This window comes from Paenibacillus sp. cl6col (assembly GCF_900102125.1).
GTDB lineage: Bacteria > Bacillota > Bacilli > Paenibacillales > Paenibacillaceae > Paenibacillus_B > Paenibacillus_B suaedae.
Window position 1 is genome coordinate 57,672 of the sequence record NZ_FNAZ01000011.1, and the last position, 115,343, is coordinate 173,014.

Here is a 115,343-nt window from a genome sequence, read left to right on the forward strand (position 1 = left end):
TACTAGGCTCGTCCAAAATGTACAGAACGCCCATCAAGCTCGAGCCAATCTGTGTCGCCAAGCGAATGCGCTGTGCCTCTCCGCCAGATAGCGTTCCCGCTGCACGGTTCAAGGTCAAATACTCAAGCCCGACGTTCACGAGGAAGCCAAGACGCGAATTTATCTCCTTCAGAATGAGGTGAGCAATCAACTGCTCCTTCTCTGATAGCTCTAAGCCGCTAAAGAAACGCTGCGCTTCTCCGATAGAGAGCGAGGTGACATAGGCCATGTTCTCATTGCCTACCGTAACCGCCAAGCTTTCCTTGCGCAAACGATGCCCTTTGCAGGAGGCGCATGGCTTCGCACTCATAAACCCTTCAATATATTCACGGATGCCCTCGGATGCCGTCTCACGGTAGCGGCGCTCCAGATTATGAACGATACCTTCAAACGGCACAAAGGCTTCCTTCTTATGACCGAAATCATTCTCATATCGGAAGCGAACCTTTTCACCGCCCGTACCATTCATCAATTTGGACATCTGTTCCTTGTCTAATTGTGATACCGGAACATCCGTAGAAATTCCATAATGCTCGCATACCGCAGCCAAGAACTGCGGATAGTAGTTCGACGTGCTGCCTGCCCATGCTTCAAAAGCGCCATCCTCAATCGTGCGCTCACGATCCGGCACCAGCAGTTCAGGATCGACAATCATCTTCATACCGAGTCCATCACATTCTGGACAAGCACCAAATGGACTATTGAAGGAGAACATGCGGGGAGCAAGCTCATCGATACTGAAGCCGCATTCTGGACAAGCCAGATTCGAGCTGAACACCAACTCTTCCTCGCCGATAATATCCACAATCAGCTTGCCGTCTGACAGCTTCAACGCTGTCTCAATCGAATCGGCGAGACGCGATTGCACATCTTCCTTCACGACAATTCGATCTACAACAACCTCGATATTGTGCTTGCGATTCTTCTCCAGCTCAATCGTCTCGGACACATCACGCAATTCTCCATCCACACGAACCCGCACGAAGCCTTGCTTTTGAATATCAGCAAATACTGTCTTATGCTCCCCTTTGCGTCCAGAAATGACTGGGGCTAGCAATTGCAGCTTCGTACGCTCTGGGTACGACATGATACGATCCACCATCTGTTCCACGGTTTGCGACGTAATCTCTATTCCGTGCTCTGGACAATGTGGATGACCGACACGTGCGAACAATAGTCTCAAGTAGTCGTAGATTTCCGTAACCGTACCAACCGTTGAACGCGGATTGCGGCTTGTCGTCTTCTGATCAATTGAGATGGCTGGAGATAGCCCATCGATGGAATCGACGTCCGGCTTCTCCATTTGCCCAAGAAATTGACGCGCATAAGCGGATAGGGACTCCACATACCGGCGCTGCCCTTCAGCGTAAATCGTGTCGAAGGCTAATGACGATTTGCCCGAGCCGCTAAGACCCGTAAGTACAACGAACTTGTCGCGCGGGATCGTCACATCGATATTTTTCAAGTTGTGGGCACGCGCCCCTTTAATCACAATATGTTCACTAGCCAATGGATTACCCCTCCTGCTCGTTCAGGTTCACTCGAACCACGTACGGCATCTAAAATTACTGCTCTATGATTAGTCCATCGCCTTCAATTCCAACAAAGCATCACGCAGCTCGGCTGCTCGTTCGAATTGGAGGTTCTTCGCGGCATCTTTCATTTCCGCTTCCAATCGCTGAATGACCGACTGACGATCCTTCTTCGACATCTTCTCGACAGACTTGCTGATATCGTACCCTTCCTTCGACTCCGCTGTCTTCGTCGCCTCGATCACATCGCGCACTTTCTTGCGGATTGTCTGTGGCGTAATGCCATGTTCCTCATTGAACGCCATCTGAATCTTGCGGCGCCGTTCGGTTTCCGTGATGGCCTTATGCATCGAATCCGTCATTTTATCCCCGTACATGATGACACGTCCTGATGCATTCCGCGCCGCACGCCCAATCGTCTGAATGAGGGAGCGTTCTGCGCGAAGGAAGCCTTCTTTGTCTGCGTCCAAAATCGCAACCAGCGATACTTCCGGCAAGTCGAGCCCTTCACGCAGCAAGTTGATGCCGACAAGCACATCGTACACGCCCAGCCGCAAATCACGCAGCAGCATCATCCGTTCCAAGGTTTTAATATCAGAATGCAAATAACGCACCTTAATGCCGATTTCCTTCAAATAATCGGTTAAGTCCTCGGACATCTTCTTCGTTAACGTCGTCACAAGGACACGCTCGTCTTTATCCAAGCGAATGCGAATTTCTTCAATTAAGTCGTCAATCTGCCCCTTCGTAGGCCGTACTTCAATAATCGGATCCAGAAGACCCGTCGGACGAATAATTTGCTCTACCATCTTCGGAGTATGCTCAAGCTCGAACGGCCCCGGCGTCGCTGATACGAACACAGCCTGACCTACTTTCTGCTCGAACTCCTCAAACTTGAGCGGTCGATTATCCATCGCCGACGGCAAGCGGAATCCATGCTCAACGAGCACTTCCTTCCGCGCTCTGTCGCCGTTGTACATCGCACGCACCTGTGGGAGCGTAACATGAGACTCATCGACCACGACAAGGAAGTCGTCAGGGAAATAGTCAAGCAACGTATACGGTGTTGCACCGCGTTCACGGAATGTGAGCGGTCCGGAGTAGTTCTCGATCCCCGAACAGAAGCCCATCTCCTGCATCATCTCGATATCATAGCGAGTACGCTGCTCCAAACGCTGTGCTTCTAACAGCTTGCCCATACTGCGCAATTCTTCTAACCTTTCTTCCAATTCACGCTCTATATTGACGAGAGCCACCTTCATTGTCTCTTCTCGCGTTACGAAGTGAGACGCTGGGAAGATTGCGATATGTTCACGTTCACCAATAATTTCACCAGTCAGCACATCTATCTCAGTAATTCGCTCGATCTCGTCACCGAATAGCTCCACACGAACTGCGTTCTCACCGTTCGAGGCTGGGAAGATTTCAACGACATCGCCCCGCACGCGAAACGTACCGCGTGTGAAGTTCATATCATTGCGCTGGTATTGAATGTCGACTAGCTTGCTAAGAATCGCGTTCCGCGGTTTCTCCATCCCCACCCGAAGCGACAATACGAGGTTGCCGTACTCCATCGGGGAACCCAAGCCATAGATGCACGATACACTCGCCACAATAATAACATCACGGCGTTCGAACAAGGAGCTGGTAGCAGAGTGACGAAGTTTGTCGATCTCTTCATTGATACTGGAATCCTTCTCAATATACGTATCGGAAGAAGGAATATAGGCTTCTGGCTGATAGTAATCGTAGTAGCTGACGAAATAAGACACAGCATTGTTCGGGAAGAATTCCTTGAATTCACTGCACAGCTGTGCAGCGAGAGTCTTATTGTGAGCAATAATTAACGTAGGACGATTCAACTGAGCTATCGTCTGGGCGATGGTGAAGGTCTTCCCTGTTCCTGTCGCTCCGAGCAGCGTCTGATACCGTTTCCCTTGATGGACGCCTTCAACCAATTGTTCAATCGCCTTAGGCTGATCTCCTTGAGGGGAGAACTCGGATACTAGCTCAAAAGGTCTGTCTTCCCTTTCAAAGTCCGTCACAACTTCACCACTTTCTATTTAATATCATGTAGATTTTATATGATGAACTGTATCTGTCAGAGCTTAGAACTGCATTATGCAGCCGTACTCCGACCCGTACAGCAAAACGCTACTGTAATGAAAATAAATTTCTGCCTCATTCTCTGTTTATAGGCATTTCATCCTGCTTATTCGCGCAAAAAACGCTCGTTCTGGGACACCCTAGGACTCTTGACTCAAAACTTTGGTACAGGCCCGCAAGCGCCCTCTTCCCCTAAACTTTACCCAATTTCCACCCGATAAACATATCAGGTACAGCATGGCGAAACAATGGGTTCGCTTAGGTCTGTTGCCATGATATAGTATGGATGCTGAAATCGTTGCAAAGAAGGATCCCGCATGAGGCGGACATCATCTTTACATATGAAAAATAAGAATGTTTGTTCCCTTTTCCATTATACTCTTTTCATCGATTGGATGCAAATGGGAAACACTGAACGGGAGAGAGGATTATCTATGGACAAAACTACTGTAATTGGCATTCTTGCCGGCTTAGCTGCACTCATCGGAGGCTTCCTGTGGGAAGGTGGACAAATGGGTGGCCTGTGGGAGAAAACAGCTGCACTGATCGTCTTCGGCGGAACGATTGCCGCTGTCGTCATCAGCTTCCCGGGCAATCGGCTACGCAGTATCCCGAACGCGCTTAAGATGGCGTTCGGCCGCAACTCAACAAACGCACAGCAATTAATCGACGACATCGTCGCTATGAGTACTGTCGCTCGCAGAGAAGGTGTCCTCGCCTTGGAGAACGATGCTCACAAGCATGAGAACGGATATTTGCGTGATGGCATCATGATGATTGTAGACGGAACTGATCCCGAGCTCGTGAAGCAGATGATGGAGCTGGAGATGGACGCCATCGAAGAAAAACATGAAGGCTATGCAAAAATATTTGAAGCAGCTGGCGGTTATGCGCCAACAATGGGGATTATCGGAACCGTTATGGGTCTTATCCACGTTCTCGGCAATTTGTCAGATCCGTCTTCGCTCGGACCATCCATTGCCGTTGCCTTCACAGCCACCCTATACGGGGTTGCAACCGCGAATATCATTTACTTGCCGATTGGGAGTAAAATTAAAGCGCGCAGCATGGAAGAATTACGTGTCATGGAAATGATCGAATATGGAATTTTAGCGGTACAAGCCGGCGAGAACCCGCAAATTATTCGCAAAAAACTCGGCTCATTCCTGCTCGCCGAAGACTCCTTCGAACCACTCAAGTTGGTTCCAGAAGCAAAGCGGGGGATGATTCATGAGACGCAGAAATAGAAAATCAGGAGCACACGCTGAGAATCACGAGCGCTGGCTTATTACGTACGCGGATCTCATCACCCTGCTCATGATCTTCTTCGTCGTCATGTATGCCATGAGTAAGATTGATGTGGATAAATATGAGTCTCTGTCTGAAACACTGCAGGTATCCTTCCGCAATACGGATACGTCCTTAAAGGGCTCCACCATTCTGGATGGATCCTATGCGAAGCCAGGACAAACAGGAGACAAACAAACCAAACAAGACGGAGCCGACGGCAAGGACAAGGAAGAAAAAGCCGTGGCAATAGGTACAATTACGAACAAGGATCTGGCTTTCCGCAAGCAAGAGGCAGAGCTGAAAAACTTCATGGGTGTCATCCAGCAATATATCGATGAGAACAAACTGGGCAGCCAAATCACCGTATCTGATACGCCAAAAGGAATCGCCATCCGAATGAGCGATCGACTGCTGTTCGATTTAAGTCGTGCTGAATTGAAGGATGATGCACTCCCTCCACTGAAGAAGCTTGCTACCTTACTTCCGAAGCTGAGTACATCCATTAGCATTGAGGGACACACGGACAACTTACCGTTCGCCCAAGGCGGCCGCTATAAGGATAACTGGGAGCTATCCGCTGCACGAGCCCTATCCGTTCTTCGTTACTTCGTAGATGATAACAAGCTCGATGCCGCACAATTCCAAATTGCCGGCTATGGCGAAACTCGTCCACTTGTGGATAACGACACAGAGCAACATCGTCAACAAAATCGACGCGTAGAAATCATTGTTCTGCGGAAAATGGTGCAATAGACGTTCGTTAGCTGATTCAAGCGCATGGTTATCCAATAGTTATTCACAGGATAAACCGTACTTATCCACGTTATTCACGGACTTATCTACAGAATGTTAACAACTTGTCGACAAAATCATATATTTCAATCCTATTATCCACAATCCACAAGATTAGATATATTTGAGTTCAAAAAACAAAGGGATTAATTAGAGTAGTTGCACAACTGACTCTGATTAATCCCTTTTTGTTAAATGCTTAATCTCGATTCTCGTATACAAATCCCACTCAGTTTGCTGTATATCCCCAAAAACAATTGAGTAGATTGGATTCCCGAAAATTATTATCCTTACTATGCTCGATTATCCACATCTGTAGGCATTGATGCATTCAACGTCTTCGCAGCCTCACTCATGTGGTCTGCAGACTGCACATCGTTCTCTGCTTGCTCGCGCAGCTTACGCTTTGCTCCGCGCTTGGAACGAGTCCAAGGCACTAACAAGTATGAAAATAAGGACGGAGCCCGTGTAACTGCTACATATTCAACCCGATCATCAGGAGCAAGCAATACGCCCAGCTGATGGTGCTCACCAGCATAAATAGCCCGCTGCAAGAAACGAACCTCACCTGATAAGTTGTTCACTTCCAGCTTACAGAACGCGGAATTCATACGGAGTGCCTGATGCAGCTCCGCCTTCGTCCTTACCTTCACACCGTTCACCTTCACAATCACTTCACCTTGCATAATACCAAGCTCCGCTGCCGGACTATTCGGCAGGACAGCCAAAATGCGGAGTCCTCCAGCATCTTGGGTGAACACCGGACTATGTTCCGCTTCTTCTCTGCGACTCAACCAGATTAAGCCCTCATGCATGCCGATCGCTGCAATTGCGGCCACAGGCACAAGCGGCGCCCACCAAGCAGCAGCTAATGAAATCGCAAGCAACAGTGACGCATACGCGAACAAACGCGTACTGCTTAGCGCTGCTTTCTGCTGTGGAAGCTTCGTAAACGTCAGCTCGGAGAAGCCAATAACAATCGGAAACGCAATGAGTGACCAACCATGCTGCCACAGTTCTCCACCGAACAACGGCGTCCAAGGCAAAGCTGCTCCCTCACCCGCTGGAAAGAGTAGAAGCAGCGGAACTGGCCACATGCTCTGCATGCGATAGGCCCCGACGACGCGTCCACGCTTGCTCTCCATGAACATCGGCCCAGCCATACGCGCTGCCTGCTTGCGAATAAGGACAGCTTCAGCCGCATGCAGAAGTGCGACAAGCACCAGCAACCCAGCAGCGTCCATCCCACGCACTGAAGCAACGGTATCCCCTAGCCATCCATCTGGATTCCATGTTGTCACCCATGTATTTAATACAAATTGTATAATAGCAAGCAAGCCTGCCGCATAAGCAAGACACAGAAATCGAACACGAATAAGCAACAGCACGAGAGCAATGATCCACAGCAGCACGATCACTTCCCGTGTTAGAGACACGCCGAGTCCAATTGCAGCGAACGTTACGAGGATGCCTGAAATCAAGCCACCGAGCCATGCATGCCAGGTATGGGTGATCCAGCTGTGCATCTTCACTGCGAACAGTCTTCGCTCCAGAATCACTTGCCTGCGATAGTGCATGGCAATGAGTAGAATGGACAGCCAATAAAATGGCGAGATCAGCCATTGCAATACAGCCTCGCCTACCCGAATACTGATATCCACCAGCAGGTTCACATGATTCGCCCCTCTCCATCACCAATTAGACTACGCACTCTATCTATGCTGAACACGTACCCTCTAGGCTGCCCACCTGCAGCCATCCTTGTCTTCAAGCTTACTAACCATCTTGCCTTCAAACCAAATACCCACTTTCTATAACCCTTTATAACCTTAATGGAGACGAACTTTATACGTAATACATTACTCATCACGTATCCATTTACCCGAAAACCCAATCTTGCAATCAAAAGAAAAAGAAGGCCGAAGCCGAAGCTCACGACCTTCTTTATATTCGACAGCATTTAGCGGATTTCCTTCTTCAGTACATCAACCGCCTTATGCAGCTGTGCATCGTTCTTTGGATCCCGCATGGCCTTAACAATCGCCTGCTCAAGCTGTTCTCCCGTCTTTGCGTCAACCTTGCCCGTGACGGTCAGCTTAGATGCTTGCTGGAACTCCTTAACGGCAGCCTCTGTCTCTTTGGAGAAATAGCCATCCTTACGACCTGGCTTGTAACCAAGTCCATCAAGCATAATCTGAACATTCTTGACATTCGCATCATTCATATCAAATGCGAGCGTCTTATCCTTCGGAACAGGAGCGACATAATAGAAGTCAGGCTGCTGAATCGCAATATCTGGCTCGATGCCCTTCTGATGAATCCAATTGCCTTGCGGCGTTAACCACTTCGCAATTGTAATCTTGATCAGACCGCCATCTCCAGAATTATAGCTCGTCTGTACTGTTCCCTTGCCGAATGTATGCTCACCGATGAGCTTCGCTCCAGCAGATTCCTTCAACGCGCTGGCCATGATTTCAGAGGCACTGGCGCTGCCCTTATTCGTCAGCATCGTGACCGGATATGGCTTCAGCTTCGCAGTCCCCTTAGACAAGTAGCTGCTGCGTTCTTTGTTCCGATCCTCCACTTGAACAATGGACTTGCCTTCCGGAACGAACAGCTCTGTCATCTTCTGCACAATATCGAGCACACCGCCCGGATTGTTACGCACATCGATAACAAGCCCCTTCATTCCCTGCTTCTCCAGCTTTTCAAGCTCTTCCTTGAAACGATCGAACGTATTCAATGAGAATTGACGAATCTCAATATAGCCAATATTTCCATCCAGCATCTTTGGATATACAGTTTCCATGTCTACTTCGTCTCGCACAACGACGAGCTCAAGTGGAACTGTTTGCCCTGCCCGCTTGATAAGTATTTTAGCCTTCGTACCCTTCGGGCCGCGGATTTTCGCTACTGCCTCGTTTAGATTTTTGCCCTCCAGACTCTCGCCATTTACGGAAATCAGCACGTCCTTCGGCTTGACACCGGCCTTCTCAGCAGGTGATCCCTTAATCGGCGATACTACCGTCACTTCGCCGTTCTCCATCGTCACTTCCGCGCCAATCCCAGTAAAAGCACCTTCAATGCTATGATTGAATTGCTCCGCTTCCTCTTTCTCCATAAAGGAGGAGTAAGGATCATTAAGCGCGGCGATCATGCCATGAACAGCGCCATTTACAATCTTGTTGCGCTCAACGGCGGTAACGTATTTATTCTCGATAATGCCTAACGCCGAGTTCAGCTTCTGCATCTCGCTCGCTGATAAACCATTGCCTGTCGATGCAGCTTGTCCACCACTCGCAAATATCGGCAAGTCCATTACTGTAAACGTTAAGGCACTGCCTGTCAGCATAGCCGCTCCGACGAGCAGAGCGACGGTTCGCCCTTTGAATGACATCGAATCACCGCCTTTGTCTTCCCTATGTTCCCTACGCTTACTCAGTCAACATTCATCTTAGTATATGTCGAAACTGCCATTTTTATTTCAAATAAGGTTCCGGATCAACCCGTTCTCCATCCACGCGAACTTCGAAGTGGAGGTGGTTGCCTGTTGCCCGGCCTGTTGCACCTACCTCTGCAATCTTGTCGCCACGTGAAACTTGGTCACCCTTCGATACTTTAATTCCACCGTTGCGGATATGTCCATACAGGGACCAAACGCCATTTCCATGATCGATGACGACACAGTTGCCGTATCCAGACCACCATTCTGCAATCAGAACTGTACCTGATTCAGCAGCATAGATATCTGTACCTCCCGGCGTGGCCATATCGAGACCGCTATGGAACGCTCCTTGTTTCCCAGTAATCGGATCCGTGCGCGAACCGAATCGTGAAGAGATATAATAATCATCATGAAGAGGAACCGCAAATTTGCCGCCCGAGTACGCTGAGCTCGACGGGTTCGAACTGCTTCTTGGCTTCGCTTTCGGCTTTGGCTTCTCCTTCGGCTTCATCAGCTCATTCTTCTTACGGAGCAGCTCGGCACGTTTTTTCGCAAACTCAACGAGCAGTCTGTCCTGCTCCTCACTCGCGTCATCTGACTCGTCAATTTGCTTATTATAGCTTGCAATCATGACTTCTTTTTCTTTTTCCTTCAGCATTAAGTCCTTCTTCGCATTATCGAGCTTCGCATACAGCAATTTTACTTGCTTCAGGTTCGTCTCGATCTCCTGCTTCTTCTGGACTACGAGCTGCTTGTCACGCTTATGCTCCGCCAATATTTCCTTATCTTGTTCAGCGATCGATTGCAGTGAATCGAACCGATCCAGGAAATCAGAGAAGCTTGTCGCACTAAACAATACATCTATGTAGGACACGACGCCGTTCGTATACATCAATCGCACACGCGTATCCAGCAAATCCTCACGTTCATCAATTCGTTTGTTGACCTTCTGCAGTTCATCTGCTGCCTCAGCCAAATTTAATTCTGTTTCATCTATTTGATGAGCGACATTCGCCATCTCATTAGCTTTCTTATCAATCTCAGACAGAAGATAGTCCATATCCTTCTGCGTCTTTCCAAGCAACTTCGTTGCTTCGGCCTTCATGGACTTCGCTTCTTGCTGCTTATTCTCCGCTTGACGCATCTCGCTCTGAAGCTGCTTCAATTGCTGATTGACCTTGTCCAACTCTGATGCTTGTCCCGTAGATGGCGGCGCCATCGAGAAGACAATTGCAAAGCTTGCGAATAACGTGATCCACTTCTTCAAACCAGTACTCCGTTTCAATCCGGTTCCTCCGATCTCCCCCGATTTGGGCCCTATCATTCATACGCTGCATTTCGTTGGTGCTATCTATACTTTCAAAAATTTACGAATGGAAATCGTACTTCCCCATGTGCCAATCAAAATGCCTAGTCCCACTAGAGTGCTGCCAACAACCAGCCACGCATCCTGCAGTGGAATAAGCTTGACCATCTGCAAGCCCAACTCAAAATTCATCACGAGCTGCTGATATCCGTAAAATAGCAGTCCAACTGTAATTAGTGACCCTACAATGCCTAGGAGAGCCCCTTCGACGAAGAACGGTCCTCGAATGAAGGAATTGGTTGCCCCAACAAGCTTCATAATGCTAAGCTCGCGCTGACGAGCCATAATCGTAACTTTAATCGTATTCGAAATAAGGAACATCGCTGTAACGGCTAGGCCCGCTACAATAATAAGGCCGAAGTTGCGCACGGTTGCCGTTACCTTCAGCAAGGTATCGACCGTTCCTTTCCCGTAATTGACCTTCCACAGCGGCTTCGCGCTATTCGTATCATTAATGGCACTAATCTTCTTCGCGACTATGCCAATCGTTGCTGGATCGTATACCTCAACCGTGAAGGAATCCGGAAGCGGATTGGTATCCTTCGTATACCCGTTAAGCAGTTCCTTGCCGTCCTCACCCAAGTTCTTCTCCAGCAGCTTCATGCCCTCTTCCTTGGAGATTGGGATAACCTTGCTTACTTCTGACATATTGCCGATGTCTGTAGCGACTAGTTCCTTCTGCTCTTGTGTTGCATCAAGCTTCATATAAACTCGAATTTGTACCTTGTTATCAATTTGCTTCGTCATCTCGTTTACATTCAACGACAATAACATGAACACACCTAATATAAATAACGAGATCACTATCGTACTAATCGATGCGAAAGACATCCATCCATTGCGGAAAATACTCTTGCTTCCTTCTCTGACATGGCGGGACAGTGAATTAAAAATCATAGCCGTATTCCCCCCGTGCCTCGTCACGAACAATAAGTCCCTGCTCGATCGCAATAACCCGTTTGCGCATCGAGTTGACGATATCCTTGTTATGAGTAGCCATGACAATCGTCGTGCCGCGGAAATTAATTTCCTCAAGCAGCTTCATAATTCCCCATGATGTCTCTGGATCGAGGTTCCCCGTTGGCTCGTCAGCCACAATCACAGATGGGTTATTCACAATTGCCCTTGCAATCGCGATTCGCTGCTGTTCTCCCCCAGACAGCTGTGCCGGCAGACTGCCCATCTTATGCTTCAATCCAACCAGCTCAAGCACCTCAGGCACACGACGCTTAATAACCTTCTTCGGCGCTTCGATTACCTCCATCGCGAAGGCAACATTCTCATAAGCAGTCAGCTTCGGCAAAAGTCGAAAGTCCTGGAACACGACACCGATATTGCGCCGAACGAACGGAATCTTGCGCTGCTTCAGCTTGCCGATATTGAATCCACTTACGAAAATTTGCCCCTTTGTAGGCACTTCTTCTCTATAGATCAATTTCATGAATGTCGATTTCCCTGCTCCCGACGGTCCAACCAAATAGACGAATTCATCCTTATCAATTTGGACGGATATGCCGCGCAATGCGTGAGAGCCGTCTTGATACGTTTTCCATACATCTTGCATTTCTATCAAATAATCACACCCTAAGTTTAAAAGATCAGCTAATATACATTCGACATAAGTGCTCTAATTCCTTTAAAAGAAAGGAAATTTCAACATCTTTTTACGCATAGCACCACATTCAGCTATCATTCAGCGTTCTATAGCAGCTAACGCCGTCGGAAGCAGTTCGGCCCTTGCTGTAGTCATCCCCTCCAACCAGCTAACGCAATGTTCCCTTGTTCTCTACACTCATCGAGTCAAGTTTGCTATTCAAGTCGCATATAGTATGAGAATGAATAAATCAAATCTTCTCGTCCTTAGGCTTGCTTCAAGCAAGGACTCTATTTCTTCATTTTTTCATAAGCAGGAGGCTATTGCAGTGAAAAAAATCCATGCACTATTTATAACCGTTGCCTCACTCTTGTTGGTAGGTACTGCGGTATGGGGCTTGGCTCACAGCTATGCATCACAGCCAACAATCCCTCCCAACGTACATCTGTCCACTTGGAATATCGGCTCTCAATCCATGGACGCCTTCCGCGAGCAATTAAAAGCAAAAATTGAGCAGTTGGAGCAAACGCCATTCGAATTCTCCTTCGATGACACGAACGTTGAACCAGTCAAAACTACACTTGCTGATCTCGGCGTTACCTATGATGCGGAGCCTATTTTACGCGCACTCGACAAGATGAAGGAAGGCTCTCTCTGGGAACGAATTCAAGCACGCTACTATTTCCCGACATCATGGACACTTCAATTCCGCTGGAATAAAGACGTGTGGGCGAAGCGCTTGACTCCAGACTGGGAGGAAAAGACATTCGGCAAGCCCGTAAATGCACAGCGAGAAATCACAAAAGACGACACCATTCGCTATACACCTGAAAAAACAGTCCTTCGCATCGACCGATTACAGCTGGAACAACTCATCCGCACCTCCATCCCACACACGTGGAATGAAGGGCAATCCATTGCACTACAGGTACCACTACAAAAAACAGCCCCACTAGTCACGATAGCATCGCTGAAAGCGGAGGGGATTGAACGAAAGATTATTGAGTTCTCAACCAGCTTCGTGCAAGCCAGCGACGGCCGCACCCATAATGTCAACGCAGCTGCCCAGACCATTCATGACATGGTGCTGAAGCCTGGTGAGGTTTTCGACTATGATAGAGTCATTGCTGAGACGGAAAAGAAATACGGCTTCAAGGAAGCTCCCGTCATCTTCAACGGCAAGCTTGTGCCCGGCATTGGCGGTGGCATTTGCCAAGTATCGAGCACCTTATACAATGCAGTGCTTCGCACTGGTCTGGAAATCGTCGAGCGACGCAATCATTCCTTACCTGTCTCTTACTTGCCAATTGGATTGGATGCCACCTTCTCTCAGGGCTATATTAATTTCCGCTTCAAAAATACAACCGGCAAGCATCTTATTATTCGAACTGCAGCAGAGAATGATCGGCTTATTATTAAATTTTTCGGCACAATGGATAAGGATGTATCCTATCGGATGGAGACCAAAACATTGAAGGTGCTGGAGCCAACGATTAAATATGTGAAAAATCCAAGTCTCCCTATCGGCAGCCATGAGACGATCCAGAAAGGGAAACAGGGCTATACGGTAGAGTCATACCGAATTAAGCTCGTTAACGGCAAAGAGGTTGAACGCAAAAAAATGTTTGTGGATACGTACAGACCACAGCCGACACTTATAGCGGTCAATACAGGCGGATCGGATCAGTCTTCTTCGAAAAAGGATCAGAGCCCGATTTTAGAGGATGGTGTCAACGGGCCGGTATTCAACGATTAGCTAACTGGGGAAATATGTTGAGGTTCAATAGTAAGAGCCCTCCTTCAGCCAATGATGAGGAGGGCTCTTACTCGTGTAAGCATAAAACTATATTGCGGCAAATCAATGATGGACGTAAATCAATCACCATCTATGCAGAATTAGAAAATGCGGTGAGGCATTGGTCAAGCGCCACGTCCTCCTATAGAATGAAGTTGGATCCGGATGCAAGGCGAGATCATCAATCTACGCCGCCGTACCCAGCATTGAAAGGAGTTTCTCCCTTTCGAGGTACAGAACATTGCATTACGCATCCCGCTTCGTTCGCTGCTGCGGCATATCTGCAAGCTGATTGACAGATACGATGTCATGCCGTTTTTTGCGTGGTGGTGTCCAAAACTGCTCATTTCCTGGCAAGTCATCGAACCAAGCAGCTTCATCGGGACAATCAAGCTCCATGAACGCGCCATAATTCCCCTCTCTTGATTGATGATACTTTAGAAAAGCCTTTCCGTTCTCAATCGCCAAAATTTCAATTTTGCCTGATGTATGGCTCATGGATAACCTGACCCGCTTACCAAGACCTGAGGTCTTCGCCTTGGCTGCTTCAACGAGTTGGTACGCTTCCTTTAAGGGGAGGACGAATTCACTATTGCCAGCAACCGGCCGGTTAATAAAGAAATAATACGGGGTTACCCCAGCCCATGACAGCTTATCTAGCAGTTCTCCGAGTACCTCAGCATCATCATTAATCCCCCGCAATACCGGCGTCTGATTGACTACGATAGCTCCAGCTTCATGCAGTGCTTGGAATCCGCGCTTCGCTTCTTCTGTAATTTCTCGTGGATGATTAATATGGGCCATCACATAAATCCGGTGGTCAGGTGTTGAAAATTCACGAATCGTCTCCAGCAATAACTCATCTTCATAAATCCGCATCGGATTGAAAACGGGCAGCTTGGAGCCCAATCGAATAATCTTTACATGAGGGATATCGCGCAGACGTTGTAAAATCATACGCAGCTTCGGGGTGGCTAGAATCAGACTGTCTCCGCCGGTAAGCAGGACATTGTTAATCTCGGGATGTTCGGCAATGTAAGTGAGTCCGGGATTCACATCGGACATCGCTTCTTTGACATCGTTGCGGAATAGTCGCTTACGGAAGCAGTATCGGCAATAGGCGCCGCATACTTCCGATACAATTAATAATGCGGTGGATGAATACTTATGCTGGCAGCCAGGGACTACGTAGTTTGTGTCCTCGTCTGAGGCGTCCCATCGTCCGTACTCTTTCAGTTCCCCGGTATTCGGGATAACAAGCTTCCGAATCGGGTCATTGGGGTCGTCCCAATCAATGAGGTTCAAATAATAATCGTTGACGCGGAATACAAATTTCTCGGTAATCTGCTTGAGCCGTTTCCTTTCCGTCTCGGGCAACTGTGTGACCTTGTCGATATCGGTGACGTACTTCGGCTGAGGCATTAGCATTCCTCCTTATGAAGTTTGATCGTGCATATGCACATAGTTAATTATACACATGTTTACATATTCAGGCAATGGAAGGGGTGAACCTACGAAGCGAAACCTCCCTCCAAATGCAAAAAAAGCACAAGCGCGTCAGCGCCTCACAGGACGCTATTAACGCGCAGTGCTCTCGATAAGTTGAATTGCATGATTTCGTGTCGATGCTGAATACTATCGCTAATCCCATCCAACAGAAATCAGCCTACCGTCAACTCCTATGCTAGCTTGATCCCACCGTTGGCTTCAATCCAGAGCGCCTTCTGTGCCAATGCTTGTTCTGCCCGCCCAATGGCGGCCTCCACCTGCACCGTTGCTGTTCCGCCGTATACGTTGCGTGCATTGACAACTTGCTCAGGTTGAAGGACAGCATAGATACGATCATCGAACAGCTCAGAGAATTGCTTAAACTCCTCCAGAGTCAGATCAAGCAGGTATTTGTTCTGTTCAATACAGTACAGCACCGTCTTGCCGATAACTTCATGCGCCTGACGGAATGGCAGTCCCTTGCCAACGAGGAAATCTGCAATGTCAGTTGCGTTGGAGAAGTCCTGACGCACTGCCTCCCGCATGCGGCTGCGATTCACCTTCATCGTAGCGATCATCGGTGCAAATAAGCGCAGTGCTCCGTCCATCGTATGCACAGTGTCGAACATGCCTTCCTTGTCTTCCTGCATATCCTTGTTATAGGCTAGCGGCAATGCCTTGAGTACCGTCAGCATGCCCACGAGATTACCGTATACCCGCCCTGTCTTTCCGCGGACTAGTTCCGCGACGTCTGGATTTTTCTTCTGCGGCATAATACTGGAACCCGTGCAGAACGCATCGTCCAGCTCCACGAATTGAAATTCAGTGCTCGACCAGAGCACAAGCTCCTCACACAAGCGGGACAAGTGCATCATAATCAGGGAAGCGTTCGACAGGAACTCCACAATGAAATCCCGATCGCTCACTGCATCAAGACTGTTCTCATATACGCGGCTGAAGCCAAGCTGCTTCGCGGTGTAATGACGATCAATCGCAAATGTCGTCCCCGCGAGCGCACCCGCTCCAAGTGGAAGCATATCAATGCGCTTATAGCTGTCCGTCAAACGCTCGATATCGCGCTCGAACATTGCGACATACGCCATCAAGTGATGGGCGAATAGAATCGGCTGTGCACGCTGCAAATGCGTATAGCCAGGCACGATTGTATCCACGTTTTCCTTCGCCTGCGCAATAAGTGCTTCCTGCAGCTGAACGAGCAGCTCAACAAAGGTGATCACACGCTTGCGTAAGTACAAGTGCATATCGGTCGCCACTTGGTCGTTGCGGCTGCGTCCAGTGTGCAGCTTGCCGCCCACCGGGCCAACAAGCTCAATGAGCGCTTTTTCAATATTCATATGAATGTCCTCATCGGATACGGAGTAATCCAGCTCCCCGCGGCGGATCATACTCGCGACCTGATGAAGTCCATCCGTTATCTGATCTACATCCTCCTGCGGCAATATACCGCAAGCCCCCAGCATCGCCACGTGAGCAAGGCTGCCCTGTATATCCTCTTCTGCCATTGCTTTATCGAATGTAATCGAAGCTGTATATTGTTCAACGAGTTGATCCGTCTGTTTCGTAAACCGGCCGCCCCATAGTTTGCTCACGATGCTCTCCCCTTCCTGTGTTACACGCCCGCTTCTTGCAAGGAAGCCCCATGAACCTTCGTACCATGCACGCCGGCAGCGACTTTAAGACGCAGGGCGTTCAAATGAATAAAGCCTGTTGCATCATTTTGATCGTATGCCTGAGATGGGTCTGCCTCCATCGTTGCGATATCTGGATTGTATAGACTCACCGGACTCTGTACGCCAGCGCCCATCACATTCCCCTTGTACAGCTTAAGCCGTACGCTGCCCGTCACATGCTTCTGGCTTTCGTTGACGAGTGCTTGAATCGCAAGCCGCTCCGGTGCGAACCAGAACCCGTTGTATACTGCAGCACTGTACTTCGGAATAAGCGAGTCACGGATATGCATTACTTCGCGATCCATCGTCAACGATTCCATGATGCGGTGTGCCGTAAATAGAATCGTACCGCCCGGTGTCTCATAGACGCCGCGGCTCTTCATGCCGACGAAGCGGTTCTCTACCATATCAACACGACCAATGCCGTGCTTGCCGCCAAGCTCATTCAATGTCTCCATTACCTGCAGAGGGGAGAGCGCCTCTCCGTTAACCGCAGTACAATTGCCTTGCTCAAATGTTAATTCGATGAGTTCAGACTCATTCGGCGCATCCTCTGGGGAGACACTCAGCACGTACATGCCTTTATTCGCATCTGCTGTTGCGTCAAACCAAGGATCCTCCAGCATGCCGCTCTCGAAGCTAATGTGGAGCAGATTGCGATCCATCGAGTATGGTTTTTCCGCAGAAGCCTGCACCGGAATCCCATGCTTCTCTGCGTAGGCGATCATCTCAGCGCGTCCTGGGAAGTCAGCGCGGAATTGCTCCGAGCGCCAAGGCGCAATGACTTGAATGTCCGGTGCCAGCGCCGCTGCCGTCAGTTCAAAGCGGACTTGGTCATTCCCTTTGCCAGTTGCACCATGAGCAATCGCCGTTGCGCCTTCCATACGAGCAATCTCAATCATCCGCTTCGCAATGAGCGGACGCGCAATGCTCGTGCCGAGCAGATATTGCCCTTCATACAGCGCACCTGCCTGGAACATTGGGAAGATGAAGTCCTGCGCAAACTCTGCACGCAAATCGTCGATGTAGACTTTGGATGCACCTGTTGCGATTGCCTTTTCTTCAAGGCCCTCTAGTTCTTCCTTCTGCCCAATGTCCGCGGTAAACGTAATAATCTCTGCGTCATAGGTTTCCTTTAGCCATGTTAGAATGACGGATGTATCTAAGCCGCCTGAATAGGCCAGCACAATTTTGTTCTTTGCCACGATGACTCCCCCGTTCAATATGCTTCAAATGCTGTAGAGATGAGGTTCGAAGTTCAGTAAATTTCAACAAAGCCCGATAAGGTTCTGTCCTGTTTGTGTCCATCAACTTGATCAAGTTTCCCTATTCAGCCAAGTGAGTGTCCACCTCAATTGATTTAGGTCGTTACGATTTAGCCCCATGTAACATAAGTGCTCCTAATGAAGTAAATGCCTGCATATTCTCGTTTGCAATAGCAGACCATCTATCGATCAAATTCGATCCATAAATACGTTACTCTCCCATCAAGGAAGCCATAATCGCCTTCTGCGCATGCAGACGATTCTCCGCTTGATCGAAAATAACAGAGTGGCCTCCATCAATAACACCTTCACTGACTTCTTCACCACGATGTGCAGGCAAGCAGTGCAGGAATATATAATCAGGCTTCGCATACCGAGCTAATTCTTCATTCACTTGGAAGTTACGGAATGCTTGCTCACGCTTCAACTGCTCCGCCTCGAACCCCATGCTTGCCCATACGTCTGTATAGACCACATCGGCGTTCGCGATTGCTTCCTTCGGATCACTCGTAATGAGCACTTGAGATCCTGACTGCTGCGCCTGCTCGCGGCTTTGCTTCACAATGCCTTCATCCGGCATATATCCCTCGGGCGATGCGACAGCGACATGCATCCCCAGCTTGCTTGCTCCCATCAGCAGTGAATTCGCCATATTATTGCCATCCCCGATATAGGCCAGCTTCAAGCCTTGCAGCGTTCCTTTTTTCTCATATATCGTCTGGAAATCGGCCAGCGCTTGGCATGGATGATTCATATCCGTCAATCCATTAATAACCGGTATGGTAGCGCCGCGCGCCAAATCTATGACCGTGCGATGGGCAAACGTTCGGATCATAATGCCATCCACGTAGCGAGACAGCACCTGGGCGGTATCCCATATTGGCTCCCCGCGGCCAATTTGCAGATCATTTTTACTCAAAAACAATGCCTGGCCGCCGAGCTGGTACATCCCTACTTCGAACGATACACGCGTGCGGGTGGATGACTTCTCGAAGATCATACCGAGTGTCTTCCCCTTCAGCGGCTGATACACCTCGCCTGCCTTCTGCTTCCGCTTCAGCTCAATCGCGAGATCGATCAAATATTGCAATTCTTCCATCGTATAGTCAGCGAGCGCAATAAAATCGCGTCCGCGCAAATCAATTGTAGATGCTGTTGTTGCCATCAAGGCCACCTCCGTATATAGTCGCTGTCTTCCCATCCGATCTGTGCACACGCTCCGATTGCCATCTATGCCGTAGCAACAACCTCTGAACGCTTCACTAATACATCGTGGATAATTGCCACAGCCTCTTCGATTTCTTCGTCAGTTACGAACAGATTCGGAAGCAAACGAATCACATTCGGACCAGCGCTAATGAATAGCAAGCCTGCCTGCTGTGCCTCCTTAATCATATCCGCCACAGGTTCCGCGCACTCGATACCAACAAGAAGCCCGAGACCTCGTATATCCTTCACTAGCGGTACATCGCTCAACTTCACCCGCAGCGCATTAAGCAAGGTCGTCCCCTTCTCCGCCGCCCGCTGCGCAGCCTTCTCTTCCAGCATCGTCTCCAGTGTGCCTACTACAGCTGACATCGCGAGCGGGTTGCCGCCGAAGGTCGAGCCATGTGTGCCCGGACTGAACGCTGCCCGCAGATATTCCTGCGCCAGCATAGCTCCTACTGGGAAGCCGCTCCCGAGCCCCTTGGCTACGGTAAAGATATCCGGCTGAAGGCCGTAATGCTCATGTGCGAACAATGCTCCTGTACGCCCCATTCCCGTTTGTACTTCATCCACGATGAGAAGAAGCCCGTGCTCCTTGCACAATGCAGCTACTTCTTGAGCGAATGATGCCTTGATCGGGAAGACACCTCCTTCTGCCTGCACGATTTCAAGCATAATCGCTGCGGTATTGTCCGTTATCGCAGCTTTCAGCGCTTCACTATCGTTAAACGGTACATAACGGAATCCTGCTGGCAGCGGAGCGAATCCATCCTTCACCTTGTCTTGACCAGTTGCTGTCAGCGTCGCCAAAGTGCGGCCATGGAAGGATTGATGAAACGTAATAATTTCCGACCGCCCTGTCTTAGCAACTGCTGTATGATAGCGTCGCGCCAGCTTAATAGCTGCCTCGTTCGCTTCCGCTCCACTATTGCAGAAGAATACAGCATCTGCACATGTATTCGCGGTCAGCAGCTCCGCCGCTTGCACCTGCTGTGGGATATGGAACAGATTCGAAGCGTGCCATAACGTATCCAGCTGCTCTTGTACACGCGCCTTGACCCTCTCCGGTACATGTCCCAAGTTCGTTACAGCTATGCCGCTCATGAAATCCAAGTAGCATTTCCCCTCATTGTCCCATACGCGGCTCCCTTGCCCCTTGACCAGTGCAATTGGATAGCGGGCATACGTTGGGAACAAAGCGCTAGCTTCCTTCCCGGCATCTATATTCTTCGTCATCGTCTCCACCCCTTCGTTCAGTCTGCTACTCTGTTCACAGCCTCTCAGCTGCTGCATTCTTCCATCTAAAAGATCCAACCTTCAATTTATTCCATGTCTTAATAGGTCATCTATGACCTAACAATTCGAGTTCCGATCGCTTCCCCGGCCATCAATCGGCGCAGCACATCAGGTTCAGATCCGTCAGCAATAACAACCTCCTGCACGCCGCCCTCCAGACATTTCATCGCAGCCTGCACCTTCGGGATCATCCCTCCGTAAATATCGCCACTCTCGATCATCGCCTCAACTTCCTCAATCGTCACAACGGGAAGTACAACTTTCCCTTCTGGGCCGTTCCTCATAATGCCGGGTACATCCGTTACCACAATAAGCTGCTCCGATCCGAGATAAGCCGCTACAGCACCTGCTGCAGTATCAGCATTGATGTTATAGCGTTGGCCTGCACGATCTAGACCAACTGGCGCAATCACAGGTATGTGATTCAAGTCGACCAATCCAGCCAGCAAGGATGCATTGACATGGGTCACATCTCCGACAAAGCCTACTTGTGCCGCGTTAGGTACCGGCTCCGCCTGAATGAGTCCACCATCTGTTCCCGACAGCCCAATCGCCTTAGCCCCTACTTGTGTGAGGCGCCGTACGATTTGCTTGTTGATCTGTCCGGCGAGGATCATTTCGACGACGTCAAGCACAGCTTCATCAGTCCTACGAAGCCCGCCGATGAATTCGGACTCGATACCGAGCTTATCCAGCATGCCTGATATCGCAGGCCCACCGCCATGCACGATTACAGGAACTGTACCTTCCTCCTGAAGCTGATGAAGCTGTTCATAGAACGAATTCGGCAATGCTGCCAAGGTGCTTCCCCCGCACTTCATGACGAACAGCTTTACAGCTGTAGCCGCCGATGACTGCTCTATGCCCTGAGTTTCTGTCGTTGCCATACTCCCACGCCGCTCCTTCCCACTCTTGCTTTACACCGCTTAATGAAACTTTACACTTGCTTGCAGCTTATCTAGCCTCTCCGATGTCTCTCTCTTATTTCCTATCCCAATACTGTGCGCAAAAAGAAATCCGCTGCTCGTAGCGCTGCTGTTGCTATGTCACTGCAGTCCAGTTACTGCAACAGATCACGACCTCCATTTGCCTCGCTCTATGTTCGGTACGCCGCATTGATGCGCACGTAATCATAAGTTAAGTCACAACCCCATGCCTTGGATTCGCCAGCTCCCATATGTAAATCAACGTGGAAGATGACTGTATCTCCCTTCAAATAGGCAAGCGCCGCCTCTTCATCAAATGCAACCGGTGTTGACTGCTGAAGCACAGTGATTGGCCCCATATGAATATCCACCGTATCTGGATTAACCGGCTGCCCCGCATAACCCACAGCTGCTATAACCCGGCCCCAGTTCGCATCTGCACCAAATACAGCTGATTTCACAAGACTTGATCCAACAATCGACTTGGCAATCGCAGATGCCGCCTCATCTGATACAGCTCCAGTGACACGCACCTCAATCAGCTTCGTCGCTCCTTCTCCATCGCGAGCGATCGCTTTAGCAAGCTGTTCACACACATAGTGGAATGCTGCTGCGAACGCTTGCCATGCTTCATGCTGCTCATGGAGAGATTCATTGCCTGCCATGCCGCTCGCCAGTGCGATAAGCATATCGTTCGTGCTCGTATCCCCATCCACCGTTATCATATTGAATGTCTTGTTCGTTGTGGAACGAAGCAAGCCTGCCAGTGCCTCTTGGCCGATTGATGCATCAGTCGTTACGAATCCAAGCATCGTAGCCATGTTCGGATGAATCATTCCCGAGCCCTTGGCGCACCCCGCAACCGTAACTTGCTTGCCATCAACCATGACGACCGCACATGCTTCCTTCTTCACCAGATCTGTTGTCAAAATCGCTTGTGAGAACTGCTCTGCACCTTCTCCAAGCTCCGTCAACTTCTTAGGAAGCTCCACAATCCCTCTCTCCACGCAATCCATCTTCAGCGGCTCTCCAATGACGCCTGTGGATGCAACAGCCACGTAATGCGGCGCAATTCCAAGCTGCTCTGCAAATGCGCTGCGCATCCGGTAAGCATCCGCTTCCCCTTGCTTGCCTGTGCATGCATTGGCATTTCCACTGTTCACAATAATGGCTTGCAGCTTGCCCTCTTCCTTCAAACTAGCACGCGTTACGGCAAGCGGCGCCGCTTGGAATACATTCGTTGTATACACGGCAGCTGCTGCAGCAGGAACGTCGCATACGATAGCTCCCAAATCATTGCGTTCGGATTTCTTCAAGCCGCAATACAGCCCACTGGCCCGAAATCCATGAGGTGTTGTTAGTGATCCATCGATAATGTTAAATAATTGCACCTCTGTGCTCAGAGCTTGCGTTTGCATCCCTATCAACCTTCTTCTTTATCAAAGTCGTACATCTTTTTCATTGGATAGCTTCATGCTATCCGTATTTATGTTCACGTTACGGGTATACCGGTGTGAGCATCAGCCCCGTCGCCTCGTCCCATCCCATCATATGATTCAAATTCTGTATCGCTTGGCCTGCCGCGCCCTTGACGACATTGTCGATAACGGAAATAATCGTTACCCGCTTTGTTCTCCGATCTACGGCAAAACCGATATCACAGAAGTTCGATCCGAACACTTCCTTCGTTGCCGGCCACTGTCCTTGTGGACGAATGCGAACGAATCTCCGTCCTGCATAATACTCTTGATAGAGAGATATAAAGTCCTCTTCGATATATGTCCCTGCAAGCGTCGCATACATCGTGCACATAATGCCGCGAGTCATCGGCGCCAAGTGCGTGGTGAACGTCACCGTTACTGGCTGCTGTGCAACCTCGCTAAGAACCTGCTCGATTTCCGGGATATGCTGATGCTTGTTAACTTTGTAGGCCTTGAAGTTTTCATTAATCTCTGCATAATGAACGCCTAAGTTTACACCTCGACCAGCTCCGGATACGCCGGATTTCGCATCAATAATGAGACTGTCAGGTTGAATCCATCCTGCTTGCAGTGCTGGAATGAGTCCGAGCAGCGTTGCCGTTGGGTAGCAGCCTGGATTGGAAATGAACTTACGCCCTTCTGCATATCCACGTTCTGGGTACAACTCACACAAGCCGTACTTGGCTTCCGCTAGCAAATCTTCCGGTGGAGCAGCGTGCTTATACCATGTCGTATATAGCTCGCCATCCTTAATGCGGAAGTCCCCGGACAAATCGATAACAGCGAGTCCTGCCTCCAGCAACTTCGGCACCAGCTGTCCGCTCACGCCGGAAGGAGTTGCTGTAAACACAACGTCTGCCTTCCTTCGCATCTCTTCCACATCCACCCCGTCCAACGTATCGCACATCACTTCATGCAAATGCGGATATCCGTCTGCAATGCGTGCTCCTGCGCTTGATGCTGAAATGACTGATGTGATCGTGACATTCGGATGATTCAATAACAGCCGGATAAGTTCGACACCGCCGTAGCCAGTGGAACCAACAATGGCTACTCGTACATGCTTCTCTTGATTCATTCCACTCTCTCCATTCCTCACTACTCTCGTATAAGCTCCTGAACGTATGCTTCGTTGTGATCGGTATAAACTCTGAGGTATTGCTACTGCCCTGAAATAACTGACACGTATAGGAAAATGATTCCTCATGAATAATATGTATCATTATACGACTGTATTTATATAAATACAATGACTTTTCCATGAAATTTCATTTTCTTTACGAAAAAGATAAAAGGATGGATCATGATACTAAGGGGAGATATCGCCCAAAAACCCATGATACATAGGGATTGCGGAGATAAATGATCTGACTTTACAATGAGGATAACTTGAACGCAAATAAAAAAAACGCAGTTCTATTCTACATACATGCGGGGCATGATATGCAGAATAGAACTGCGTTTTATGAATAAAATCGAACAGCTTATGCAACGAATGAATATCTTGTAGACCTTATTAGGCATAAGTGTGACTTGCTCTTCTTGCTCTTTTTACGCTTGCACCTTGAATCCCTCGCCTAATACCTCATTCGTATCACTAATAATGACAAATGCCTGTGGATCCACAGAGCGGACGATCGCCTTCAGCTTATATACTTCGCTCTGACCGACGACGACCATGAGCACGGTGCGTCCTTCGCCCGTGTAGCCGCCTTCGCCCTGCAGCTTCGTCAATCCCCGATCAAGATCATGCAGAATCGTATCCGTAATTTTATCGGCTTCATCACTAATAATGAATGCAACCTTCGTATAACCCAAGCCTACCTGGACCACATCGATCGTCTTGCTCGTGACGAACAAAGCGATGAGTGCATACATGGCGTTTTCAAAGGAAAGCATGAATCCGGCAAGCAAAATGATAACCCCGTCACAAATCGCGACGGACAGTGCAATATTGATTTTACCGAAAGTACTCAGCAACTGTGCCGTAATGGCATTGCCTCCGGTAGAGCCACGACCGCGGAATACGATACCTAGACCCAAGCCAATCCCTATTCCACCGAAAATAGCCGCAAGCAGCGGATTATCCGTAGCAGGCCCTAAATGTTGTGTGAGATAGATAAAGGTCGGCAAGGAAACGGAACCTACAAGTGTCCGAATCCCGAACTGCTTGCCTAGCAAGCATACCCCTAAAATGAAGAGCGGTATATTGAATGCATACTGCGTAATTGCAGGGTTCCACCCAAATTGACTCTCCAGCAAGATGGATAGACCCGAAATGCCCCCTGATGCGATCTTGTTCGGCAGCATTAATGTATTGAACGTAAGCGCCATAATAAAGGCTCCAAGGAAAAGCAGGGCGTAATCCATTACTGCCCGCATGGGATGATCATATGGAAGCAGTAAGCCATTGTTGTTACGCCGAGGTTTCCTCGATTGAGAAATAGATGAATCCGATGTATGGGGCATAATGTCTCTCCTTCGTAAATACACAGTATGGTATTGCAGCTATGGTAACGTCGTACTCGGTGGTGTCACATAATTCTCTGCAGTGCTGCCGTTTTGCCGGCGTTGAACCATTTGGCGTTGTTGCAATACTCGGCAGTGCCGTAGTACTTAGCGGAGTCACACTACTTCACAGTATCCCAGAACTCCGCGGTGTCGAATTACTTGGCAAGAAATCTGTATCCTGTGCCATGAACCTATCTTATTATGTGCACTCTCTTGCATGGTAAAGCATTCAAGCACAACAAAAAACCTGCCCCAATCAAAGATCGGCGCAGGTTTTCGCAGTCGGTACCAACATATTTATGCTTCAGATGATGGTTGAATTAAGGTTCTCAAGTACGCGTCAATAAACGTATCCAAGTCGCCGTCCATCACGGCGCCGACATTTCCGGTTTCCACCTGCGTCCGGTGGTCCTTGACCATGCTGTACGGATGGAATACATAGGAGCGAATTTGGCTTCCCCATGCGATTTCCATCTGATCACCACGGATTTCTGCTAACTGCTTCTGTTGTTCCTCAATCTTGCGCTCATACAACTTGGAACGAAGATGAGTCATGGCACGCTCACGGTTCTTGATCTGCGAACGCTCCGTCTGACATGTTACGACGATGCCCGTTGGAATATGGGTAATCCGAACAGCAGAATCCGTCGTATTGATGTGCTGACCCCCCGCACCACTCGCACGGTACGTATCGACCTTTAAGTCCTCTGTACGGATTTCAATTTCTGCGTCGTCTGTAATCTCAGGCACGACGTCGCAGGATACAAATGATGTATGTCTGCGGCCAGAGGAATCAAATGGCGAGATACGAACGAGACGATGCACACCCTTCTCCGTCTTCAAATAACCGTAAGCGTTATATCCTTTAATAAGCAGCGTCACGCTCTTAATGCCCGCTTCGTCGCCTGGCAGATAATCCAGTACTTCAACCTTGAAGCCGCGCTTCTCTGCCCAGCGTGTATACATGCGCAGAAGCATTTGGCCCCAATCTTGAGACTCGGTACCGCCTGCACCTGGATGCAGCTCCAAAATGGCGTTCATTTTATCATAAGGCTCGCTCAGCAGAAGCTGAAGCTCGAAATTCTCAATACTGGCCAGGAGTTGTTCAACATTCGCTGTCAGTTCCTCAGCTAGTGATTCATCGTCTTCTTCCTCTGCCAGCTCGAGCATCATTTCATTGTCGTCATAATCCTGCTTCAGCTTCCCATACTGGTCGACAATGCTCTTGATTGCATTCATCTCAGAGATAAGTCCTTGCGCTTTGTCATTGTCATCCCAGAAGTCCGGTGCAGCCATTTTCTCCTCGAAGTTGGCAATCATCTCTTGCTTCAGATCGAAGTCAAAGAGACCCCCTAAGGTTTGTAAGTTTAGCTGCGATGCTGCGCATATTGTGTCGTACACTTGCGTCGATCATCATTATACCACCTCGGCAAAATTGGTTAGGAAGAGAGCAGTGTCGCTTCCTTCTCCCGAACAACGGGCGGCTATACGGCCGCCCGTTCGGGTCTATCATGTGGAGAGCTGCGCATTGGCCTCTATCCACCATGAATATGCTGTTTATTACTGTCTATGCAGCGGTGTATATCCGATGCAAGAGTATTCATGACTATAATCGGCATAAAACTCGTTCAGCCAATTAGTCTTGCTTACCGTGACATTGCTTATATTTCTTGCCGCTTCCGCAAGGGCACTGGTCGTTGCGGCCAACCACTTCGCCCTTTACAACAGGACGCTTCTCAGCAGGTTCTGCATTCGTAGACATCTTGCTCTCTTCTATGACAGCTTGACGTTCTACATTCTGCTCTACTTGAGCCTTCATAATGTATGTGGACACTTCTTCTTGGATCGAAGCTACCATGCTGTTGAACATTTCGTAGCCCTCGAATTGGTATTCACGCAGCGGATCCGTACCGCCGTAAGCACGAAGGTGAATCCCTTGACGCAGATGATCCATCGCATCGATATGATCCATCCACTTGGAGTCTACGGCACGAAGCACGACAACCTTCTCAAATTCACGTACAAGTTCCGGCCCGATGCGCTCTTCGCGTTCTGTATATTTCTCCATAACCTTGCCGAACAGGAATTCCGTAATTTCTTCTTTTTCCTTGCCCCACAGGTCATCCTTCGTAATTGTACCCTCGTCAAGCATTTGACGATGCATGTAGTTCACGACTTCGTCCAGATCCCAGTTCTCTGGGATATCATCTTCATTACAGTGCGCATCTACGACGCGCTCGATGCATGGCTTGATCATATCCAACACGATTTGGCGGATATTCTCGGAATCAAGCACTTCAAAGCGCTGCTTGTAGATGATACCGCGCTGTTGGTTCATAACGTCATCATACTGAAGGACGACTTTACGCAAGTCGAAGTTGTTGCCTTCTACTCGCTTCTGTGCAGATTCCACAGCACGCGTAATCAGCTTGGACTCGATAGGCTGATCCTCTTCAAATCCAAGACGCTCCATCATGCCAAGCACGTTATCCGCACCGAAACGACGCATCAATTCGTCTTCCAAGGACAGATAGAACTGCGAGGAACCTGGATCGCCCTGACGCCCAGCACGTCCACGAAGCTGGTTATCGATACGACGGCTCTCATGACGCTCCGTACCGATAATGTGCAAGCCGCCTGTTTCCTGTACGCCTTCACCCAAGATAATGTCCGTACCGCGACCCGCCATGTTCGTGGCGATAGTGACTTGGTTCGGTTGACCTGCGCTAGAAATGATATTCGCTTCCTCCGCATGGTACTTCGCATTCAAGACTTGGTGCTTCACACCCTTGCGGCGGAGCATGTCAGACAAGCGCTCCGAGTTCTCGATCGACACCGTACCAACCAAGACTGGCTGACCATTTTTGTGGCGCTTCACGATTTCTTCTACAACCGCGTTATATTTCGCATTTTCCGACTTATAGACGACATCCGGAATGTCTTTACGTTGGTTCGGCTTATTCGTCGGCACTTGGATAACTTCCAAGCCGTAAATGCTCTTAAATTCTTCTTCCTCTGTCTTCGCAGTACCCGTCATACCAGCAAGCTTGCGATACATACGGAAGTAGTTCTGGAATGTAATTGTTGCGAGCGTCATGCTCTCATTTTGCACCTCAAGGCCTTCTTTCGCCTCGATTGCTTGGTGCAAGCCGTCGCTATAGCGACGGCCAGCCATCATGCGGCCTGTGAACTCGTCGACAATAACAATCTCGCCGTCATTTACGACATAGTCAACATCCAGACGCATAATCGCGTGAGCCTTCAACGCTTGTTGGATATGGTGATTCAACGTTACGTTCTTCACATCGAACAGGTTCTCCACGCCGAGTGCTTTCTCCGCCTTAGCCACACCTGCTTCTGTAAGTGCAACTTGACGCGTCTTCACATCAATCGTGTAGTCCTCTTCACCTTTCAAGCGGCTAACGAACCGGTCTGCAACGAAGTACAGCTCTGTCGACTTAGCAGCTTGTCCAGAAATGATAAGCGGCGTACGCGCTTCGTCAACGAGGATGGAGTCCACTTCATCAATGATTGCGAAATTCAGTGGACGTTGAACCATTTGCTCTTTATAAAGCACCATGTTGTCACGCAGATAGTCGAACCCATACTCATTGTTCGTACCATACGTAATATCGCACGCATATGCTTCCTGCTTCATGTTGTGGTCCATACCAGAGAGGTTCAAACCAACTGTCATACCCAGGAAATTGTATACTTGAGCCATAATCTCGCTGTCGCGGGATGCCAAGTAATCGTTGACGGTAACGACGTGAACGCCTTTCCCTTCCAACGCATTCAAATATACAGGAAGTGTTCCGACGAGTGTCTTACCTTCCCCTGTCTTCATCTCAGCGATCTTGCCTTCATGAAGCACCATACCACCGAGCAGCTGTACATCATAATGACGCATGCCCAGCGTACGCTTTGCAGCTTCACGCACTGTAGCAAATGCTTCTGGCAAGAGCTGATCCAATGTGTCGCCCTTTGCAAGACGCTCACGGAATTCCACCGTCTTCGATTGTAATTGTTCATCGGATAATTTCTCGAATTCGGGTTCCAGACCGTTAATAACCTCAACCGTCTTCAAGAGCCGCTTAACTTCGCGTTCGTTGGCATCGCCGAATATTTTCTTTACAAGTCCTAGCATGCTTAACCCCTTTCACGCAAATCCGATCGTGATTTTATGGCCGTTCTCTATCCTTCATTCAAGCTTCTACACAAGAACGGTAACATCGACTCGTTTTGCAATAAATTGTAACAGTTTCAACAGGGTCCCGCAACCGCCGCTGGGCATGTTTTCGGCGATCTTTCATCACATTTTCACACGAATGTAGCGGCATACCGTGGGCTATCCTGCTTCCAGCAACAAAAAGAAAATTTACACTATATTAAAAGAAGGTATTTGAAAATGAGGTACAAATCGCACCTTCTGAAAACTCGTACTATTATATATACGTGAAAAGAGCCCATTCCGTTGTGGAAATAGGCTCAGTCCTTTTTTGGTAATCGGGTGAGCTCTCTGCCCTACATGGCAGCTGAGAACTCAATGTGCCCGTTCTTAGCCTTGTTCAATCAATCCGTAACGACCGTCATCACGGCGATATACAACATTGACTTCCTTGCTCTCCGCATTCGAGAATACGAAGAAGTTATGGCCAATCATATTCATCTGCAGGATTGCTTCTTCTACGTCCATCGGCTTCAGTGTGAATCGCTTCGTCCGTACGACTTCCAGCTCATCCTCTTCCTCCACCGCAACTGGTGCTGCTGTAGACTGTTCACGGAACAGCTGCTCTGCCGCCGCACCAACCTGACGGAACTTGCGGTTGGCTTTCGTTTTATGCTTGCGGATCTGCCGTTCCAACTTGTCTACGACGCCATCGATCGATGCATACATGTCCTTGCTTCGATGTTCGGCCCGCAGCAGCAAACCCGGTAATGGAATTGTTACTTCAATACTGTGTACATCCTTAATGACGCTGAGTGTAACGTTAGCGCCTGAAGCAGGGGGAGTTTCAAAATACCGTTCCAGTCGGCTCAATTTCTTCTCGACATAGTCAAGCAGTGCGTCTGTGACTTCAATGTTCTGACCTCGAACTTTATATTCCATATAGCACTCCTCCTTTGGATACCTTTATTATACCATAGCTATGATGGAGGAATCAAAAAAACGGTTACAATCCGTTTACAATTCCGTATCTTTATTTACCCTTATCCTCAGGTTATAAAACGGCTTACATGTTTGTCGATGAGCTGGAATCAGAACCTCGGGATAGTTCAAGAAAAACTAAAAACCCCTGGCATTCAAGCCAGGGGTGTGTAGCTAATCGGAATCATATATAATTCGACTCACGTCGGTATGATTACAGTTTGATTACGTTAGCCGCTTGTGGACCGCGAGCGCCTTCCACGATATCGAATTCTACGGATTGACCTTCTTCCAAAGTCTTGAAACCGTCAGTTTGGATAGCGGAGAAGTGTACGAATACGTCGTTGCCTTCTGCAGTTTCGATGAAGCCATAACCTTTTTCAGCATTGAACCATTTTACTTTACCTTGCATGTCGATAACATTCCCTTCATCTTCAAATGCCGTGAAGTTTTTATCCTTCACAAGTTCGACTATATCACCGGATGGAAGCGTTGTCAATGAGGAAAGGGATATTTTTCTTATTATTCAATAATACAGTTCCTACACTTCTCATACTCTAATTATATTTATGACGTAAATAGTTTAAAATTCTTATTTTTCAATGGATAAATCACTCTCTGTTATCGTTTGAAGCAATTGAACAGCTAAATCGGAAGACGTGAATTGCTCTTGTTCTTCGAGTTGAAGCTTTTCAGTAATACTTGATTTAGGAGCTATTGGCTGCGAAGCGGAAGGATTAGTTTGGAAAGCGACATCTTGCCATGGTCCAGCACCAAGATGATTGACAGCTCTTATGCGAAGTTGATATATGGAATCTGGTGTCAAATTTACAAAATTCGCAGTTCGGGTCAAAAGCGTAAAGGATTGCCCATTGTTCTCGATTTCATACATAAACGCATGAGGGACAGCGTTCCAGCTTAATGTTGCGCTCTTGTCCGAGATTGCAGTTAGAGAGACCTGTGGAGCTTCCTTAGGGATAGCAATCGGTTCGGATGTATTATTCACCGTAACTTGAGGCGTTTCAGCCTTCGAATAATAATAAGGATTTAACCCGGAATAAAAATCTACGACTTTTCCAGTATCCGCATTGATAACTAAATACGAGGTTGGGTCAAAATCTTCTGTGTAACGCGGAGTTTCTAGCCCGAATACATCAGTTCTTTTTATCACCCATTGTCCGGGACTTGTTCCAGATTGGGTATAAGTCATTTCACTGTTAATCATGTGTACCTTTTTTACTTGAATAAATAACGCCTTCTGAACGGTACCCGTATATGGAGAAGAGTAAGAACCGTCGACGGCAGCTACTATAGAACTAGCTCCTTTAAAATAACTAATTGACTGCGAGCGTTTAAAAGATCCCGTCGACCATGAATTCTCCAACACTCTCTCCCAATTCATATTCCCTTGTTGAGAGATTTTATTCCCGTTTACATAATAGTCGTCAGCATCGTCCTTAATTAAAATTACAGATGCATCTGGGGCAATGTAAAGCACTTGTGCCGAAGCCGCATAAGCTGAAGACAAGCTAAAGGAGCTAGTCCCTAGCAATACGACAAAAGTAAATACAATAAATCGTGCAAAACTTGTTTTTAATCTCATTTTTCATCCTCCTACAATTTTATGAAGTAAAATCTTCTAGAAGGCAATTTCTAGATATATTGTAATATATTAAAACCTATTGAGTAAAGTTTTTAGCCAGAAGTTCAGCTGCATAAAACAATATTTCATCGGATTTTCACAACTTACGGAAGCGATCCTTTTAAATCTAGTAAAAATCACTTTTCATCATGCCATTAGGGTATACAAACCATTTCCCCAATAATGTATTTCTTATAAAAAAAGACTGGCTATCTGTCATTTCAAATGACAGATGAACCAGTCTCTCTCTAATTTTTATCTATTAGTTATACGTATACGTAACCTTATTGCTCTCTTGGCCATCTGGATTTACAACTTTCACTTCTAACGATCCCATTCCTGGAGGTACTACAGCCGACATACGAATTTGCGATATATATCTAACCGAAAGAGCCTCGGTATCGCCAAAGTATACTTTACTTCCGCTTACAAGGTTTTTGGCATTAATATAAATCGTGTCTCCTCCTGCTGCCGGACCGCTTGTTGCCGAAAGGAAATTAATGATTGGCGCTGGTCCAAGCACCGGTGCTTCATACGTGAATGAAGTTGTTGCACTTTCACCGTTAGCCAAAGTAATGATGACAGGCACATTTCCAGGATTCAAATTTGCCGGTGATTTAACTTTAATTCTTGTATTTGTAAAGGAATCTATCGGAACTTGTACTCCATTAAATGTTACAGTCATATCGGCTTCAAAATTAATGCCATTGATTGTAATATTAGTTCCGCCTTCCATTGGCCCCTTATTAGGAGTTATGGAAGAGATAGATGGTTGTACCAAAGTATAGGCATATCCGTTAGGTACAGTAAACGTCCCCTTATCCGGATTGATGACAGTAACGTCGACTGTTTGAACATTAGTTACTGCAGGCACAACTACCGCAATACGCGTGCCACTAACCGAATCGACTTTACCTTCTTGATTTCCAAACAAAACTTTAACGCCGCTCTTGAAGTTTTTCCCGTTCAGATAAACCCTGTTCCCTCCAGTAGTAAGACCACTAGCAGGGTTAATTAATGTAATGCTGACAGGCTCTGGTTGAGGCTCTTCATACGTGAAGGATATGTCCTCTACACTCGTTTGCCCATCAGGGTTTTTCACAGTTACCTTAACAACTTCTGGTGTTGCCCATTCAGGGGTTGTCATTTTTAGTTGCTTATCCGAAACGAAAGTTGCTTTCATTTCCACATCATTAAACAACACGACAGCGTCTTTAATGAAATTCTCGCCGTTCACTGTGACGCTTGTTCCGCCTTTTAAGTCGCCTTTACTTGGAGTCAACGCTTTAAGTACAGGTTGAGGAATTGGGGCCGGCTCCATATATGTGTAGCTGTTCTTCAACTCAGCTTCCTTCAAATCCGGATTAACTACCTTTACATCAACGGTAGCTGCTGTATCCGAAGAAGGAACAACTACAGAAATACGGGAAGGCGACATGAATGTTGTAGCGCCCTCTTTATTATTAATAAAGGCTTTAATTCCAGACACAAAGTTCGAACCTGTAATATAAACCGTATTGCCTCCAGTCATTTCTCCCGAATCAGGAGTGATACCGGAGAGCGTCGGTGGAAGATATTCTGGATTTTGATAAGTAAACCCGTTCGGCAGCATTGCTTCCTTCGTATCAGGGTTAACTACTTTTACATCTACAGAACCTTCTGATCCAGCAGGTGATTTAATTAGAACACGTTGGCTCGAAATGAATGACACTACTTCAGCTTCAGTTGCACCAAAGTATACTTTTGCCCCTTGTTCAATATTTTTCCCATTAATGTAGATTTCTTCTCCACCAGCGGGCAATCCTTTGTCTGGAGCTACCGAAGTAATTTCTAATTTAGGCTTCTCAGGTTCTTTATACGTAAATCCTTCTGGTATCGTTAAAGAACTTCCATCTGGATTTGTCAATACAATATCTACTTTTCCTACTTGAGCAGCTGCAGGAGTGGTTACCGACAAATAATTCGTGCGATTGGTATTTACAGTAGCAGCTTGATCACCAAACTTAACGCTAATGTTAGGAGCAAAGTAGTTACCTGAAAATGCAACTTGAGTTCCGCCAGTTATCAATCCTTCATTTGGCGAATAATCAGTTACTTCTGGCTTGGCAATATATTTATATGTGCCTGATGCTGATTGTCCGTCCGTATTTGTTACCGTTACAGTAACCGCACCTTGCTTCCCTTCTGGAACTACAACCTTTAGATGCTGTTCATCTACATAAGTAACATCTTTACTTTCCGCGTTATTGAAAAGAACGCGGACACCAGTTTTAAAATTGTCACCTGTTATTTCAATCGTATTACCACCTTTAGGATGCCCTGAAGGTTCAATAATGGACGTGATTTCTGGCGCAGGCCACTTCACTTTAATTTTACTATTCGTTATTAGCTTGCTTCTATCGGCACCAGCGTAATCTTTGTAGGTAACGATAGAGTCATTCGTTGAAGTATTAAAAATACCTGTTTCAGCTTGAGTTTTAGGTCTGATCTTATAAGTAAATTTCAGTGTTTTATTCTTTAATTCTTTGAAACTCCATGTTAACTTATTTCCTTCAACTGTCGGCTGCGGAATATTATCGAGATACGAATCTGGTACGAGTTCAAACTTTTCATTGACATACTCGGTTACCTTCACATCATAAGCACTAGCAATACCAATTTCTTTGACGATCGCCCCGTATATGTCTTTTAGACCCACCGATCCAAGTACGAAGTGGTGATGGTCAAATGTTGTCGCCATTTTGCGAAGAAGCAAATTTGGCCCGCTAGTATCGGGATTATCATTCTTATTTAATAGGGCGATTGTATAGAATACAATACCTGCTTCTTTAGCCTTTTCTGCCATTTTTAATGCTGTACCGTAAGGATCTGGCCCCGGTTCAGTTGCATCTCCATCTGTAAGAATAAGAATAACCGGTTGGGCTCCTTCACGTGGATCACGTTGTAGCTCAGCTATTGCAGTATCAATAGCACTTCCTGTTGCCGTACCTCCATTTGCAGTAATCCCGCTAATATAGGATTTCACCTGCGAAGCATCCGCAGTCAACTTTGAAACTCCAATATTGTTCTGGGAACTGTAATCAACAACACCTACACGGTGCACGGATAAATCCATTAAATCAATAAACCCGTTAGCCGCTTCTTTAGCAGCCTCCATCTTATTCTCCGTTTTCATACTGCCCGACTTATCGATAACGAGAATAACATCATTAGGCTTAATAACTGATACCGGCGGAGTACCTTGGACATTTAATTCCACGGTTGCTTCTTGCTTCGTCGATATTTCTGCAGGAGTGATTGTTCTATTTACTTGAACATAATCACTTGCGGCTCCTTGCACTTGGCCCGGAGCTACAATACCGCTGACCATAAGAACAAAGGTCAGTAACATTGAGAGAGAACGTTTCATTTTTTAGATTTACCCCCATCATTTAAATGTATCAAACAATGAACCCGCTTCATAAGGAGAAAATAGATCATACTGCTTTTTTAGTCTGTTGCCTTGTTGCAAATTATTAATATTCTTCGCTACTTCTTGATGATGCAGCTCTAGCAAATCTTTTATTTGCAGCTCTAAATCATAGCATTTCTTAAAAATATTTTGTGCTTGATCCTTTACTCCTAGCGGTAGGGGTTCATTGGAGATAGCTAATATGCCTTTTACAATATGTTTTTGGGAGAATTCATAATCCTCTAATTGCTGATACCAATCATCGCTCCCGCTTTGGATCGTATAGAAATATTGCTGAGTTATCTCTAACAATTTGTGAGCAAGGTCAATCAATGAACCTGACTGAATCATTACTGCTTTACCAACTTGATCGCTTCCTGCCATGTATCTCGTAGCTCCTCCATCATAGTTATGACCTCGCGCAATACGTCTGTATTCATATGAATACTTGCGTATGTAAGCCTTTCCTTAAAATACTCATAAAGGCTCAATAGCTGTGACGAGATTTCATATTTCATATCTAATGTCACTTGTAATTCATCAAGGATATCCAGAGCTTTAGATACAAACGTACTCTTTTCCGAAAAATTCTTGTTATTCATGCTTGCTTCTGTTTGCTTCAGAAACCGAATACATCCGTTATACAGCATCAGCGTTAATTCTTCTGGCGTAGCGGTCATGATTTGTGTCTGGTAATATCGGTTCATTGCTTGCTGCACGTTAGATTACCTCTTTTCATCAATGATTGCTCCAACTACAAGTTGTTGTAGTTTGGCTACTAATTCTACTATTTTTTCTGGAGGGATCTCTCGAATTAGTTCATTGGTTTCTTTATTATAAATCTTGATAAGCATGGAGCCTGTCGTTTGATGCAGCTTAAATTCATATCGCTGAGGAGCTCCTTCGAGCGTCTTGTTGACTTGATTTATAGCATCAAGGATTGCCTTCTCCCCGACAGATAGCCCCATTACCTTTTGCTTTTCCTTTAAAACCCCATATTCTGTTCCAACATGCTGCAGGGGGGGAGAAAGATCTACTCGAGTTGGTATCTCATTTGTAGTTAAGGTATTGGAAATACCTTGTACCTTCATCGTAATCCTCCTTATCCTTACTGCATATTTTGCATTAGGAAATTCAGTTGACTATTATTTTGAACTATCGCTTTCTCCATAGCAGCAAATTTTTTGTAATATCCATCTTCTTTTTTGAGCATTTTTTGTTCAAGCATTTTTATGTCTAACTCCATTTTGCTTGATTGTTTACCCAATTCAGTGGAAGCATCAACATATGAATTTCCTATTCTTCCTGCCTTTTTATTCAAGGCGGAAATTGTATCATTCAATTTGCGATATGTTCGATGCAAGAACCCTTCTTGGTTGCTATTAGCGTCAGTCCGTGTTAAAACTGATTCCACAGCTTGAGGGTTCTCTTCTAACATCTTCATTAATTTCTTTTCGTCTATGACAATTTTGCCCGCATCTTCTGAAAATTGTTTGGCGTTATTGTCAAATTTGGTGGTAGATAAACCAATGTCAAATAACGACATCGTTCCACCGCTTCCATCAGGGATTTCTGCAATCATAAAAGAACGCAACTCACGGGCAAGGGAATCTAAAGTATTGTCGTTTTTCAGAAGCCCTTTCTTTGTGTATTTCTCCCATTCTTTTATTTCATCTTCATTCATTTCTTTTTTCTGTTCTTTTGTTAACGGATCATAACCTTTAACCGTTTTTTCCTTTGTTAACTTATTAACAAGCCCAATAGCATCGTTATACACTTTGACGAAATCTTTGATTTTATTCATCAAATCGCTCGTATCAGAAGTGTTTTTGATCGTCACAGGCGCTGTCGTTTTTTGGAGAAGATCGTAAGTGACTCCATCTTGAGTAAACGTATTCGATGAACGGTTGGATTCTACACCATTAATGATGACGGTTGCATCTTTGCCATTCTCTACTTTTCCATCCATTCCAATCGAGCTCATGAAACTGCCTTTGTTGTCGGAAACTTCTATTTTCGACTGGGTACCCGTTTGTTTGCCTATAAATACAAACTTATCTGCGGCAGAATCATAACTCAATACAACACCTGCATTAGATTGGTTGACTTTATTCATGATTGATTGAATCGTATCATCTGCTTTGTATTGTACCTCTACTCCGTTAATCTCGAATGACAAATCACCGGCTTGAACATCCGGTACCGTATTAAATTTATCCTTATTCGCTATTAACGAAGAATCTAAATCTAGTCCAGTCCCTTTTGTTACTTTGCCCACGCTTTGTTTCATTGCCTGAGATGCGAGTTCTTTTACTTCAATAGAGGTTGTAACTTTAGATGGATTGCTGCCACTAACTTTGACCGCATTCTCGTTAGATGACGTTGCTTTTACTGATGTAAAAGAAGCCCCAAAACGAATTGCGTTCGCATTGTCCTTCAACGCCATTAGCTTTGTATTTACTTCTCTATACATATCCGTACGTAGTCGTAGTAAATCTCTATTTTGTGTCTTCTTAACGAGTGGAGCACGTTCCGCTCGCATCAAATCCGATACGAGTTTATCAATATCAAGTCCAGAAGATGACATTCCATTTATCCGAATCGGCATTTTTCTCACCTCTTAACCATTAATTCGAGCCTTTTCGCAGCTAGATTACTATTTGGTGCTGCTAGTAAATAATATTTTTTTGCTAGCACCATATCCCCCGTCACCTCATAATACACGCCCAGATTGTATGCAGCCAGATATGAACCGACACCACTTGTAGTAGTATATTTTGTAGTTTCCCCTAACTCTAATGCCGATTCAAAGCAACTTCTTATTTCCGCCAGATTACCAATTTCCATATTCAATATACCTAACTGAAAATAAATATCTGGATAGTCCGCATACATGCCTTTATGATTCCCTAATAATACAATGGCATCTTCATTTAGATGAGCAGCGTGCAATAATTTAGCAAAATGCAAAATCATAGATGCATGAGACAACGACGGTGCTTCCATATATTCACACGCATTTAAGAAAGCTTCACACGCAGGTTCATAATTATCGACAACAGCATGCAGCTTTCCTATTTGGTACCATATATACCCATTCCTAGGTTGCTTTTTTATTACTTGCTTATACAATTCTAAATAAAACTCATACTTTTGGTTTTCATAGTTTTCTTTTTGATATCCATAGTGATGAATTATGATGTCAGAAAGCAGAAATTTGGCGGGGACATCATGCTCAAATAACTGTTCATGGACAACTCCTCGAAAAGAAAACTTGTTTTGTTTCGGAAACAACCTTACCATACGATGAATTGTTGAATCACCTTCATCGATATTTTCAATAAGTACTGCAGCCGGTATACCTGGATACTTCTTTACATACTGCTTGATGCGCTCGTATGCATTCGTGCTTAACCGTTCATCAGCATCTAGGACTAATATGTGAGTTCCAGTTGCATGACTGAGCGAAATATTACGGACACTTGCAAAATTTTGTTCCCAAGGAACTTGAAATAGCTTTACTTTCGGAAATGATTTTGCAATTTCTACTGTATTATCCGTAGAGCCCGTATCTATTACGATTACTTCACAGTTGTCAGGAATACTATTGAGACATTCTGCTATATGCTTTTCTTCATTTTTAACAATCATGCATATACTTAGCTTCATTAATATGCTCCTATAAGAAAGGAGTCCACTGAAACAGTGGACTCCGATAAATCTTAAGACTTAACCGATTAGCGCAACAATTGCAGTACGCCTTGAGGCGCTTGGTTAGCCTGAGCCAACATCGCAGTCGATGCTTGTTGCAAGATGTTGAATTTCGTGTAAGCCATCATCTCTTTAGCCATATCAGTATCACGTACGCGAGACTCAGCAGCTTGCAAGTTCTCGGACGTTGTACCAATGTTGTTGTACATATGCTCTAAGCGGTTTTGGAAGGCACCCAATTCAGAACGAGCTGAATTGACTTTACCAATTGCAGTATCGATAGCTTTCAATTCTTTAATAGCATTGTCTTTCGTTTTTACGTCAGTAAATGCCAAATCATCGATTTTAGCCTTAGACATGTCAAGATCGACTTTGTCTTTGTCAGTACCGCCCAATTGGATATTCAAAGTGTTTGCGGTTCCATCCAACAACTTGATTCCGTTAAATTCAGTGTTTCCTGCAATTTCACCAATTGCGGAAGCAAGTGCTTGGTATTCCAAATCCATGGAAGCCAAGTCACTAGCATTGTATGTGCTAGTAGATGCTTGTGTAGCAAGTTCTTTCATGCGAGTAAGCATGTCAGATACTTCGTTCATTGCACCTTCAGCCGTTTGAACCAATGAAATACCATCTTGAGCATTGCGCATACCCTGGTTCATGGACTTGATTTGTGCACGCATTTTCTCGGAGATGGACAAGCCAGCAGCATCGTCAGCTGCACGGTTAATCCGGTAACCGGAAGAAAGCTTTTCACTGGATTTTCCTTGTTGAATGTTGTTGAAAGTCAGGTTGCGGTGAGAGTTCATCGCGTTTAAGTTGTGGTTGATAATCATTGATTATTCCTCCCTGATTCGTAATTACTACATCCTTGTAGTATAGGGTTTTCGCCCTACAATAATATTATCGGTTCCATTTCCGTATTTGTTATAGTTGGACGAAAATTTTTTATCATTTTTTGATTTTTTTTAGCATATCAATATCGACATAGTGAGCTACCGCCTCTTGATTTGTCGCCTTTATCTCTTCAACAAGTTCCTTGCGCAATATGACAACATCTTTTGGGGCGGAAATACCTATTTTTATTTGTTCTCCATCTACGCTAACGATCTGGATTTCGATATCATTATTTAATACTATTGACTGTCCTTTCTTTCTAGTAAGTACCAACATACCTATTCGCCACCTTCCTTAACCGCATCAAATAAAGGAGTCTTGCTAGAGTATGTCTTATTGTCCTGAATAACGAATTGCATTGCCAATCCATTATCCACATTCATTACCAGGGGTGCAGCATAGTTCACTGTAGAAGAAGTGAATGGATCCTTTATCGTAACAATATTCATGACTAAAGCATCATTAGGATCATTAAGCTTCAGTCCCTCCTTGCAACTATTATCGAGAATGAATGAGTAATCGTTCTTCCAATCAAACGGGTTAATTACCACGAATTTAATTTCAGAATTATCTAAAGCTTCCAATTGATAAAACGATGTTCCCTCAATTTCCTTCAAATCAAATGCATCAAAATCCTCAAAACCTAAAATGCTTCCCTTAAAGGAAAATTGCCGACTTATCATTTTGACTCCTCCTACAAAAAAAGCTACAGCTGAAAGCTATAGCATTAGATAAATTGATCGATATTATTAACATCTATTTTAATATAGTTTTTCTGCTGAAGGTAGATGTCTATCTTGTTAGGAGTATACGATATTTCTGGTTTACGCGGAGTATACTGGATGTTCGTTTCTCCCAATGTCCAGCTTATTTGTACTTGGGCTGGAGTATAATTGACATGAACATTATTGCTGGACGCTTCTCCTGTATATTGAATGCTTGATTCTTCATTGAAACGTTGTCTAGCAATATCTGCGATAGCATTATTGCCACCCTTGAAATTGGCTAGTTGATTACCCTCATCTACAATTTTCGATAGGTTTATCATGAATTGCTGTTTCATTTGTCCATAGACCAACTGTAACCATTGTTCATGACTACCTTTACCCAATGCCAACCAAGCATTCGCGGAGTCAATTTCCAACAACGCACCATGAGTAACTACTTCCATTTGTGCAGGCTTGTGCGAAATTTCAAGGTTTCCACGTGGAGAAGACATCTGATGCCTCCCCCACGTGGTTTGCATGCCCAGCTTCGAAAATTGTTGTTCGATCCTTACTTGCGGAAGTTTCATAGCAACACATCCGAAATAATAGAATTAATTATCTTAAATAGTCTAACAGGCTAGTTTGAACAATACGAGCTCCCGTTGCCAACGATGCCTGATATACACTTTCATCTTGTTTCAGTTTCATTATTGTTTCCGCCATATCAGCATCTTCCACTTTTGCTTGCATCTCGGTCAAGTTCATCTCCAAATTCCCTAACCGTTCTGAAATCAAATCAATACGATTCGTCTTAGCCCCTACTTCTGAACGAACTTCATTTATCTTAGCTAACCGAGATTTTAACTGATTTAGTTCACCACGTGCCGAATCTTGATTTCCTGCCTTCAAAGAATCCTGGAGCCGCTGTAACACACCGAAAAGATTATCGGCATCACTCGGATTACCAAATACATCCATACCGGTCACATTGATTGATAACCCGGCCCCTTCTGCGAACCGGTATTCGATACCCGCAGTATCAGTAGTTTGCTTATCGGCGTTAGATTTATCGTATGGCATGATATCAGTTAATTGTCCGTTAAAAATGTACTTGCTATTCATTTGACTATTGCTTAACGAGATGATTTGGTCATAAATCTGCCCCATCTCCACATTTACTGCGTTCATCGCTTCTTGGGGATTTGTCCCATTTACAGCCTGCACCGTGAGTTCATTCGCACGCTGAACAATATCGTTCACTTGATTAAGGACGGTGTCCGTATAATCCAACCATGATTTTGCTGTATCGGCATTCTTTTGAAATTGATCATTAATCGACAAATCACTGCGATATCGTAATGAATATGTAATTCCGACAGGATTATCAGATGGCTTATTTAATTTTTTTCCCGTTGATAATTGTAACTGTCTATCATCCATTCGACTCAAATTATTATAAATATTTCTAGTCATTTGCAAATGCATCATACTAGGAGTAACACGTAATGCCATAGCTCATTCCCCCTTATCTTATCTACCCACGACTCCCATGCCATTGATGACTTTATCTAAATTCTGATCCAAAGTCGTCATGAAACGAGCTGCTGCTGCATAGGCATGTTGGAATTTAATTAAATTCGACATTTCCTCATCCATAGAAACACCACTGACGGATTGCCGTCGAGATTCAATTTGATCAACTAGAATTTGGTTGTTTTCTGTCTGTCTAATTGCTTCAAGACTTTCAACGCCCATTTGTCCGAGAATAGAACGATAATAATCATCCACCGTTCCTTGTGTTATCCCGTTGTTGCTTGAAATCGCATTGAATTTAAATGATGACTCTTTCAATTGCGACATCAATAGAGCAAGCGTGTTATTACCTTTTACTACCTCATCTCCGTTCTTGCCTGTAATGGTGCGGAGTGATGAAGCGATAAGGTTCGGATCCTTTAGAATTGCAGGATTCAGCTGAATAGAAGAAGCAGTAATCGGCCCCCCGTTTTTAGATGTGAAAAACTCCACTCCTTTAGTAGCTGGGGTTCCAAATACGTAGCCTAATTGATGAAGACCATTTAGTCCTTTTACTTTTACTGTAATATCATTTTTTAATGTTCGATCTGCAATGGCGCCATTGTATGTTATATTGCCTAAGGTTGTTCCATCTGGAATAACTGAACCAGATGGTATCGTAATTTCTACCTCTCCAGTAGCAAGCGTATTAGCTAGTTGATTCAGCTGTTCTAAATAATCTTTTACTAAAACGTCTCTTGATTTTACGATCCCGAACATTTCACCGCTCGTTAATCCGTTGCCGTATGCACCTTCCCAATCAGCGGCAGTCGTATCCAATGATTGTCGACCTGATACAATCTCTATCCCACCAGCAGTTATATAGTAGCCATCTTCTTGATCGGATACCTGAACATTCGCCAACTTCGACAGTTCATCAACGATATAGTCACGTTGATCCCGCAAATCATTAGCATTGTCGCCTAGTCCCTCTATCCGATAAATTTCATAATTTAATTGTGAAACTTGTTTAGAAAGAGTATTAATATGATCTGCTTTTACTGTCACGCTTTGACTAAGATCGTTTTGCATATCAGTCATTTTTTTACTTGTTTCATTAAAGGCATCTATTAATGCCAAAGCGTTCTCTCGGACGATTTTCCGGGAAGTTACGTTTTCTGGATCTTTACTAAGCTCTGACCATGATTTCCAAAAGTTATCCATTACCATACGAATACTGGAATCAGAAGGTTCATTAAATACTTTTTCTAACTTGGTTAGGGTATCTGCTTGGATTTCCCATTCTCCCAACGAACGGTTCGCATTCCAGTACTGATCATCTAAGAAACGTTCACGAATACGCTTAATATAATTAAATTCTACACCAGTTCCAAGTTGCCCCGGAACTCCTGAACGAGAAAATCCTGGGGCCTCTATCGGACGAGATTCAACAAGATTTACTACCTGTCTTGAGTAACCCGGCGTATTAGCATTAGCAATATTGTGTCCTGTTGTATTCATCCATGCTGTATGGGCAAATAAACTACGTTTTGCAGTTTCAATGCCATGAAAAGTTGATCGCATAATGTATCCCCTTGTCCTAATAAGTTAGGCTTTCGTATCAAAAAATGTCTTGTTTCTCGACGAGCCATGTTGCTGATCTGGACGCTGATAGAATCCATCATCTTCAGCACCCAAGAACATATTCAATGAAAAATCTACAAATTCAAGTGACTGTTGGATAAGCTGTTGATTCTGAAGGTTAACTTTTTTTAATTTTTCAATTGTTCGTGTTAATTCTTCTTTAGAGCGAAGCAGTTCCACACGTTCTTCCGCCTGAAATACAAGCCGGGCAATTTCCGTTACCGTCAAATTCAGCTGGGATCGAATGCCCTTCTCCAGTATGAACTGCTGTGTTGCCTGCTGCCGATCCTCATCCACCTCTGCGACCTGTTTCAAAAGTCTGGATTCTTTCGTCATCAGTTGCGACAAGCCTTCAACATCGTTCTTGATAATCACTTGTTTCTTTTCTTCTGCAATATCAAGTAACTGTTTATGCAGATCGTTCAGGAGCGTTAGCGTTCCAATGATTTGCTGCACACTCACACCTGTTCCTCCGCTCATTCGTTCTCCTTACGGAACAAGGGAAGCAGCTTCTCCGCAATCTTGTCCGCTTCCACATAATAGGTTCCGGTAGATACAGCCTTCTTCAAATCCGCAATGCGATCACTACGTGCAGGATCATTCACCCGATTCTGTGCGTCAAGCATTTCCTGCGCTTCAGTCGAGATGATCAGCTCATCCTTGCGGGAAGGCTTCTGCGATGCACGATTCATTGCCTGTTGTTTCTGAGAATATTGGATCGCGCCAAGACGCTGTGTTTCATTAATTTTCATCCCATTCACCTCGTTCCATAAGACAAACTTATATCGCTATCCATCATTGATGAAGCACCCATTACATCTTTCAATATTGCCTTTTGACTGCTTCATTCCATCTTATCAATAAGAAAAGCCGATAACCTTTACTAAGATTATCGGCGCAGTGTCAAGAATTATTTAGATGTATTGTCATGAATATTATGAACTTAATCTAAAAAATCTCATTTCAGAGAGTTTTGTTATTGACAAACTCCAAATTTGAATTATTCGCGTGTCCGTTTCGTATCAATGACACGGTAGGCGCCATCCCCCATGCGAGAAGCTTCCTTCTTCTCATCTGCACCAACTACTGTCTGTGTAAGCTCTTTCACAAGGCGAGTTCGGCAAGATTCGCACATATTCCCTTCGCGTATCGGCTGGCTGCATATTTCACATTCATAAGTCAGATTCGGTGCCTGATATATGGAAATGCGCCCTTCTTTAATAAAACGCGTGATTTGACGAACGCTTACTTCTGTTGCTTCACTCAGCTCATGCATCGTGGCTTGACGTGCTTCACGCAGATAAGCAGCACAGCGTTCATACTCCTGTTCGATTTCTTTCAAGCAATTTGGACAGAGATCTCGGAACGCCTTGGCAAAAAGAACTCCGCAGCGCAGACAATTGCTCAGCTCCATGTCATTCGCCTCCTACGATGCTTCATTTCTTCATCATATCGCAATATTCGGCAGATGACGAGCAAATTTTTATTCATAAGCCTTGCACACTTTACATACCAGCTGGAACAGCCTCTTATAAGCTTGAGGACGCAACTCATTCCTCAGCCTTCCAAACCGTAATCGCCGCTCATCTCCGAGACGAGTAGTCGTACTGCGCTCCTCTTTGTCTATGCCCTCGCCCACGTATAGCTGACAATCGAGACCGGACAGTCAAGATCCCTGCATAAGGACGATAGCTTGCGAGAACAGGCTCTTATCGTACTCCCTGTTGTATATACATCGTCAATAAGAAGTACCCGCAATTCAGCCGCGTTGCTCCCTTCTCTCCCCTTACAAGCACCCCAGACCTCTTGCAGGCTTCTCCCCGCCCATTGATGCTGCTTGAACGCATTAGATATGCTTCGCTCCCTGCCTATTCGAGATTGCTTGCTCTGCTTCTCTGCATCCTGTGTGCGCTCCAAAAGCTCTACGACTGGCCTTCCCCATTCTCTGCCCAGCGCCCGTGCGAATTGCTCTGCCTGATTGAATCCACGAACTTGGATACGCTCAAGAGTAGTTGGTACAAATGTAATGAGATCTGGCAGAATCGCCTCCCGCCTGCCTTGGAACAACGAGGGGATCCCACCACCTCTAATGATTGGTCGCCGTTCCCACACGGTGGACAGCAGCGGTTCATAGGCAAGCTGCATCATCCTGACCATGAGCAGCTCATACACCCGATCTCCCTTGAATTTATACTGAGACAGCCATTGCTTCATTTGTTCGTCATATCGCACCACGCTTCGATTGGCTCTTAGACCGTCATTTCGCAAAGGATGACGCGGACAATCTGGACAGCGAATCGCTCGTCCGCAATACTCACAGCCTAATTCACGAATCCATGGGATTAGATTGACACACTTATAGCACACCAGAGACATAAGGCTCTGTTCGTGGGGATAAAGTGGACGTAGAGCTGTATCGTTCATCCGAATGGATCTTTTGCAAATGATACATGCCTGCTGACTCGGACTAAGCATCCCGCCATATATCTTCTCCAGCAAGTCACCCCATCTCATTCTGCTACCCAATCCGCTGTCTCCTGACCGCTCCTGATAACAAATATCCTTTTCTGGCTGCAATCCGATTCATGTCCCGAATTTGCCGAACTGCTGACCGCTGTGATCGATTCCACTGCGGGGAGCCAAACACGACCAATCCTGCAGGATCATCCTTCGAACGCCCTGCTCTGCCCGCCATCTGTACTAGTGAAGCTGCATCGAACAAGCGATCGTCTGCATCAAGAATGAATACATCGCTCATCGGTACCGTCACACCTCGTTCCAGAATCGTTGTCGTGACGAGCACACGAATGTTCCGTTCTCGAAATTGAATTACTTTATCCCCTCGGCTCTCATCAGCCGCTGACGTTCCATCGATATGGACACCGGGAATACGTTCGCGCAGCAGTCGTACAAGCGGATCTACTTGACGAATACGAGAAAGGAACACAAACAGCTGGGCACCTCTACTTACCGAATGATTCATGCGTGCCAGCAGTAGTGCTGGCAGCCCATGTGCAGATAAACACTGAGCAACCGAAGGCATTGTGATTCTCATCGGGATAGGAAGTGGATGACGATGGAAACGCACTGGCACCCTAGCATGAGAGAGCTTGCCTCTTCGAACATTCTGCTGCATCGCCTCTGGCGGTGTCGCGGATAAATAGACGAACACACCCCCGGGCGTACAAGCGCGTTCTGCTGTACGCTGCAGCATCGGATCATTATGATAAGGGAATGCATCCAGCTCATCGATAATAGCTAATTCGAAGGCCTCCTCGAAACGAATCAGCTGATGGGTGGTCGCGATAGTAATATCTCCATCTCGCCACCGTTCCGGGCTGCCTCCATACAACGTAACGACCTTCTGTGCAGGAAACGCCTTCTCTATCCTAGGCTTCAATTCCAGTACAACATCACGTCGCGGCGTGGCAATCAATACACGTCCACCATGTAGCAGCGTGTCCTCCACGAGCGGAAAAATCATCTCCGTCTTTCCAGCCCCAGTTACGGCCCATAATAAAAAGGCGCCCTTACGCAAATTGCCCCTTATTCCCTGTTCCGTACTTCTATTTCCAGATGTATTCATCTCAGACAGCCTAGCAACTTGGTTCTTCGCACGAACTCCATCAATATAATCCAATGCCTGTCTACTCGCCTCTAACTGCGCTGGAGCAAGCCCCCATTTCTCCAACTGCTCCTCCCGATTCGAAATAAGCGCTACGGCACTATCGTCACCTCGATACAGTTTGCCAGCAATCAAAATAGCACAAGACCGGCAGCGCCCCACATTCAAGCATTGTGTACACGTCCAGCATTGTAAAGAATGGCAAGTCGAGCATGTGGAGCTGCTTAAACCCTCTGAACTCCCACAGCGTCCGCAGCAAATCGTAACCGAGGCTTTATAGAGGGATCGCATGACTCGTTTCAGCGGGGAAATACGGCTAGCAGTAGTAGGCAGCTTACCGCCGTCATCCCGGCGAGTAAATGACATCCCTGCCCTCAGCTCCACCCAGCCATGCAGCCACCCCCACTGGATGAGCGAATATCTGCTCGCAATTAAATGTTCCGCTCCCGCATCCCGCAGGAATTGAATCAATTCTTCATCCAAAAGCAATCGACCACAAATTCCATAGGCGATACGATAAGCATCAGCATGCAATGCGGACCATACTCCTGCCTGAGACACACCTTCCCCAAGGAAAGAAGCAGGCAGCCCAGATGAATTCGCATCCCATTGTGTTGTTGCATAGGCTACGGATTGTTCTGCAACCCGATACATAGGCTTCTGCTCTTCCATGACGAACAGCTTGGAGGTCGGCTCCGAATATGGCGCTTCGATAATCGCAACAGCTAGGTGCTCCTGCATCAGCCTCCGCTTAGCTTCTTCTTCTAACTCCTCCACACACGGGGAAAGAATATCAGCAAAATAACGAACCCAGCCCTGCTCTCCCCAACGCTCCATAGCTTCGCTTGGCTTGAAATGTTCCAGCACAGCGATGCCAACTTGAATCGGCAGCTGCTGATGCAAAACAACGAGTTTCGACCCACGGGATAGGCTCCCTTCCCCTGCTAACCAATAGCGTACATCAACACGCCAATCTACAGTGATGCCCGAGTGCCATCCGTACTCCGTGCGCACGGCATAAATTCTTACTTGCATGAATATTCCCTCTCCTTCGCCATACGGCTCACCGGAGCATGCTTGCTGCTTGATATCTGGATGCGCATCTGCTCAAATTACGCAAAAAAAGCACACCCCACCCGTGGAATCGGGTGGCATGTGCTTCATGCCCAGCGCCTTATCGTATTTGTATAAAATTGTATACGAATCGACGGATTCTGACAACCCTAAACTTCAGTAAACTCCCCAAATTTAACTGTATTTGTAGTGTTTATCGGTTTCAATATATTCCATATCTCCCCGAACAACACCGCTTACAAGGCACTTCGGGCCTTGAAGGGAATTTTCCGCCAATCTTCTGTACTCCGTGGCTCAATTACAATTAATGTCTCTTCCGCTGCTCGCTGCTTCAATCCTTGCAGTGTTGCCTCAAGCTCATTCCTTTGAATCACAAGTAAGTTCCAACTCACATCGTAGCCGCTCATTACACGTGAAGCAATTGGAAACGTAGCGTCCGTGGAACCGCTATCGACAAACGTGAAATGCAGCTTGCGTCCTTTCAGCCAAGCAAACCAACTATACGCACGAATCACCCATTCGATATGGCGTTCATCATTTTCCGTCACAAGCACGACATGCATCCAAGGCGCAGGTCTAGCGCCGCGTACGAGCTGCCTCCATTGATGAGCCAGATGAACGGCTGCTACCGCGAGTCCGAAGCATCCCACAATCCAACATAGCATTGCGATCATGCGGCCACCTCCTTACTACCAAGTGTATGCCGCAATAGATGCCGAGGTGACGGACAAACGCCAGCTAGCCTTGTGATTCAGTTCTAGGGACGGTATGCTATAAGGTTACCCAACCGTTCTTAATGGAATTGATGACCGCTTGGGTTCGATCATCAACCTCCATTTTCTGCAGGATGCTGCTGACATGATTCTTAACGGTCTTCTCACTAATAAATAGGAATTCACCAATCATCTTGTTGCTCTTGCCTTCCGCCATCAAGCGAAGTACTTCGGCTTCACGTCTTGTCAATGGATTATCTTCCGCAGCAATGAACTTCACGCCTGCATCTCTCGATTGACTGCTCACGATTCCGTTGCCGTCCAGCAGTGTCATCCGCCGAAGCTGCTGAATAAGCTTGCCCGTTACCTTCGGATGGATGTAAGCATACCCCGTTACAACCGAACGAATAGCATTAATTAAAGACTCAGCTTCCATATCCTTCAACAGATAGCCAGAGGCTCCTTTGCGCAGTGTTTCGAATACGTAGCTCTCATCATCGTGTATCGAAAGGATGATCACCTTTACATCCGGAAAAATATCACGCAATCGCTCTGTGGCAATCACGCCATTCTCAATCGGCATATTAATATCCATCAGAACAACGTCCGGCACTTCCTTATTGCAAAATTCCAGCACCTGAATGCCATCGCCGCATTCGCCGATGACCTCCAGATCGTCCTCCATATTCAATATACGCTTCAAGCCCTCACGAAAGAGCTGGTGATCGTCAGCAAGGAGTACTTTTATTGTTTCTATGTCCTTCTTACGATTCTCCATAAGGTTGCTTACTCCTCTCTCTTCTCCACATTCGTCGGAATTTGTATCACGATGCGAGTTCCACGGTTCTCCGCCGAATGAATTTCCATACGGCCTTCGAGCAGCTCCACCCGCTCCTGCATGCCCAGGAGGCCAAAATGAGCGTGCTCTTTCGATTTTTCTTCCAGGGACTCTACCTTGAAACCAAAGCCATTGTCACGAACGATCACGCGTACTTCCTCTTCGTCATACGTCAATTCACATGTAACGTAAGAAGGATGCGCATGCTTCGCTGCATTGGTGAAGGCCTCCTGGACCAATCGGTAAATCGCTGCTTCCATTGCTGAGCGCAGCCGGCGTTCAAGCCCTCTAACCTCGAATGAAGTCTTAATTCTGTGCTTGTCTTCATAGTCATGTATAAATTTGCGCAGAGTCGGTACAAGCCCTAAGTCGTCCAATGCCATTGGACGTAAATTAAAGATTACCTTGCGGATCTCTTCTAAGCCGAAACGAACCTGCGATTTTAAATCTACTATTTCGTTCTGCACCATTTCAAATTCCTGCTTATTTAGCATTCTTTCTACAATTTCCGTCCTAAGCACTAGATTAGCAAGAGATTGTGCGGGGCCGTCATGAATCTCACGCGCGATCCGCTTCCGCTCTTCTTCCTGTGCCAGAATGATCTTCAATCCGAGCAGCTGCCGAGTTTTGGCGGATTCCAAAATACGTGTTACCTGACTCAAATCACCAGATAAATATTCAAGCGCAACGCTCATCTGAGAGCCGATTGTCTCTGCTCGTTCCACAGAACCCTCAATCGCGCGCAATCGTTTCTGAATATCATCCCGCCGTGTCTTCAAGTAACCTTCCTTCTCCCGATACATCATCAGCTCAAGCTGCATCTGCGTCGCCTTTTCATAGGCCTGCTTGATATCTTCCTCGGTATACCGGACAAAATCACGGCTCACATCTGTCAAACGCAGACGAGCCAGACGATAGTTCCGCTCCAGCTCGTCCACCTTATCACAAATTTCAGCAGTCTGATCCATAACCATCTGCAGTTCTGCGTTCATAGCAATCGCTTCATTCCGAGACGAATCCAATATTTCATAAATCTGATATTTGCTCTCTTCCATCACTTTGATGGCGTTCTTAATGACGCGATCAATGACATCGACTTGATTATCCACTAACGTTCGGTCTCCTCGTTCATAAAAGGATGAATGGAATTTCAACCTTAATGATACCACATCAATGGATGGTAATGGACTTCGTATTTTGCTCCCATTTTACAGTTAGGCCTAATTGTTCCGATACAAAGCGAAGCGGGACTAAAGTCCGACCTTGTCGAATAATAGGTGCGACATCCGATGCAAGTCGAGAGCCGTTGCGAACGAATGCTTTTTGGTTCACGATCATTTCAAGGAAACGTTCACCGCGCATAATCGTGACCGTCTGCGCTGGACCATTCCAGAGTGCTTCGCCCCCAAATGCATCAAGCACAACTCGTACCGGAACGTAGGTAGAACCGTTCAGCACGATAGGTGCTACATCCAGGTTCTTCACAGTACCGTTCACCTTGGAAGACTTGCTGTTCACAGTCAAATTCATTGTAGCTGTAGGGAAAATATCCGATGAACCAGCAGGAAGCTGTGCGATCAGGTTATCAAATGCAACTGTTCCTTCTGTTGCACGTTCGTCCTGATCTTCCTTGAAGTTAACCAAATACATTCGTTTCAGCTTAGCCGGATAAGAAATACCCAATGACGATAAATCCGCTTCTACCGTCTTCCAACCTTCCCAATTTATCGATTCTACTACATTTACATAGTGAATTTTCTTATTCGCGTCATGGATCTCTAGTCGCAAATTGGTAAAGCTCTTGTCTCCATAGACGTCGAACTTCAGACCGCTAGTGCCATTAGGAAGTTCCATGCCTGTAGAACCATTCAATTCTGCATAGGCAAACTTATCAGCGCTGCCGCCCGCATTCATATCATAGGACAGCTTCAATACTTTGTCATTCGCACCGCGGCCGCCAAATCCGCCTTCGATGCTGACTTGCCCCTTCGTGCTGCCCTTCGGCAATCCAGAGAAGGAGACACCCATATTTGTTTGATTGAAATTCTCTATTAATTTCTCCGATCCAAGTGTCAGAGGTATCATTGTTCTCAAGCCATCATAGCTTGCAATGGCATAGCCAATCTTCGTTCCTTCTGGGATCGAATTCACTTTAAGCACGCCATCCTCAACCTTACCGTTGAAGCCGCGAATCTCCCATTTCACAGCAGATGAAGGTACTGTCGCCTGATTGCCATTCAGCAAGGTAGCCTTCACGGGAACAGGAACACTTGCGCCGGCACTTAGTGGAGCTGAGCCGGTAGCGATTTGCAGGCTTGATAAGTCCTTCGCTCCGATGATCGTTACCTCTGCAGTCGTTTTCGCTCCTCCGGATGTAGCTACAATGGTAGCCTTGCCTGAGGATTGAGCGACGAATGCATCCTTATCCCACTTCATCTTGCCGTCCGCAGCGCTCCATTTCACATCTAAGTTAGAAGCATCTACCGGATTGTAATGCTCATCATAGGCCTTCATGCTGTATGTTGCACGCTGCCCGATAAATAGCGTTTTTTCTCCACTTAGGGTCATGCCCTTCACTTTGCCTGCTGGAGCTGTCGTGAACACACCAAGACCGTTGACAACAGAACGGACATTGTTACCTCCTTCTTTGGTTTCATGTGTCAGCTTCGTATCGAAATCGCCTAATGGCCGATTCGTCATCGTTGTGGAACCACCGCCGTCCAGGTTTACCGCTTTCCAGATACCTGCCTGTACAAGCGCCTGCTGGAATTCCTTCAATGTAAAGCCCGAGCTTACACTGTTCGATTCAGCTGTTACGATGTAAGCGTAACGACCATCCTTCGAGTAGCCGACTGCTGTACGAGCTGTTACACCACTGCCGCTAATGCCACTCGTATCACGCGTGAAGCTGGATGCCTTGCCGTTCTCAACGAGCATCGTATGACCGCTTATCATCATTTGGAAGGAGGACGGATCTACGGATTGGCCTGTCGACTGAGACAACAGTTTGTAATCAATCTTGAGAGATGTGCCTACCTGCATTGTGCGGCGCATGAATTCCGCAGCCTGCCCGTGTCCACGCAGAATAACGCCATCCTCAGGAACTTCCATTGGTAGCGCACCCATATCAGAGATTTGCTCTACGACCCCATTGCGTACAAGTACTTCGGTAGGCGTTGTGGTCGTATCATTTGGCCGCTTCGTTCCTTTCCAAGCGCTTGTGTAGATGTACATCGCATTGATATGACTATGCTGTTTCCCAGGCTCTTTATCATATTTCATCTTGTTGATGCCTGACAGCGGGAACGATTGACCGTCCGCCACGGCCACATTTCCTGTGAAGCGATACTGATCGATGGTAGGCGTACCATTCTTGGTGACGGCAAAGGCATACATGCCTGTCAGCTCTGCAGGGCTTGTAATCATGACTCCGTCCGAAATGGAGCCTCCCATTGGAACTTGGTCGGAGCCCATCATCCAATAGTCCCCGTTTACACCAGCAACTGCCCCAGTTTCCTTCGTCATCTTCGTGACTGGGTTCCCGGTAGCTGTCTTGCCGTCCTTCCCTGTCATGACATCCAGCTTAATATAGGGATTGCTTAAGTCGGCCTCAATCACATTCATTCGAGTCTTATACGTTTTCGTGCCTCGCTGCAGCGCGTATTGGTAGGTAACCAATCTAGCACCTGAGGTAAGTATCTCTTCGCTGAGCTTTTGCAATGAATTCAATGGTGCTGCATATGTATCCCCACTAGTCGAATCTATTGGTGCATCCGCATAAACATAGTTTCCCCATCCAAATGCAGGCTGAATGAACAGTGCGCTGGATAGCACGACTGCTGCCGCCTTTTTCCCCATCCGTCTTGTGTTGATGTGGCGGACAGTTTGATTTGATTTGCCCATGTGTCTCTCTCCCATTTCGTCCTATTATGTATAAATGTCAATATGTTCGCGTGTCAACTCTACTATTATATAGACTACCAAAATCGACAAAAAGTTGCGATTTTGTTACGTATTTGGTGGATTTTACGATATAGTCCCTGATCAAAGCCATGATGAAAACAAAAGAAGCCCTGCCTTCCCGGCTATTCGCCGTTAGTAGACAGGACTTCCTTCTTGTTATTTATTAATCCAACGTAATATAATCTACTTTTTTCAATAATCGAACTAGTAGAATGGCTGCCTGTGCACGTGTTGCTGAACCCTTAGGCTGGAAGCGGTTCGTGCTAACCCCTTGAATGAGTCCATCCTGTACGGCCTGTGCCACGATTGTTGCGCCTGCACGTGTAAATTCCTTATTGTCCTTGAATGACTTCAGCACATCTGTCGATGCAGCGGACATCCGATATCCTGCCGCTTGTGCAGCACGAACCATCATAAGCGTAATCTGCTCGCGTGTCACAAATTGCTTCGGCTTGAATGTTCCATCTGGGAAGCCCGTAATTACACCTGCACGGATGGCCGCACCAATGTAGGCTCCGGTCATATCTCCTTGATTCACATCGCGGAAACGCTTGACAGCTTCACTATCTGGTTCAAGACCTAGCGCTCGAGCAATCGAGACAGCAAATTCCTCACGCGTAATCGGCTTGTTCGGCTCGAACTTGGTGGTGCTGCGTCCACTCATAATCATTTTGGATACGAGGGCAGTCACATCCCCTTGTGCCCAATGTCCCTGTAAATCAATGAAGGATTGCTTCCCTACCGTAAAGAGAATAATCTTTGTCCCAACCATGTTTGTAATGGCTACGGTATCTAATCCTGCTCGAGACACCTTGGTTGGCAAGTATCCTAATTTCGAGTAATTCTTCATCCACTCTACTAATGCTGCCCGGCTGGCAGTTACTGACTGGGAAGACTTCATTTTTACAACGGTATCGATATTCAGCGCGCTACCAGTGCCATTGTTTACTACATTGAACAGCGCGAATTGATAAGCCTTCACCATTGCTGTCGCTTGTACACTTGCAAGCTCATTCGTAATCGTCGCTGTTTCATTGACCGAATCGATTTCAAAGAGAAGTGAAGAATTCGTGATTGATCCTTGCGTTCTTTGGATGATCTTGCTCATCGTATCGCGATTAAGCGATATTCCGTATACAGCTTCCTTATACTTCACGGTAAACCAGATCGCATCGGTTCGCGAATATGCCTTTTCAAAAGCTGCTAACGGCACTACGACCCGCGCGCCCGCTTCTGTGGATGGCACTTCGAATCGAAGCTGCTTATCCGAATCCAAAGATTGGCCAGCAAACTCAAATGCCGTCTTCACCTTAGTAGTATCAAGCGTATAACGATTGACCGTTACTCCGCTGCTTGTCCGGTCAGTAGTAATTTGAGCTGTATTCTGAAGCAGGACATACGCATAGTCTCCGAAGGAGCTGTCCTTGTCGCTTTTTACAAAGTAGCTATCCAGCGACCCTGCTGTTGTTCCACCTGTGCCTGTGCCCGTTGCTCCTACTTTTAAGTTCGAGAATGTCTTGATTTCGATTCCGGCCTCTGATTGAAGTGCTTTGGAACCTGTATTGTAGGTCACACTTAAGTTGCTTCCATCTGTTGGCGGGTACATTAACTCGATCGTCACTTGCGTTCCGCTGGCAGTTACTTGTTTAATACTCATCGCCTGATTGCCTGAAGTGACCCGAAACTGCGGATAATAGGACGCCGACATCGATTCAAGCCGCTTGTTAAACGTCAAGATGATTGATGGGGACTTCCAGGTTATCGATTGGACAGTCGCAGCTTCGCTATCAGTCGAATTCGAAGCAGATACAAGGTTCAAGTTGGATGCATAGTTGTAATTCCAATCGCGTAGCGGCGGATTTCCTCTTACATACGATACGGTTACATGATCTGTTTTCGATACCGCCGATTGCAGAGTCAGTTCCACTCGATTTTCCTTAATCTCAACCTTCGTGACGTAACGTGCCTTTTCATTCACGAGTACCGAGAATTGGTTCTTCATCGGAATGTTGTTCTTATCCATCGGTTTGTTGTACTTCAGAATCATTTTCGTTCCAAGTACCGTTACCTCTTTCAGTTCCGGCGGCTTATTGTCATAGCTGTTCCGTACGAAAAATTCATCGATTGTTCCTACCTTGCTGCCACGGGTATCCTCTAGTGGATAATTGCCCGGTGTGTAGCTGACCTTGACAATATCTCCGTTCGATACCGAACGGTTTAATGACAAGGTCACGGTAGACGAGCTGCTGTTATGCGATAGTTTATCAATTCCTACAGTGGAATCATTGTATGTGACGGTAAATTGACCGTCTGCATAGGAAGAAACATTTTTCAGAGAATCTGTAAAATATAAATACAAAGTAGAACCGGAAATATACCCATCTCGCAGCTTCGTTAATGTCGTGTCTACCTTGTTCTCTACCGCACGGGAGCTAAAGCTGGAAGCTACATTGCCTACCGTATCACGCACCGCGCGGAAGCGTGCCGCATAGCTAATCTTGACGTCTTGACCTACAGCAACGCCGCTCTCTAGCGATACATAGACATAATTGCTAGAGGTATACGCGCTGCTGACACGCCGCTCCTCGTTATTCACTAGTACGGTGAATTCGTTGGAAGGCGGATTCACGTTGCTGTCGAGCGTCTTGTTATATCGAATTTGAATTAACGAGTTGCTGTACATCGTTACATCTTCTACTGCTGGCGGATTCCGGTCAGTAATTGCCGTAGAAAACGACCATTCAGATAGACCTGCAAATTCATTGCCGGCTGTATCCTTAACGGCGCCCCTTGCAATGCTGACCGTATACACGGTGTTTTCCTGCAAGCTGGAGGCAGGATAAATCCACAGCTCCTTCGAATTGCGCACGTATACGCTGGCTGATTCTGTATAGGAGTAGGATTTGCGTCGCAAGTCAACACCTTTTCCCGTATACACAATTGGCTTACTAAAGGTTATAATTAACGTCTTGTTCGCCGGTACAGTCACACTGCCGGACGATGGATCGAAGCTGACAATCGTTGGCGCGGTTGTATCCGTTGATTGCGTACGGAACGACCATTCCGCAGCCTCCATCAGGTTTCCAGCAGCATCACGGAATGCTCCCTTGGGTATTGAGACTACATATGTGCGATTTGGTTCTAAAGACAGAACATTCGTGGACTGAATAACCGCAGAGCCGCCTCCCGTTATCGCTGAGGTAACAGGGAGCACAATATCTTGGCGTCCATCTGATTTAATCACAATATTGCCTGTTACTTGATAGACCGACTTATCGAATGTTAGTTCCAAGCGTGTCTGTGGGGGGACAGCTGTCCCATCCAGCGAGCGCTTTGTTATTTTTGGTGGATTCGTATCAACACCAGGCGTCGTTGTAAAGTTCCAGTACGTCTTGCCTGAGAAGCCTGCTACGGGAGTCCCGTCATCCAAATCCAAAAAGGCGCCTGCATCCATCGTGACATAGTACGCTGTTCCGGCTTCTAATCCATCCAATTTCATCGTTGCTGTAAGTCCATTCACTACGAAATCCTTCGCAGCGATTGTCTTCACGACACTGTTGTCACTGAACTTATTGATCTTGATGCTGCCTTGGCCCGCTTGGACAGGACGGTTAAACGTAATTTGTGCATCCGCAGGCAAAGCAATTCCTTGGCCTTGTGGCGAGAAGGATGCCGCTTCCTGCTGGGATTTAGTGGAAAATGCCCATTCTGCAGGTGTGGACAGTTCTTTAGAGGCTTCGCCCAAAAAGAGCTTTCCATCAACTTTTACAACATATCTTGTTCCAGCTTCAAAAGGCTGCAGCCCTTCCAGTTGGAATGTTACGTTATCAGCTGTTGCTATTTTTCCGACTCCATCCGCACTTGTTTCAGCAAAGCGCTGCTGTGCTCCTGTTTTTTCGTTCGTTACCGTAATGTACCCATTCGTCATGGATACTTTTTCGTTGAACGTAAATTGTATGCTTGATGGATTGATCGAGACTTCCTGCGCACCGTTAGCTGGCAATGAGCTGACTATCGCAGGAGGGGTAGCTGCGTGCACTTCGGGCACACCTCCCCATCCGAACACTCCTAAAAAAAGGACAAAGGCCATTGTGGCCGCAATCCATTTCTTCATTCTATATGCTCCTTTCATTCCGAAGACAGTTGTACTCTATTTGTCGGTAAAAAGGAGGAAATAGTTTAGATACATCACAACCGGTACGCAAAAAAGACCTCCTCCTAAGCCTGATAGCCCAGAAAGAGGTCTTGTATAAGCGCTCAAATAATAAAGGGTTAGATTATAAACCCGCTTGCTCACGCAGAGCATCTGCTTTGTCTGTACGTTCCCAAGGCAAATCCAAATCAGTACGGCCAAAATGTCCGTAAGCAGCAGTCTGCTTGTAGATTGGTTTGCGCAGATCAAGCATTTTAATAATGCCTGCAGGGCGAAGATCAAAATGAGATTGAATCAGTTCAACAATTTTTTCTTCATTTACTTTGCCTGTTCCGTAAGTATCCACGTTAATGGATACTGGAGTAGCTACACCAATGGCATAAGCCAATTGGATTTCACATTTGTCAGCCAAGCCAGCTGCTACGATGTTCTTCGCAACATAGCGCGCTGCATAAGCTGCAGAACGGTCAACCTTCGTTGGATCCTTACCGGAGAACGCTCCGCCGCCATGGCGTGCATATCCGCCGTACGTATCCACGATAATTTTACGCCCAGTCAAACCTGCATCACCTTGTGGTCCACCGATTACGAAGCGGCCAGTTGGGTTGATGTAGTACTTCGTCTTATCGTCGAGCCATTCACTAGGAACAACCGGAGTAATAACCAGCTCTCTGATATCACGTTGGATTTGCTCCAATGTTGTATCTTCAGCATGCTGTGTCGACACGACAATCGTATCTACACGTACTGGCTTATCTCCATCATATTCAATCGTCACTTGTGTCTTACCGTCTGGACGAAGGTAAGGCAATGTGCCGTCTTTGCGTACTTCGGACAAACGACGAGCAATACGGTGTGACAATGCGATCGGAAGTGGCATAAGTTCTGGCGTTTCGTTCGTTGCAAAGCCGAACATCAAGCCTTGGTCGCCTGCACCGATATTCTCGGTTTCTTGCTTGGCATCTTCAGTACGTGTTTCAATGCCAGCGTTAACCCCCTGAGCAATGTCTGGAGATTGTTCGTTAAGCGAGGTCAATACTGCACAGGTATTATAATCGAAACCATACTTCGCGCGCGTATACCCGATATCTTTGATCGTGTTGCGTACGATAGATGGAATGTCAACATAATCTGCCTTTGTGCTGATTTCTCCTATGACGAGAACTAATCCCGTGGCTACGGATACTTCACATGCAACCCGAGCATTCGGGTCGTTCGCCAAAAAGGCGTCCAATACCGCGTCCGAAATCTGGTCGCATATTTTATCCGGGTGTCCCTCAGTAACGGACTCGGACGTAAACAAGTGGCGTCCTTTCAATGACATAGGACTCGACCTCCTAACCTATAATATGGCTCTACCATGAGCAGCCTAAACAAAAAATGAACCTTTCCCGAATGGAAAAGGTTGTTATAGCAGCCTTCGAAAAATCATATTACTGTATTTGTCCGGTCATGTCAATGAAAGCGTCAAAAGTTGGATTACCTATTTTTGCTGCAGTGCTGTGGCAATGAGACGTTTTGTTATTTCTCCGCCTACCGAACCAGCATCACGCGAAGATAAGCTACCCCAATCAGCATGACTAGTCGTATGTTGAACCGGAACGCTGCCGAGTTCGGAAGCGAACTCTGTATCCATTCCAATATGCGCTCCATGATGAGAAACCGGAAGTCCGAACTCGGCTGCAATCTCATATTTCATACGGTGCAGGGCGTCTCTGCTGGCTGGCACTAACGTTTTTTTGCTCACGGTAATATCCTCCCTCGTTATATATGCATCAGTGATAATTATTGTGCCTCATTTGGGAGGATGCACCCGCAGGAAATGTTGCCCGCCCTGCCAGCTCATGTTAATTACTCAGTTTTTTGTACTACTGAATAGCCCCCGCGTACCATAACAATTAAACCATTCTCCTGCTGCGGATCTGGCATCACACCGCGTCCATCACGCGGGAACAACAACAAGTGGTTCGTCGCAACCGCTTGTCCGCTCTTGATATCTGTGCCTTCCGTTACATCCGGCACCCCATTCTCATCCGGGCTTGTGATGACAGCCTTTCCGTTGCGGACAATGACTTCAGTTCCAGCCTTAGCAATAAGCTTCTGACCACTTTTAACCGTTACGACTTTAAGTTCCGTATTGCTTGTTGTATCGCCCTCAGGCTGATCCTTCTTCGGGTTATCTTTGTCCTTGCTCGTAGTGTCATTGCCTGTATTGCCTTTCTTCATTTCAGCTTGAATAAGGGATTTAACTTGTTGATCCACATAACTCTTCGTTACAAGTGGATCTGAAGATGTTCCCGGCGTTGTATCTGCTGCGAATGCATTCACACCCAAAATAGAACCTGCCACAATCCCCCCTGTTATTAATGTTGTAGATAAAATAACCTTCGTAAATTTGTTCATTTTTTCCTCCTCCTACTTCTTATGCCAAAAACTCCCCTCTGCGAGGGGAGTTTTCTTTATTGTTTTAGTCCGCTGTTTTTGCGTTTCTAATGTTGTACGCACTACCATGGCTAGCTAGCTTGATCTTCTCTTTATCGAATACATCATACAAGGTTAGCTGGAAGCCACCGTTCTCGATTTTCTCAAAGAATGCGTCCGAAATAGAGGTTGAGAATGACTTATTCTTGCCTTCTGTAAATTCTTTAACAAAGTCAATCTCTTTTTCAAACCTCTTGCCACTTGAATCTACAATTTCAATGACTAACTTATGACCGTAGTCTCCCATGTTGTATTCCAATTGGCGAGCCATATCGTAAGAGAACTCGATAGACAAGTTCGATGATCTGTTAGCAGTCACGTAGAAATTGTATAAAGTCAACGAATAAGGGAATAGATCAAGATTTACAAAGTCTCGTTGAACCGTAGGCTGTACGACTTTCAAATCCATTGCTACTGCATTGATATATCCATCAGACTCACCCTTTGGAGGTGTCAGTTTATTCTCGGTAATTCCTTCACCGATAATAAGCTGCAAATCTGTTTTATTAACCGTTTTCGGTACTTTCACCCATGCCGTTACGACATTCAATCCTTGCGGACTCGTAGGGCCCTGCACTTGGGAAAGATTCGCTTTATAGTAACGTCCATCATCTGATCGATAGTATGCTACCATTTGAGATAAAATCGTCTGACGTTCTTCCTGGCTCTTCATAACGAGATCCGTGTAAATGATTTGTTCAACGGCACCTTCATATACCTTACTGTTCTTTACTTCAATATCCGCTTTGCGTCCTTGAGTAGTAAGATTGTATACTTTACCAAATTCAACGACAGGCAATTTGCTTAACTTGCCTCCATTCGTGAACTGAATGATTGGTGCACTATCCGTTTCCCCTATTTTCTCCATTAACGCCGTTTGGACTTGAGAGAAGTCCATATAACTTGGTACCTTCGTTACGATGTATACATCGACGACTTCCCTCGCTCCGATGATTAAAGCACCATTCGAGCTTATCACCTGTGTTTTACCAGATACACCGGAAGTATCCAATTTAAAGACACCTTCTAAAGCTGGCAATTGAATTGTTTTCGTTTCTTTGTTTTTAATTTTTAATTTTGCTGACAGTACATCCCCGTCTAACCAAGGTAGACGTTGTAGAGACTCTATTGTGATTCCAAGGTTGCCTTTGCTATGCTGCACATCGTATTCAATTCCCGTTTGATTACGCATGGATTGAAGATCAGGCAATTTATAAGTTCCTTCTGGGAACTTGAAATTCGAGTCCTTTTGATTCGTTTCGGGCTTCGTTGGATCCTTTTGTTCGGAATCTCCAGGCTTATTGAGTTGAAGTTTTAATTGTTCAAGAGGTACGTCAGTTGATACCATTGCACTCAATGTGATTGGTCGTTTCTCCATCGCTTTCAATGTCAAATTATCTAGTGATTTTGTGGGGATCGGCACGGATAATCCGTTTGGCCCTTTCAAAACAAATTCATATTTTGGTATCGTCACTGGACGATTCGATAAATTTTCAAATTGGAAGGTCAATGTAATATCATTTTCTTCAAAACTTTGGTTTGCCCAACCGTTCAAAATTTTAGTGCTTACCTTTGCCTTGTCGATCGTTATCACTTGCTCTTTATTCGCTGGAATAACAGAAGTGGCTGCATTCGAAGCTGGCAACTTTAAGGTTGCTACAGGCAGATTAATTTTTGCAGTCTCATCCTCTGTCAGTAGTTGAAGCTCCAAGTTTTTGATAACGACACTCTTAGGAATCGCCGTCATGAAATTCAATGTCTTTTTCTCGCTAGGCTGCAGCTTATACTCCTTACTTGCGCTATCTGGTACAAGAGGGTAACTGCTTCCGCTTGCTGTTTTAATTACGTATTTGTAAGTCGGATTCTCCAACGCTTTAAACCCTAAATTTTCTACATTTACTGCAACATTTACATAATTCATGTCTTCATTAAGCATCGAGGTTACTCGATCAATGCTTGTTTTTATAGGAATGTCATTCATTCGTACTGTGCTGCTTTTTCCAACTACAGTCGATGCAGTCATCCATGTAGGAATTTGAAAAGAACCCAATCTGTTTTCAAAACCAGCTTTGCTAAAATCCCACTTTATGATATCAAAAAATAAATCATTAATGGTAAGACCCTTCGCTACTTTTGCATAATAGGTAACACTCATCTCAGACAAACCTGGTACTGTTTTTTTCTCTTTATCCTTTGTAGTCAATACACTAGAATACACCGTACCACCTTTTGTCCGAACCTTCGTCCAGTAATCAATAAGCGGCAAGCTGCGCTGATCATTATTATAATAAGTTAACGTATACGTCAAAATATTACTTTCATCTTGTTTATACATGTTTACATCCGTCAGCTTAACTGCACTTTTAGCAGTCAAGCGAATTGGCTTTAACTCACTAAGCGTATGTACTGGCGTCGGTTTAGCCGCAGGTTTTGTTTGCTTGCTTGTGTTTTGTTGTTTAGTAGCATTTTTTGTATTTGCAGCATAAATATTTGCCGTTGGGAAGGCTGACGCCCCTAAAATGAGGGACAACGATAACATTGTCGCAATGGCGGTTGTTCTTTTCAATCTACTTTCCTCCTATGCGTAGAATCTACATATATAGTATAACGCATAATGATAAGAGAAAGTTGCGATTTTCAGCAAGTTGGAGGGTTACATTGTTGTAAGCTTTGTATAAAAAAAGAAAGCCCCGAAGGGCTTTCTTTTTTTATATATTATTGCTGTTTAAATTGTGTAGATGCCCAGAAACCACTCATAGCAACATTGTGGTTTGTTGCATCAACAATAGCTTTGTATACATAGTTCTGTTGATCCAACAATTCAATTTGAACAGTATCTTCTTTAGTGAGCTTCTTGTCACCTGTCAATGTAAAGTTGACTGTCAGTACATTATCATTATTATTCTTAACATCAACTGTGCCAACAGTAGCTTTAACATCATCAGAACCGTTAATTTTCACAACGAAAATCTCTTTTGCTTTAGCTGCATCTTTTACTGTGATGTTTGTATTTACTGGAATGGAAGCAGTATAAGTTGCACCTGTAGCTGTTACAGTCAACGAGCTGATATTTGCTTCAGGACGTACGTCAGTGTTCTCGACATCTTTAGATCCTGTCTGAATTTTAACATTCAGCAAGTCTGCAGTAGTAGGATTCTCACGTACAAACAACTTAGCACCTGTCAAGCTAGCTGGCAAGATTGCATCATTAGTGAACTTAAGTGTCAAAACTGTGCCATCATTGCTCAACTCATAACCGTTAGGTTTGTAGTAAACAGTAGAATTAGCTGTTTTGATGGAGAAATCATCTTCACTTACATAGTTGATTTTTCCTGCAAACTCAACTTTAACTTCTTCACGGGAATTCGCTTTAACACTATTGATGGAAATGTGATTTGCAAATTTCTCTGCCACAGTACCACTGTACGTCAATGTGTAAGAGTTATCTTGCTTGATGTAATCGCCTTTAGCATTTTTAACTTGGCTTACAGACAGATCATTAACTCCATCTTTAATGCCCAGTTTACCTGCTTTAGCAGTAATGCGAACAGTGTCACCTGTCATCATAGAAATGTCATGATCTGTGATAGATTTACCGTTAAAGAGGTATTTCTCTTTAATCGTTACATCTCCATCTCCACTAGTAGCCATGTCTTCTTTGAACTGAACGAACAGGTTCTCTTCGCCACTTTCTTTAGTGATCCAAGCACGAACGATTCCGGATTTGGAAGTTTGCTTAGCTGTGAATGTTTGTGACCATGGTGCCATTGTGTTTTGCAATGCAGCAGTGTCACGGATACCAGTTACATCCAAAATGTAATCTGTTTGGTTATTCAATTTAGCATTCAAATTGATTGTAACCTTGTTATCCTTTTCATCGTAAGATGGTTTGGAAATTGGATGACCATCTCTATCTACACCATTGAAGTCTTTGTTTGTCAAGACTTTACCGTCTCTGTCTTTCAATGTGTAGTTTCTTACATTTTCAGCGGACTCTTTTTCAAGCTTTTTGTTGAATTCAAGAACCAACTGATGATTGTTAACTGCACCAACTTCTTTTACTTCGAACTTCACGATTTCTGGACGAGTTGTATCCAATGTAGGGTTTACTTTGATTTCACGGTCAGCTTTGTTACCGCTGTAATCAACTGCACCTTTTACATAGATCGTGTTGTCGCCGTTGTACATTTTGTTGCTGAATACAACTTTAACTTTGTTATCTTTGTACGTAATTTTACCAGTGTTACCGGAAGTGTTGTGGTACACTTTGTCAATGGAACGAACTGTTTCATTGAATTCAAGCTCAAGCTCATTCAAATCAGTTGTCTTTGCAGACACGATTTCAGGAGCTGATGTATCTTCAGCAATCGTGAATTCTTTGTCTGCTGGAATGCTCTTCAGACCGAAGAAGTCAGCAATGTTGCTTGCGCTCACTTTGTGAGTGCCAACGGACAAGTCTTTTTTCACGATTACTACATTTGGATACATGTAGTCAACGCTGCCGGATACGATTGCACCGTCAACTTTGTAGTTGCCAGATGCAACTGCATCGCCGCGCTTAACTGGCTCAGAGAATACGATTTTGAATGCTTTCGTTCCCAAACCAACAACTTCTTTGATTTCTGGAGTCTTCACATCAACTGGAGTGAATTTCTTTGTTTCGTTGAACGTTTTAGAACCATCTTCGTTCTTAACGTTTTTGATTTTCACTTCAGTTTCTTTTTGGTTCTTCAAATCGGAACCATTTTCTTCAAGCAAGATTGTGACAGAGTTTTTGTCTTTCGCCATTGTCACGCTGTCAATCTTCATATCTTTTACTTCATAGTTATTTTTGTTCTCAGCAGACTTTTGCTCGAGAGAACCGTCAAATGCGACAACGACTTCTTTCAAGTTTTCAGCTGTAACAGATTTAACGCTTTGAGCAGAAGTAATAGCGTAAGTAACTTTAGCTGTTACTTCTTTACCTTTATATTGGAATTTAACTTCAGTTTCTTTGTTAGCTTCCAATGCTTTTTCCAAAGTAATTTTCACAACTTCTTTGTCAGTCATTGTGAATTCAACTGTTTTGGAGTCGATTACTTTGTAAGATGCAACTTTAGGACCTTTAACGAGTTCGTCAGCTGCATATGCTGCTTCTACCAATTGAGTACGAGTTGCATTCGCTTTAGGGTTTGCATCTTTGGAGAACAAACCAGCGTCAACTGCCGCTTGGAAGAAACCTTTAGCCCATGAAGAAGCGTTGTTTTGAGCGTCTTTAACTTCTTCAAGTTTCAAAGCAGTAACCAAAGTTTTAGCTGCTTCTTCAACTGTGATTTTGCCGTTGAAGTCGAACAACTTCTTCTCCAAGTCTTTACCTTGCATCAAACCTTCAGCTGTTACAGCTTCGATGAATGGAGCTGCCCAGTTTTTAGCACCATAGTTTTTATCTTTGTAAGAATAAGTACCATTGATTTCTTTCAGACCGAACAATTTCACGAGTACTTTCGCGAATTCTGCACGAGTCATGTCTTTATCAAGGCCAGCTTCTCCATTTGGATAACCGTTAAATACACCTTGAGTTTTCAATGCATCAAATTTCTCTTGAGTTGTTTTAGCTGCGTCAGCACCGAAAGCTACGTTTGCGAACATAGAGAACGCCATAGCAACGGAAAGCAGAAGGGCCAATCTTTTCTTCATAACCTTTTTTTCTCCTCCTCTAAATTGCTTCGTTTGTTTAGTTTGTTGCGTAGAAGTTTGATAGTTCATTTCCCTCATTCGCCGATTCACCCCCTTCCTCAGAGTGAGCGAAATGTAATCTAAAAAGAAGTCTGCAACATAAGGACATGCCACAGAAACTAGTAATCGATTAGGAACAAATGAAAATAAATAGAAATGCTCATACCACTCTAGACATTATACAATGTCAACTGCCTAGCGTAAAGTATATTTTTGTGAAATACAGGGAACAATAATTAAATTAACCACTGTATTCGAGCTTCATCATATTAAACGCACAGGTTTCGAAAAAGTTGCGCTCTACGGAAAATTATTTTTAAATTTTTTCGCAGATTTCAGACAATGTCTTGCTCATTACATTCAGTAACGCATATACACGGATATGCTATACATATTGCAATACTTGAATTCATCTATATGTATGCATTAACGAATACATCTCCTAGTATAGCGCCAAGCTAAGAAGGAGTCACTGGCTAATGTTTTCCACTGAATGACAGATCACCCATGAATATGATCATAGGTAGATTCATTACATGTTTACCAGATCAATGATCCTAATAAAACGAATATCTTCTATTATATAAAGGAAGAGAGCCGCGCAAAATCGGCTCTCTCCTTATTACCCGAAGATCTACACGTTGAATCTATGTTACATCTTCGGCAACTTCTTCAAATCAATCATAGCACGCGCCATTATGAGAGCAGCGTCGCCACGGAGCATATTCGCAGATGGCTGGAATACATAACCCTTCTTCGGATCAGATGGGTCAATCGGAACTCCTGTAATAAAGCCTTTCTTCGCGATAGCAAGCACCGCAGGCTGTGCATAGTAATCAATCTTATCCGCATCTTGGAAATACTTCAACAGATCCTTGCGAACTTTATCACGCTTCGTCTCAAGCTTCATATTCAATGCTTTCGCAAGCATAACCGCAGCATCCTGACGGATAATCGAGTAGTCCCCACCAAATTCATTCGGAGAAACACCACGAACGATACCATCACGTGCAGCCGTCTCTACATAGCGGAAGTCCCACAGCTGATTCACATTAATCGTATTCATCTTATCAGCCGCCGGTACAACGACATCATTGAAATGTTTCTTACCGTCATAATTCAATGGCATCTCTTTCGCACGAACAATCATACGAGTGAATTCACCACGAGATACATACATATCTGTACCAAACATGGAGAATGGATCAAATGGATTCATAACGCCTTTTGCAAATATCGTTTCAATGAAATCACGTGCATATGGATGTTGTACCACATCATGATAAGAGTAAGACATCTTACCAACAACATAGTATCCAAAGCGCGTAATTGGAACGGTTACGGTATGTTTCTTCGAATCTACAACACCGCCAATGTTTTCCCATTGCTGTAATTCCGAATCAAAACGGAAAACACTCACAGTGCGGCCACCATCATCAGTTACGTTTTTATCATAGCTCAGTGTTAATTTACCTGGTTTAGACATGATCAGTTCATTGCGCAGGTCGCGCTTATAGAACATCTCAATTGGCGAACCTGGATACTGATAAGGCTCAACACCATACTTAATTGGGTCATAAACAGACTCAGTCTTGATGTCATCCGCTTGACCTGGATCCATCCAAATAACTGGACCAGCCTTAATAAAGCGTTCAGGGAAGCTTGCTTCGAAAATGTTCTTTGCTTCTATCTTCGCCAAGTCATAGTTCGCTGGCTGATACTCAAATTCACGGCGATCTACTTCACCATCGAACGAATTCGCAATCGCGAACAGTAGGTTGTGACCACTAAATACTTGGTTTTTGAAGTTTTGCGGCACATTATAGTCGCGTCTTACGAGATTAGCACCTTTTTCGAACGTCAAGTTTACTATTCCTTCAAATACCTTATGTGATTTTTTCATTGGCTCCATATACTGAGCCCCTGGAATTGACGTAGGTACGTACTTCACCGTAATCGTATTTTTGAAGGTATCCTTGCCTCTTGAAATGGCAATTTCAATTTTATTGTCTTTATTTGCTTTAAGTCCTACGACAAATGCACGATACGCATTTTCGTATGGCTTTTGTGTCTTGTCATAGCTTGGGTAGTAAATAATTTTTTCTGCTGGAATTTTATTAATAACTACCTTTTCTGCACCTGGCGAGTCAATAATGACTTCAACAAAGTTTTGGTTAACCACTCGCTTTTCAAGCGCTGGCTTCAAAATCGTGTAAGGCACATCTACCGGCACAACTTCCAAACGGTATGTTGCACGAGGGCCACCTTCGCCACTGTTAAATACAGTCATGTTCATAGCGACAGGAGTTCCATCACCCGGAAGACTTATGCCCTTAATAATAAAGCTAAAGTATTGTTTATCATTATCGTAGTAAACAGAGATTCCGTTAACTACTGCACTCGAATTGTACGTATCCCCATTTTTGTCCGTGAACATATTCTCCAGTGTCCACTCGATTTTACCTAATGGGTTTTTGTCGTTTTTCAATACAGGCGATTGAATGACTAATTTATAATTTTGAAGCTCATTTTTTGTAGTACCACTGCCCCGCAAGCTAGTAAGCTTTCCTTCAATTTCAGCTTTATTTTTTCCGAGATCAACAAAGTCGAATGTACCGTATACATTCATCTGCGCTTCACGGGTCAGATAAACGCCGCCTTTTTTCTCAAAGCGAGGGTCATTTGGCTTCGGATCTGGATATGTTGTGCTGTATGGATAGATTCCGTCTGTCTCAGGTGCTGGAATAACCGGCAGGTTAGTCGGAATGAGCGTTACCGTGATTGTGTTCTCGTAATGCGATTTTTGGGAACGGAAAACAAATTTGATTTTGTTGTCTCCCATATACAACGCATTAAAGGCGTCTTTCTGGTTTACTAATTTGAACTTACTTTTGTTTGTTCCGCTTATTGGAGCCAGTTCCAAGGTTGTATTATTAATACTGAAAAATACCGTTTGATCTTTCCCTGAGTATTTAAGCTCTTCTTCGTTGGCAATATTGTAGATTTGACCCGCCAAGTCCTGCAATTCTTTCATGACTTGATCTTGACGATTAGCATCTGTTGTGTCCGTATAAATCTTTTGGCCGTCAAATGCACCGTCGTATTTCACATATGGTCCATATAAAAGAGTAACTGTTGCCGTATATGTTTCCTTAGAGCCATTCAAGCTAAACACTATCGTTTGTTTCCCTGTGCTTGGCAGCTTGTCAATCAGGTATACAACCCGACTCATCGATGTAGGCACCCCATTGATATTTTGAACCGTTACGTCCTCAGCAACAATCGTAGGATTTAAATTGTACGAACTCGTAGGTTGCTTTTTGCCTAATGCGTCGGTTACAGATTCAATCGAAATTCTAGGACTGCTTCCATTAGGAACTAAAAATTGAATCGCAGCCGGCATGGAGAATAACTGTGCACCATCCAGCTTTCCGCCTTGCAGCGCCACAGCTTCCCCTGGCGTCATTGTGTTGTTATATCCACTCAAATAATTAGCTGCGTAGATATATGGTTGGTTCGCATCCTTCAACAATACGGAAAATCCAGACATACTCTGCAATGAAGGAGTAGACAAAGCATAGTTCGTCGATGTCAATGTTAGGTTGGTACGCTCATTTTTTTTGACAGCGCCTGATATTTCAAATGAGTACTCCACAAATTTCGGATTCGAGGAAACCTCAACCACGTTCGTTGCATTTCCGTTTGTTTTGTTACCGCTGCCCGTTTCAATCATTTCATATGCGACACCCACGCTAGTCGGCTTCGCTTTGGTTGCATCGTAAGGAATAAGAACGCGACCATAAATTACACCGTCAGTTGAGGCAGTAATCGTAGGACTTTGCGATAAATCATATTTTGTTGTTCCGCCAGTTTCCTTCATGTGTACATCGTGGAACGTTACATCACCATTGAAGAATGCTACTTCTCTTGTTGTTTCAACCGATTGTGTACCGTTAAATACTTTAATCTTAACTAAGTTCCGCCCTTGCTCAATGGCAATTGGAGAAGCAAAGAACGTCCAGTCATTGCTTTTGGATACACCGAAGGACCAGCTGCGCCCGTTCACTTCGATTTGTACCTTATCCGCATTCGGTGCTTTACCCGAGATGCTGACGTTCACCGATTTTTTTCCTTGGGAAGCATCGGAGTAAACAATTGTCGATTCATCTTCTTTTAAGTTATACACATTCCCATCCAAGGATACGGACATGTCGTACATCGTTGGACCATTGCGATACTCGATGAAGATGGAGTCATACACATCCGACATGCCTTGCAAGCCTTTGAATGTAACTTGGTTCAATCCAGGATACAACTGCAAATTATACAATTGGATTTTCGAACCATTGATCATAATGTTAGCTGTTTGGCCTTCACGTTTGTCGTTCTGATCCACTAAATATTTATCCGTCGCGGTTGGATCAGGATTTTTATTCAGTTTGTACACGCTATAAGAGATCGAATTTCCGTTAACGCCATTCAATGTTCCTTCTAGCGTCACACGTTCACTATTTGTTATACGTGCAGATGTAGGAGAATACTGTTCATTCGGAAATACGAAGTGGTTGGCGCTTGCTGCGAATGCCGTCGATACTGCTGTACCGAGAGATGCCGGGATAAGCGTAACGACAAGCGCGAGCGTCAACAGTATGGATACCAGTTTCTTCAACGCTAATAGCCTCCTTATTATAGAACCGTAGTTGAGTTGCCTCCATCGGCTCGTTCTTACTTGTTATTTCTGTTATCGGCTAATTTCGTCCTAAATTTTAGTCAAAACTCCGAAGTTAGTATTGATAACAGACAAAGAGAAGAGAAAGGACACTTACTGTGGTGCTCACGGAAGTAGAACTCTCAGAGGACTTTAGTTAAGAGGCACACCCTGAGGGCAATTATTGAGCACTTACAGATGATAAAAAAAAGATCTAACAGACCTACTTACAAGATACTTGTAGAGGTTCTTTTTGAGGTGTTTTTAAAAGGGAATAGCGAAGTAGTTGAATTGAATAGTTTCACACTTCAATGGTTTACTAAATATGAGGTTGTTAAGAAATAAGAAAATTAACTCAATAGAAGGAAGGATTCTAATGGTCGATATAGAACCAGCAGCGCGACATAGAAGTACATATCATATTGAAATGCATATTAGACACTATAGTCGAGTATAAAAAAACCTTTGCCTCGAGTAGTTCAGGACAAGCCTGATCCACTCAAGAGCAAAGGTTCTATTTACAACATACATTATAATTGCGTTCTTACTTCATCAAAGTCCCCATAAAAGACTTGTGGCTATCGTTATTTCGAACGTGATTCAGCGTGTACCTTCATGCGCAAGCGGTGCAGGATGTTCAGCATCGGCTTTCTTGTCTTACTTACGATACCAATCACTTCAGCCCCAAGCTGGAGCGATACGAGCAACACACAGATGACAACGAGCGTTACCCAGTTCGCATCATGCGATGCGGCTACGGATTGGATAACCGCCAGCAATCCGAAGAATGTAGCAATCCCGTAAATGATGAGCACTGTCTTGCGATGGCTGAAGCCCAGTTCGCGCAGGCAATGGTGCAAGTGACCTTTGTCTGGTGCGAAGATCGGCTTCTTCTGCAGCCAGCGGCGTACAATCGCGAAGAATGTATCGGACAGCGGCACACCAATAATAAGCAATGGTGTAATGAACGACATGATTGCAATCTGCTTGAAGCCCAGCATGGACAAGACAGCCAAGCTGAAGCCTAAGAACAAGGAACCGGAATCCCCCATAAAGATCTTAGCTGGGTGGAAGTTAAAGAAAAGGAATCCAATAATACTTCCAAGCAAGATCGCACAGAGCAAGATGATTACCGGATTGCCCATAAAGATCGCCATGACGAGGATGGTAGCAATGGCAATAGCGGAAACACCAGCAGCCAGTCCGTCCAAGCCATCAATCAAATTAATTGCATTCGTCACACCAACGATCCAGAAGATCGTAAGCGGAATTGCAACCCATGTTTCAATAAATAAATATTTATCGCCAAACGGCACATTTACAAAGTCTACAGTTAAATCAAATCCGAATACCACGACACACGCAGCTACAATCTGACCGAGCAGTTTCGCTTTCGCGGACAGCTCAACACGATCATCCAGTGCACCAATCAGTATAATGATGGAGCCTCCGGCAAGCAGTGCCTTCACAAGATTCGCATCTCGCGATGAACCAAGCAGTGTATCAGGGATAAATAACATAAGTCCAAGCAGCGTCAGTACGAACGCCGCAAAAATAGCCAAACCACCCATGCGGGGCATGATGCGCGTATGCACTTTCCGCGCATTCGGTACGTCAACCGCACCTACTTTGATCGCGAACTTCTTCACTAAAGGCGTTAATCCTGTGGCAAGCAGCAGAGCTGCCAGGCAGCCACCAATTGCGTATACGGTCATCATCGGTAGTTTCAACCCCCATTTATGTTACCGGATCGAATTATACTCCGTTCAAAATGGAAACACCAATGCCGGATTCATGTGAAAACTTACGAAAATGAAAGATTAAGCGTCATTTTACTGCACTTTTGTGGGCTTATCTTTATCCCGCATCACTTTCCAAGCAAATTTAGGCAATGCCATCATTCGCATGAAGCGTTTCGGTTCCTTGACTAAGCGATACAGCCATTCAATACGCAGCTTCTGTACCCACATTGGTGCCCGCTTGGCCTTGCCTGAAATAACATCAAAGCTGCCCCCAACACCCATCATAAAGGGAACTTGCAGCTGTTGGCGATATTTTGCAATCCAAGGATCTTGTGTGTCGGCTCCGCGAGCAACGAACAATAAGTCAGGATTCGCCGCACGAACTTGTGCAATAACCTCTTCATCTTCATCACTTTTGAAAAAGCCATCTCGGTATCCGACAATGGAGATGGACGGATACTGTTCTTGTAACCGTTCTGCTGCCGCTTGAACCACCTCTGGAGCTGCACCCAAGAGATACACCTTCCACTTGCGCGGTTCACCCATCTTCAGCAGCTCATGCAGCAGATCGAAGCCCGTTACTCGTTCAACGACAGGATCACCGAACTTATTAGCTGCCCAGACAATGCCTGTTCCATCTGGAACAACCAAGTCCGCCTGCTTCATGACGGCCATATTCTTATCATTCTCCAAGGCGGCCATCACCATGATGGGATTCGCTGTAATCACCTGAATGGAGCGCCCAGCGTCAATATGATCAACAAGAAGCTTTACGGTATCTTCCATATTCAACTTGGAAAAGGGAATGCCGTAAATCGGAACCTTAGGTACATCCTTCATTTCTAACATATCACAAACCACCTTACGCCTTATGACGCAGCCATTGCACAATTTGTTGCGCTGGCTGTTCTGCTTCTTGCTTCAATAAAGTTATTGCTTTTTGATGTTTCTCGCGCCAGCCATCTACATCATCGAGCAAGCAGCACATATGAGATGCAGCACGAGCAGCATCTAGCTTGACTGTTGTGCCAATCGTCTCTTCCTGCAGTCGATGCAGGAATTGGTCGATCTTCGGATCATAAGAGATACCAGCAAGCGGCACCTCTTGGGAGGCCGCATAAATGAGAGAATGCAATCGCATTCCGACTAATACCCGGCATTGACTTACTTCCTGCAGCATGGACTGAGGATGCTCAAGCGGAGCGCATAAGCTCATCACTGTGCCAGCTTCAGAAGCAGCAGCTGATGGGTCGCCGCACAATCCATCTACTTCGGAAACCTCACACTCAAGCTTCTTCATGACATAACGGGATGCCTCTTCATCACTTGCTCCATGGAACGGCAAAAACCGCAAATGGACTTTCCGCATCCGACTAAGCTGAAGCAGCATATCAGCGATCGCATCCATATCGGATCGATCTTGATTCCAGAATCGAAGGGAAACCCCAACATAGGGGCGGCCTGCCGCATCGAACCCTGTCCCATAATCGAGTGCGGGCTGCCCAGGCTTAGATGACGGCAACCGAAGAGCCATTACTGGATCAGGTACAACATGGATCGCATCTTGCCCTACTCCCATTCGCATCAAGAGCTCTGCAGACTCCCGATCACGTACAGACACATAAGCAGCTCGGTTAAATACGTGACGAATGTACGGATAGAAAGACTGGCTGTTTACCGGACCAACTCCTTGCGAATAAATGAACGTCGGCTTACGGAACCACTGTGCCAGTTTCAGCACACCTAAGTAATAAGGAATCGTCTTCGAACTGGTCGCATCCTGCAGCAAGCTTCCGCCGCCGCTAATCAACCCATCGCTGCTGCGAATCGCACCCAGCAAGGCTCCGGGCTTCATTCGATGCACAGCTTCTACCCCATACAACCGAGTCGTTGTCTCTGGATCACCAGACAATACGACAGGCTCGATTGCCATGCCAGCTTCTTCGCCAGCACGTTCCAAGGCGGTCAGTATCGACAACAGAACCGCCTCGTCACCACTATTATTGAATCCGTAATATCCGGATAGTACTATTCTTGTAGCTTTGGACGCCATGCATCCCAACACCTTTCAATGATAGTCCATACGAAAATGCCAATAATTCCGATAACCAGTCCAAGGCCAAGACCAAGGAGTGTGCGAATTGTCGACATGATGATCGGCGTATGGATATGAGCGAACGTATCAACCATAGACAACTGGCCAATAACAGCGATGATGAACGCATACAGAGCTATCCGATAACGGTATGCTGCAAATGCCGCAATCAAGAACAACGGGTGCGCCATCAAGAACTCTTTATTTCGCGGACGAACACCCAACGTATTCTCAAGCAAGGAACGGAATGATTTCTCCAAGGAAGATACGTTTCCAGCGTTCCCCGTACGCGATAGGTAGTACATTCCAACTACGCCCGCGATGCCAGCAGCCACGACCATCAATACCGTAACCGGCATCTTAAGCCAACGATTGGCTTCCTTCACAACAGAATCTCCACGGTAGAGGAAGATATACAATGCGGTAAGGCCAATCGGCAGAAAGTGCAGCAGACTGACTCCACGGAATTGAGTTATTACAAGGCTGTACGTAATGTTGTTAAGCAATGCAATCACGAACGGAATAGCCATCAGCGACAACACCGTCGTGCGCAAGAACAATCCAACCGATTTGCCAAAGCGAGCCTTGAAGCTTGTAACCGGAGGACTCATGTCCACTCTTCGAACAGCGAGCACCATCGCAATTGTTGGCGCACTTATCGCCACCCCAAGGGCAAGCACTTGCTCGAAGAAGGCTGGCTTCAATACGTACATTCCTGCGCTTCCAATCAAGCCCAGAACGAAGGCAGGAAGCATCACAGCCGGCACAAAATAAGAAAGCATCAGCGCGATTAATGCTACGCCGCCAATAACTACGATAATCTTCGCAATTTTCTGCCATGAAGCGTCAAATACCGTAAATGGTTCAGCTGTACCCATTGTAAATCCGTTTTTCTCAATCGATGCAATTGCATCTCCAGGCTCTTTCAGAGTGTGAATCAGATTATCAATGGAAGTCACAATCTCAGACTTCTTCATATCTTTTTTCACACCTGCGTTCAAATAAATCATCCGAATATTGCGATCCTTCGTAGCAAGCGAGAAGCGATCAGCTAATACATCGATTTCATTGAATGACTCCTGATCGTTAATCGAATGAAGTCGAACTACATTATATTTCGTCAAATAAGCAAGCTTGTTCATCCCCTGCTGCGGCTTCTTCAAGCCTTCAATGGCAGCAATACCGATGTTGTGCTTATTTAATAAATCAGCAAAGCCTGTCAAACTTTTTTTCTCTGCATCATCATTAAAACCTTTAACTGCATCGCCATCAAAGAGAATACGCGTTACGCCCAATGAATTGTAGTATTGCAGCAGCTCATCCATTTGCTCTTGATCATATTCCGAGCTATCGGACAAACGCGGCATAATTGTATATCCTTTATCCACAAGCATCTGAATTGTGATTGGATCCTGTGGCATTGACTTCATTACTGCGGATTCAACCGGAGTTTCCAAGATCAATCCATTGTGGCCTTCATACTGCCACGTACGAACCTCTACACCCAAACGAAGGAAAGTCTTCTCAATCATAGGAGAAAGCTTCTGTTCGTTCTCAGATGACGTGAACAAAAGATATGTATAATTTTCATTCTGAGGCGGAAGCTTCTTCTGCAGCGTTGCTGCATCGCTAGAGTTGTAAATCAACAATCTGCGTGCGGACTTCATATCCGACAAATTGCTTTCGAACAACGCCATCGTGTGAACGCCTGCATCTTTTAAGCGTCCCAACTGCTCATCAATAAACTCATTTGGCTTGGGCATCAGCGCAGACATATCGACCAAATTTCGATAATTGAATACAATTTCAACCTTATTCGCCGACTGTTCTGTCTGTACGCGCTGCACTGCTACAGGAATAGCAGCTACCAGTCCGACAATGACCACAAGCCATAGCCACTTTTTCATTTGTCGGTTCCATTTCTCTACCTGTTGAAACACTTGTTTCCCTCCTTAAGCCATTCCGAATACATCATCATGTGGAATATCACAACGCTTCTACTGTGCATCATTCGATGAGTTCCGAGTCCATTCGACACCGATGGCACACAGCTAATGTTCAGCTCCGGTTATCCATAGAATAACCGAACTCTCTGCATTCATTGCAAATGATTCCACCTATGCTGTATTCTACTCGCGATCCGACAATGCGAACATTAATTCACCTTCAGCAACGACCTTATCGCCAACCTTGGCTGTAGCCTGTCCCTTGCCGATCGTCCCCTTCAATCGTGTAATCTCTACTGTAAGTGTAAGCGTATCGCCAGGTACGACTTGTCCACGAAAACGGAAATTGTCGATTCCAGCAAAGAAAGCAAGTTTCCCTTGATTTTGCTCCAATTTCAAAATAGCTACTGCACCAACCTGTGCGAGCGCTTCAACAATGAGAACTCCCGGCATAACCGGATAACCAGGGAAGTGACCTGCAAAATGCGGCTCGTTCATTGTAACATTCTTAATTCCGACGGCACGCTTGCCTTCTTCTACTTCAAGAATACGGTCAACGAGCAGAAAAGGGTACCGGTGTGGAATAATTTCCTGGATTTGCTCAACTGTCAACATAATACAATCTCCTCTCTTCCTCTGTCGTATAAGACGACAGCTATGCGTCAATACTAAGATCATCCTTCATGACTGCAGGCCTGAAGGTTGAGATAAGGGGCTTCCCGCAGCTTCGGCTGTTCGGGGAGCTCTCTTCTTAGAATCAGAATGCGCAACTTCCATGCAAGTCATTCTGTCTTAGCAAGACAAGTAAAGACAAGTAACTTGAAGGTAAAACAAATGACGAATCGTCATCAAGGTAAAAATAAACATTTCCTTCGTTGTCCACAAGAGACATGCCTGCATCATACCCGATGCTCAGCTTCTGCCTCTTCCTTGCGATTGATTCGAATAAACAAGAGCGCATACATAAAGGATGTAAGGAATGAGAATACGATAACCACCCATAAGAGCTCAACTGCATAAGTCCATTGGAAGTAGACGAACAGGATCGCGATATAATAGAAGACTGTCGTCAATTTCCCCATCCAATTCGCAGGCACTGTCTTCTTTCCCTTGAAATGAAATAAAGCGGAACATGCAATCATCCCTGCATCTCGAATCAGCATCGCTACAGCAGCCATCCATGGCATATCTCCAGACCATAGCAAAGAAAACATGACGGTCAACATCATAAGCTTATCTGCCAATGGATCCAACATCATGCCGATATTCGTTACTAAATTATGTTTGCGCGCGATATACCCGTCCAGAATATCGGTCAGTCCAGCGAGCAACCAAACTCCGAATGCGGCGTACCGCTCACCTATGAAGAACAAAGCCACATATACGGGGATGAGAACGAATCGAATCATCGTCAACATATTCGGTAAATTCAACCTCAAAACCCCCAGTTCCCCCCATTTTCATTGTTCCTCCAACTCATTATACATGCCCGAAAACAAAAATGAAACTTTATCAAATCGTATAGCTCCCTATAGCCCTCAAGGGGGGAGCGATGACGGACAAAGTCCTTTCGGCCACCAAACAAGCAAAAAATCCCCACAAAGTGGGGACTCCGTTATCCGAACACAAGTTGGAACAAGTGTGTCCATGTATTTATATTCAGTGCATCTGTAAAAGAGCCCTTACCTAACACGACAAATCCGGCAACCATTCCGCCGAATGTGGCTAGCACGCATAACAGTGGGACAATGGCCAGTCGAAAAATCCACTTCCCTGCCTTCGAACGACGAACCGGCTTCTGCTGAGGTGGCTGAGGTTCTTCCTGCTCCACCTCAGACGCTGGCTTAGCAGCATCCTTACCCTTGCGCAGACGCTGCTTGCGCCGCTCTTCGAATACTGGCTGCTGAGCAGGCTTGCCCACTACCGGCAATTCCTCATGAACGTCGGATTCGGCCTCCGTCTTCGTCTCCACATTCTCTGGTTCCGAGCCGGAATGAGAGCGGTGCAGACGCGCTAACGATATATCCTGTTGCAGCGGCTCGTACTCATAATCGAGCAGCTTCTTGTCTTTCCCTTCTTGGTCACTCATTATCTCACCTGCTTCGTTTACGCGCGAAGGTTATTCGCAAGCCCCCACATCGCGTCTCCGGAAGTCAAGGCCCGAGCGGACATCTGATACGCTCGCTGCGCTTGAATCAAGTCATTCATCTCGTCGATCAGCGATACATTCGATTGCTCAATCATGCCTTGCCGAACGTGAACCGCTTGGTTTTGTGTAAGATCAAGATCCTCCACAATAGCATTGCGGTTCGTATTTGGGGCCATTACGTAATAGTTGTTCTCTGTCTGAATAAGGAGTTCTGGGCTGATCGGCTTTACTACCTTCAGCGTAGCGATCGGATTCGGAACAACCGTCAAGCCGTTCTTCGTCGCGAATACTTGCCCCTTGTCATTAACCTGTATCTCTTGATCCAGTCCAATTCGGATCTCAGCGCCGTCTTTGTCCAGCACCTTATCCCCTTGAGCCGTCACAAGCACCTTTTCCTTCGTATTCGGATCAATCGAGTAATGAAAAGCACCTTCTCGAATCCAAGCAGATTGACCATTGTCCAGTTCGAGCTCGAATAGCGCGTTGCCTTCCAACGCAAAATCCGTGCTCACACCTGTTTGCTTCAATGCCCCTTGCGTGAAGTCTCGACTTAATGCAGTCAAATAAGATCCATAGCCAAGCGTATATCCCATCGGGGTCGCTCTTCCTGGTAGGCGGTAATCCTTATCATGCTGTCTTACATTCGTAAGCACATCAGCGAATGTCGCTGACTTCCGCTTATAACCGTTCGTATTTAAGTTCGCCATATTGTCCGCGACGATATCCAGCTTGCGCTGAATGCCATTCATCGAAGAGGCTGCAGAAATCATAGACTGGTTCATATCGTTCCTCCTATTCTAAGCGCTTAGACGCGCCCTACCTCATTGACCGTCTTTTCCAGCGTCTTATCAAAGAATTGAACGACTTTCTGATTCGCCTCATAGGCACGGAATGCCGTCATCATATCCGTCATCGATTGCGTAGGATCTACATTAGAACGCTCCAAATAACCTTGTTGTACCTGAATTTGCTGTTGATCACCAGCTGTCCACGCGACTGCTGCTGCTTGACCAGCCCCTGTTGCGTCCAGTCGGAAGCGGCCATTCCCCGTCCGAATAAGCTGATTCGGATTGTCGATACGGGAAATGAGCAGATCTGCCCCTCCAATCGCAGCGTTCGTTCGCGCATCATACATCCGGCCTGTCCCATCCAGTTTGATATCATCTATCGACACATTCGCCGGCAATACAATTGGAGCTTGATTCCGGTTCAGCACTAGTGCTCCGTCTGCCGTCGTCAGCTCATGGCGGGCATTCAAGCGAAAATGGCCATCACGCGTAAAACGCAACTCATTGCCTTCCCGAACCGTAAAGAATGCTTCCGGCTTATAAACAATATTGCCTTGCGCATCCCGTCCCTTGCCCGAAGCATCAAAGACCACGCCCGGGACGCCCAAATCCGTCAATAATGCAAAGTCGCCTGATTGATTCGTCTGCATCAGATCGCCTTGGCTGAACAGCATACGGCTCTCTTCCGCGAATACCCCTGTATTCAAGCGGCCAATGGTACGACCTGCCCCTTGATCTCCGCCCTGTAAGGACAGCATCATCTCAGGAAATGAACGCACTGCCCCTGTTACTGACTTGAACCCGGGCGTATTGATATTCGTTATATTATTCGTAACCGTATCATGCCGCCGTTGTTGGGTCATCATGCCCGAGGCAGCTGTATATAAACCTCTAATCATGTCGTTTCCTCCCGATCTGTCAAAGCATATACAATGTATATCGGATTAAACGAATGATTTCTTAACGACCTTGTCCAAATTATCCAGCATGATTCCGGTACCTTTGACGACGCAGTGCATTGGATCCTCTGCAATAAGCACAGGAACCTTCAATTCATCAGCCATCAGCTCGTCCAATCCATCAAGAAGCGCCCCGCCGCCTGTCAAAATGACGCCGCGATCGATAATATCCGCCGACAATTCTGGCGGTGTCCGTTCCAATACCGACTTCGCAGCAGCGACAATCGAAGAAATTGGATCCCACAAAGCTTCTCGAACTTCATCGGATGTGATCGTTACGGTATATGGGAGGCCCGAAACCATGTCACGTCCGCGGATGTCCATTTCCCGTTGTCCACCTTCACGCACCGTCCCGATGTTAATCTTAATATCTTCAGACGTACGCTCTCCGATTAGCAACTTATACTTGGATTTTATATATTTCATGATGGAGCTGTCGAACTTGTCCCCAGCAATTTTAATAGAAGAGGCGGTAACGATGTCTCCCATGGACAATACCGCCACGTCCGTCGTTCCGCCGCCGATGTCAACGACCATGTTGCCGCTCGGTTGGAAGATATCCATACCCGCGCCAATTGCCGCTGCCTTCGGTTCTTCTTCCAGGAAAACATCTTTGGCACCGCTCTTCTCAGCCGCTTCGCGAATTGCCTTCTGTTCTACTGAAGTAATATTTGTCGGCGCGCAAATCAAGATGCGTGGGTGCGAGTACCATTTGCGACCGCCGACTCGTGAAATAAAGTGCTTCAACATTGCTTCCGTAACTTCGAAGTCAGCGATGACTCCGTCTCTAAGCGGGCGGATGGGTACGATATTGCCCGGTGTCCGACCAACCATTCTGTGAGCTTCTTCACCCACGGCGAGGACTCGCTTTGAATCGCTTTCGATTGCTACAACCGAAGGCTCGTTCAAGACGACCCCCTTCCCCTTGACATGGATGAGAACGTTTGCCGTTCCCAAGTCAATTCCAATATCCTTGCTAAGCATAAGTTCGAGAGCCTCCACATTCATTTTTCATGTCTAAATCGAGAAATTACGACCGTTTTCTGCAAAATATTTACTCATCGTTTACCATATCATACTTTCTCTGCTACGTTCAATGACAGATTGGAGGGCAGCTCACATTTTAAAAAGTTATTGGAATGGGGTGGTGGTTCAGGATTTACCCGCCGTCATCACCTCACGTTTTTTTGAAGTCGTCTTCTTATATTTGATCTTCGTTGCTTCTCCACCACGCAAGTGACGAACGGACTTATGGTATTCGAGAATGTGCTTCACCTGATCAGCCAGATCGGGGTTAATTTCAGGTAGCCGTTCGGTCAAATCTTTGTGCACCGTGCTTTTAGACACGCCGAACTCTTTAGCGATAGTACGAACCGTATGCTTCGTTTCGACGATGCAGCGGCCGATTTTGATGGTCCGTTCTTTGATGTAGTCGTGCACGTTCCCGCCTCCCTACTCGGTTTAATTGGTACATTATATGAGTGGGTCGCACACTTATGCGTTGTAACCGAGCCTGACAAGCTTGGCTTAGCCGATATTTTTGCCAAGGCTCTCATCGGACAAGTCGAACAACAAGGCAATCCAAGCAAAGTTAAAACAGGAAAAAAAGCTTAGTCAAGCGGAATTCCGCTTCTTGGTAATCCGTGAATTCGATCATTCATCATTGGAGTGGCGAGAACAAAAAAATATTAGAAAAAGTTCGTTTCAATTCCGCTATTCCTCCTAAAAATAAAAAACGGACGAATGCCCCTAAGACATTCGCCCGATGTTGTTACCATGTTTCACTGAATTAGTTTTTAACCAGAACCGTTGTCGGATTTACTGGCTTATTCTCATTGTACACCTCAAAGTGAACATGAACGCCCAGTTCCTTCTCCAATTCACTGCGACCTGCTGTAGCTAGCGCGTCGCCCTTCTTCACAACATCGCCTTGCTTCACTTTCACATCAGCCAAGCTCTGATATACTGTCTTCATGCCATTGCCATGATCCACTTCGACAACAAATCCATTCGTCGCATGCTGTTCAGCACGTGTTACTTTACCGCTCATTGCAGCTACTACATCAAATGCCTGCTTGTCCTTGCGCGCCAAGTCGATACCTACATTCGGAGTAAAGGTTTGCTTGTACTGTACCATTGCTGCCGCTTGCTCTTCCTTCGAAGCCTTCTCGTCATAGTACGGCATGACGACATCTACATCACCAGAATTCGCCACTGGCCAACCGAGTGTTTCGTTGGTTGCAACTACTTCGACTGCGTCCTCTTTGGTTCCAGCTGTTGTACCTGCAGTTGATTCGCCTTGCTTGATTGTTTGCCCTGCTTGCGTCGCATCCTTGTTTGGGTCGAGCGGTTTGTGATTCAAGTCTTGATAGACCCAGACTAGAGTTAGGATAATTGCTGCTGCGGCCATGTACAAAGCGGGGAATACCCATTTCTTCGACAACAGCTTTCTCCATGAGGATGTGTGAACCGCTTGAGCCCCTTGCATCGATTTGGAGGCTTCAGACGGATTTGCTGTGCTTGTCGTAGATGTATTCATCGTTGTTTTGTTTTTTGAGTTTTGATTTTGGTTTTGTTCACTCATTTGTGATCACCTCAGTAACCATTGTTACCGAGGCTAGTACTTTTATACGTAGAAATGCTAATTTTTAAGATATGAAGCTACCAATGCTTCTGCAAGAAGTCTAGCTCCTTATATAACAAGGGTTTTCCCTGCTTCTCTGCATAATTGATCTGCGTCTTGCTGAACTATCCTTTTAGTTTAGCCGATGCTAACTTCGAAGCTTTGTCCACCTTCACACCTTTATAATAGTACGTTACGATTTGTTCGGCAGTAGCCCCTTCTTTGGCCATTCCTTGCGCACCGTACTGACTCATGCCAACACCATGCCCGAAACCGTACGTAGTAATGACTAGTTTTCCATCCACCATGCTCCAATCGAATGCACTCGATCGCAGCCCTAGCTTCTCTCGAATTTCGCGACCTGTGAACTGTTCTGTACCGACTTGAACTTGACCAACTCTCTTACCGGGGGTACGGGATAAGATCCGGAGCTGATTCCGAATGGCTTGCGCGGATCCGGACTTATTTGATGTCCCGCCACCGGATTGCAGCTTCAATGCTTGCGCGGATACACCTAGTTCTGATAGAAGCGCCTCTACCTTATATGTAGTGCTCTCCGCAAATCGCGGCGCTACCCGTTCATCCCAAGGGCTTGCCACACTTTTCAAGTAAGCGACCGGGTTTCCCCAATAATCCTCGGCATTCTCGGTATATCCATTACTTGTGGAGAAAAATGCAGCCATAATCGGTTTGCCTTCATACGTAATGATCTGATCCTCTGTTTCCTCTACGGCGCGGCTCAGCTTCGCCGCCGCTTCCTTCGGCAGCCGCTCCATCTCTGTGAGCGGCTTATAGGCTTGATGGGCGACGGTATCGGTTACGTCGGCCCCCTCAGGTGCGCCGCTTGTATCCTGCGCCAGCAGGCGGCGCATAATGTACGTGCGGGCGGCCATCGCCTGCGCCTTGAGCGCTTCGAGCTCGAAGCTGCTCGGCATCTCTGCTGCGAGGACGCCGCGCACGTACTGCTCCAGCGTGACGCTCTCAACTTGGCGCGTGCCGCTCAGATACACGCGCACCGTGGGCTGCGCCGCCGCTGTGCTGGGCAGCGGCGACACCTTCGGCGCCTGCGGCGCCGCGCGCTCGCTACGAGCGCTCGTGCTTACCCCCTGCTGGTGCTCTTGCACCAGCAGGAGCGGCACGAGCAGCGCGAGCGCAATAAGCGCGCCAGCCCATAGGGCGGTGCGCGCTAGCAGCGGCAGGGGGCGTCTTCGCAGGCCCCAGCGGCCCCTGCCGCCAAGGCGCAGGCGCGGCTTCAGCCAGCGTGCGAGCCGCCGCGCCTGCGCAGATAACATCGGTTGCGTTGCCATTGGTCTCACTCCTCTTTCTATTTTAACGATTCCTCTCACTTTCTTATCTAGCATTTCACGAAAAGAACAGAATCAATCCTCCTCTTTCTCTACCCTATGCTTTTTTAAGAGAAGACAGAACCACATACCCTCGTATCCCTTCCTGATTACGTGTAGAAGGTTTCTAGGTTCGATACGGATAACTACCAGCAACTCGTCATCTACACATGCGAATACATTCGAAAAATCGTATACGTACCAGGAAATCTTCATACAAAACAGCACATACTCAAAACATCTGCACCTAAAATCATATACACGCAAAAAAGCCGCCTCTTCACGAGGCGGCTTTATATCTAGCCGGTACACCTTTTCTATCGATGCAATTGTCTATATGATCCGGGTGGAAGCTCCTTCTCCAGCTTTAGCTCACGATAGGCTTACGCCCAAGTTGGCTGTGCTCGAAAAGTCCCTTCTTCCTTCTCTTCTTTCACGCCTTGTGGCTCTTCATTCATCTTAACGCGGTAGATATCTGCTCCGAGCGATGACAGCTTCTCTGCTAAGTGCACATAACCACGATCAATATGATGAACGCCTCCGACTTCTGTTGTGCCTTCCGCAATCAACCCTGCACAGATCAATGCAGCTCCAGCACGCAAGTCAGTTGCCGTTACCTTAGCACCTCTTAGCTTAGCCGGGCCTGTTACGACAGAAGTACGGCCTTCAACCTTGATGTTTGCATTCATCAGGTTGAATTCATCCACATGCATGAAGCGGTTTTCGAATACCGTTTCGGTTACTACAGATGTGCCTTCTGCTGCAAGCAGCAATGCCATCATTTGCGACTGCATGTCTGTCGGGAATCCAGGGTATGGAAGCGTCTTTACGTCGACAGCCTTCAACGGCTGTTCCGCACGGACGCGGATACCATTCTCATCCGGATCAATCGTAATGCCCATCTCTTCCATCTTAGCAATAACAGGACCAAGATGATCTGCAATCGCACCTTCCACATACACATCTCCGCCTGTCATCGCTGCAGCAACCATATAAGTTCCTGCTTCGACGCGGTCAGGGATAACCGTATGCTCAGCACCATGCAGATGATCCACACCTTCAATGCGGATAACGCCTGTTCCTGCACCGCGAACGACTGCGCCCATCTTGTTCAGATAGTTCGCCAAGTCGACGATTTCCGGCTCACGAGCAGCATTTTCAATAATTGTTGTACCTTCGGCCAATGTAGCGGCCATCATAATATTTTCCGTCGCACCGACACTCGCATAGTCCAAGTAAATCTTGGTACCCTTCAGTCGGCCGTTCACTTTCGCTTCAATATATCCTTGTCCAAGACCGATAACCGCACCCATAGCTTCAAAGCCTTTCAAATGCTGATCAATCGGACGACTCCCAATAGCGCATCCACCAGGCAGAGAAATACGCGCCTGTCCTGCGCGAGCCAACAATGGGCCCATGACGAGGAATGATGCTCGCATCTTACGTACCAACTCATATGGGGCTTCAAAAGAATGAAGGTTCTCCGCATTCACACGAATGGTTTCGTCGGCATATGTAAGGCTTGCACCTAATTTTTCTAGTACATTGTGTATCGTTTTCACATCGTCAAGTGGAGGTGCATCGCAAATTACGCTAACGCCTTTTTCTCCCAGTAACGAAGCAGCGATGATCGGAAGTACAGAGTTCTTCGCGCCACTAACACGCACAGTACCCGTCAATCGGTTGCCTCCGCGGACGATAAATTTACTCATCATGTTTCCCTCCGCGCTTTATTTCGCCCCATTATCCGTATATCTGTAAAAAATGGTACGTTCTTTTGATTTCCAAATTACATCATACCACTGCTTTACAGCTATGGACAAGCGATATTTTTCGACAGACCCTTCCACATTTTCCTTGGGGCTATCATCCAGTGTTGACATCTTCATTCGATGTTATTCGACAAGTCCTTGAACCCTTGCCGAACGGGGTTTAATCAAGAGGAAATTACGGTATTAACCCCGTCGGTGTACCGCCGTCCAATTCCTCTTAACCATTATTGATGGTTTCAAAACAGAAAACGCAGTGATTGTGTCCAGCTCCAATAATCGACAAAAAACTGTGCCACTGCCCGGCCAACCAAAATGGCTAAAATCAAATGAACCATTTTGCCTTGTGGGCCCTGCGGATGCCGAATGAACAAATCGATCTTTACATTTTGCAGTGCCCACCACGCGAGTGCAATGCACATCAGTGTAATGATCATTTGAATCGCGCCACTCCAGCCTACAGACGAGGTGACCTGTGTCCATGTTTCATTTCCGCCCACTTAGACTCCTCCTTACGATTTCCTATCCAAGGCAACGAGGAGCATCGCTGCGAACTCAGCCCGAGTCGCATCGCGATCCGGCTCGAACGTATTGCCTTCATAACCATGCACGTACCCTTGTCGCTTCATCTCAGCCAGCATAGGGGCTGCCCAATGGACAGCAGGAACATCCGCAAACGGCCCCGTGCTTATCGCTCCAGCCTTTAGATGAAGTGCATTGCCGATCATTACCGCCATCTGCGAACGCTTCACCTTCTGGTTGGGCGCGAAGCGCTGGCCACCAACACCCCCCGCAATACCGGCATTGGCAACTCGTGATACCGCAGAATACGCCCAATGCTTCGAAGTGACATCCTTGAATGAAGTTGTCTGCTTTCCCTTCGCATTCAACTTAAACGCATTGGCGAGAATGGACGCAGCCTCTGCACGAGTGATCGGCCGATCCGGGCCAAATTCCGCTTCAGGATAACCGTTAATCCAGCCTGACTTGACTGCTCGGACGATTGAATCCTTAGCCCAATGCCCCCCTATGTCTCGGAACCCAGCCACAAGTGGATCTGCCTGCACAGATAAGGAATAGAACTGTGTATCGAACTTATCGCTTGTCGTGAGTCGAACGTAGTACGTGCCCGGCTCCAGCTCAGTGCCCAATTCTACAGCGGATTCACCCAACCGGTTGCGTGCTGAAGCAAGCACCTTCTGCTCTCTCGACAGAACGGACATCGTCACCACACGATTCGAAGGCACATTGCCTATCCGAAAGTGCCCATATGCCTGCTCCTTCACTTTCCATTGGAACCAATCCACATCATTATCCTCATGAAAGACACCTTTATATTCCGTTCCTTCACTCATTGTTATCGCTTCGTATACTTTATCATTCGGCTCATTCGGATCCGTGAACTGAGTCAGGTATTCAATATGCAGCTTATACTCTCCCGCCACTGCTTCAGGACGAGCTGTTACTGCATTCTGCACCAATATATAATACTTGCCCGCGGGCAAGTCAGGCAGAACTACCGATTCAGCTTGGCCTTCCTTCTGTTCATCCACCCATCGCGTTTCCATCTGTGAACCACGAATCTCTATCGCAGGGTCAATACGCACGGTGTCTGTGTCTAGTTTCAACCGAAGTGTCGCCTTGGTCGGCAGTTGAATCGTATACCAATCCAAGTCGGAAGCATGACTGAATGTCCCTACAATATCCTGCGTCCGTGCAGGCAGGGCATATGCTTGAAACTGCTTGTCATTCGGTTCGAACGGATCCTCATAAATGAGAAAGCGTGACGACAGTTTGTAAGATATGGCTGCGCCAGCTTCTTCCGCATAGAATCGAAACACATTCTTCCCTTTTTTAACTGGAACGGTGAGCGGCTTGCTAATAGGGTGACTATATGCGGTACCCGAACGACTATCTGCTAAGAAATGTGTGATTCCGACTTTGCTAGTTCCTTGAATTCGCTGCACGTTCAACTCTAGTGTTCCATCGTAGGGTGCATCTACGACGAACCAGTTATTTTTCTTCTTCCCGTTCAATTCTGCTGCTAAGGAAGTGTCAATCGGGAACACCCTTGCCTTATCACGAGTTGTATTCGTCCCAAATGGATCCTTCTCTACCGGATTCAAGAGCGCTTGATCGGCACGCAGCATCCCGTATCCGCTAAGCTGGTCCCAGCCTTGGGCTTCGATATCTTTCGCCGTCTTCCGTAAATGCTGACGAATTTGATATGGCTTCAGTTCAGGATATTGGCTCCACAGCAATGCCGCCACTCCAGCTACTTGGGGAGCCGCCATCGAGGTGCCTTCCTCAGCAGCATAGCCACCACCTAATGCTGTAGTAAATACATGCCACGGTGCAACGAGATCCACTTCTGGCCCCGTATTCGAACGCGGCTCTACCCGCTGCTGTCTTGTGTTTCCACCGATGGCGAGCACCGTAGGATAAGCAGCTGGATATTTGACCGCGATTTTCTCTCCGTAGCGTTTGCCATCATTTCCAGTAGCTGCAATGAGTAGAACGCCTTTCTGCTCGGCGTAATTCACAATCTCTTCCATGTACTTTGAATATCGGTACAGTCCAACCGACATGACAACGATTTTGGCACCGTGATCGACAGCGTATAGAATGCCCGCACCTAATTTATCCTCATCGCCATAGCCTCTAGCGTCAAGTGCCTTAATAGGCATGATCTTGGCTGACCATAGAATTCCGGTTGTCCCCTTGTTATTATTGCCTACTGCTGCGATGACGCCGGCAACGCTAGTACCATGACCGTTATCATCTTGTGGGATACCTGTATCTAGCAGGTTAACCCCCTTCACGATATTCGGCTTCAAATCGGGATGGTTAAAGTCAACCCCCGTATCAACCAGCGCAATTGTAGTAGACAAATTGCTCCTTGTCTTCGTCCACGCCGCTTCAATTCCGATTTGCTGCAAATAGTGCTGCTGCCCGTATAAAGTATCATTCGGCTTTATCACCGATTGCAGCGTGCGAACCGTATGATTCGGCTGGATGTATTCGATATCGTCCGAGCGCTTGGCATCGCGAAGCCAATCTTCCGACTTCTCTTCCTCCTTAGGTCGAACAACCATAATTCCTACTGATTCCTGTTCTGATTCTACTATACTTCGACGCAATAATACGTCATCCTGTGCCCCTTGTTTCCACTTAATAATCCATGAGGTTGAGGTTGCTTCCTCCTCATGGTTCTCAACCCTGACAAGACTCGCAGATGGCGGTAGCTGCTCATTCGTCCAGCTTCGCTGCGTCGCCTCCTCCAACCTTACCTCGTATATCGGCGAGATCGCTTGGCGCATGCCTGACGCTTCTATTAGCAGCATGCTTGATAAAACAATGATGGTGCCAGTCACGACGACGCGAGGCAATCGTTTCATAATGAATCCCTTCCTATTCTTGTTCCGAAGGCCTGTGCTAGAGGGTGTTATAACATGATTCCACGAGAAGATGACCAAATTCGTCATCGAATCCAATTCTTCCGACCTCTACCTTGCTCTTTATTCACGTCAATGAATGGTAAAGACAAGCAACTAACGTTTCTCCCATCCATTCAATCACAATATACCTTTACACGTTAAACGTTATAAAGTTTCGCCATGGAGACATGCTTTCCTGTTCGTATTGATCAATTTGAGTCCTGAGTCCTACATTTACAAAAAAAGAATCGAGGTCTCTCGTGAGAGACCTCGATTCTCCGCTAGCACATACTAGCCTGTACGTCATTCCATGCACCAACTAACCTGTGTTCCGATTACATGCGGATCAGCAAATCTACTCCAATAGAGAACACATGTTGAATGACCTTCACGACGAAGCCAGGGAACACACCGAGCAGCAGTACAATCAATACGCATAAGGCGATGACTGCTCGTTGAGTAATCGATATACGAACTTCATCCTCATTGCCAGCACGCATATACATCTGGCGTATGAAGCCGAAGTAGAAGTAGAAGGAGATTACGCCTGTTACCATCATGAGCACAGAGAGCCATACCGCATGGCTGGCAGCTGCTCCAAAAATGATGTACAGCTTACCCATGAATCCGGCTGTAACTGGGATTCCTGCAAGTGACAGCACAAGTACGGTCATCGCTACAGCTAGCCATGGGGAACGATAATACAGGCCGGCATAACCCTTCATTTCATCATGGCCTGCAGCGCGCTCCATAACTGTATGGACGGCAAACGCACCGATCGTCGTAAATAAATAGGCCAACAAGTAGAATAGGAACTCCGAGAAGTTCGATGAATGCCACGATCCATCCAACATATCGAGCCCAATCGGCACAAGCAGGTAACCTGCATTCGCAATACCAGACAAGGCTAGGAGCCGCTTGACATTCGACTGCTTGAGCGCCATTGTTGTCCCGATCACCATAGACACCGCTGCTAGCACGAGAAGAATCGTTGCGAAGTCGTGATAGATGAGCATATCCCTATTGACACCCAGACCAAAATACAGACTATAGAATATGCGGAACAAAATTGCCAAGCTCGCACCTTTGGATACAACTGCCAAGAAGGCAGCGACAGGTGTTGGCGCACCCGCATATACATCAGGTGACCAGGCATGGAATGGTGCTGCTGCAACCTTAAAACCGAAGCCCACCAGCATGAGTAAAAAGCTGACATAGATGAGCGGTTCGAAGGAATGAACTTGATCCGCCAAGCCTCTTGCAATCGCACCAAGCTGCGTACTTCCTGTCATGCCGTATACAAAGGACATCCCGTATAAAATAAATGCAGACGCTACACTTCCCAGTACCGCGTATTTGAATGCACCTTCTGATGACTTCCGGTCATTCTTCTTCAACCCAACGAGAATGTAGGAAGTAATGCTCAACAATTCCAGACCAACATAAAGCGTAATTAGATCTCCTGATGAAGCCATGATCATCGCGCCAAGTGCAGCTGGAAGCAGCAAGTAATAATATTCGCCGCGATGCGGAATCTCCTTATCTCTTATATTGCCGATACTCATTAGCAGTATGAGTGCCGTACCGGTAAGAAATACAATTTTGAGCAGCAGGGCAAAATCATCAACGCGATAGCTTTGATTGAGCAGCTGCATAGATCGAGCCGCTTCCTCGTTAAGTAATGTTCGTTGATACAACTTCCATACGACGAAGCCAAGCGAAATTAGAACGCCCAGCAGGGACAGCCCCCCGATAATATCCCGGTTCACACGACGGGGCAGCGCCAAATCAATGAGCGAGATCACAATCGCTGCAATAACAAGCGTCAGCTCAGGTGCCAGCAGTGCGAGATCGCCCAATTGCAGCAGTTTAACTGTAGTCGCTTCCATGGGCCTACCCCCTCACCTTGAATAATTCAATGACATGCTCGACGCCATTATCAATCGGAGCCGTAACGAATGATGGGAACAATCCGATTAAAATAATGCATGCCGTCAGCACCATGATCGGCACAGCTTCGACAAGTCTGGCATCCTTCAAGCTTGCATAGCGATCGTCTCTTGGCCCATAAGAGATTGCCAGTACCCCACGAAGCACATAGACACTGCTTAATATAATCCCAAGTGCAGCAAGAATGGCTGCCCATTTCATCGTTCCGAACAGACCAAGCAGGGACAGAAGCTCTGCTACGAATCCCGACAAGCCTGGCAAGCCTAACGATGCCAAGCCTGACAGCAATAAGATGCCGCACAAGAATGGCATGCCCTTCGCTAATCCACCCAGTTCGCCAATTTTTGTTGTTCCTGTACGCTCCAATAATGCGCCTACCAGCAGGAAGAACAACGCAGAGATAAATCCATGCGAGACCATCTGCACAACAGCACCTTGAAGCCCAATGTCATTCATCGCTGCGATACCAAGCAGAACGAAGCCCATATGACTAATACTAGAATAAGCTAAGATAAGTCTAAATTCTGTCTGCACAAAGGCGAGTATGGCCCCATACAGCACATTAATAACACCCAGTACTGCTAGTAGTACTGCCCAAGATGCGGTCTCCTTTGGAAGCAATGCTGTTCCGAACTGAATAAGACCGTAAGCACCCATCTTCAGCAATATTCCTGAGTGCAGCATCACCACAGGTGCCGGAGCTTCAGCATGCACGCGCAGCATCCATGTGTGGAATGGGAAGATCGGGAGCTTCACACCAAAGGCTACAATGAGCAAGAAAAAGACAAACGTCCGCATGCTGTCAGACAAATATACTCCGCTCTGCTCTTGATATATAAAAGAAGTCGCATCATTAATGTTCTTCATAATGACATCAAGATTGCCCGTATATACGTAATGGCCATTCGCCGCCATGTCCGGGTTAGGTGCAAAGCCTGCTGTCACCGTAAGTACAATGAAGGCAACTAAGAGAAGCGCAGAACCGAGCCCATTGTACAGCAGAAATTGATTCGCAGCCTTCTCGCGATGCATATAGCCCCAGATACCAATAAGGAAGTAAGTCGGTACCAGCGTCCATTCGAAGAACATGAAAAATAAGAACAAATCACGTGCCATAAAGACACCCAGCATTCCAACTTCAAGCAGCAGGAAAAGAATAAAATACGACTTCCAGCGTTTCTTCACATACAAGGAAGCAAATGCCGCCATCGAAGCTACGATCGTGGTCATTACCACGAGCGGCAACGATAGGGAATCTATCGACAAATGATATTGAATCGTAAATGCCCATGAGCTTAGCCCTTCAATCAATTCTGAATTGAGCGGAATCGATATCCATGACCATTGCTCTGCTATGGTTTTGCCTTGCTCGAGTGCATCGTAATTGCCATAAATGATAAGCGCCAGTAGAAGAGGCACGAATGTCGTTACAATGCCTGTCACCTGAATCGCACGTGTACGCCCCTGCGGAATGCACAGAAGCACAATGACTCCAAGAAGCGGAGAGAAGGTCAGCAGCGTTAGCAGCGGCATCGAAGAAAGAAAATTCAGCATCTACCAGAACCTCCTTCCAAGTGCCAGCACGAGCAGAATCAATCCGACAAAGCCAAACAGGGATACCAGGCCATAGGTTTGCAGTTGACCGTTCTGCACACGCAGCGATGTTCGGCCAACACTGACTGTAAACCATGCTACCAAGCGTACCAGACCATCTATTACCCATTTATCGATTGCCTTCAGCAGTTGCCCAATACCCGATAGGCTACGAACAAATACGATTTGATATAGTTCATCAATATAATATTTGTTGGCAAGCAGACGATAGACAGGTGCCGCCGTATGTTCGAGCGTATCTTGACGCTTGCGACCAGGTCCGTACATGACATATCCAAGTCCAATACCCAATACACCGATAAGCGCCGATACAATCATCACCATGATATTTGCGTGCTCACCTACTTCTTCGCCTGTGAGCCAGGTGCCGAAGCTGCCCCCGAACGGAGTGTTGACGAATCCTGCAACCACAGCCAGTACACTGAGCACGATCAATGGCACTGTCATAGACAATGGCGATTCATGCGCCTTGGAAGCCTCGCTGTCTGCTGATGGATCCCCCGTAAATACGAGGAAGAACAAACGCGCCATATAAAAAGCGGTAAAGAATGCAGCAACTGCACCAATAATAAATAAGAGCCAATTATTCTGATCCCAAGCCGCTGTCAAAATCGCATCCTTAGACCAGAAGCCGGACAGAGGAGGAATACCAGACAGTGCCAGTGCGCCAATACCGAATGTCCAAGCTGTAACCTTCATATTGCGGCCAACGCCGCCCATCTTGAATATATCTTGTGTATGTACAGCATGAATGACGCTTCCCGCTCCGAGGAACAGAAGCGCCTTAAAGAAGGCGTGCGTAAACAGGTGGAACACCCCTGCGGTCACAGCCCCAAGACCAAGCGCCATCATCATGTAGCCGAGCTGACTAACCGTTGAGTATGCAAGGATGCGCTTCAAATCGCGCTGTGCGATTGCAATCGTCGCGGCAAAGATCGCAGTAAATCCTCCAACACTCGCGACAATCGTCATTGCCGTAGGCGACATGTGGAAAATATCAAACGTGCGTGCAACGAGATATACCCCTGCCGCAACCATCGTAGCCGCATGGATGAGTGCTGAGATCGGTGTCGGCCCTTCCATGGCATCTGGGAGCCAGGTATGCAGCGGGAATTGACCCGACTTGCCAACCGCTCCTACGAATATGAGAGATGCAATCCATGTCGTCAGTCCGGCAGATATACCGCTCTGTGCCAGTGTATCTGCATTGCTGAACACATTGCTGATCGATCCGAAGTCAAGCGCATGACCCGGCATGTACCAGAACAGAAGCAGCAGTGCAATAAATAAACCAACGTCTCCGATCCGTGTGACGATGAAGGCCTTCTTAGCCGCAGCACGTGCTGCAGGACGCTCATACCAGAATCCAACGAGAAGGAATGAGCATACCCCTACAAGCTCCCAAAAGATATAGAGCTGGAGTAAGTTTGGAGACAGCACAAGTCCAAGCATCGAGCTGGTAAAGAGCGCAATATAGGCGTAGAACACCGTTTGCCGCTCATCACCATGCATGTAGCCTTTGGAATATACATTTACTAGTAAGCTGACCAGCGTGACAATGACGAGCATTAGCGCGTTCAAGTTCGTCACATCGAATCCGAACTCCAGGCGGATGTCACCGAAGCGAATCCAATCAAAGCTCCGGGTATAGTCCTCCATCGTTCCGGACACCCGCTCCCACAAGAGGAGCGCAGACAGAATGAACGCAGCAAGAGAGCTGATGACACCGAGCAGAACGGCTGCGCCTTTCATCTGGCGGCCAAATGCCGTCAGTATGAGGAACGCGAGCAGCGGAATGACCGGGATAGCCCATGCGAATTGCGAAAAGACGGATTCCATTGTCGTATCCTCCCTACCGATTATCTCTTCAAGTCGTCAAATTCGTCCACGTTGGCCGTTCCGCGATTCCGGTACAACGCGATAAGGATGGCGACACCAATTGCCGCTTCTGCAGCTGCAATCGCAATTGTAAAAAGAGAGAAAATTTGCCCCTTCAGGCTCGGTACGACCCCGTATTTCGAAAAGGCAATCAAGTTCAAGTTCGCCGCATTGAGCATCAACTCAATGGACAGCAGCACAATAACTGCATTGCGCTTTGTTAATACACCATATAAACCAATACAGAACAATATAGCAGCAAGTGTTAAAAAGGAAGCAAGCATCGTACTCATCCTTCATCCGCCTCCTTCTTAGCCAGCACAATTGCTCCGATAAAGGCCACCGTCAACAGAACAGACAGCAGCTCAAACGGAATGACATGCTCTGTGAACAGTTGCTTCCCGATATTCAGCGTATTATCCTGAACCAATGCAGCGTCTTGATGTACAGGAAACTCAGAGCTGCGAATAGAGAAGAATAGCACTCCAAACAGGGCAATACAGCCTATCGCGGCTAACGCTTCCTTCCACGGCTTGACGAATGCCTCATCCTGCTTATCGTGCTTGGTCATCATAATTCCGAAAATCATCAGTATCGATATCGCACCTGTATAAACAAGTACCTGCACAAAAGCAACAAATTCAGCATCCAACAGCACGTACATCCCTGCCAACCCTAGGAAGGAGAAGGCAACAGAGACGACCATATGTACAACCTTCGTAAAGTTAAGCATCAATACCGCGCCGGAAATAATGCAGATGGCCAACACGAAGAAGACAATCGTCTCCCCCGTCCAATCCAAAGAGAAGTTAAACACTTTTCTTCGAGCCCCCCTTCGGCATGGCGGAGTTGTTCTCTTGACGAACATTGACATTATTGTCGTTCAGCCAGTTCAAATTTTTGAACAAGTCATCGCGACTGTATGTCGCCAGTTCAAAATTGTTGGTCATGACAATCGCTTCGGTCGGACATACTTCCGTACAAAGATCGCACAAAATGCAAATCTCAAAGTTAATATCGTACGTGTCGATCACTTTGCCCTTCTTCTCTGGATCTGGATTCGGTTTGCCTGTCAACGTAATGCATTCCGTTGGACAGATGCGGGCACATTGATTGCATACGATGCACTTATCCGGATCGAAATGCTGTATGCCGCGAAAACGGTCAGGCATTTCAAGCGGAACATCTGGGTATTTGTAGGTGACCTTCTTCGACGTCATCGCCTTGAATGTAACGCCTAGACCCTTCAACAGTCCTTTCACGGATCTCACCCCTAGCCTATTTGTTGAAAATTTCGATGTAAAACGCCGTCAAGAAGACGTTAAGCAGGGCAAGCGGCAGCAGCACCTTCCACCCAAAGCCCATCAATTGGTCTACGCGTATACGTGGCATCGTTGCACGCAGCCAGAATAGGAAGAAGACGCAGAATGAAAATTTCAGGATGAACCACAGCAGCCCCGGAATGAAATCGAGGAACGGGAGCGGTGGATGCCAACCGCCTAGGAACAAGACCGTCGTCAGTGCCGAGAGTGCGAATACATACACGTATTCCGCCAACATGAAGAAGGCGAATCGGAAGCCGCTATATTCAACATGATAACCTGCAACAAGCTCTGATTCTGCTTCTGGCAAATCAAATGGGGTACGATTCAACTCAGATACCCCCGCGATAATGAAGACAATGAATCCGATGATTTGCGGGATAAAGTTCCATTCCCAAAAATAGTTGCCTTGCCCTTCTACAATGGTACGCAAGCTGAGCGATCCGTTCAACATGATTATACCCGCGACTGAGATAACGAGCGGAATTTCATAGCTAATCATTTGCGCCGCTGAGCGCATTCCGCCAAGCAGAGAGTATTTGTTGTTGGACGCCCACCCTCCTAAAATAATACCAATGGTAGAGATGCTGGACAATGCGGCATAATATAACAATCCTACATTTAGATCAGCAAAGCCTAGATTAGCGGCATATGGAATCGTCGCAATGACCGCAAATGCCGGTACATACGTGATGACTGGAGCCAAGATGAATAGTGCTTTATCAGCCTTGCGAGGTATTGTGTCTTCCTTGAGTAGTAGTTTCAATATATCAGCAACCGTCTGCAGCAGTCCCAGCGGACCTACCCGTGTAGGACCATGACGCAACTGCATCCAGCCGATGACCTTGCGTTCGAAGTAAATCGCATAGGTTACGAAGCCAAGGACGACGAAGAGAAGAACAACTCCCCATGCAATAAAAATTAGACCATTCTGCCACGTGAGCGTCTGATTCAACAAGTCCCCCACTATGCATCCACCTCCCCGACGACGATATCAATCCCGCCAAGTATGGTAATCATATTCGTCATCGTTTCGCCTACGAGCAGCTTCGGCAGTATTTGCAAATTAACGAAGGACGGCCGACGGAACTTCAACCGGAACGGCTCCGCCTTGCCCTTGGATACGATATAGCAGCCAATCTCTCCGCGCGGAGATTCAATACGAGCGTATACTTCACCAGCAGGCGGACGTATGACGCGCGGCACTTTACCCATTGTCTCTCCCTCGCTCGGGAATTGCTCCACAGCCTGCTCCAAAATGCGTAAGCTTTGCCGTATCTCTTCAACACGAATTAAATACCGTTCATAGCAGTCCCCACGGGTTCCAAGTGGAACATCGAATTCGAATCGATCGTACAGGCTGTAAGGCTCCTGCTTCCTCAAATCCCAATTCACTCCCGTGCAGCGTAGATTGGCACCGCTAAGTCCATGTGCGATTGCCGTTTCCGCATCATAAGTACCGATTCCTTTAATGCGGGACAGGAAAATTTCGTTGCCGCTTACGAGCTTGTTGTATTCATCCAGCCTTTTGCGCATGTATGGAACAAACTCGCGGACTTTGTCGATCCAGCCTGGAGGCGCGTCCCACTTGACGCCGCCGACCCGCATGTAGTTGTATGTCAGCCGTGCCCCGCATAGTTCGTTGAACAAATCGATAATGATCTCCCGGTCGCGGAACGCAAATAAGAACGGGCTCATCGCCCCAATATCAAGCAAATACGTCCCCCACCATACCAAATGGCTTGCTACGCGTTGCAATTCCATAACGATAAGTCGGAGAAACTCTGCTCTCTCCGGAACTTCCAGCTGCATCAGCTTCTCAACGGCATGCACGAGTACATAGTTGTTCGTCATGGCGGACACATAATCCATACGATCGGTATAAGGAATAATTTGCGTATAGTTCAAGTTTTCCGCAAGCTTCTCCGTTCCGCGGTGCAAATATCCCATTACCGGGGTCGCTTCCTTGATCACCTCGCCATCAATCTTGACGACGATGCGGAATACACCGTGAGTACTCGGGTGCTGCGGTCCAACATTAAGCAATAGTTCTTCTGTACGAATCACAGGGTTACACCTCCGAATCTAACGGCACGTAGTCTTTGCGAAGCGGATGTCCAACCCAGTCATCCGGCATCATGATGCGACGCAAGTCGGGATGTCCCGGAAACGAAATGCCCAACAAGTCGTAAACTTCGCGCTCATTCCAGTTCGCAGTAGGCCATATAGGCGTTACCGATGCGATGGAAGGCACCTCGCGATCTGTCTTTACACGAACAGCAACCTCTGCTTTCGTGCTTAAATTGATAAGATGATAGATTACTTCTAAATGAGTTTCCTGGTCAATGCCGGATAAATTACGCAAATAGTCACACGACCAATCTTTATGTTCACGAAGCAGCTGAGCTGCTACCAGCCAATGTTCATTTTTCACTGTTACCGTTGGCAAATGATCATTGACTTCATTGATAGCCGCCTCTTCAACCGCATCCTCTGCGACTTCGGCCTTAAGCAAGGCTATGAGCTGATCAAGAACTGGCTGTTTGGGTGAGGGCTCTTTCGGCTTTGGCGGTTCTTCGTCTGCCTTAACCCGAGGCGCTCGTGCGGGCCGTTCTGGCTTCTCCGCAGCATCCCCTGCACCGTCTTCCTTCGCACGTGCTCTTGGTGGACGAGCTGCTGCATCGGCTGTAGTCGATGTTTCACTACCGCCTTCTGCTGCCTTCGCCCGCGCCGCGCGCGCCTCAGCAGCCGCTTGAATTCGCGCAGCCTTCTCCTCTTCCGTCAAAGGGGCACGCTTCGGCTTCTCCGTTTCCGCTGTTACGGAAACCTCCTTCGTCGCATCCGCATGCTCCTGGGATTCAGCAGATGCAGGAGCCACTGGAACATCTTGTAGTGCTGCTGCCTCCTTCTGCTCTTCTACTGTCCCTTCGACCGTCTCTAGCTTCTGCACTGGCACTTTAGGGACGGTCTCCACATCTGATGCCGCCTGAATTGGCACTTGCGGTTCATCCGCTTTCACTTCGGACTTTTCTCCTGCTGCGGTCTTGATTCCTTCACTTGCTGTTGATTCCGTATTTGATTCTTGCTTCGATCGTTGCTCAGAGGATTGTTCTTCAGCTGTCTTGTCCTTCTCTTGTTCCTCGCTCATCGATTCGTCACCCGCTTTCCGGTTTTCGCCTCATAGCGGATTTTCTCTTGCAGCTTGTTGATGCCGTAGATAAGGGCCGCAGGATTCGGCGGGCAGCCTGGAATATAAACATCAACAGGCACTATCTGATCCACGCCTTTGACGACTGAATACGATTTCACGTACGGCCCTCCAGCCGTCGCGCATGATCCCATTGCGATGACCCATTTCGGCTCAGGCATTTGATCATACAGACGCTTCAAGAGCGGCCCCATCTTCTTCGTGACTGTACCAGATACGATCATAACATCCGATTGTCTTGGAGACGTTCGAAAGATAACGCCGAAGCGATCCAAGTCGTAGTGCGACGCTCCCGTCCCCATCATCTCGATTGCGCAGCAGGCAAGACCGAACGTAAGCGGCCATAATGAATTACTGCGAGCCCATGCCTTCAACTGTTCAAGCGTGCCAAAGAACACATTGCGTTCCAACTCCTGCCGTTCTTCCGGCGTAATTGATTCTAAAGTGAGTCCCATTGAAGCACCTTCTTTTTCCAGGCGTAAATTAATCCAACCAACAGCAATCCGACGAAAATCAACATTTCGACAAGTGCAAACAATCCAAGCTGATTGTATGCAACCGCCCATGGATACAAGAAAACGGTTTCGACATCAAAAATGACAAACATGAGCGCAAACAAATAGTACCGTACGTTGAATCGGACTTGTCCGACACCAACAGGTTCGTTACCGCTTTCATAAGTTGTTTGCTTCATATCTGTCGGCTTCTTTGGTCTAAGCCATCTCCCTACCGTCAGTGCGACAACCGGCAATAAAATACCGAGTGCAATAAAAATGGCCACAATGACGTAATTGTTGATGTACTGTTCCAAAAGTCATCCCCTCCGCCGCAGCAACTGCCATTTTGCAAAAAAATAGAGAATTTTGTAATAAACCCGCCACAATTATAACAAAACCTACCAACTCCGTCTATGCAATTAATACCACCTTTTGGACAGTTTTATGAAAAGTTGTTCGGTTTTGGTTATATACATATTCACATAAGGAGAACGATAGAAGATCAGCTGGTGAATGTTTTATGAACATCTGGGAGCTCGAGCAGCTCTGGAGTCTCAGGAGAGTAACCAATCAGCAGATATGCTTCTTTCCCCTCACTGAATGCGACCACTGGCTGAGCTATGGAATTATATCGTGTAAAAACCAAAAATGCACTCCTTAAAGACATTCATCAGATATGACACAGAGGTGTCTACCCAATGACTACTATAAAGAGTGCACTTCAGATTAGATAGATCCAGGAAGCGGCTCAGCTTACTTCAACTATCGCGTGCATGCCGCTGTCGCCGTTCCATTATCTATCGTTTGGTTTATTTCAATGTAATGCCAAATTCCGAGCCTGGTGCACCAGCAAAGACGATTGTGCCATTCTTAGGCAGCGTCACTTCGTTATTGCCGCTGACAACTGTAAAGTTAACTGGTAGGCCTTGCTCGTTATAGACCACGAATCCACCCTTCGCCGGTAGCGCAACAGTCATCGTCTTGCCTGCAGCTGCATCTGGAACTGTATACCATCTTGCGTGCCCGTTCGCTTGCAGCGTGACAGCGGAGCTTGTTCCTTTATAGAGAGGGCTAACGTTGGCACCGCTGATATACAATTTGCCGGCCTCCTCCATATATTCGACTCCGTCTTGAGAGAAGAATCTGGATTCCGCCAGATCCCGACCGCCCAGCATGCCCGGAATATTAAGCTGGCTTGCGGCCGTGTTTGAACCTGTAATTTTTTTGTCCCCTAGATAACCTGGCAGTTCATCAGTAAGGACTATTTGTATCGTCGGTTTCATCAAGAAATACAGAATGGAGGTATATTTCTCGTTTACTTGATAGAACGTAATGCCTTTTCGCTTCTCCCAAGTCTCAGCAGTCTCCTTAGAGAGCTTGTTCTCTTCCAATTTTTCTGCTGCATAGTGCGACAGTACAAACTGTCCCAGACCTGGCATTGTCATATATTCTCTCACCCAGATGTATGTGCGGCCATTCTTCTCGGTTACAAAACTGACCTTGGAAGTTCCATTCTCATTGATGAAGCTTCCATCCGATGTGTACACATACTTTTCTTTCGAATGATCAATGAGAGTCATTAACGGCAAAGTCAGTTCACCGTCCTTCTTGATCTCAACCTTCACTTGCTGATTTCTAGTACCATAATAACCAGCCTGATTCGCCACCTCAGCAGGCATTCCCGCCTTTACCGGCTTGCCGAAGGATTTCTCCGGTTTTATCGTTTTAATTTCCCCCTTCTCCTTCAGCGCTTGCAGCAGCAAGTCGTTCGCCAGCATCTCATTAGTCATGCTAGAACCGCCAGAAGTCAACACTGCTGCTGCCATCTTCAGTTCTGGAAGCACGACGAGGGAAGCATGATACAGCATCGTATCGCCGCCTTTAGCTAATCCCTTCAATCCATATTCATTGAATGGGAACAGCTTCACGCTGTCCCAGCCGAGACCGTAGTTGAAACTATTATCCGTATCTTCCGGCCACAGGCCCCTCTTGTATTCCTCATTCGCCATCGCCTGTACCGCCTTGTCAGAGAGAACACCCTTCATCTCACCCGTAAACAGTTGAGAGAATCTCACCAAATCTTCCGCCGTAGAATAAATCCCCCCTGTCCCAATCGCATTGACGGTTTCATTTGGAAGCTGTCCTTGGTAGAAAGGGAAATAGAGCCCCGCCAACTTATCTTGTTCCAATACGTCCTGCGATGTCTTCGTATGGCTCAATTTCAATGGTTCCGTAAAATAGTTGTGTATAAATGCTGTAAAGCTCATGCCGCTAACTCTCTCTACCAGAATCTCAGCTAGTGTGAAGCCGTCGTTACAGTAAACAGAAAACGCACCTGGATTTGCTTTTAGGCTTTGCGTTGATAATTGTTTAAGCAACGTATCATGCGGATAGGTATCATTGTCCTTGAACAGGAAGGCGTTGCCGTAACTGGAGCCTCCTTGCAAGCCAGAGGAATGGTTCAGCAACATGCGCGGTGTGATCTGCTTATACCGTTCATCCTCCATTGTGAAATCGGGAATATAGTTGATCAAGGGCGCATCGAGGTCAATCTTCCCCTCGTCCACTAGCTTCATGACGGCTGCGGCCGTGAACACTTTGCTCGTTGAGCCGATGCCATACATCGTATCCTTGGTCAACGGCTTCTTCCCTTCTCTATCGTTGATGCCAGCCTGGCCGGACACCGTAATCTTGCCGTTGTCAATCAGTGCATATTGTACACTGACTGTCCCCATTTTAGTGAGAAGAGCAGCTTTCTCCGCCGCGATCTGTTCAAGTCCCGAAGTGGCTGCTGAGACATTACTATTGCCTGTTGGGGACGCCATTACTGCTGAGGGCACAATCATCGACAGCGCAAGGGTTAGTGCAAGTATCCTAGGGAATCTTTTTCTCATTACAATTTCCTCCTTATTGCGAATCTGTAGTTAGTACGATTTTCCTTTTTGATTCGTTCATTACAAAATTAAAAACAGAGAAACAATAAAGCCCCTTTCTGATCCTCAGATCAAAAAAGGGGCCAATGAATGCCCGCATTCCACGGGCCAGCTTCGACGTCTTCCATACAAGTTACAGTCAACTTATATCCAACTTATATTCAACTCATATAGCTCATTTTCAATTCAGCTCAGCCTTGACCTAGATTCACTCTATTGAGCAATGACCATCCATTTAGCTGGGCGTGGAAATGAGGGCAAAAAAAAGAGAGCTGCGATCCGGCCACAGCTCACGGAGGATGAGGAAACTACCTACAATTAACCAACCTACTGAAAATCAAAAGAACCAAGAAGAAGGAAATTTCACTTGATGTGACAGTTCAAGAAGCAGCCTTCCCGAACGTACACTTGATGAGGTTAATTGATAACCTTCATTTGAGAATGATTATCAATATTAACTGTCTTTATTATAATCAGACCCCGTACATGCGTCAAGCAATAAAATTATATTTTCCAAAATTTATTTTCCGATGAATGACGGGTTATGTGAAAAATGGTTTTGAACTCTGCTACATATTCGGTTTACAATATCCATACATCGGATCATACAACAAGGGGTTGAACGATAATATGACACAACCGATGATTTGGATCGTCGGCGCCGGCTGCGGCATCGGACTTGGCATTGCCAAGTCATTTGGACAACGTGGTTACCTTCCTGTTCTCATTACGCGAGAATCGGATACGCTAGAGCAAATGAAAGACATCCTGCATGATATGAATATTGAAGCGGCAGGGGCTGTCGCACTTACTAGCGACGAAGCTGCTCTTCGTCAAACACTGTCAGCACTTGAAACAGAGTACGGCACGCCTGAGGCCGTCGTATACAACGCCTCTGCCCATGCACCTGGACTTCCCTCTGAAGTACAGCCTTCTGATATGATCGAAGACTTCAAGGTTAACGTAGTAGGAGCGTTGACGACTGCCCAATGTATTCTTCCGGGCATGAAAACCCGCGGTACAGGTTCATACCTGCTGACGGGTGGTGGACAAGCACTGCAGCCGACAGCATCACTGGCATCTCTCGGTGTCGGGAAATCTGGTCTGCGCAGCCTTGCCCTCAGCCTACATGATGAGTTCAAGCAATATGGTCTCTATGCTGGCACATTGACCGTCTGCGGCTTCGTCCAGCCAAATACCTCCTTTGACCCACAGTTGGTTGGAGAAGCCTTCTACAGCATGCATACGAAGCGCTCTGAGGCTGAGGTTATTTTAAAGCCATAATCAAGCTCATATAAATGATGAAAAAATATTCCTTATGAAAAAAGAGCTGTTCCAAAACCTGAGGGTTCTGGAACAGCTCTTCTTCGATTTATATCATGATTACCATTCTTTTTGCGAGACTTTAATCCGCGTCACGGCACGTTGGAGCGACAATTCCGCACGACGGAAGTCCAGGGAATCCTGCTTGCTCCGTGCAGCCATCGCCAGACGTTGCTCCGCCCGGGCTTTCGCTGCCTTGGCACGTTCCACATCGATGTCTTCCGGCATTTCCGCGCTTTCTGCAAGCACAACGACTTTGTCCTTACGTACTTCAACAAATCCGCCATGAACCGCAATCCAATGCTCCTTGCCGCCTTCTTTGATCTTCATTGGACCAATGCGAAGCGGCGTAACCATCGGAATATGGTTCGCCAAAATACCGAGATCTCCTTCGACGCCCTTGACGCTAATCATGTCCACCTGCTGTTCGAACACTTTGTGCTCCGGTGTAACGATTTCCAACAAAAAGGTGCTCAACTGCGGTTTCCTCCTTCCGTTCTGTCCATGCCTTAGCAATAGACAGCCCGTTTCACGTCAAGCCGCTTACAGCGTCTTTGCTTTTTCCACAGCTTCTTCGATTGTACCAACGTACAAGAAGGCTGCTTCTGGAAGGTCATCATGCTTGCCGTCCAGGATTTCCTTGAAGCTGCGTACTGTTTCTTTAACAGGTACGTATTTACCAGCAAGACCCGTAAATTGTTCCGCAACGTGGAACGGTTGAGACAAGAAGCGTTGAATTTTGCGCGCGCGCGCAACCGTCAACTTATCTTCTTCGGACAACTCGTCCATACCAAGGATTGCGATAATATCTTGAAGCTCTTTATAGCGCTGCAAGAGGCGCTTAACACCTTGTGCGACATGATAGTGCTCTTCACCTACAATGTCTGGTGCCAAGATCCGGGATGAGGATGCAAGCGGATCAACCGCAGGGAAGATACCCATCTCGGAAATTTTACGCTCCAAGTTCGTCGTTGCATCCAAGTGAGCAAACGTCGTAGCTGGAGCTGGGTCTGTGTAGTCATCCGCAGGAACGTAGATCGCCTGGATGGATGTTACAGAACCTTTTTTCGTTGAAGTAATACGTTCTTGCAACTGACCCATTTCCGTAGCCAATGTAGGTTGGTAACCTACCGCGGAAGGCATGCGGCCGAGCAAGGCGGATACTTCGGAACCCGCTTGTGTAAAGCGGAAGATGTTATCGATGAACAAGAGAACGTCCTTGCCTTCTTCATCACGGAAATGTTCAGCCATTGTCAGACCCGTCAAGGCAACGCGCAAGCGTGCTCCTGGCGGCTCATTCATCTGACCGAATACCATCGCCGTTTTGCTGATAACGCCGGAATCCTTCATTTCATGGTACAAGTCGTTACCTTCGCGCGTACGCTCGCCGACACCCGCAAATACGGAAATACCGCCGTGCTCCTGCGCGATGTTGTTGATCAGCTCTTGGATCGTTACCGTCTTACCTACGCCGGCACCGCCGAACAGACCGATCTTACCGCCCTTCACATAAGGAGCCAGCAAGTCGATAACTTTGATCCCTGTTTCGAGAATTTCCGCTTGCGTGGAAAGCTCATCAAACTTAGGAGCTTCTTTATGAATCGGGCTAACTGTTTCTTTTACAACGTCGCCCGCATTATCAATTGCTTCGCCAAGCACGTTGAATACACGACCCAACGTCACTTCGCCTACCGGTACTGTAATTGGAGCGCCAAGATCTGACGCTTCCATGCCGCGAATCAAGCCGTCTGTAGAAGACATCGCAACGCAGCGAACTACGTTGTCACCCAAGTGAACCGATGCTTCCAACGTCAAGTTGATGTCAGGCGCGCCGGCAGTTGTCGACTTCTGCTCAATCTTGATCGCGTTCAAAATTTCAGGCAGTTGTCCACGTTCGAACTCAATGTCGACAACCGGACCCATTACGCTAATCACGCGTCCTTTACTCATCTCGTTCCCTCCTACTGTCAAACATGCATTTCCGATTAAGCCTGAGCGTTTGCCCCTGCTACAATTTCCGAAATTTCCTGCGTAATCGCCGCTTGGCGTGCACGGTTGTACACGAGCGTCAGCGAGTTGATCATCTTCGTTGCGTTCTTCGTCGCACTGCCCATCGCGGTCATCTGCGCGCCGAACTCACTTGCCTTCGCATCGAGGAGCGCACTGTAAATGAGTGTCTCCGCATACTTCGGCAGCAACTGCCCGAGCACTTCTTCAGCAGAAGGCTCATATTCATACGATGTTACTGGACCGTTAAACGCTTCATCATCAAGCGGCAAGAGTTTTTTCTCTACCGGCACCTGTGTGATTGCGTTCACGAATTCGTTATAGAACAGAATCAGTTCATCATACTTGTGCTCTTCGAAATATTTCACGGCGTTGTATGCGATAGACTTAATATCTGCAAATGTAGGCGTGTCCGGCAACTCCGTAACAGCCTCCACGATATTAAATCCTCTTCTGCGGAAGTAATCACGACCCTTGCGTCCGATGACGAATAATACGATATCATCCTTCGTCAGCTTGTTTTCCTGCATCGTCACCATGACCTTACGAAGCACGTTGGCATTGTAGCCGCCCTTCAAGCCACCGTCGGATGTGATAACGAGATATCCCGTCTTCTTCACAGGACGCTTCTCTAGCATCGGGTGGGAAATCCCTTGCGTACCAGCCGCAATGCTGGAGACGACCTCCTTCAGCTTATCCGCATAAGGACGAGCTGCCTCAGCCTTCGATTGTGCGCGGCGCAGCTTCGCCGCACCAACCATCTCCATCGCCTTCGTGATCTGCTTCGTGCTCTGCACGCTCTTGATCTGGCGCTTAATCTCGAGAATTCCTTTAGCCACTTCCATCTCACCTGCCTTTAGCGCTTTGCGCAGGGCAAAGCGGACTTCTTCGAATGCGCACCGGGAGCCCTGAGGCTTCCCAGCTGCAGTCAACTTCTATCTATTACACGGACACGGCGAAGCTCTTTTTGAATTTCGTTACCGCTTCAACCAGTGCGTCTTCGTTTTCTTTTACCAAGTCTTTCGTATCGCTGATCGATTGGTAGATGCTATCTTGGTTACTTGCCAAGTAAGCATGGAATTCATTCTCGAAGCGTTGAATATCTGCAACTGGAATTTCATCCAGGTGCCCTCTCGTCGCTATATACAAGCTGACAACTTGCTTCTCTACTGGAAGCGGCTGGTTGACACCTTGCTTCAGAATTTCCATCAAGCGCTCACCACGGTTCAAGCGGGCAAGCGTTGACTTATCCAAATCGGATCCGAATTGGGAGAAGGCTTGCAATTCACGATATTGTGCCAAGTCGAGACGAAGTGTACCTGCTACCTTCTTCATCGCCTTGATCTGTGCGGAACCACCAACACGGGATACGGAAATACCTACGTTAATCGCTGGACGTTGACCGGAATAGAACAGGTCAGCTTCCAAGAAAATTTGTCCGTCGGTAATCGAGATTACGTTCGTCGGAATGTAAGCCGATACGTCAGATGCTTGTGTTTCGATAAATGGCAATGCAGTCAAAGAACCGCCGCCATTCTCGTCGCTCAGCTTCGCAGCGCGCTCCAGCAAGCGGGAGTGCAAGTAGAATACGTCACCAGGATATGCCTCACGGCCTGGAGGACGGCGAAGGAGCAAGGACAATTCGCGGTAAGCCGCAGCTTGCTTCGACAAGTCATCATAGATTACGAGCACGTGCTCGCCTTTGTACATGAAGTACTCGCCCATGGAGACGCCTGCATATGGAGCCAAGAACAGAAGCGGTGCTGGCTCGGATGCCGATGCTGTAACCACGATTGTGTACTCCAATGCGCCATGACGACGAAGTGTTTCTACAACTTGTGCAACTGTAGATTGCTTTTGGCCGATTGCGACGTAAATACATTTCACGCCGTTGCCTTTTTGGTTAATGATCGTATCGATTGCGATCGTTGTCTTACCTGTTTGACGGTCACCGATGATCAGCTCACGCTGACCGCGGCCGATTGGAACCATGGAGTCAATCGCTTTAATACCCGTTTGCATCGGCTCATGTACCGATTTACGGTCGATAACGCCTGGTGCATTGGATTCGACTGGACGGAATTCCGTCGTAGCGATTGGGCCTTTGCCGTCTACTGGCTGGCCGAGCGGATTGACAACGCGTCCAAGCAGCGCTTCACCGACTGGAACTTCCATGATGCGGCCTGTACGCTTTACTTGGTCACCTTCGCGAATGTCTTTGTAAGGTCCAAGAATTACGATACCAACGTTATTCTCCTCCAAGTTGAGGGCCATACCCATAACGCCGTTAGAGAATTCGAGCAACTCGCCGGACATACATTGCTCTAGTCCGTGTACACGGGCAATACCGTCACCAACATTAATGACCGTACCGACTTCCGCCACTTCGATCTCCGATTTATATTGTTCGATTTGACTTTTAATCAGTGTACTGATTTCATCAGGTCTGATGCTCAACTCGCTTCACCCCATTCTTCCGTGCTAAATAGTAAATGAGAGTTCAAAAACGGACTTCTTGAACAGTCTCGATAAGAACTACTGCGCTTGCGATTTCAATGATCTATTTAGGCGTTCCAACTTGCCGGACAAGCTGCCGTCATACAGATGATCCCGAATGCGGACTTGCAAGCCTCCGATTACGGATGCGTCAACAACGTTATGAACGCGAATCGTCTTGCCTAGTTTCTGACCGAATTCAGCAGCGACAGCTTCCTTCTCCGATTCATCAAGCGGATAAGCGGATGTCACTGTTGCATCCAGGACGCCGAGTGCTTCGCCAGCAATGCGAACATAGCTGTCCGCAATCTCGCGCAGTGCGTCAATGCGCCCACGTTCGATAAGCAGCTGAACCATGTTCAACACGATATCAGATACGTGACCGTCCAGTACTTTGCTAAGTACTGCTGACTTCTCGGCATGACCAATATTCGGCGACGTCAGAATAAGGTACAATTCATGATTGGCTTTCACCAATTCCGCAGTATCTTTCAACTGCTGTTCCGTTTCTGAGACCAGTTGACGCTCCTGAGCAAGTTCGAACAACGCTTTGGCATAACGCTTGGCGATTACGATGTTCTGGCTCATTGTTTGCCTCCTACCTCTTTCAGGTATTGGCCGACCAATTGCTCTTGATCTTTCTCGTCAACTTGCTTCTCCAAGATCTTCGATGCGATTGCAACGGACATGTTGCCCACTTCTTCGCGAAGAGCGGCAACTGCCTTGTTCTTCTCGCTCTCGATATCGCGAGCTGCTTCTTCCTTCAGACGAACAGCCTCGCTCTTCGCGCCGCCGATAATCTCGTCTGCTTGACGAACGCTCGTTTGTTTCGCTTGTTCGATGATGTCATACGCATCTTTGCGCGCTGTAGCAAGAGCTTCCTTCTGTTCTTCTACGTATACTTGTGCCTGTGAACGGCTATTCGCCGCTTCATCCAATTGCTGCTGCACGAGCTCGCGGCGTTTCTCCATCACGTCGAACAATGGTCCGAACGCGTACTTTTGAAGTAAGAAATATAGGATTAAGAAAGCAAGGATCGCCCACACGAAATTTTCCCAAACAAAACTCACTACAGTCACTCCTTTCCGTTAACATGACGTGCTAACAAAACGAAGGCGCGGATGGCATCGGCCTTCCCCGCCAAACCGTTTGTCTATTCATTAAGAAGAAAACATTGCCAAGAACGCGATAACTGTAGCTGCGAGCGGAATAACCTCGACGATACCAACACCGATAAACATTGTCGTTTGCAACATGTTACGAGCTTCTGGTTGACGAGCAATCGACTCAACTGTGCGGCTAACGATCATACCGTTACCAAGACCTGCGCCCAAGGCGCCCAAACCTACTGCAATTGCTGCTGCGATCAAATTCATTAGAAAAGTCCTCCTCAAAATTCATGTATTATTGAATTGCTTTGTTTATATGTCTCACCCGAAGTTGCCATACGAGTATGGGTCTCGGCAGAGTTTGTTAATGTTCTTCATGTACAGATGCCTGCGCGATGTATACCATTGTCAACATCGTGAAGATGAAGGCTTGGAGCGCGCCGATAAATATACTGAAGCCTTGCCATGCCGCGAGGAACGGTAGACCGAATACCCCTGCTCCAATGAGCGTGGATATCAGTACCTCACCCGCGAAGATGTTCGCGTACAACCGGATACCAAGCGCAATTGGCTTCGCCAAGTTCTCCACGATGTTCAATGGAAGGAAGATTGGGAATGGCTCGATATAGTGCTTCAAGTAGTGCTTCCGATTGTTCTTGAGGCCTAGGAAGTTCACGAGAATGAAAACCAAGAACGCCAGACCGAATGTTACGGATACGTCAGCCGTTGGCGACTTATACCACAACAAGTGGACGTGTTCAGGTTTACCCTTAGCTGCAAGCTCATCGAATGCCGCCTGACTAGTTGCTACAATCTCGTGACCGAAGATAGACACCGGATGGTGCGCTTCGGTAATCACTGCGAACGGCAATCCTAGTACGTTAGATACGAAAATAAACAAGATAAGCGTCATCCCTAATGAGATGAATGCCTTCCCCTTCTTCAGCGGCATCGCACTACCGATAATGCCGTGCACGAATTCGACAACCCACTCCAAGAAGTTCTGCATCTTGGAAGGCTTTTCAACCGAAAGATTGCGAACAGCGAGCCGGGCAATAATAAAGGTAATGATTCCGCTAAGAAGTAGCGTGAAGATGATGGACAAATCCAGGTGCAGTCCCATAACCTCGATAATCGGTGCTGAGTGCATAAATGTGTTCACCCCTTTCCAATAGACTGCTTACACTTTCTTTTTGCTTGCCCAAATTATACTAACGAAAATCGACAATAACTGAGTAATGAAAAATCCGACAATTGTCGCCACAAGGGATATGTGCTGTTCGAACTTAATGGCGAACATGACTGCCAAGAGTACAATGCACATCCGAGTTACAAATCCAAAGCTGTACCGCCTCTTCTCTTGACTAGCAGCCATCTCTGCAATCTGTCTAACTTTGATAGACAAATAGTGAGCATAGGCCAGCCCTGCCGCAGTTCCCAGTGTCAGTCCAGCCGTATATATCCGGTATTCCGGCGCTACAGCCCAACCGAGGATGAACGCAGACAACAAGAGGAGCGTTACTCTCGTAACGGCACGAACCATGGAAGCCATATCATTCATTTTGTTCCCCCATGAACTTCTTTACTAAGTAGATGATATTGACGATGCCAAGGCATAGCCCGACGATACTCCCTACTCCTAGCCAGAGCTTGGACCCATTAGACCCATTCGCGATCCACTTCCCCGCGTAAAAGCCTAAGAGTATGTACAAGGCAAGCAAGACACCCGCTCCACTAATAGAGAGGGCGACCAGCCATGGGCGATCGTTACGATTCGACATTTTCATAGCCTATAATTCCCATTCATTTTACTTAAGATTACGAGTCTTTGTCAATTGATAAAAACCGCGTAACAACAAGGATGAAAACGATATACATTCGCTTTCAAGCTTCGAAAATCCGCGTAAACCGTACAGTATCACTGTATGCTGGTGCCTTCCCTCATAGAAGAGTGTCATCTATCAATTTGTGAACTTTGTGTGAAATGGCTCCGGACGCTCTTCTTGAACCCCAAAACTGTGAAGAATCGCACTGACGATCCTTTGGGACGCTTTGCCATCCCCATAAGGGTTTGCAGCCTTGCTCATGCGTGCATATGTCGTTTCGTCCGACAACAGCGCCTTCGCACGCGCGTACACTTTCTCTTCATCCGTGCCGACCAATTCCAGTGTTCCTGCATCAATGCCTTCCGGTCGTTCGGTAGTTTCGCGGAGGACAAGCACAGGAATGCCAAATGACGGTGCTTCCTCCTGAAGACCGCCTGAATCGGTAAGGATGAGGTGCGTGTGCGGATAGAAGTTGTGGAGGTCAACCACATCAAGCGGTTCTATCAGCTTAATGCGCGGGTGATCTCCCAGCATCTCATGAGCCGGTTCACGTACAGCCGGACTTGGATGTACCGGATATACGATAGCGATGTCTTCAAATTCGTCTGCAATACGGCGAACAGCACGGAAAATGTTGCGATGCGGCTCACCTTGTGATTCGCGGCGATGTGCAGTCATCAATACTAGACGTTTGCCTTGCGCCCAATCGAGCACCTCATGCTTGTAGTCAGATCGTACTGTATATTGAAACACATCTGTAACTGTGTTGCCTGTGACAAATATCGATGCATCTTGCTTATTTTCTTTACGCAAATTGCTTGCCGACCAATCGGTAGGCGCAAAGTGCAAATCAGCCAAAACGCCTGTCAATTGGCGATTCATTTCTTCCGGGAACGGAGAAAGCTTATTCCATGTACGAAGTCCCGCTTCAACGTGCCCTACCTTAATCTGTTGCATGAATGCCGCGTAGCTGGCGAGGAACGTCGTCAATGTGTCACCATGTACAAGCACAATATCTGGCTTCGCTTCACGCAATACAGGCTCCAATCCTTGAAGGACACGCACGGAAATATCATTCAGCGTCTGACGCGCCTGCATAATGTCCAGATCATAGTCTGGCTTAATATTGAACACATCGAGCACCTGGTCCAACATCTGACGATGTTGGGCCGTGACGCATACGATGGATTCGATGTGTTCCGGATGCTTCTGTAATTCCAGAATAAGCGGCGCCATCTTAATTGCTTCTGGACGAACACCGAATACCGTCATTACTTTCACTTTGGACATAGTCTTATCCTCCGTCTTTCTTCTTGCATAATAGTCAATACATTATTGGCTCTAAAATCATTTTTTTGACCTCAAAAAGATCGCTTTTCAGCACCGAGAAGGTTGCAAGAACTCGAAGCCGAGCTTCCGAAGCGAGTTTTGCCGAGCAAAACTTGTAAGGAGCAGCAGAGTGCAGACAAAGACTACATGAGCAGCTAAAATGTTTCCGCAGGAAACATACTTCGTAAGCATAAGTTCTTCGAGAGTGAATGCATGATTCGATGCCGAATTGCCTCTTGAGTTGCTTCGTGATCAAAAGCGAATTCTTCTACTTTGTGCCGAACAAGCGGTCGCCGGCGTCACCCAGACCTGGAACAATATAGCCGTGATCGTCCAGACGCTCGTCCAATGCCGCCAAATAAATGTCGATGTCCGGATGTGCTTCTTGAACAGCCTTGACACCTTCCGGCGCTGCAATGAGGCACATCAATTTAATTTGCGTGCAGCTGCGCTTCTTCAGCACGTCAATAGCCGCAATCGCCGATCCGCCTGTAGCAAGCATTGGATCAATAACGATCAATTGACGCTCAGTCACGTCTGTAGGAAGCTTCGTATAGTACTCAACCGGTTGAAGCGTCTCAGGATCGCGGAACAAGCCCACATGTCCGATCTTCGCACCTGGAATCAGCTTTACAACGCCTTCTACCATACCTAGTCCAGCACGCAAAATAGGGATTAGTCCCAGCATGCGGCCAGCGATCATTTTGCTCTCTGTTTCGGCAACTGGCGTTTCGACTGTCACCGTTTGCAATGGCAGTTCACGTGTAATCTCATACGCCATCAAAGTTGCTACTTCGTCCACGAGCTCGCGGAAGTCCTTCGTCGTTGTCTTTTTGTCTCGAATCAATGTCAATTTGTGTTGAATCAGTGGATGATCGCAAATGACCAGTTTACCCATATTTCGTGTCCCTCCGCCTTTTACTCTCGTTGCTTTTAATCTCAATACGTGATGATTTGAACTGATATTCCTACTTTGAACAGCCGTACATGCCAAGCTTATCCGGCTTCATCTAAGCTAAACAGGCTCTATTATAACATTCCGAGCCTATCACTGCACGTTTTGCAGGCACTTTTGAGGTATTTTTCACATTTCCGACAACTCGGTGCAAAAGGATCACACTGTACTATTTCTAAGCATGTTGAAGACAGCTTATACATGGTCATGCAGCAAACATCGGAAATTGTCGAGATTCTACT

Annotated in this window: 93 protein-coding genes (1 of these 93 only partly in view); 4 read left to right on the forward strand and 89 right to left on the reverse strand. The window is 46.6% G+C overall.

What is annotated here, in order from left to right:
• Together uvrA and uvrB are read right to left on the reverse strand one after the other, a co-directional pair.
• Positions 1 to 1,549 carry the 5' portion of an excinuclease ABC subunit UvrA gene (gene uvrA, locus BLS15_RS23770; RefSeq protein ID WP_021257089.1) on the reverse strand. The gene continues 1,328 nt to the left of window position 1, outside the view, so only the first 1,549 of its 2,877 coding nucleotides appear in the window; its start codon is at positions 1,547 to 1,549; its stop codon lies beyond the left edge, outside the window.
• A gap of 69 nt (positions 1,550 to 1,618) precedes the next feature.
• On the reverse strand, positions 1,619 to 3,616 hold the full coding sequence (gene uvrB / locus BLS15_RS23775) for an excinuclease ABC subunit UvrB (protein WP_028533422.1): 1,998 nt from the start codon (positions 3,614 to 3,616) through the stop codon (positions 1,619 to 1,621).
• A gap of 495 nt (positions 3,617 to 4,111) precedes the next feature.
• Between uvrB and BLS15_RS23780 the strand changes: the two genes are divergently transcribed.
• Together BLS15_RS23780 and BLS15_RS23785 are read left to right on the forward strand one after the other, a co-directional pair.
• Positions 4,112 to 4,924, forward strand: a complete 813-nt coding sequence (locus BLS15_RS23780) for a flagellar motor protein (protein WP_021257091.1) — start codon at positions 4,112 to 4,114, stop codon at positions 4,922 to 4,924.
• A complete protein-coding gene (locus BLS15_RS23785) occupies positions 4,908 to 5,720 on the forward strand; it encodes a flagellar motor protein MotB (RefSeq protein WP_021257092.1) in 813 nt (270 codons plus the stop codon). The genes BLS15_RS23780 and BLS15_RS23785 overlap by 17 nt, the downstream gene beginning before the upstream one ends.
• 332 nt (positions 5,721 to 6,052) lie before the next feature.
• Here the strand turns inward: BLS15_RS23785 and BLS15_RS23790 are convergent, their stop codons facing one another.
• The 5 genes from BLS15_RS23790 to ftsE all read right to left on the reverse strand — a co-directional run bounded on the left by BLS15_RS23790 (position 6,053) and on the right by ftsE (position 12,143).
• Entirely contained in the window at positions 6,053 to 7,432 is a 1,380-nt protein-coding gene (locus BLS15_RS23790; RefSeq protein WP_021257093.1) for a PDZ domain-containing protein, read from the reverse strand.
• Positions 7,433 to 7,719: 287 nt separating this feature from the next.
• Positions 7,720 to 9,156 (reverse strand): S41 family peptidase, encoded by a 1,437-nt coding sequence (locus tag BLS15_RS23800; RefSeq protein ID WP_021257095.1) that lies wholly within the window; start codon positions 9,154 to 9,156, stop codon positions 7,720 to 7,722.
• Between the two features lie 82 nt (positions 9,157 to 9,238).
• On the reverse strand, positions 9,239 to 10,489 hold the full coding sequence (locus BLS15_RS23805; protein WP_021257096.1) for a murein hydrolase activator EnvC family protein: 1,251 nt from the start codon (positions 10,487 to 10,489) through the stop codon (positions 9,239 to 9,241).
• A gap of 66 nt (positions 10,490 to 10,555) precedes the next feature.
• The gene (gene ftsX / locus BLS15_RS23810) at positions 10,556 to 11,467 is read right to left on the reverse strand and encodes a permease-like cell division protein FtsX (RefSeq protein WP_090514120.1); all 912 of its coding nucleotides are present in this window, start codon (positions 11,465 to 11,467) and stop codon (positions 10,556 to 10,558) included.
• Entirely contained in the window at positions 11,457 to 12,143 is a 687-nt protein-coding gene (gene ftsE / locus BLS15_RS23815) for a cell division ATP-binding protein FtsE (protein WP_021258837.1), read from the reverse strand. The genes ftsX and ftsE overlap by 11 nt, the downstream gene beginning before the upstream one ends.
• A gap of 349 nt (positions 12,144 to 12,492) precedes the next feature.
• On the opposite strand from ftsE, the gene BLS15_RS23820 reads away from it, so the two are divergent.
• The gene (locus BLS15_RS23820; protein ID WP_090514122.1) at positions 12,493 to 13,920 is read left to right on the forward strand and encodes a VanW family protein; all 1,428 of its coding nucleotides are present in this window, start codon (positions 12,493 to 12,495) and stop codon (positions 13,918 to 13,920) included.
• Positions 13,921 to 14,205: 285 nt separating this feature from the next.
• Here BLS15_RS23820 and BLS15_RS23825 read toward each other — a convergent pair whose 3' ends face one another.
• The 70 genes from BLS15_RS23825 to BLS15_RS24175 all read right to left on the reverse strand — a co-directional run bounded on the left by BLS15_RS23825 (position 14,206) and on the right by BLS15_RS24175 (position 104,017).
• A complete protein-coding gene (locus BLS15_RS23825) occupies positions 14,206 to 15,381 on the reverse strand; it encodes a KamA family radical SAM protein (protein ID WP_090514125.1) in 1,176 nt (391 codons plus the stop codon).
• Positions 15,382 to 15,638: 257 nt separating this feature from the next.
• Positions 15,639 to 17,057, reverse strand: coding sequence for an argininosuccinate lyase (argH, locus tag BLS15_RS23830; RefSeq protein WP_021257101.1), 1,419 nt, complete (start codon positions 17,055 to 17,057; stop codon positions 15,639 to 15,641).
• A 20-nt stretch (positions 17,058 to 17,077) separates the two neighbouring features.
• Positions 17,078 to 18,343: an argininosuccinate synthase gene (locus BLS15_RS23835; RefSeq protein WP_021257102.1), complete on the reverse strand. Its 1,266-nt coding sequence runs from the start codon at positions 18,341 to 18,343 to the stop codon at positions 17,078 to 17,080.
• A 271-nt stretch (positions 18,344 to 18,614) separates the two neighbouring features.
• Positions 18,615 to 19,568 carry an ornithine carbamoyltransferase gene (argF, locus tag BLS15_RS23840; protein WP_021257103.1) on the reverse strand — a complete coding sequence of 318 codons (954 nt, stop codon included), beginning with the start codon at positions 19,566 to 19,568 and terminating at the stop codon, positions 18,615 to 18,617.
• 65 nt (positions 19,569 to 19,633) lie between these two features.
• On the reverse strand, positions 19,634 to 20,845 hold the full coding sequence (locus tag BLS15_RS23845; RefSeq protein ID WP_028533419.1) for an acetylornithine transaminase: 1,212 nt from the start codon (positions 20,843 to 20,845) through the stop codon (positions 19,634 to 19,636).
• 110 nt (positions 20,846 to 20,955) lie between these two features.
• Positions 20,956 to 21,792 (reverse strand): acetylglutamate kinase, encoded by an 837-nt coding sequence (gene argB / locus BLS15_RS23850; protein WP_021257105.1) that lies wholly within the window; start codon positions 21,790 to 21,792, stop codon positions 20,956 to 20,958.
• A 209-nt stretch (positions 21,793 to 22,001) separates the two neighbouring features.
• Positions 22,002 to 23,249: a bifunctional glutamate N-acetyltransferase/amino-acid acetyltransferase ArgJ gene (argJ, locus tag BLS15_RS23855; RefSeq protein WP_051614177.1), complete on the reverse strand. Its 1,248-nt coding sequence runs from the start codon at positions 23,247 to 23,249 to the stop codon at positions 22,002 to 22,004.
• Between the two features lie 79 nt (positions 23,250 to 23,328).
• Positions 23,329 to 24,390: an N-acetyl-gamma-glutamyl-phosphate reductase gene (gene argC, locus BLS15_RS23860; RefSeq protein ID WP_028533416.1), complete on the reverse strand. Its 1,062-nt coding sequence runs from the start codon at positions 24,388 to 24,390 to the stop codon at positions 23,329 to 23,331.
• Positions 24,391 to 24,863: 473 nt separating this feature from the next.
• Positions 24,864 to 25,781 (reverse strand): YitT family protein, encoded by a 918-nt coding sequence (locus tag BLS15_RS23865; RefSeq protein ID WP_021257108.1) that lies wholly within the window; start codon positions 25,779 to 25,781, stop codon positions 24,864 to 24,866.
• A gap of 339 nt (positions 25,782 to 26,120) precedes the next feature.
• A protein-coding gene (prfB, locus tag BLS15_RS23870; protein ID WP_138189568.1) for a peptide chain release factor 2 occupies positions 26,121 to 27,237 on the reverse strand; the annotation gives its coding sequence in 2 pieces (ribosomal slippage) (positions 26,121 to 27,164 and positions 27,166 to 27,237; 1,116 coding nt in all).
• Positions 27,238 to 27,459: 222 nt separating this feature from the next.
• Positions 27,460 to 29,970: a preprotein translocase subunit SecA gene (secA, locus tag BLS15_RS23875; RefSeq protein WP_021257111.1), complete on the reverse strand. Its 2,511-nt coding sequence runs from the start codon at positions 29,968 to 29,970 to the stop codon at positions 27,460 to 27,462.
• 411 nt (positions 29,971 to 30,381) lie between these two features.
• Positions 30,382 to 30,933, reverse strand: a complete 552-nt coding sequence (raiA, locus tag BLS15_RS23880) for a ribosome hibernation-promoting factor, HPF/YfiA family (RefSeq protein ID WP_021257112.1) — start codon at positions 30,931 to 30,933, stop codon at positions 30,382 to 30,384.
• A gap of 253 nt (positions 30,934 to 31,186) precedes the next feature.
• Positions 31,187 to 31,384, reverse strand: a complete 198-nt coding sequence (locus BLS15_RS23885; protein ID WP_021257113.1) for a cold shock domain-containing protein — start codon at positions 31,382 to 31,384, stop codon at positions 31,187 to 31,189.
• A gap of 180 nt (positions 31,385 to 31,564) precedes the next feature.
• Positions 31,565 to 32,575: a fibronectin type III domain-containing protein gene (locus BLS15_RS23890; RefSeq protein WP_028533413.1), complete on the reverse strand. Its 1,011-nt coding sequence runs from the start codon at positions 32,573 to 32,575 to the stop codon at positions 31,565 to 31,567.
• A gap of 301 nt (positions 32,576 to 32,876) precedes the next feature.
• Complete coding sequence (locus BLS15_RS23895; RefSeq protein ID WP_028533412.1) at positions 32,877 to 36,023, reverse strand: IPT/TIG domain-containing protein; 3,147 nt, start codon at positions 36,021 to 36,023, stop codon at positions 32,877 to 32,879.
• Positions 36,024 to 36,041: 18 nt separating this feature from the next.
• A complete protein-coding gene (locus BLS15_RS23900) occupies positions 36,042 to 36,449 on the reverse strand; it encodes a flagellar protein FliT (RefSeq protein WP_021257116.1) in 408 nt (135 codons plus the stop codon).
• Complete coding sequence (fliS, locus tag BLS15_RS23905; protein WP_021257117.1) at positions 36,416 to 36,784, reverse strand: flagellar export chaperone FliS; 369 nt, start codon at positions 36,782 to 36,784, stop codon at positions 36,416 to 36,418. The genes BLS15_RS23900 and fliS overlap by 34 nt, the downstream gene beginning before the upstream one ends.
• 6 nt (positions 36,785 to 36,790) lie before the next feature.
• Positions 36,791 to 37,156: a flagellar protein FlaG gene (locus BLS15_RS23910; RefSeq protein ID WP_021257118.1), complete on the reverse strand. Its 366-nt coding sequence runs from the start codon at positions 37,154 to 37,156 to the stop codon at positions 36,791 to 36,793.
• Positions 37,157 to 37,173: 17 nt separating this feature from the next.
• Positions 37,174 to 38,673: a flagellar filament capping protein FliD gene (gene fliD / locus BLS15_RS23915; RefSeq protein ID WP_028533411.1), complete on the reverse strand. Its 1,500-nt coding sequence runs from the start codon at positions 38,671 to 38,673 to the stop codon at positions 37,174 to 37,176.
• A gap of 5 nt (positions 38,674 to 38,678) precedes the next feature.
• A complete protein-coding gene (locus tag BLS15_RS23920) occupies positions 38,679 to 39,734 on the reverse strand; it encodes a glycosyltransferase family 2 protein (protein ID WP_090514128.1) in 1,056 nt (351 codons plus the stop codon).
• Positions 39,735 to 39,802: 68 nt separating this feature from the next.
• Entirely contained in the window at positions 39,803 to 40,609 is an 807-nt protein-coding gene (locus BLS15_RS23925; protein WP_028533409.1) for a flagellin N-terminal helical domain-containing protein, read from the reverse strand.
• Between the two features lie 115 nt (positions 40,610 to 40,724).
• Positions 40,725 to 40,946, reverse strand: a complete 222-nt coding sequence (csrA, locus tag BLS15_RS23930) for a carbon storage regulator CsrA (RefSeq protein ID WP_028533408.1) — start codon at positions 40,944 to 40,946, stop codon at positions 40,725 to 40,727.
• Between the two features lie 2 nt (positions 40,947 to 40,948).
• A complete protein-coding gene (fliW, locus tag BLS15_RS23935; RefSeq protein WP_051614176.1) occupies positions 40,949 to 41,353 on the reverse strand; it encodes a flagellar assembly protein FliW in 405 nt (134 codons plus the stop codon).
• Between the two features lie 44 nt (positions 41,354 to 41,397).
• The gene (locus tag BLS15_RS23940; protein ID WP_028533407.1) at positions 41,398 to 41,964 is read right to left on the reverse strand and encodes a DUF6470 family protein; all 567 of its coding nucleotides are present in this window, start codon (positions 41,962 to 41,964) and stop codon (positions 41,398 to 41,400) included.
• Positions 41,965 to 41,992: 28 nt separating this feature from the next.
• Positions 41,993 to 42,889 carry a flagellar hook-associated protein FlgL gene (flgL, locus tag BLS15_RS23945; protein WP_021257125.1) on the reverse strand — a complete coding sequence of 299 codons (897 nt, stop codon included), beginning with the start codon at positions 42,887 to 42,889 and terminating at the stop codon, positions 41,993 to 41,995.
• A gap of 18 nt (positions 42,890 to 42,907) precedes the next feature.
• On the reverse strand, positions 42,908 to 44,473 hold the full coding sequence (gene flgK / locus BLS15_RS23950) for a flagellar hook-associated protein FlgK (protein ID WP_021257126.1): 1,566 nt from the start codon (positions 44,471 to 44,473) through the stop codon (positions 42,908 to 42,910).
• Positions 44,474 to 44,497: 24 nt separating this feature from the next.
• Positions 44,498 to 45,013: a flagellar protein FlgN gene (locus BLS15_RS23955; protein ID WP_231515183.1), complete on the reverse strand. Its 516-nt coding sequence runs from the start codon at positions 45,011 to 45,013 to the stop codon at positions 44,498 to 44,500.
• Positions 45,010 to 45,285, reverse strand: a complete 276-nt coding sequence (flgM, locus tag BLS15_RS23960; RefSeq protein ID WP_028533405.1) for a flagellar biosynthesis anti-sigma factor FlgM — start codon at positions 45,283 to 45,285, stop codon at positions 45,010 to 45,012. The genes BLS15_RS23955 and flgM overlap by 4 nt, the downstream gene beginning before the upstream one ends.
• 248 nt (positions 45,286 to 45,533) lie before the next feature.
• Positions 45,534 to 45,947, reverse strand: coding sequence for a TIGR03826 family flagellar region protein (locus tag BLS15_RS23965; protein WP_028533404.1), 414 nt, complete (start codon positions 45,945 to 45,947; stop codon positions 45,534 to 45,536).
• A 209-nt stretch (positions 45,948 to 46,156) separates the two neighbouring features.
• On the reverse strand, positions 46,157 to 47,059 hold the full coding sequence (locus BLS15_RS23970; protein ID WP_139170717.1) for a ComF family protein: 903 nt from the start codon (positions 47,057 to 47,059) through the stop codon (positions 46,157 to 46,159).
• Complete coding sequence (locus tag BLS15_RS23975) at positions 47,052 to 49,193, reverse strand: helicase-related protein (protein WP_090514131.1); 2,142 nt, start codon at positions 49,191 to 49,193, stop codon at positions 47,052 to 47,054. Before BLS15_RS23975 ends, BLS15_RS23970 begins: the two co-directional genes overlap by 8 nt.
• Before the next feature lie 275 nt (positions 49,194 to 49,468).
• Complete coding sequence (locus tag BLS15_RS23980) at positions 49,469 to 49,906, reverse strand: hypothetical protein (RefSeq protein ID WP_021257132.1); 438 nt, start codon at positions 49,904 to 49,906, stop codon at positions 49,469 to 49,471.
• 97 nt (positions 49,907 to 50,003) lie between these two features.
• Positions 50,004 to 50,723: a response regulator gene (locus tag BLS15_RS23985; protein WP_021257133.1), complete on the reverse strand. Its 720-nt coding sequence runs from the start codon at positions 50,721 to 50,723 to the stop codon at positions 50,004 to 50,006.
• 8 nt (positions 50,724 to 50,731) lie between these two features.
• The gene (locus BLS15_RS23990) at positions 50,732 to 51,892 is read right to left on the reverse strand and encodes a sensor histidine kinase (RefSeq protein ID WP_021257134.1); all 1,161 of its coding nucleotides are present in this window, start codon (positions 51,890 to 51,892) and stop codon (positions 50,732 to 50,734) included.
• A 61-nt stretch (positions 51,893 to 51,953) separates the two neighbouring features.
• On the reverse strand, positions 51,954 to 54,686 hold the full coding sequence (locus tag BLS15_RS23995) for a stalk domain-containing protein (protein WP_021257135.1): 2,733 nt from the start codon (positions 54,684 to 54,686) through the stop codon (positions 51,954 to 51,956).
• A gap of 223 nt (positions 54,687 to 54,909) precedes the next feature.
• On the reverse strand, positions 54,910 to 58,860 hold the full coding sequence (locus tag BLS15_RS24000) for an Ig-like domain-containing protein (protein WP_254777400.1): 3,951 nt from the start codon (positions 58,858 to 58,860) through the stop codon (positions 54,910 to 54,912).
• Positions 58,861 to 59,023: 163 nt separating this feature from the next.
• Complete coding sequence (gene metK / locus BLS15_RS24005) at positions 59,024 to 60,223, reverse strand: methionine adenosyltransferase (protein WP_005544758.1); 1,200 nt, start codon at positions 60,221 to 60,223, stop codon at positions 59,024 to 59,026.
• Between the two features lie 159 nt (positions 60,224 to 60,382).
• Positions 60,383 to 60,646: an alpha/beta-type small acid-soluble spore protein gene (locus BLS15_RS24010; RefSeq protein ID WP_021257138.1), complete on the reverse strand. Its 264-nt coding sequence runs from the start codon at positions 60,644 to 60,646 to the stop codon at positions 60,383 to 60,385.
• A gap of 104 nt (positions 60,647 to 60,750) precedes the next feature.
• A complete protein-coding gene (locus tag BLS15_RS24015) occupies positions 60,751 to 61,302 on the reverse strand; it encodes a hypothetical protein (protein WP_021257139.1) in 552 nt (183 codons plus the stop codon).
• Between the two features lie 64 nt (positions 61,303 to 61,366).
• Positions 61,367 to 63,946, reverse strand: a complete 2,580-nt coding sequence (locus tag BLS15_RS24020) for a hypothetical protein (RefSeq protein ID WP_090514134.1) — start codon at positions 63,944 to 63,946, stop codon at positions 61,367 to 61,369.
• Positions 63,947 to 64,095: 149 nt separating this feature from the next.
• Complete coding sequence (locus BLS15_RS24025) at positions 64,096 to 67,134, reverse strand: Ig-like domain-containing domain (protein ID WP_028533400.1); 3,039 nt, start codon at positions 67,132 to 67,134, stop codon at positions 64,096 to 64,098.
• 613 nt (positions 67,135 to 67,747) lie between these two features.
• Positions 67,748 to 71,764, reverse strand: coding sequence for an S-layer homology domain-containing protein (locus tag BLS15_RS24030; RefSeq protein WP_090514137.1), 4,017 nt, complete (start codon positions 71,762 to 71,764; stop codon positions 67,748 to 67,750).
• A gap of 623 nt (positions 71,765 to 72,387) precedes the next feature.
• Positions 72,388 to 73,521: an MraY family glycosyltransferase gene (locus tag BLS15_RS24035; RefSeq protein ID WP_021257143.1), complete on the reverse strand. Its 1,134-nt coding sequence runs from the start codon at positions 73,519 to 73,521 to the stop codon at positions 72,388 to 72,390.
• A 114-nt stretch (positions 73,522 to 73,635) separates the two neighbouring features.
• Positions 73,636 to 74,394, reverse strand: coding sequence for a WecB/TagA/CpsF family glycosyltransferase (locus tag BLS15_RS24040; protein WP_090514141.1), 759 nt, complete (start codon positions 74,392 to 74,394; stop codon positions 73,636 to 73,638).
• Between the two features lie 13 nt (positions 74,395 to 74,407).
• Entirely contained in the window at positions 74,408 to 75,598 is a 1,191-nt protein-coding gene (gene csaB, locus BLS15_RS24045) for a polysaccharide pyruvyl transferase CsaB (protein WP_090514144.1), read from the reverse strand.
• Complete coding sequence (locus tag BLS15_RS24050) at positions 75,574 to 77,580, reverse strand: DUF5693 family protein (protein ID WP_021257146.1); 2,007 nt, start codon at positions 77,578 to 77,580, stop codon at positions 75,574 to 75,576. The genes csaB and BLS15_RS24050 overlap by 25 nt, the downstream gene beginning before the upstream one ends.
• 189 nt (positions 77,581 to 77,769) lie before the next feature.
• Positions 77,770 to 78,201 carry a 3-hydroxyacyl-ACP dehydratase FabZ gene (gene fabZ / locus BLS15_RS24055; protein WP_021257147.1) on the reverse strand — a complete coding sequence of 144 codons (432 nt, stop codon included), beginning with the start codon at positions 78,199 to 78,201 and terminating at the stop codon, positions 77,770 to 77,772.
• A 284-nt stretch (positions 78,202 to 78,485) separates the two neighbouring features.
• Positions 78,486 to 79,019, reverse strand: a complete 534-nt coding sequence (locus BLS15_RS24060) for a CDP-alcohol phosphatidyltransferase family protein (RefSeq protein ID WP_021257148.1) — start codon at positions 79,017 to 79,019, stop codon at positions 78,486 to 78,488.
• A 182-nt stretch (positions 79,020 to 79,201) separates the two neighbouring features.
• Positions 79,202 to 79,675 (reverse strand): DNA-directed RNA polymerase subunit beta, encoded by a 474-nt coding sequence (locus BLS15_RS24065; protein ID WP_021257149.1) that lies wholly within the window; start codon positions 79,673 to 79,675, stop codon positions 79,202 to 79,204.
• A gap of 17 nt (positions 79,676 to 79,692) precedes the next feature.
• Positions 79,693 to 80,517: a flagellar hook-basal body protein gene (locus BLS15_RS24070; protein WP_090514148.1), complete on the reverse strand. Its 825-nt coding sequence runs from the start codon at positions 80,515 to 80,517 to the stop codon at positions 79,693 to 79,695.
• A 23-nt stretch (positions 80,518 to 80,540) separates the two neighbouring features.
• Complete coding sequence (locus tag BLS15_RS24075; protein WP_021257151.1) at positions 80,541 to 81,422, reverse strand: flagellar hook-basal body protein; 882 nt, start codon at positions 81,420 to 81,422, stop codon at positions 80,541 to 80,543.
• Positions 81,423 to 81,467: 45 nt separating this feature from the next.
• On the reverse strand, positions 81,468 to 82,466 hold the full coding sequence (locus BLS15_RS24080) for a rod shape-determining protein (RefSeq protein ID WP_021257152.1): 999 nt from the start codon (positions 82,464 to 82,466) through the stop codon (positions 81,468 to 81,470).
• Between the two features lie 168 nt (positions 82,467 to 82,634).
• Entirely contained in the window at positions 82,635 to 82,922 is a 288-nt protein-coding gene (gene spoIIID / locus BLS15_RS24085; RefSeq protein WP_021257153.1) for a sporulation transcriptional regulator SpoIIID, read from the reverse strand.
• A 349-nt stretch (positions 82,923 to 83,271) separates the two neighbouring features.
• Positions 83,272 to 84,021: a M23 family metallopeptidase gene (locus BLS15_RS24090; protein ID WP_090514209.1), complete on the reverse strand. Its 750-nt coding sequence runs from the start codon at positions 84,019 to 84,021 to the stop codon at positions 83,272 to 83,274.
• A 209-nt stretch (positions 84,022 to 84,230) separates the two neighbouring features.
• Complete coding sequence (spoIID, locus tag BLS15_RS24095; protein WP_090514151.1) at positions 84,231 to 85,412, reverse strand: stage II sporulation protein D; 1,182 nt, start codon at positions 85,410 to 85,412, stop codon at positions 84,231 to 84,233.
• A 419-nt stretch (positions 85,413 to 85,831) separates the two neighbouring features.
• The gene (gene murA, locus BLS15_RS24105; RefSeq protein WP_021257158.1) at positions 85,832 to 87,160 is read right to left on the reverse strand and encodes a UDP-N-acetylglucosamine 1-carboxyvinyltransferase; all 1,329 of its coding nucleotides are present in this window, start codon (positions 87,158 to 87,160) and stop codon (positions 85,832 to 85,834) included.
• Positions 87,161 to 87,456: 296 nt separating this feature from the next.
• A complete protein-coding gene (locus tag BLS15_RS24110; protein WP_254659788.1) occupies positions 87,457 to 87,717 on the reverse strand; it encodes a DUF1146 family protein in 261 nt (86 codons plus the stop codon).
• 12 nt (positions 87,718 to 87,729) lie between these two features.
• On the reverse strand, positions 87,730 to 90,615 hold the full coding sequence (locus tag BLS15_RS24115) for a S8 family serine peptidase (protein WP_090514161.1): 2,886 nt from the start codon (positions 90,613 to 90,615) through the stop codon (positions 87,730 to 87,732).
• A 374-nt stretch (positions 90,616 to 90,989) separates the two neighbouring features.
• Positions 90,990 to 92,543: an NADH-quinone oxidoreductase subunit N gene (locus BLS15_RS24120; RefSeq protein ID WP_090514164.1), complete on the reverse strand. Its 1,554-nt coding sequence runs from the start codon at positions 92,541 to 92,543 to the stop codon at positions 90,990 to 90,992.
• Between the two features lie 4 nt (positions 92,544 to 92,547).
• Complete coding sequence (locus BLS15_RS24125) at positions 92,548 to 94,158, reverse strand: complex I subunit 4 family protein (RefSeq protein ID WP_090514166.1); 1,611 nt, start codon at positions 94,156 to 94,158, stop codon at positions 92,548 to 92,550.
• The gene (gene nuoL, locus BLS15_RS24130; protein WP_072729069.1) at positions 94,159 to 96,057 is read right to left on the reverse strand and encodes an NADH-quinone oxidoreductase subunit L; all 1,899 of its coding nucleotides are present in this window, start codon (positions 96,055 to 96,057) and stop codon (positions 94,159 to 94,161) included.
• 20 nt (positions 96,058 to 96,077) lie between these two features.
• Positions 96,078 to 96,389 carry an NADH-quinone oxidoreductase subunit NuoK gene (gene nuoK / locus BLS15_RS24135; RefSeq protein ID WP_021257164.1) on the reverse strand — a complete coding sequence of 104 codons (312 nt, stop codon included), beginning with the start codon at positions 96,387 to 96,389 and terminating at the stop codon, positions 96,078 to 96,080.
• Positions 96,386 to 96,913, reverse strand: a complete 528-nt coding sequence (locus BLS15_RS24140; RefSeq protein ID WP_021258896.1) for an NADH-quinone oxidoreductase subunit J — start codon at positions 96,911 to 96,913, stop codon at positions 96,386 to 96,388. The genes nuoK and BLS15_RS24140 overlap by 4 nt, the downstream gene beginning before the upstream one ends.
• Positions 96,906 to 97,358: an NADH-quinone oxidoreductase subunit NuoI gene (gene nuoI / locus BLS15_RS24145; protein ID WP_090514169.1), complete on the reverse strand. Its 453-nt coding sequence runs from the start codon at positions 97,356 to 97,358 to the stop codon at positions 96,906 to 96,908. The genes BLS15_RS24140 and nuoI overlap by 8 nt, the downstream gene beginning before the upstream one ends.
• A 16-nt stretch (positions 97,359 to 97,374) precedes the next feature.
• Complete coding sequence (gene nuoH, locus BLS15_RS24150; RefSeq protein WP_021257167.1) at positions 97,375 to 98,385, reverse strand: NADH-quinone oxidoreductase subunit NuoH; 1,011 nt, start codon at positions 98,383 to 98,385, stop codon at positions 97,375 to 97,377.
• Positions 98,385 to 99,485 (reverse strand): NADH-quinone oxidoreductase subunit D, encoded by a 1,101-nt coding sequence (locus tag BLS15_RS24155; RefSeq protein ID WP_090514172.1) that lies wholly within the window; start codon positions 99,483 to 99,485, stop codon positions 98,385 to 98,387. Before BLS15_RS24155 ends, nuoH begins: the two co-directional genes overlap by 1 nt.
• Positions 99,486 to 99,489: 4 nt before the next feature.
• Positions 99,490 to 100,566, reverse strand: coding sequence for an NADH-quinone oxidoreductase subunit C (locus tag BLS15_RS29665; RefSeq protein ID WP_254777401.1), 1,077 nt, complete (start codon positions 100,564 to 100,566; stop codon positions 99,490 to 99,492).
• Complete coding sequence (locus BLS15_RS24165) at positions 100,563 to 101,081, reverse strand: NuoB/complex I 20 kDa subunit family protein (RefSeq protein ID WP_021257170.1); 519 nt, start codon at positions 101,079 to 101,081, stop codon at positions 100,563 to 100,565. Before BLS15_RS24165 ends, BLS15_RS29665 begins: the two co-directional genes overlap by 4 nt.
• Positions 101,066 to 101,437 carry an NADH-quinone oxidoreductase subunit A gene (locus BLS15_RS24170; protein ID WP_005544817.1) on the reverse strand — a complete coding sequence of 124 codons (372 nt, stop codon included), beginning with the start codon at positions 101,435 to 101,437 and terminating at the stop codon, positions 101,066 to 101,068. Before BLS15_RS24170 ends, BLS15_RS24165 begins: the two co-directional genes overlap by 16 nt.
• A 495-nt stretch (positions 101,438 to 101,932) precedes the next feature.
• A complete protein-coding gene (locus tag BLS15_RS24175; protein ID WP_090514175.1) occupies positions 101,933 to 104,017 on the reverse strand; it encodes a serine hydrolase domain-containing protein in 2,085 nt (694 codons plus the stop codon).
• 669 nt (positions 104,018 to 104,686) lie between these two features.
• On the opposite strand from BLS15_RS24175, the gene BLS15_RS24180 reads away from it, so the two are divergent.
• Positions 104,687 to 105,340, forward strand: a complete 654-nt coding sequence (locus BLS15_RS24180; protein ID WP_090514178.1) for an SDR family NAD(P)-dependent oxidoreductase — start codon at positions 104,687 to 104,689, stop codon at positions 105,338 to 105,340.
• Between the two features lie 99 nt (positions 105,341 to 105,439).
• Here the strand turns inward: BLS15_RS24180 and BLS15_RS24185 are convergent, their stop codons facing one another.
• The 12 genes from BLS15_RS24185 to upp form a co-directional block, all read right to left on the reverse strand.
• Entirely contained in the window at positions 105,440 to 105,856 is a 417-nt protein-coding gene (locus BLS15_RS24185) for a F0F1 ATP synthase subunit epsilon (RefSeq protein WP_005544821.1), read from the reverse strand.
• Positions 105,857 to 105,922: 66 nt separating this feature from the next.
• Complete coding sequence (gene atpD / locus BLS15_RS24190; RefSeq protein WP_021257173.1) at positions 105,923 to 107,329, reverse strand: F0F1 ATP synthase subunit beta; 1,407 nt, start codon at positions 107,327 to 107,329, stop codon at positions 105,923 to 105,925.
• 35 nt (positions 107,330 to 107,364) lie between these two features.
• Complete coding sequence (atpG, locus tag BLS15_RS24195) at positions 107,365 to 108,225, reverse strand: ATP synthase F1 subunit gamma (protein ID WP_028533393.1); 861 nt, start codon at positions 108,223 to 108,225, stop codon at positions 107,365 to 107,367.
• 103 nt (positions 108,226 to 108,328) lie between these two features.
• The gene (gene atpA, locus BLS15_RS24200) at positions 108,329 to 109,843 is read right to left on the reverse strand and encodes a F0F1 ATP synthase subunit alpha (RefSeq protein ID WP_021257175.1); all 1,515 of its coding nucleotides are present in this window, start codon (positions 109,841 to 109,843) and stop codon (positions 108,329 to 108,331) included.
• 78 nt (positions 109,844 to 109,921) lie between these two features.
• On the reverse strand, positions 109,922 to 110,470 hold the full coding sequence (locus BLS15_RS24205; protein ID WP_028533392.1) for a F0F1 ATP synthase subunit delta: 549 nt from the start codon (positions 110,468 to 110,470) through the stop codon (positions 109,922 to 109,924).
• The gene (gene atpF / locus BLS15_RS24210; RefSeq protein ID WP_005544831.1) at positions 110,467 to 110,952 is read right to left on the reverse strand and encodes a F0F1 ATP synthase subunit B; all 486 of its coding nucleotides are present in this window, start codon (positions 110,950 to 110,952) and stop codon (positions 110,467 to 110,469) included. The genes BLS15_RS24205 and atpF overlap by 4 nt, the downstream gene beginning before the upstream one ends.
• Positions 110,953 to 111,042: 90 nt before the next feature.
• Positions 111,043 to 111,258 (reverse strand): F0F1 ATP synthase subunit C, encoded by a 216-nt coding sequence (gene atpE, locus BLS15_RS24215; RefSeq protein ID WP_021258908.1) that lies wholly within the window; start codon positions 111,256 to 111,258, stop codon positions 111,043 to 111,045.
• A gap of 97 nt (positions 111,259 to 111,355) precedes the next feature.
• The gene (gene atpB, locus BLS15_RS24220) at positions 111,356 to 112,141 is read right to left on the reverse strand and encodes a F0F1 ATP synthase subunit A (RefSeq protein ID WP_028533391.1); all 786 of its coding nucleotides are present in this window, start codon (positions 112,139 to 112,141) and stop codon (positions 111,356 to 111,358) included.
• A gap of 30 nt (positions 112,142 to 112,171) precedes the next feature.
• Positions 112,172 to 112,552, reverse strand: coding sequence for an ATP synthase subunit I (locus tag BLS15_RS24225; RefSeq protein WP_021257179.1), 381 nt, complete (start codon positions 112,550 to 112,552; stop codon positions 112,172 to 112,174).
• Complete coding sequence (locus BLS15_RS24230; RefSeq protein ID WP_021257180.1) at positions 112,545 to 112,778, reverse strand: AtpZ/AtpI family protein; 234 nt, start codon at positions 112,776 to 112,778, stop codon at positions 112,545 to 112,547. The genes BLS15_RS24225 and BLS15_RS24230 overlap by 8 nt, the downstream gene beginning before the upstream one ends.
• Before the next feature lie 174 nt (positions 112,779 to 112,952).
• Complete coding sequence (gene wecB, locus BLS15_RS24235; RefSeq protein ID WP_021257181.1) at positions 112,953 to 114,107, reverse strand: non-hydrolyzing UDP-N-acetylglucosamine 2-epimerase; 1,155 nt, start codon at positions 114,105 to 114,107, stop codon at positions 112,953 to 112,955.
• Between the two features lie 307 nt (positions 114,108 to 114,414).
• A complete protein-coding gene (gene upp / locus BLS15_RS24240; RefSeq protein ID WP_005544846.1) occupies positions 114,415 to 115,044 on the reverse strand; it encodes a uracil phosphoribosyltransferase in 630 nt (209 codons plus the stop codon).
• Between the last annotated feature and the right edge of the window lie 299 nt (positions 115,045 to 115,343).

Coding starts and splice junctions, on each gene's coding strand:
- BLS15_RS29665 (WP_254777401.1), bottom strand. CDS start 100,566: ATGAGCGAGGAACAAGAGAAGGACAAGACAGCTGAAGAACAATCCTCT.
- atpD (WP_021257173.1), bottom strand. CDS start 107,329: ATGAGTAAAGGACGCGTGATTAGCGTAATGGGTCCGGTTGTCGACATT.
- argJ (WP_051614177.1), bottom strand. CDS start 23,249: ATGCAAACGCAAGCTCTGAGCACAGAGGTGCAATTATTTAACATTATC.
- BLS15_RS23900 (WP_021257116.1), bottom strand. CDS start 36,449: ATGGCAGGAAGCGATCAAGTTGGTAAAGCAGTAATGATTCAGTCAGGT.
- BLS15_RS24025 (WP_028533400.1), bottom strand. CDS start 67,134: ATGAGGGAAATGAACTATCAAACTTCTACGCAACAAACTAAACAAACG.
- BLS15_RS23800 (WP_021257095.1), bottom strand. CDS start 9,156: ATGTCATTCAAAGGGCGAACCGTCGCTCTGCTCGTCGGAGCGGCTATG.
- raiA (WP_021257112.1), bottom strand. CDS start 30,933: ATGGAATATAAAGTTCGAGGTCAGAACATTGAAGTCACAGACGCACTG.
- BLS15_RS23995 (WP_021257135.1), bottom strand. CDS start 54,686: ATGGGCAAATCAAATCAAACTGTCCGCCACATCAACACAAGACGGATG.
- BLS15_RS23920 (WP_090514128.1), bottom strand. CDS start 39,734: ATGAAGCTAAGTATATGCATGATTGTTAAAAATGAAGAAAAGCATATA.
- metK (WP_005544758.1), bottom strand. CDS start 60,223: ATGTCATTGAAAGGACGCCACTTGTTTACGTCCGAGTCCGTTACTGAG.
- BLS15_RS24065 (WP_021257149.1), bottom strand. CDS start 79,675: ATGAGTGACCAAGAAGGGAAAGACAAGAAGCTGCTCGATTATGAGTAC.
- BLS15_RS24040 (WP_090514141.1), bottom strand. CDS start 74,394: ATGTTAGAAATGAAGGATGTACCTAAGGTTCCGATTTACGGCATTCCC.
- BLS15_RS23955 (WP_231515183.1), bottom strand. CDS start 45,013: ATGAGCGGAGGAACAGGTGTGAGTGTGCAGCAAATCATTGGAACGCTA.
- nuoL (WP_072729069.1), bottom strand. CDS start 96,057: ATGGAATCCGTCTTTTCGCAATTCGCATGGGCTATCCCGGTCATTCCG.
- BLS15_RS24015 (WP_021257139.1), bottom strand. CDS start 61,302: ATGAACAAATTTACGAAGGTTATTTTATCTACAACATTAATAACAGGG.
- BLS15_RS24070 (WP_090514148.1), bottom strand. CDS start 80,517: ATGAACCAGTCTATGATTTCTGCAGCCTCTTCGATGAATGGCATTCAG.
- BLS15_RS24205 (WP_028533392.1), bottom strand. CDS start 110,470: ATGAGCCAGAACATCGTAATCGCCAAGCGTTATGCCAAAGCGTTGTTC.
- BLS15_RS23885 (WP_021257113.1), bottom strand. CDS start 31,384: ATGCAAGGTAAAGTAAAATGGTTCAATGCTGAAAAAGGTTATGGCTTC.
- ftsX (WP_090514120.1), bottom strand. CDS start 11,467: ATGATTTTTAATTCACTGTCCCGCCATGTCAGAGAAGGAAGCAAGAGT.
- BLS15_RS23925 (WP_028533409.1), bottom strand. CDS start 40,609: ATGATTATCAACCACAACTTAAACGCGATGAACTCTCACCGCAACCTG.
- BLS15_RS23980 (WP_021257132.1), bottom strand. CDS start 49,906: ATGATCGCAATGCTATGTTGGATTGTGGGATGCTTCGGACTCGCGGTA.
- flgK (WP_021257126.1), bottom strand. CDS start 44,473: ATGCGATCAACTTTTCATGGCATTGAAACTGCAAAACGTAGTTTATTT.
- csrA (WP_028533408.1), bottom strand. CDS start 40,946: ATGTTGGTACTTACTAGAAAGAAAGGACAGTCAATAGTATTAAATAAT.
- murA (WP_021257158.1), bottom strand. CDS start 87,160: ATGAGTAAATTTATCGTCCGCGGAGGCAACCGATTGACGGGTACTGTG.
- atpE (WP_021258908.1), bottom strand. CDS start 111,258: ATGAATTTGATCGCAGCAGCAATTGCAGTAGGTTTGGGCGCCTTGGGC.
- fabZ (WP_021257147.1), bottom strand. CDS start 78,201: ATGTTGACAGTTGAGCAAATCCAGGAAATTATTCCACACCGGTACCCT.
- BLS15_RS24075 (WP_021257151.1), bottom strand. CDS start 81,422: ATGATTAGAGGTTTATATACAGCTGCCTCGGGCATGATGACCCAACAA.
- argB (WP_021257105.1), bottom strand. CDS start 21,792: ATGGCAACGACAGAAACTCAGGGCATAGAGCAGTCATCGGCGGCTACA.
- BLS15_RS24230 (WP_021257180.1), bottom strand. CDS start 112,778: ATGAAAATGTCGAATCGTAACGATCGCCCATGGCTGGTCGCCCTCTCT.
- BLS15_RS23845 (WP_028533419.1), bottom strand. CDS start 20,845: ATGACGAAGAATATAGATGCCGGGAAGGAAGCTAGCGCTTTGTTCCCA.
- BLS15_RS24090 (WP_090514209.1), bottom strand. CDS start 84,021: ATGAATACATCTACGACAAGCACAGCAAATCCGTCTGAAGCCTCCAAA.
- fliD (WP_028533411.1), bottom strand. CDS start 38,673: ATGCCGATTCGGATAAATGGAATGTCATCTTCTGGACTTGATATTGAT.
- upp (WP_005544846.1), bottom strand. CDS start 115,044: ATGGGTAAACTGGTCATTTGCGATCATCCACTGATTCAACACAAATTG.
- spoIID (WP_090514151.1), bottom strand. CDS start 85,412: ATGGCAACGCAACCGATGTTATCTGCGCAGGCGCGGCGGCTCGCACGC.
- BLS15_RS24225 (WP_021257179.1), bottom strand. CDS start 112,552: ATGAATGATATGGCTTCCATGGTTCGTGCCGTTACGAGAGTAACGCTC.
- wecB (WP_021257181.1), bottom strand. CDS start 114,107: ATGTCCAAAGTGAAAGTAATGACGGTATTCGGTGTTCGTCCAGAAGCA.
- BLS15_RS24165 (WP_021257170.1), bottom strand. CDS start 101,081: ATGGGACTCACTTTAGAATCAATTACGCCGGAAGAACGGCAGGAGTTG.
- flgM (WP_028533405.1), bottom strand. CDS start 45,285: ATGAAAATTAATGAAACACAGCGTCTTGGCGCGATCCAATATTCTCAG.
- BLS15_RS24175 (WP_090514175.1), bottom strand. CDS start 104,017: ATGAGAAAAAGATTCCCTAGGATACTTGCACTAACCCTTGCGCTGTCG.
- BLS15_RS23780 (WP_021257091.1), top strand. CDS start 4,112: ATGGACAAAACTACTGTAATTGGCATTCTTGCCGGCTTAGCTGCACTC.
- BLS15_RS24035 (WP_021257143.1), bottom strand. CDS start 73,521: ATGATGACCGTATACGCAATTGGTGGCTGCCTGGCAGCTCTGCTGCTT.
- BLS15_RS24080 (WP_021257152.1), bottom strand. CDS start 82,466: ATGCTTAGCAAGGATATTGGAATTGACTTGGGAACGGCAAACGTTCTC.
- argC (WP_028533416.1), bottom strand. CDS start 24,390: ATGAATCAAGAGAAGCATGTACGAGTAGCCATTGTTGGTTCCACTGGC.
- atpB (WP_028533391.1), bottom strand. CDS start 112,141: ATGCACTCAGCACCGATTATCGAGGTTATGGGACTGCACCTGGATTTG.
- BLS15_RS23890 (WP_028533413.1), bottom strand. CDS start 32,575: ATGAGATTAAAAACAAGTTTTGCACGATTTATTGTATTTACTTTTGTC.
- BLS15_RS23895 (WP_028533412.1), bottom strand. CDS start 36,023: ATGAAACGTTCTCTCTCAATGTTACTGACCTTTGTTCTTATGGTCAGC.
- BLS15_RS23940 (WP_028533407.1), bottom strand. CDS start 41,964: ATGAAACTTCCGCAAGTAAGGATCGAACAACAATTTTCGAAGCTGGGC.
- BLS15_RS24120 (WP_090514164.1), bottom strand. CDS start 92,543: ATGGAAGCGACTACAGTTAAACTGCTGCAATTGGGCGATCTCGCACTG.
- flgL (WP_021257125.1), bottom strand. CDS start 42,889: ATGGCATTACGTGTTACTCCTAGTATGATGCATTTGCAAATGACTAGA.
- BLS15_RS24000 (WP_254777400.1), bottom strand. CDS start 58,860: ATGAAGAAATGGATTGCGGCCACAATGGCCTTTGTCCTTTTTTTAGGA.
- csaB (WP_090514144.1), bottom strand. CDS start 75,598: ATGGCGTCCAAAGCTACAAGAATAGTACTATCCGGATATTACGGATTC.
- BLS15_RS23865 (WP_021257108.1), bottom strand. CDS start 25,781: ATGCCCCATACATCGGATTCATCTATTTCTCAATCGAGGAAACCTCGG.
- BLS15_RS24125 (WP_090514166.1), bottom strand. CDS start 94,158: ATGCTGAATTTTCTTTCTTCGATGCCGCTGCTAACGCTGCTGACCTTC.
- BLS15_RS23825 (WP_090514125.1), bottom strand. CDS start 15,381: ATGCCTCAGCCGAAGTACGTCACCGATATCGACAAGGTCACACAGTTG.
- BLS15_RS23965 (WP_028533404.1), bottom strand. CDS start 45,947: ATGGAGCTGAGCAATTGTCTGCGCTGCGGAGTTCTTTTTGCCAAGGCG.
- secA (WP_021257111.1), bottom strand. CDS start 29,970: ATGCTAGGACTTGTAAAGAAAATATTCGGCGATGCCAACGAACGCGAA.
- BLS15_RS24115 (WP_090514161.1), bottom strand. CDS start 90,615: ATGAAACGATTGCCTCGCGTCGTCGTGACTGGCACCATCATTGTTTTA.
- BLS15_RS23985 (WP_021257133.1), bottom strand. CDS start 50,723: ATGGAGAATCGTAAGAAGGACATAGAAACAATAAAAGTACTCCTTGCT.
- BLS15_RS24180 (WP_090514178.1), top strand. CDS start 104,687: ATGACACAACCGATGATTTGGATCGTCGGCGCCGGCTGCGGCATCGGA.
- fliW (WP_051614176.1), bottom strand. CDS start 41,353: ATGATAAGTCGGCAATTTTCCTTTAAGGGAAGCATTTTAGGTTTTGAG.
- argF (WP_021257103.1), bottom strand. CDS start 19,568: ATGGCAACAACAGCATCTACAATTGATTTGCGCGGACGCGATTTTATT.
- BLS15_RS23975 (WP_090514131.1), bottom strand. CDS start 49,193: ATGCAAGTAAGAATTTATGCCGTGCGCACGGAGTACGGATGGCACTCG.
- nuoK (WP_021257164.1), bottom strand. CDS start 96,389: ATGAGTACGATGCTTGCTTCCTTTTTAACACTTGCTGCTATATTGTTC.
- BLS15_RS23785 (WP_021257092.1), top strand. CDS start 4,908: ATGAGACGCAGAAATAGAAAATCAGGAGCACACGCTGAGAATCACGAG.
- BLS15_RS23910 (WP_021257118.1), bottom strand. CDS start 37,156: ATGAAGGTACAAGGTATTTCCAATACCTTAACTACAAATGAGATACCA.